Source organism: Methylobacterium sp. E-025 (assembly GCF_022829705.1).
GTDB lineage: Bacteria > Pseudomonadota > Alphaproteobacteria > Rhizobiales > Beijerinckiaceae > Methylobacterium.
Genome location: NZ_JAKSYR010000066.1, coordinates 1 through 108,180 on the forward strand (window position 1 = coordinate 1; position 108,180 = coordinate 108,180).

The window sequence follows — 108,180 nt, forward strand, 5'->3', positions numbered from 1 at the left end:
CTGGCGCGGCGGCTGGAGGCGCGCGCCAAGGAGATCGCGATGGAGGCGCTGACCCAGGCCAACCGCGAGGCCCACGCCGCCTGCGCCACCGATCCCGGCGGCCCCCACCGCTGGAACTTCGGCCTCTACGTCTACGCCGAAGCCGTGCCGCCGCGCGCGGGCGTCCCCCCTGCCGAGGAGGCGTTGCCGGCCACGCCGGAGGCCGGGGCGTGAACCTGTCGGTCGGAACCCTGTCGGTCGCACGATCGCGCGCGGATCGGGGCGGTGTTCGGTCGTCGAGCGACCGGCTCGGACGAGGCGCCCTTCCTCCCCCCTCTGCGGGGGAGGTTGGCCTGCGAGGCCCTTCGCATTCAGACGCCCCGGGACCGCGCGCATGAGCGCTCCGACCCGCCGCCTCGTCCTGCGCCTGCTCGCCGGCGCCGCCCTGGTTCCGGGGCGCGCGCTGCCGCAGGAGGCGCCGCGCGACCAGGGCATCGGCGGCACCGGGGCGCGGCCGACGGACACGCCGGGGGACGGCGACCGCGGCATCGGCGGCACGGGGGTGATCGGCACGATCCGCCGCTTCGGCTCGATCGTCGTCAACGACCTGCGCATCGCCTATCCCGAGGACGTGAGCGTGCGCATCGACGGGGTTGCGGCGCGCGCCGCCGACATGCGGATCGGCCACGTGGTCCACGTCGTCGCCCATGCCGAGGCGGGCGGCCTCGCGACCCGGCGGATCGACGTGACGAGCGAGGTGGTCGGGCCGGTGGAGAGGGTGGCCGAGGGCGCCCTCGTCGTCCTCGGTCAGAGCGTCGCCACGGCCGGCGTCGCCGGGCGCTGGGCGGTCGGCGACCGGGTCGCGGTGTCGGGCCTGCGCCGGCCGGACGGCGTCGTCGTCGCCAGCCTGATCGAGCCCCGGGCCGAGGGCCCCGCCCGCGTCGCGGGCCCGGTCCGGCACGACCGCGACGGCCGCCCGGTGATCGGGCGCCTGCGGCTGGAGGGCGCCGACGCGCTGCCCGCCGGCCGGCGCGCCGCGGTCGCCGGCGAGGCGGCGGGCGGCGTGCTCAAGGTGGCCCGCGCGAGCGAGGCGCTGCCGTTCCCGCCGGGGCTGAGCCGGGTCTCGGTGGAGGCCTATATCGGCCGCAGCGGCGGCCGGATGAATCTCGGCTCCGGCCTCGACGTCGCCGGGCCGGCCGGTGCGGCGATCCCGCGCCGCGGCAGCGTCCGCGCCGTGCTGACGACGCGGCCGGCCGCCGACGGGCGCCTCACCGTCGAGGCCCTGCGCCTCGACGAACGCGGCACCGCGCCGGGCCGCAACCCGCTGTTCGAGCGCGCGCCGGACCGGATCGACGGCCGCGGCCTGCCCGGAGGCGGCCCGGACGGACGCTTCGAGCGCGGCGGCCGTGGGTCCGGCGGCGGCGGGCCGGGGGGCGGTGGACCGGGCGGCGGATCTGCGGGCGGCGGGCTCGGCGGCAGCGCCCCAGGCGGCAACGGACCGGGCGGCAACGGACCGGGCGGCGGGTTCGGCATCGACACCCGCACGGCCCCGAACGGGTTCGGCGGCGGGCACGGCGGCCCCGGCGGGTTCGGTGGCGCGGGCGGGCTCGGCGGCCCGGGCGGGCTCGGCGGCCCGGGCGGTCCCGGCGGCTTCGGCGGGCCGGGGGCCGGCCCCGGCGGGTTCGGCGGGCCGGGCGGGCCGGGCGGCGGCCCCCGGCGCTGATGTCGCACGCGCGCCGTCCGGCGCTCGGCGGCCCGCGTGCTTAAGCGATCCTTCACCGCTCCGGCGTCAGTCGAAGAAACGCCTGCAGGTTGGATGCGACGTGCCTGACCCCTTGAACGACCGGCCCCGTTCGGTACCGAGCCCGTCGGACCTCGACCGCCTGATCCGGCGGGATCAGCTCGCGGCCCTGCGCCTGAGCATGTCGACCGCCATCCCGATCAACATGGCCCTCGGCCTGGTCGGCATGATCGTGGCGATCCATGCCGGGCAGGGCGCCGTCGGCGCGACCTGGTTCGCGGCCTCGACGGCGGCCAACCTGCTGCGCCTCGCCCTGTGCCGCGTGCCCTGCGCCGCGCTGTCGCCGCGGACGGCGCTGTCGGCGGAGGCCGCCGCCCGCTCGGTCGACCGGCACCTGCGCCTGGTCTGGATGGCGGCCTGGCTGTCGGGCCTGGTCTGGGCGTTCCTTCCGGCGCTGTGCGCCGGCTGCACCGCGGCGCAGACGGTGTTCTACCTGACGTTGACCTGCGGCACGACCGCCGGCGCGGTCACCTACGGCACCGCCTTCGCCCGCATGCCGATCGGCTTCTTCACCCCGCCGCTGCTCTCGTTCGCCGGATGCCTGCTCGTGGCCGGCGGCTTCGACCGGATCTGCCTCGCCGCGACGGTGCTGCTCTACCTCGCCGCGATGATTCGCGGTGCGTTCCTGTGCGAGGCGGGTTTTCGCGAGGCGAGCCGGCTGAAGAACGAGGCCAGCGCCCTCGCGCAGTCGCGCATGGAGGCCCATGCCAGCGCCAGCGCGCTCGCCCTCGAGATGGCGCGGCGGGCGACCCACGACGACCTCACCGGCCTCCTGAACCGCGCCGGCTTCCAGCAGGATGCCGACGCCGCCTTGCGCGGTGAGGCAGCCTTGCGCGGTGATGGAGCCTTGCGCGGTGAGGCAGCCTTGCGCGGTGATGGAGCCTTGCGCGGTGAGGCAGCCTTGCGCGACGACGCGGCGGTCGAGCCCGTCGCGCATTGCCTGATGCTGCTCGACCTCGACGGCTTCAAATCCGTCAACGACGTCCACGGCCACACCATGGGCGACCGGGTCCTGGCCGAGGTGGCGCGAAGGATGGCCGCCGCCCTGCCGCCGGGCAGCCTCGCCGCCCGGCTCGGCGGCGACGAGTTCGCCGTGCTCTACGCGCCGGCGCCGGCGGGGATCGCGCAGGACGTGCTCGCCGCCCGCCTGATCGGCGCGGTCGCCGAGCCGTTCGAATCCCTCGACGCCGGCCGGCTCGGCATCAGCATCGGCATCCACCAGGGCGACGCCGGCAGCCTGACGCATCGCCTGAGCTGCGCCGACGAGGCGCTCTACGCGGCCAAGGGCGCCGGCCGGAACCGCGCCCGCCTGTTCGACGAATGCCTGCGCGACCGGATGGAAACGCGGCGCGACAGCGAGCGCGACCTGTCGCAGGCGCTCGCCGAGGGCGTGGTGACGGTGTGCTTCCAGCCGATCTTCGGGCGGGACGGGCGCACGCTGGTGAGCCTGGAGGCGCTGGTGCGCTGGAACCACCCGCGCCACGGCTGGATCCCGCCGGCCGACGTCGTCGCGGCGGCGGCGACGGCCGGCCTTACCGAGTCGCTGCTGCGCGCCATCCTCGAGCAGGCCTGCGCGATGGTAGCGACCCTGTGCCGGCACGGGCTGGAGACGGTCCAGGTCGCGCTCAACGTCTCGCCCCGCGAGATGGCGCAGATCGCCGTCGACGAGATCGTGCTCGGCCGTCTCGCCGCCCTCGGCCTGCCGCCGCGGATGCTGGAGATCGAGATCACCGAGGAGACCGCCCTCGACATCGGCGCGGTGCAGGCCAAGCTCACGGCGCTGGCCGAGGCCGGCATCCGCGTGACGCTGGACGATTTCGGGATCGGCTACTCCTCCCTCGCCTCCCTGCGCCAGCTCCAGGCCCACCGCATCAAGATCGACCGCAGCTTCGTCACCGGGCTGACCGGCTCGGACGACAAGTGCGGGCTGGTCCAGGCCGTGCTCGCGCTCGGGCGCTGGCTCGACATCGAGGTGGTCGCCGAGGGCGTCGAGACCGCCGACGACCTCGCCACGCTGCAGGCGTTCGGCTGCACGCTGTTCCAGGGCTACCATCTCGGCCGGCCGATGTCGGCCGAGGCCGTGGCGGACCTGCTGGCGTCGCAGGCGGGGGCGCGGATGGCCGCGGCCTGAAACCGGCGAAACGCGCCGGCGTCGCCGCGCCCCGCTGACGGCGGCCGCCCGGCATGCAAGATGCCGCCCGGATCGCCGAGCGACGGAGCAGGCCATGACAGCGACGATGACCCAGGCCGAATACTGGAACGGCGCGGTCGGCCAGCGCTGGGCGCGCAGCCAGGGCGTGCTCGACGCGGTGTTCGCGCCGCTGACCGAGGCGCTGCTCGCCGCCGCCGACCTGCGGCCGGGCGACGGGGTGCTCGACGTCGGCTGCGGCTCCGGCGCGACGGCGCTGAGCGCGGCCGAGGCGGTGGGCGCGGCCGGCCGGGTCGTCGCCGCCGACCTGTCGGAGCCGCTGCTCGCGGTGGCGCGGGCGCGGCCGGTGCCGGCCGGCGCCGCGCCGATCGACTGGATCGTCGCCGACGCCGAGACGCAGGCGTTCGCGGGGCCGCCCTTCGCGCGGGCGATCTCGCGCTTCGGCGTGATGTTCTTCTCGGATTCGCGCGCGGCCTTCGCCAACCTCCGCCGGGCGCTGGCGCCGCACGGGCGCCTGACCTTCCTGTGCTGGCAGGCGATGGCCGACAACCCGTGGGTCACCGTGCCCCGCGCGGCCGTGCTGCCGCTGGTGCCCGATGCGGGGCCGCCGGACTTCGCCGGCCCCGGGCCGTTCCGCTTCGCCGACGCGGACGCCCTGCGCCGCCTGCTGGCGGAGGCCGGCTTCGGCGCCGTCTCGGTCGCGCCGGTGGTGCGCGACCTCGTGCTCGGGCGCGCCGCGGACGGCTCGGCCCGCGCCGCCGCGGAGGCGGCCGCCGCCGTCGCGGTCGAGCTCGGCCCGGTCTCGCGCCTGCTGCGCGACGCCGAGCCGCCCCTGCGCCGGGCGGCCCTCGCCGCCGTCGCCGAGGCGCTGCTGCCCCATGCGGACGACGGCGCCGTGCGGCTCGCGGCCGGGTGCTGGCTCGTCTCGGCCGGGTGAGGCGCTTTTTCCATCGGCGTAAGTGCGACGCGCCCCTTCCCTCCCCCGACGGAACTTGGGCTTGCCCGAGATCCGCACCCCGTGTGCCCAAGTCGGGCAGGTCCGACTTGGGCACACGGGGTGCGGGGGAGGGAGCGCGCGGGGCTTCGAATGGACTGTCGAGCAACGGCACCGGGATATCCCTGGCGGCGCACGCGGTGGAATAGTTCTACGATCTCATTGAAATAGAACTATAATTTTACTTTCTCGCACGTGCGAAAGCGCACGTGAAACCGTTCTGCAGCGCACCATCTCCCGGTCATGGCAGTGACGGCCACGGGGTGCGCGCAGCGACGCGAGACCGGGTCGTCCATCACGACAAGGAATTGACCATGACCAAGCGTCTCGCCTCCCTCGCCTTCGTCCTCGCGCTCGCCGCCCCGGCCTCCGCCTTCGCCCAGGGCTTCGGTTCGCAGGGCTTCGACGCCCCCCGCGTCGACCGCACCGACTCGCGCAGCTTCTTCGGCATGCCGGCCTGGGTCGACTCCGCCCGCGAGGGCGATGCCCTGACCACCGGCTCGATCGGCCCGCGCCTCGGCGACGAGGCCCCGGTGCACACCGGCCGCGCCCTGTCGCGGACCGGCAGCCTGGCCCGGTAAGCCGCACTCCGATCGCAGGATCGGACGAACGGGCGGCGGAGCCTCGGCTCCGCCGCCCTTTTTCGTCGGCGCTCCCCTCAGCTGCGGGCGGCGGTGACGGCGAGCTCCGGCTTGTGGTTGAGGGTCTGGAACACGACGCAGTAGCGCTCGGTCAGCTTGAGCAGCTGGTCGAGCTTGTCCTGGGGCGCATCGGTGTCGAGGGCGAAGGCGAGCCGGATCGCGCGGAAGCCCACCGGCGCCGCCTTGTCGACGCCGAGCGTCCCGCGGAAGTCGAGGTCGCCCTCCGCGCTCACCGTGCCGGCGCGCAGCGGGATCTCGAGGGCGGTGGCCACCGCCTTCAGCGTCACGCCGGCGCAGGCGACCAGCGCCTCGAGCAGCATGTCGCCCGAGCACAGCTCGGCGCCCGAGCCGCCGGTCGCCGGGTGCAGGCCGGCCACCGCCAGCGCGCGGCCGGTCTCGACCTTGCAGGCGATCGCGGTGTCGTCGAGCGAGCCCTTGGCCCGCAGGGTGATCACCGCGTCGTCGGGGGTGTTGCGGTACTGGTCCTTCAGCGGGGCCTGAAGCGCGCGAAGCGTGGTGGCGTCCATCGTCGTCTCCTCCATCGTGGGTCTTGATCGGTCGCCGTTAGCGGGAACCGCACCGCGGCTCAACCGGCGCCGCCCGCTACCACCAGTTCCCGGCGGGCGCCGCGGCGGCCTGGGCCTCGGCCGGGCGCAGCGAGCGGTCCAGGGCCGCCAGGATCGCGCGGGTCGAGGCCTCGCTCTGCGGCGAGGCGGGATCGCGCGGGCGGGCGATGCCGAGCCGCACCGTCTCGTCGAGGCGGCCGGGCTTCGGCCGCATCACCACGGCGCGGTCGGCGAGCGCCACCGCCTCGCCGACGTCGTGGGTGACGATGAGGATCGTCGGGCGGGTCTCGGCCCAGAGCGCGAGCAGGTGCCCGTGCAGGTCCTTGCGAGTGAAGGCGTCGAGCGCCGAGAACGGCTCGTCGAGGAGCAGCACCCGCGGGCGCGCCACGAAGGCGCGGGCGATCGAGACCCGCTGCTGCTGCCCGCCCGACAGGTCGCGCGGCCAGCGCGCGGCGTGCTCGGACAGCCCGACCCGCTCCAGCGCGTGGGCGACCCGGGCGCGGCGCTCGGGCCTGCGGACGCCGTCGAGGCCGAAGCCGACATTGTCGGCCACCGTGAGCCAGGGCAGCAGGCGCGGCTCCTGGAACACCAGGCCCACGCCGGGATGCGGCGCGGCGATGGCCTCGCCGTCGAGCGTGATCGTGCCGGCGCTGCCGCGGTCGAGGCCGGCGATCAGCCGGAGCAGGGTGGTCTTGCCGCAGCCCGAGCCGCCGATCAGCGCGACGATCTCGCCTGCCGCCACCGACAGGTCGATGCCCGCGAGCGCCTGCGTGCCGTCGGCATAGGTCTTGGAGAGGCCTTGGATGTCGAGCACGGTGTCCGCCGAGGTCCTCTTGTCGCCTGTCGCGTGCATGCCATAGGGCGCGAGGCGCCGCCATGCTACGTCGGCGCCTCGCGCAGGCGCGGCCGCGCGAGGCGATGGGGTGGACCCGTGATCAGGCTCGTTCTTCCGGTGCTCCTCGCCCTCGCGGCCCCGGCCGCCGCCGCCGACCTGCGCGAGCGGCCGGACGCCGGCCGCTTCCGCGCGACCTGCGAGGATCTCGGGCGGTTCTGCACCGCGACGGCCTGCGGCCGGGACCAGATCGAGGCGGCGCAGGGCTGCCGCGCCCTGTGCCCGGGCGCGGCGGTGCTCACCGTCGCCCCCGCCGCCTGCCCGCTGCCGGGCGTGGTGCTGCGCCGGAGGGGGTGAGGAGCCGGCCCTTCCCGCCCTCACACGATCGCGTCACGCCGGGAACGGCCGTGGCGGTCGCCGGTTGACGTGCGATCGAATGCCGCGACGCACCATCGCGTCGCAGAACCGGACGACGCCGATGCCCGAATCGAGCCATGACGCGCCCCTCAAGGACGAGGCCGCCTGCGGCACCAAGCCGGCGCCGCCCTGCACGCTGGTGATCTTCGGCGCCGCCGGCGACCTGACCAAGCGCCTGCTGATGCCTTCGCTCTACAACCTCGCCGGCGCCGGCCTGCTCGATCCCGGCTTCGCCATCCTCGGCGTCGACCACAACGACGGCAGCGACGAGGGCCTGCGCACCGAGCTCACCACCTCGATGGAGACCCTGAGCAAGGACCCCGGCTCCGAGTTCCACGCCGACCGGATCGACCCGAAGAGCTGGGGCTTCATCCGCGACCGCATCCACTTCCTCAAGGGCGACTTCGAGGATGCCAAGACCTTCGAGGCCCTGAAGGGCAAGGTCTCGGGCAATGTGGTGTTCTACCTCGCGGTGGCGCCGCGCTTCTTCGGCACCCTGGTCGACGGGCTGGGCCAGGCCGGGCTGCTGAAGCAGGCGGACGACGCCTTCCGCCGGGTGGTGATCGAGAAGCCGTTCGGCTCCGACCTCGCCTCGGCGCAGGCGCTCAACGCGCGGATCCTGAAGCAGGGCGACGAGAGCCAGTTCTACCGGATCGACCACTTCCTGGGGAAGGAGACGGTGCAGTCGATCATGGCTCTGCGCTTCGCCAACGGCATGCTGGAGCCGGTCTGGCGGCGCGAATACGTCGACAGCATCCAGATCACCGCCGGCGAGACCGTGGGCGTCGAGGAGCGCGGCGGGTTCTACGAGCCCACCGGCGCGTTGCGGGACATGGTGCCCAACCACATGTTCCAGCTGCTCTGCATGGTGGCGATGGAGCCGCCGAACTCGTTCAAGGCCGAGGACGTGCGCGGCGAGAAGGCCAAGCTCGCGCAGGCCGTGAAGCCGATCCAGCCCGACCACGCCGTGCGCGGCCAGTACACGGCCGGCACGCTCGAAGGGAAGCCGGTCGTCGGCTACCGGGAAGAGCCGCACGTGGCCGAGGATTCGACCACCGAGACCTACGTCGCCCTGAAGCTCGAGATCGACAACTGGCGCTGGGCCGGGGTGCCGTTCTACGTCCGCACCGGCAAGCGCATGACCGGGCGCCGCACCGAGATCGCGATCCTGTTCAAGCCGGCGCCGTTTCAGCTGTTCTCCGACACGCCGGTGGCCGAGCTCAGCCCCAACGTGATGCGGATCACCATCGACCCCGACCACGGCGCCGGGACCGAGCTGAACGTCAAGGTGCCCGGGCCGCAGATGCAGATCGGCCGGGTGACGATGGGGTTCAAGTACGCCGACTTCTTCCAGAACCAGCCCAACGTCGGCTACGAGACCCTGCTCTACGATTGCATGACCGGCGACGCGACGCTGTTCCAGCGCGCCGACAACATCGAGGCCGGCTGGGCCGCGGTCGAGCCGCTGCTGCAGGCCTGGAAGACCGCCCCGGTGGAGGACTACGCGGCCGGCACCCCCGGCCCGAAGGCCGCCGACGACCTCCTGGCCCGCGACGGCCGCCACTGGCTCGGCCTCGACGGCAAGACCGACTGAGGCAGGACCGACTGAGGCAGGACCGACTGAAGCAAGACCGATCGAGCCTCGAGACAGGTCCGTCGGGCCGGGCGCATCGCGGGCACGGGCCCCGGCCTTTCCCACGCCGTCAATGTTCGTCGCGTCTTGCGCCGTCCTTCTCGGCCTTGACCTCGTCCGCGATCTGCAATCCGGCTTGATAGAGCAGCAGACGGCACGTCATGACCATCTCGGGTGTTCCGACCTCGCGGACGATTTCGTAGAGCCGCAGGCAAGCGTCGACCATGGCCCCGGCGGAGAACCTTTCGTCTGTCGCCATCATGCTGTCTTCAAAGCGATGTTCTCATCTGCCAACTCAGACTTAAGCCGACAACGCCGCCTTACGACCAGAGGTTGCGTATTGCCGTAAAAGCGTTCTGAATGCAGAATACGAGGACGCGTGCGGTCGCATGGCTATTTAAGAGGCGACCGTCGATGTGTGTTGAGCCCGGCCCGGATCGCGGAAAGACCCCCGGTCGCGACGATGTCGGGGAGGGGAACGACAGTCTTCGCCGTCTCGCCGAAGCGCTCGGGGGCACGGTCGCGTCGCTGTTCGGCGAGGCCGCCACGCCGAGCGATCTGGCCGGGTTGCGGGAGCTTCTCGGCCTGTGGAGCGGGCTTGCGAGCGACGCGAGCCGGGCGGACGCGCTGAGGGCGGTCCGCGCCATCGCGAAGGCCGAGGCGCCCTGAGCGTCGGTTCGCAGCGTCGGCGCGGCCGAGCGCGTCACGCGGCGCCCGCCCCGTCCGCGTTCGCCAATCCCGTCGCCATGGCGCGGATCAGCAGATCGAGCTGGTCCCGCACCACCGCGACCGGCAGCACCATCAGGCGCGCGTCGAGGCCGAGCATGACGATGCCGTGCGTCGCCGAGAACAGGCTGCGGGCGAGCAGGACACGCTCGAGGGCCGGGAGGTCCGGGCGCAGCGCCTGCAACGGCGCCTCGATCCGGCGGAACAGGCGGGCCTGCTCGGCGACGTACCCGTCCGGCGGGCGCCGCCCGTCGGCGAGCTGGTGCTGGAACAGGGCGCGCCAGCGCCTGGCGTGGCCTTGCGCGAAGGCGAGATAGGCCTGGCCCAGCCGGACGAGCTCGTCGGCCGCGCCCGCCGCGTCGAACCCGTCGGCCTCCGGCCCGAGCGCCGCCTCGAACAGGCCGAGCGTGCGCAGGTTCACCGCGAGGATCAGCGCGTCGAGATCCGGGAACGCGGTGTAGATCGCGCCGAGCGCGCAGCCGGCATCCGCGGCGAGGTCGCGGGCGCGCAGGGCGCCGAGCCCGTCCGCCGCGATCCGGCGCTCCGCCGCGGCAACGAGCGCGGCGCGAAGCGCTTCCCGGCGTGCCTCCGCCTTCGTCGGCTTGCCGCCGTCGGCCAGCCCGGTCATGCGCCGCCTCGCGGCCCTATTTTGCACGACGTGCAATCGCGCACTTGAACGCTGTTCATGTTCGTGGGAGGTTCCGGTTGTGAACGATGTTCATAAAGCGGGAGCCCCACCATGCTCAAGTTGCTCAACCTCCTCGCCCGGGGGAAAGTCGCCCGGGCCACCGAAGACCTCCACGACCGCAACGCCCTGCTGATCCTCGACCAGCAGATCCGCGAGACCCGCGCCGCGCTGGAGCGCAGCCGTCGGGCGCTGGCCGTGGCGATCGCCGGCGACCAGGCCGAGGCCCGCCGCGGCGCCGAGATCGACGCCCGGGCGGCCGACCTCGAAGGCCGCGCCGTCGCGGCGCTCGCCGCCGGGCGCGACGACCTCGCGGCGGAGGCGGCGGACGCGATCGCCGAGCTCGAGGCCGAGCGCCGGGCGATCGACGAGGCCCGCACGCGGTTCGCCGCCGAGGTCGCCCGCATCCGCGCCACGGTCGCCGACGCCACCCGCCGGCAGGCGGAGCTGGAACGCGGCCGGCGGGTCGCCGGCGCGACGGAAGCCGTGCGGCGGCTCTCGGCCCAGACCGGCCGCGGCGACACGGCCACCCTGCGCGAGGCCGAGGCGACCCTGGCGCGCCTGCGCGCGCTCCAGGCCGAGGCGACCGACACCGAGGCGGCGCTTGCCGAGGCCGACGGCGCCGACATCGCCGAGCGCCTGGCGCGCGAGGGCTTCGGCCCGCGCACCCGCCCGACCGGCGGCGACGTGCTGGAGCGCCTGCGCCGCAAGGCCGGGCTCGCCCCGGCCGCCTGACCCACCGAGCATCCCATCCCTTTCCCGTCCCACATCAGGAGCGTGTCATGAACAACGAGACCACCCAGCATTCCGGCGCCTGGGTCACCTTCACCTACGCCGCCTTCCTCGGCTCGGCCGCGATGGTGGCCTGCGGGATCCTGTTCCTGCCGGTGGACATCTGGATCAAGGGCTACCTCGCCATGGGCGTGGTGATGCTGGTCCAGTCCTGCATCACCGCGACCAAGACGGTGCGCGACGTGCATGAGGGCCGCCGCATGGTGAACCGCATCGAGGACGCCAAGACCGAGCGCCTGCTGATGTCGGTCGGCAAGGACTGATCCGCGCAGGGTCCGATCCGGGCAAGGTCCGACCCGAGACAGGACCGACGCCCCCTCGCGGGGCCCTGCCGAAATCCCGGCCGGGCCTCGCCGGACCCGAATTTCCCCGTCCCTTCGCCAGCCGAGACGATCCGATGCCCGAATTCCCGGCGCTCGCCCCCGCTTCGCGCGGGCGCATCCCGATGCCCGTCAAGCTCGCCTACACCGCCTTCGTCGCGGTCCTGGTCCCCACCTACCTGTCCTCTTACGGCCCGACGAACTTCCTGTACTTCTGCGACCAGTCGCTGCTGCTGACCCTGGTCGGGATCTGGCTGGAAAGCCCGCTGCTCGTCGCGATGTGCGCGGTCGGCCTCGTCGCGCCGCAACTGCTGTGGGTGCTCGACTTCCTCGGCACCGCCCTCGGCCGCCCGATCACCGGGATGACCGCCTACATGTTCGATCGGAGCACCGCGCCGTTCCTGCGCGGCCTGTCGGGCTTCCACGGCTGGCTGCCGTTCCTGCTGATCTACCTGGTCGGCCGCCTCGGCTACGATTGCCGCGCCCTGCCGACCTGGACCGCGCTCGCGATCGTCACCCTGCTGGCGTGCTTCTTCCTGATGCCGCCGCCGACGCCGGAGCCGGGCCTGACCCCGGTCAACATCAACTACGTCTGGGGCATGAGCGACCGGGCGGCGCAGACCTGGGTTCCGGCCTGGGCCTGGCTCGCGGGCCTGATCGTCGGCCTGCCGACCCTGCTGTTCCTCCCGACCCACCTCGCCCTGCGCCGCTGGGCGCCGGCGCGATCGCGACCCGCTGCGGGATGACGGAACGTGCGGAGCCTCTTCCCTCCCCCGCAGAGGGGGGAGGGACGGTGGGGGGCCTGTCTTCGTTCGAGGCCCGGGAACGAGGTCGGCGTCCGCTCGGTCGAAGGCGGGGCCTTCGTCCAGAGCGATCCCGTCAGGCGCCGTCGCCGCCCGGCACCAGCGTGATCACCGTCTCCGTCGCGGCGTCGACCGCCGCGCGGGAGTACAGCAGCGGACGGTAGGCGCGCCGGGCCCAGGGCTCGGCATGGTCGGCGTAGTGCGGGCTCGCCGGGTGGCCGGATTGGCCCGGGGCGTTGACGAAGACGCCGGCATCCCAGTCGCCGACGTCGAGCACCATCCGGAACGAGGCGCCGTGCGTCATCCGGAACGTCGCGGGGTCGTACTCGGCGTGTATCACGCAAGGCCCCGCCCCCGGCATCGGCAGGGGGCCGACATCGTGGCCGGTGAAGTCGCGCGGGCCGAGCGGGTGCGCGAACAGCGCGTGATGCAGGCGGCCCCAGGCCCAGGCCGGGGGATCGGGGCCGAGGCGGGCCGCGCAGTCCCGCCAGGCCGCCGCCAGGGTGCGTTCGACCAGCGCGTCGCGAGCGGCGCGGTCGAGCGGCGGGCGCGGCGTCTCCAGGCGGTCGAGCAGGGCCTGCAGGTCGCCCGGCGGCAGCAGGCGCCGGGTCTCCGGATCGGGCACGAGGGCGTGCAGCAGGGCCGGGCGCAGGTGGTGCACCCAGAACACCTCCACCAGCGCGGCCGAGGCCGAGCCCTCGTGCAGGTGCCCGTCGAAGGTCTCGAGCAGGGCGATCGCCCGGCGGGCCTCCGCGTCGGCGGGCGCGGCCAGCGTCGCGGCGAGGTGCGCCAGCCGCAGCGCCGGCTCGGAGACGTCGTCGCCCTGGAGCCGCTGCGAATCGGCCGGCGCGTGCTGCGGCTGGTGCGCCAGCACCGTGCGGATGCGCCGGGCGCGCCACGGCTCGTGCCACTCGAAGCCGAGCTTTCGCGCCTCAGCCGGGTACTCCTCCGGCAGGTTCATCTCGTTGGCCGAGTAGACGAAGCCGGCGCCCGGATCGATCCGGCTCGGCAGGTCTCCCCCGTCGTGGAACCCGGCCCAGGCGTATCGGCCGTCGCCCGGCACCGGTAGCAGGCCGTCCCAGTTCGGGCGGATCGGCGCCTTGCCCGCCGTGAACCACGCGACCCGCCCGGTCACGTCGGCGTAGACCTGGTTGACGGAGGGCGCCGACCAGTGCCGCAGCGCCGCGCCGAAGGCCTCCGGCGTCGCGGCGTCGAGATAGGCCAGGCTGCCGAGATAGGCGCCGGCGCCGGGCTCGGACCACACCGTGCGGACGGCGAAGGCCTTGGCGGTGGCGCGGTCCTCGCAGATCACCGGGCCGTGGCGGGTGAAGCCGAGCGTGACCGGCTCGTCGGCCTCGCCGCGGACGGGGATGCGCTCGTGCACCCGCTCGATCGGCGCCCAGCCGCCGTCGAACCGGAACCGATCCGGGTCGCCGGGGTCGACGTCGAGGACGAACAGGTCCTCCTGGTCGAAGGGGGCGATGGTCAGGCCGAAGGCGGCCTTGCCGTTGTGGCCGATGCTGATGCCGGGGAGCGCCGGCTCGCCGGCGCCGATCACGTCGAGCCCGGGCGCGGTGAGGTGGACGACGTAGCGCAGCGCCGGCAGGGCGTAGGCGCGGTGCGGGTCGCTCGCCAGGATCGGCCGCCCGGTGGCGCTGCGCGACGGCGCGACCGCCCAGGCGTTCGAGCCGTCGCCGGCCGGCTCGGGGTTTTCCGCAACCCGCTGGCGGCCGACGTTTCCCTGCGCGTCGACCCGGGTCCAGGCCCAGGCCGCGTCGCGGGTGGCGGCGAGCCGCGCCGGATCGAACCCGACCGGCGCGGTGGCGAGGCGGACCACGTCGAGCAGGTCGTCCGGCCAGTGCGCCGGCTCGAGATCGCCGAGCGGCATCGTCGCGTGCGGCGGGCTGAGGCCCTTGCGCAGGGCGTCGGTCTCGGCGTCGGCGCGCGCCAGCACCTGCGCGCGGGCGACCTCGGAGGCCACGTTGCGCACCAGCGCATGGCTGCGGATGCGGACCACGTCTTCGGGCGCCCACGCCGCCGGGCGCGTCCCGAGGGCGGCGAATTCCGGCGGCAGCAGGTCGGGACGCTCGAGGGTCAGGGCGACGTAGGCGTTCAGCCCGGCGACGAAGGCCTCGACGATGTTCCGAGTGAGCGGATGCCCGTAGGCCGCCCACTCGGCCTCCATGTCGCCGCGGTACAGGAACAGCCGCGCCGCCCGGTCCTGCGCGAGGTAGCCCGGCCCGAAATCGGCGGCGAGCAGCCCGAGGCCGCGCTTGCGCCACAGGTCGAGCTGCCACAGCCGGTCGCGGGCGGCGTTGAACCCCTGCACGCGAAAGACGTCGTCCTGCGACGCGGCGCGGAGATGCGGCACGCCGTGGCGGTCGACGCGGATTTCGGCGGGCGCGGACAGGCCCGGGAGGGTGAAGGTGGTCACGCCCGCGTCCCCTGCCCTGATGCCGCAAGCCGGGACGTCGACGGCAAGGCATCACGCCGAGATCCGCGCGCATCCCCTCGCCCCGCCTGCGGGGAGAGGGCCGCGACGACCTCGTCGTCGTCGCGGCGAGGCGGCAGCCGACGGTGAGGGGGTCTCGACGAAGGAGTCTCGTCCGTCCGCGCCCCCTCACCGCCGCTTCGGCTTCGCCGCCGCTTGCCACAGGCGCGACGAGGTGCCTGCGGGCCTCTCCCCGCGTGCGGGGAGAGGGGAAGGGAGGGCCTTTCGGGCATCGGCACGCCGGCTGAAGGAGACGAAACGGACGCGGCGGCTGTCTGTCCGGTCCTCACAGAGCCACCTCGATCAGGAACGGCCCGCGCCGGGCCAGCGCCCCGCGGAACACGTCGATGAAGTCGGCCAAATTCTCCACGCGGCGCGCCTCGACGCCGAAGCCCTTGGCGAGGCTGACCCAGTCGATCGCCGGGTCGTCCAGCGTCAGCATGCCGATCGCCTTCGGGCCGGGATTGGCGGCGCCGACGTTGGCGAGCTCGTGGCGCAGGATGGCGTAGGAGCGGTTCGACCAGATCAGCGTCACCACGTCGAGGCGCTCGCGCGCCTGGGTCCACAGCGCCTGGGCGGTGTAGAGCGCGCTGCCGTCGGCCTGCAGCGCGATCACCTTGCGGCTGGGGCAGGCGATGGCGGCGCCCGTCGCCATCGGGATGCCGAGGCCGATCGCGCCGCCGCCGAGCTGGAGCCAGCTGTGGGGCGCGGCCGCATGGGTCTGCCCGAAGAAGTTGCGGCCGGTGGTGATCGACTCGTCGCAGACGATCGCGCCCTCGGGGATCAGCGCGCCGAGCACCCGGCCGATGGCGGCGTCGGCGAGCGCGCCGGCGGTCGGCAGCTCCGGGCGCGGGCCGGCGGCCGACGACTCGTCCGCCGGCGCGCCGACGGCCTCGGCCAGCCGCTCCAGCGCCTCGATCTGGTCCTCCTCCGGCGTCGCCAGCACGATCGTCTCGGCGTCCGGCGCGCTGAGCACGCTCGGCTTGCCGGGATAGGCGAAGAACCCGACCGGCGGCGTCGCGCCGACGAGGATGACGTGGCGGAAGGGCGCCAGGGTCTCGATCGCGGCGTCGATCGGGTAGGGCAGGCGCTCGATCGGCACCGTGCCGGCGCCGCGGTCGATCCGGGCGTTGGCGGCCATGGCCAGCAGCTTGGCGCCGGTCTTCCGCGCGATGCGGGCGGCGATGCGGCGGCCCTCGCCGCGCACCGCCCGGTCGGACAGGTGCAGCACCGCCGGCTCGCCCGAGGCCAGGGCCGCGACGGCGCGCCCCAGCGCATCCGCGCCCGCCCGCGCGCGCTCGGGGATCGCGGGGACGGGCGCGATGCCGGTGCCCGGGTTCCAGGCGGTGTCGGCGGGCAGGATCAGGGTCGCGATCCGCCCCGGGGCGGTCCGCGCCGCGGCGATCGCGTCGGCGCCGTCCGCGGCGATGGCCTCGGCGGTGGTGCCCATGCGCAGCCAGGCCGAGACCGGCCGGGCGAAGCCGGCGATGTCCGAGGTCAGCGGCGCGTCGTGGATGCGGTGGTAGGTGGCGTGCTCGCCGACGATGTTGACGATCGGCGAGCGGGCGCGGCGCGCGTTGTGGAGGTTGGCCAGGCCGTTGGCGAGGCCGGGGCCGAGATGGAGCAGGGTCGAGGCCGGCTTGTCGGCCATGCGGGCGTAGCCGTCGGCGGCCCCCGTCGCGCCGCCCTCGAACAGGAACAGCACGCAGGCCATGCCCTCGACCCGGTCGAGCGCCGCCACGAAATGCATCTCGGAGGTGCCGGGATTGGTGAAGCACACCTCGACGCCGCCCGCGACCAGGGTGCGGACCAGGCTCTCGGCGCCGTTCATCGTCTCTGCCAACGCGCTCGTCCCTCATCTGGCGGTCCGGAACCGCAGGCCCCGCCGGGAGCGAAACCTCCGAAGGCGCCATCGTGGTGCCGCGGGATAGGGCGGCGCAAGGCCCGGGCGCAACGCCCAAGACGCCATTGTCCTGCGGCACAACCCAAGATCGTTGGCGCAGGTCTTGCCCGGAGGGACTGTCCCCCTCGCCCGCAGGGGCCTCCTCCCTCGCCCGCAGGGGCTTTCCCGGACCCACGCATGAGAAGCCGCACGATGCTCGGCCGTACCCTGGCTGCCCTCGCCGTCACCACCGCGCTGGCCGCGCCGCCGGCGCTCGCCGAGAGCGTCCTGCGCATCGCGATGACCGCGACCGACATTCCCACCGCCACCGGCATGCCCAACAACGGCTTCGAGGGCATGCGCTTCCTCGGCTACCCGATCTTCGAGGGGCTGGTGCAGTGGGACCTCACCCGCACCGACCGGCCGGCCGGGCTGATGCCGGCGCTCGCCACCGCCTGGGAGCAGTCGGCCGAGGACAAGCGGGTCTGGACCTTCCACCTGCGCGACGGCGTGCGCTTCCACGACGGCGAAGCGTTCGATGCCGACGCGGTGATCTGGAACCTCGACCGCTACTTCAAGAACGACAGCCCGCAATTCGAGGCGCAGGGCGCCGGCATCTCCCGCGCCCGGGTGCCGATCATGGGCAGCTACAAGAAGCTCGACGACAGGACGGTGCAGATCACCACCACGCAGGTGGCCTCGTACTTCCCCTACATGGCGGTGTACCTGCTGTTCACCTCCCCGAAATCGTTCGAGAAGGCCGGGCGCGACTGGGCCAAGGTGCAGGCGGTGCCGGCCGCCGGCACCGGGCCGTTCAAGCTGACCAAGGTGACGCCGCGGGAATCGGCGGATCTCGCCCGCAACGACGGCTACTGGGACAGGTCCCGCCTCGCCAAGGTCGACCGGGTCCGCCTGATGCCGATCCCCGAGGCCAACGCCCGGATCGCCGCGTTGCGGGCCGGCCAGGTCGACTGGATCGAGGTGCCGGCGCCCGACGCGATCCCGTCGCTGAAGGCCGCGGGCTTCGCCGTCACCACCGGCACCTACCCCCATGTCTGGCCGTGGATCTTCAACATCGGCGCGACCAACAGCCCGGTGAAGGACGTGCGCGTGCGCCAGGCCCTGAACTACTGCGTCGACCGCGCGGCGGTGGTCAGCTTCCTCAACGGCACCGCGGAGGCCGCCAGCGGCTGGTTCAACGACGGCAACCCGGATTTCGGCACCCCCAAGAACCGCTACGGCTTCGATCCGAAGCGGGGCAAGGCGCTGCTGGCCGAGGCCGGCTTCACCGCCAGGAACCCGCTCGCGCTGAAGATCATGATCTCGGCCTCCGGCTCGGGGCAGATGTCGCCGATGCCGATGAACGAGTTCCTGCAGGAGAACCTCAAGCAGGCCTGCGACGTCGACGTGTCGTTCAACGTCGTCGAGTGGCAGATCCTGCTGAACTCGAGCCGGGCGCTGCCCGACGCGGCCAGCCTGCAGGGCTCGAACGCCCTCAACGTCTCCTCGCCCACATCCGATGCGGGCGTGATGGTGCGCTACTTCGCGGCCGACCGGTTTCCGCCCAACGGCTTCAACTTCCCGAACTGGACCGACGCGACCTTCGACAAGGCCCTGAAAACGCTCGCCGAATCGAGCGACCCGGCCGAGATCTCGGCCGCCACCAAGGCCGCGCACGAGCGCCTCGTCGACGACCCGCCCTGGCTCTACGTCGTCCACGACCTCAACCCCCGCGGCATGAGCCCGAGGGTGAAAGGGTTCGTCTCGCCGCAGAGCTGGTTCGTCGACCTGACGCTGGTGAGCCTGCCGTAGCCGCGTCCGACGCTCGACGCCCCGTCGTTCCGGGGCCGCGTGAGCGGCGCCCCGGGACGACGGGATGGCCCCCGACCACGACGACCGGACAATAAAGGGTCCTTCCGGATGACCGACACGACGAACGCCATCGCCGACCTCTCCGCGACCGAGCTCGCAAACAGAATTGCCGGCAAAACGCTGTCGCCGGTCGAGGCCGTGGCGGCGATGCTCGACCGCATCGCCGCCCGCGAGCCGAAGCTCCAGGCCTTCACCGAGGTGTTCGCCGACGATGCGCGGCTGGCGGCGGAGGGCGCGGACCGGGCGATCCGCTCCGGCCACGCGGTCGGGCCGCTGCACGGGGTGCCGATCGCGCTGAAGGACCTGATCGACCTCGAGGGCCGCATCACCATGGGCGGCTCGGCCGCTCACCGGGCGCGGCGCGCCGCCCGCACCGCCACCATCGCCCGGCGCCTGATCGCGCAGGGGATGATCGTGCTCGGAAAGACCCACACGGTGGAGTTCGCCTATGGCGGCTGGGGCACCAACCCGCATCTCGGCACCCCGTGGAACCCGTGGGACCTCGCGGTCGCCCGCACGCCCGGCGGATCGAGCAGCGGCACCGGCGTCGCGGTGGCGGCGCGGATGGCGCCCTGGGGCATCGGCACCGATACCGGCGGCTCGGTGCGCCTGCCCGCGGCCTTCTGCGGGCTGACCGGGCTGAAGGTCACCGTCGGCCGGGTCTCGACCCACGGCATCGTCCCGCTCAGCGCGACCCTCGACACCCCCGGCCCGCTCGCCCGCAGCGTCGCCGACGCCGCGCTGCTCTACGCGGCGATCTCCGGCCCCGATCCGCTCGACCCGGCGACCCGCGGCATCCTGCCCGTCGACCCGTTCCCGACCCTGAACCGCGGCGTGTGCGGCCTGCGGCTCGCGCGGATGCCGGAGGCCGAGCGGGACGGCTGCTCGGCCGAGATGCTGGCCGCCTACGATGCCTCCCTCGACGTGCTGTCCGGGCTCGGCGCGGAGATCGTCGACGTGGCGCTGCCGTTCCGCTTCGCCGACCTCGTGGCGATGAGCGGGATCACCAACGCCGAGGCCTACTTCGTCAACGGCGCGCTCGCCGAGGACGCGGCCGCGCCGCTCGGCGACGCGGTGCGCGCGCGCATCCTCGGCGGGCGCACCCTGTCGGCGCAGGAGTACCTCGCGACGCTCGAGCGCCGCGACGCGCTCAAGCGCGACCTCGCGCGCGCCTGGGACGGGATCGACGCGATCCTGACGCCCACCACCGAGACCGCGGCCGTGCCCCTGGCGGAGGTCGACGAGCTGCACCTGCCCTCCCGCTTCACGCGCTTCGCCAACCTGCTCGACCTGTGCGGCCTCAGCCTGCCGAACGGCGTCTCGCGCGGCGGCCTGCCGCTCTCGCTGCAGATCGTCGGCCGCGGCTACGACGAGGCGCTGGCCCTGCGCATCGGGCAGGCGTTCCAGGGCGCGACCGACTGGCACCTGCGGGCGCCGACAGGGTTCTGATATAAGGCCACGCGTTGATTTTAATTGACAAGGAACAGATAGAGAGCAGGCCCGAACCACCACTAATTTAACTTATTTGCGATACGTATTCTACAATAATAACCTTTTCCTCCATGTTTTATACAATGATCTTTCATATTATAATATAATTAATATTTGATATCTACTGCTTCTTTTTTATAGGCGGCGCCGACTTGACGGAAACATATTTTTGTCGTGGGTGCTGGATCATTTCTGGATAGGTGTAAGTCAAAATGCCATCCACAATCATTGACGAGAGATAATTTTGGCTAATATGCGTTGGCGTTTTACCGATTAAAAGTGATAATTGTTGTAGAGATAGGGGGCGCCACTGGCAAAGCGTCTCGATCAAGCGTTTACCCTCCTCAGGAGTTAGACGCCGAGTAAGCTGAGCGTTCCGCACGATAACCCGGAGGGGAATCGGCATGTCTTCCAAGCGGATGGCGCTGTCATGGATGCTGCCATCCATGGTAGCTGCTTTATCATGGATGGTGCCGGTTGGACGACCGGGGACGCGACTCTCGGCCTCCCTAACCAGCATTTCCGGACCAGCAACGTAATGCGTTTTTGCGCCACTTCCCCGGTCTATAAAGACCTCAAGCTTTCGCAAGTTTCTCAAACTCTTACTAGCTGTTAATGTATCGGTAGTGGTGAGACTTCTATATGTCGCGTTGTCGATGGCTCCGACCTCGCGCACAAAAATCAACGCTTTCATTTGATCTTCCGACAAATCAAAGGGCGCAAATTTCGACAGCCAGTCCAGGTCGTGAGCATCAAGAAAGTGATGAAATAGAAAGGTTGCAGCGAACTCATCGGTATCTCTATTGGACTCGAAGGTCGGGGAAGCAAGCCCTCTCTGTTTCATCTGGGTTTGCATAATTCTTATACCGCTACCCTTAGTTTCCGCAAACTGGGTCTCATGAAGAATAGCGGCTATGTTTGGGTTTCTGATTGAAGATCCAGGATCATCAAATCTATCAGGAGACTTAAGTGAATATCCGGAATTCTTAATTACGATTCTGTTAGCATACCTTATTACCTGAATGGGCTGATGAAATTGATAGCTTCTATGCATAAGAGCGTTCACGACGGCTTCACGTATGACGCGAAACGGAACAACTGGTGTCTCAGTTCGCTGACCTCTTCTATTTTCATCGATTAGGAAAGACTTCGGCAGATCATCTGAGATTGCGGCAATCACTCTCCCGACAAGAGTAAGGATTGGACCTCTCATGTCGACAGAGTCAAACTTAGCTTCGGGGTCACGGACCCATGTTTTTCCGGGCACGCGGATGTAATCAACTCTGTGGGTAGGAAAAATTCTTCTGATACTCGAACTTTTCCCGAAGGTTAAAACGCCCGTATTTGTGATTTTCGTTCCACCATCTACACGTCTTATTGCCCCGAGAGCGTAGAGTATATCCTCATCCGACCAGTTTAGCTCTTCAGCAAGAGGGTTCGCCTCCGCTCTCGATTTACGATACATTGCGATTGCATCGGGATCGATATCTGACCATTGCGCGTCTCGAACCATTCTCGCATCAAAAGGATCTGTTGATCCCCCTTGGTAAAAGGCGGCCACGTCTTCGTCGGTGTAGCGGATATCAGCGGGTCCGATCCGACGATATGCACCCTTTGGTAATCCGGTTGCGGCGAAATAGACCGGCTTTTGTGTTTTAGGAAGCTCAGGAACATCTATCTTGAGGACAATTTTTCCCTTGATCTGGACAGGTCTGATATCAATTCTAATAGGTTGATTGAATATTGTCGCGCAAGTAGAAGCAATAGCAGATGATATCTTGTCTGGATCACGGATTCCGGATACTTCGTATAATGGAAATAGGGCCTCTTCTTTTCGAATTCCTAGTAGGATAGTTCCACCTTCGAGATCCGGCTCATTGCTCAGAGCGCAAATAGTTTCATAGACTGAGCGTCCAATCTCTTTGCCTGAAATTTCTTTCGCTTCGAGTTCCTCCGTTTCATCTGTCGCGTTTAGCTCCTTCAACAACAAATCGAGACTTTCGAGCCGAATCATTGCTAAAAACCATATCCTGTTTCTGAGCCGAGGGTCTAGATAGTCCTATGGAACAAATCAATGAAGAGCCGTGCAAGCTTCCGCTGCCCCGTTTTGAGCGCGATATTCATAGCGCTCGGGCGCGACTGACAACAGTGGCCAGCGATAATCTCAGGCCTTGAGCGATCAAACAGAACATTAGGATGCTAAGCGCACATGGGCGAGCCGGTCGCTCACATCAGATCTTAGATTTGAATCCTCGTTTATAAGAATCGAACTTAGTCTGAAAGGTAAAAATATAGGCATAAGTTCATATGAGATTCTTGCCGCCGTCGACCTACGAACCCGCCCCGTCCGTAAAAGTCGCACGACCGTCGTATGCCGTTCAGGATCCACGCGTTAAGTCTGACGCTCGCCCGCCCCGGAGGACGGACCCGATGCCGCGTTTCCCGATCGCCCTGGCGCTCCTCGCGCTCCTCGCTCCCGCCGTGCATGCCGAGACCCCGGCCACGGCCGAGCCGTCGGCGCCCTCCGTCGCCGCCGACCCGGTCCGCCCGGACAAGCCGGCGCACAAGCCGTACCTGACCGGCACGGGCGTGCCCGACACCGTCCAGATCCTGCCGGCGCCGCCGGCGAGCCACTCGACCCTGGAGGCGGCCGACCGCGCCGCCTTCAACGCCACGCGGGCGATGAAGGGCACGCCGCGCTGGGAGATGGCCGCCACCGACGTGGCCGAGGGCGCGGCCGCGATCCTCGAGACCTTTGCCTGCGTGCTCGGCACCCGCATCGACCAGGCCCGCGTGCCGGCGGTGATCACCCTGTTCGAGCGCGCGCGCCTCGACATCGCCGCCGGCACCCGCGGTCCAAAGGTGCATTACCGGCGCCTGCGCCCCTTCGTCGGCAACGAGGCGCCGATCTGCGTGCAGCGGACCCAGGCGCTCGCCGACAGCTTCAGCTATCCGTCGGGCCACGCCACCCAGGGCTGGGCCTACGCCCTGATTATGGCCGCGCTGGTGCCCGAGAAGGCCACCGCCATCCTCGCCCGCGGCCGGGCCTACGGCGAGAGCCGCGTGGTCTGCGGCGTGCACTGGCTGAGCGACGTCGCCGCCGGGCGCACCAACGGCTCGGTGATCTTCGCAGCGCTCGTCGGCGACGCCGCCTTCCGGGCCGATCTCGACCGGGCGCGGGCCGAGCTCGCCAAGGTGCTGGCGGGCGAGCGCAAGCCCCCGGATCAGGCCTTCTGCAGCCGCGAAGCCGACGCCCTGAAAAGCCCCGGCCTCGAGTTCTAGAGGGCCGCGATCCGTGGGAAATCCCGGATCCGTACCCGTCTCGGCACGCGATTGCGACGATGCCGTCGTGACGATCGCGCGTGCGTGACCGGGAAGCATGCCCGCGCGCGCCGCGCCCCCGTCGTCAGGTTTCGCGCGTGCCACCCGGTCCGCGTCGCCGCGCGCGTCAACGCTCCGGCGGCGGCTGCACCGCCTGCGTCGGCCCGGCACGGCCCGAGACCGGCACGATCCTGGTTCGAGACGCCGCAGGCGGTCTCGATGGCGGCTCGCGCGCAGCGGGACGGCCGCGCCCGCAGGCGCCGAAGCGGCCGGTCGACGCCCCCCGGGGAGCGTTCCTGCCGACGTCTTCGGCTTCGCCGCGGCGCGACGCGTCCGGCCTCCGCGGCCCGCGGTCGCCGACCTCGGCGACCCAACTCCCGCCGCAGACGAATCGTAAGGGATCGCGCGTAGGGTCGTGGCGCCGGGCCGTTCGCTCGCGCTAAAGAACCCTGGACGAGACGGATTGCGGCGGGCGGATGAGGCGGATGGCGGACACAACGATCGGGACCGCGACGGCTCGCGCCGCGGCGCGGGCGGCCCGTCTCGCCTGCGTCGCAGGCCTCGCGCTCAACCTCTCGGCCTGCTTCCGCCCGCTCTACGGGCCGACGGCGTCCGGCGAGTCGCTGCCCGCGCTGCTCGCCGGCATCCAGGTCGACGACATCGCGATGGCGCGCGACCAGGAGCGCATCGGGCACTACCTGCGCAGCGAGTTGATCTTCGCCCTCGACGGCTCCGGCCAGCCCGGGCCGAAGCGCTACCGGCTGAAGCTGCAGGGCAGCGAGTCGGTGCAGACGCCGATCGTCTCGACCACCACGGGCCGCGCCGAGGCCGGCACCATCGTCGGCGTGGTCAAGTACAGCCTCGAAAACCTCGACGGCACCAAGATCGTCACCGAGGGCGTGGCGACCTCGACCGCGACCTACGACCGCTCGGTGCAGCGCTTCGCATCCCTGCGCGCCGCCCGCGACGCCGAGATCCGCCTCGCCTCGGTGCTGGCCGACCAGATCAAGACCCGCCTCGCCTCGGTGCTCTCGGCCAAGCCTTGAGGATCGGGCGGGGAGCCCGGGCGTGACCGCGGTCAAGGCCGGCGAGATCGAGGGGTTGCTGCGGCGCGGGCCGGACCCGCGCATGCCGGTGATCCTGCTGTTCGGCCCCGATACCGGGCTGGTCGCCGAGCGCGCCAAGCAGCTCGCCGAGGGCTTCGTCACCGATCCGGGCGACCCGTTCGCCCTGGTGCGGATCGACGGCGACGCGCTCGCCGGCGATTCCGGCCGGCTCGTCGACGAGGCCGGCACCGTCGGGCTGTTCGGCGACAAGCGCGCGATCTGGGTGCGCCCGACGAGCCGGCCGATAGCGCCCGCCGTCGAGGCGCTGCTCAAGGGCGAGATCCAGGGCACGCGCATCGTGATCGAGGCCGGCGATCTGGCCAAGACCGCGCCGCTGCGCACGCTGTGCGAGAAGTCGGCCAAGGCGCTGGCGATCCCGTGCTACGCCGACGACGCCCGCGCGATCGCCGACCTGATCGACCGGACGCTGGAGGCGCGCGGCCTGCGCATCGACCGCGACGCCCGCACCCTGCTGGCCGAGAGCCTGGGCGGCGACCGCCGGGCGAGCCTCGCCGAGATCGAGAAGCTCGCGCTCTACGCGGCCGGCACCGGAACCGTCGGGCTCGACGACGTCGAGGCGGTGGTGAGCGACGTCGCCGGCAGCCAGCTCAACACCCTGATCGACGCCGCCTTCGCGGGCCAAGGCGACGTGGTGGAGCGCGACATCCGCCGCTTCCGCCACGAGGGCCTCGACCCCTCGGCGATGCTGGGCTCCGGCCTGCGCCATGCGCTGCAGCTGCTCGCCGTGCGGATCGAGGGCGGCGACAAGGCGCCGAGCCTGATGGTCGCGAGCTGGCGCGGCCTGCACTTCAAGCGCAAGGGCAGCATCGAGACGCAGCTCGCCCGCTGGAGCCCCAACACCCTGCGCCAGGCGGTGCAGATCCTCCAGGACGCGATCCTGGCCTGCCGCCGCTCCGATCCGGTCCTGGCCCACGCCCACGCCTCCTCCGCCCTGCTGCGGATCGCGACGCAGGCGGCGCGGCGACGGGGCTGAGGCCCGGATCGCGCAAGCAAAGCCCGCCGATCGGCGCCGATCCGGCTTGACGAGCGACCGCCGCGCCGGATCACGCTGCGTGATCCGGCCGAAGCCGGCCGGGCCGCCGCCTACGGCTTGGCGAACCCGATGTCGGCGGCCACCGCATCGAGGCGCGCGGGCGCCCGCTCCTTCCGCTCGGAATAGCGGTCGACCAGAAGGTCGGCCCGCTCGCGGGTGAGCAGCGTGAACTTGTAGAGCTCCTCGCAGACGTCGACGACGCGGTCGTAGAGCGGCCCCGGCTTCATCCGGCCGGCCTCGTCGAACTGCGTGTAGGCGGCGGGCACCGAGGACTGGTTGGGGATGGTGATCATCCGCATCCAGCGCCCGAGCACGCGCAGCGCGTTGACGGCGTTGAACGATTGCGAGCCGCCCGAGACCTGCATCACCGCGAGCGTGCGCCCCTGCGTCGGGCGCACCGAGCCCTCCGAGAGCGGCAGCCAGTCGATCTGGCTCTTCATCACGCCGGTGAGCGTGCCGTGGCGCTCCGGGCTGACCCAGACCTGCCCCTCCGACCACAGCGAGGCGGCGCGCAGCTCCCGGACCTTCGGGTGGTCGGCGGTGGCGTCGTCCGGCAGCGGCAGGCCGTCGGCGTGATAGATCCGCACCTCGCCACCCATCGCCGCGAGCAGGCGGGCCGCCTCCTCGGCCAGGAACCGGCTGAAGGCGCGCGCGCGCAGCGATCCGTACAGGATGAGGAATCGCGGCGGATGGGCGAAGCCGGTCTTCGGCGCGAGGGTGCCCGGCGTCGGCACGGCGAAGTGCTCGGCGGCGATGTTGGGCAGATCGGCGAAGGGCGGCTTGTCCACGCGTCGGGCGTCCGTTATGTTTCAATATTCATTGAAATATTGGACCGACGATGGACGAAGCGCAAGCTCTGGCCGCCTTCGGCGCGCTCGCTCAGGCGCACCGCCTCCGGATCGTGCGCCATCTCGTGACCGCGGGGCCGGACGGCGTCGCGGCCGGTGCCCTCGCCGGCGCGGTCGGCGTCTCGACCTCGAACCTCTCGTTCCACGTGAAGGAGCTCGCGCATGCCGGGCTGATCGCGTCCCGGCGCGAGGGCCGCTCGATCCTCTACAGCGCGGCCTACCCGGCGCTCGGCGGGTTGATCCAGTTCCTGATGCGCGATTGCTGCCAGGGCCACCCGGACGTCTGCGCGCCGGCCCTGTCCGCTCTCGACGCCTGCCGAATCCTTACCGATGACGAACGCCGTCGCTGACGCGACGGCCCCCGGAGCCCCGCCGATCGACGTCGCCCCGGGGGGCGTCCGTCCGTGCCGCCCGTCCGAGGCGGTGCGCGATCTGCTCCCGGACCGGCGCGGTGGCGGCCAGGGCCGGCTCACCGCCCCTCGGAGATCCGCCGGCCCTTGGTCTCGCGCTTGTAGAGGGCGATCGCCGCGGCGCATTCGGGCGACAGCTTGCTCAGGTTGGCCCGGAAGCAGGCCTCCACCGCCGGGCCGCCGGGCGGGTGCTCGCTGCAATGCTCGAGGTAATCGCCGGTGCAGTTCTGCTTCAGCGCCTCGCGGATGGAGCTGGTCTGGGCAAGGCCGAGACCGGGGATCGCGAGAAGGCCTGCGGCCAGGATCATCGTGCGGAGGCGGGGCATGGAGGTGTCCGTGCGAAGGAAGGAACGGGCCGCGCGAACGGCCGGAGGCCGGCACCGAGGCCCGAATGCGAGCCTGCAGGCCCCGCCGCAACGCCACGGCGTGGACCGATGGAACGCGCGCCCGGACGGTGGACGCAGCCCGCTTCTAGGCGCGCGCACGCCGCCGTCACAAGGCTCGGCCCCGCATCCGTCCCGGGATCGGACGCAGGGGCAAGAGATCCGGACGCCGCGATGAGGCGTCCGGCGTCGGCCGGTCAGCCGGCGTCGAGCACCTGGAAGCGGCGGCAGAGATCCTCGAATTCCTGGGCCGTGCCGTAGCGGATCCGGATCTCGCCGGCCTCGGACGACTTCGCCTTCAGGGTCACGCCGAGGCCGAGCGCCAGGGCGAGGCGGCTTTCCAGCGAGCGCACCTCGGCGGTCTTCTCGGTCAGCCCACGCGGCCGGCCGGGCCGCGGCACGTCGTCGGGCTGCTGCTCGGACGCGGCGATCGCCTCGACGTCGCGCACCGTCAGCCCCTCCTCGACGATGCGCTTGGCCACCAGCTCGGGCGCGCGCACGCCGAGCAGCGCGCGGGCATGGCCGGCGGTGATCTCGGCCGCGACCAGCCGCTCCTGCACCTTCGCCGGCAGGTTGAGCAGGCGCAGGGTGTTGGCGAGGTGGCTGCGGCTCTTGCCCAGGATCTCGGCGAGCTCGCGCTGCGTATAGGAGAACTCGCTCATCAGCCGCTCGTAGCCGGAGGCCTCCTCGATGGCGTTGAGGTCGGCGCGCTGGATGTTCTCCAGGATCGCGAACTCGAGCGAGGCGCGGTCGTCGATCTCGACCACCACCACCGGCACCTCGTCGTGCCCGGCGCGCTGAGCCGCGCGCCAGCGGCGCTCGCCCGCCACGATCTCGAACGTGCCCGGCACCTCGCCGAGCGCCCGCACCACGATCGGCTGGATGATGCCGCGCATGCGGATCGAGGCGGCGAGCTCGTCGAGGTCGGTCTCGCTGAAGCTGCGGCGCGGGTTGCGCGGGTTCGGCCGCAGGAACTCGACCGCGACCTTGCGCTGCGCCTGCACCTTGCCCGCCTCGTTGCCCGCATCCCCGAAATCGCCGATCAGGGCCGCGAGCCCCCGCCCCAGCCGGGGCCGTGCCACCTCGTCCGCCATCCCGCTCACCCACTTACTCCGTTACGCATCGTTACGCCGTACACCCGAACCGTCCCGGGCCGCATCCGCCCGCCGAAACGGGCGGGCCGCGACCGCTCACGCCGCCGCCGGCACCCGGCCCTCGCGCTGGATCACTTCCGAGGCGAGCCGCAGGTAGGCCTGCGAGCCCGCGCATTTCAGGTCGTAGAGCAGCACCGGCTTGCCGTGCGAGGGCGCTTCCGACACGCGGACGTTCCTCGGGATCATGGTCTCGTAGACCTTCTCGCCCATGAAGCCGCGCACGTCCGCCACCACCTGCGTCGACAGGTTGTTGCGCGGATCGAACATCGTCAGCACGATCCCCTGGATCGTCAGCTTCGGGTTCAAGGCGCCGCGCACCTGCTCGACGGTGCGCAGCAGCTGGCTCAGGCCCTCGAGCGCAAAGAACTCGCATTGCAGCGGCACCAGCACCGCATCGGCGGCGGCGAGCGCGTTGATGGTCAGCAGGTTCAGCGAGGGCGGGCAGTCGATCAGCACGTAGCTGACGTCGCGCGTCGCGTTCGCGTCGCGCAGGCCCCGCAGCACGTTGCGCAGGCGGTGCGCCCGGTCGGGCAGCGAGGCCAGCTCCAGCTCCAGGCCGAGCAGGTCCATGGTCGAGGGCGCCACCGACAGGCGCGGCACCGCGGTGGGCACCACGGCCTGGGCCAGCGACGCCTCGCCCGCCATCACCTCATAGGTCGAGACCCGGCGGGCGCGCCGGTCGATGCCGAGCCCGGTCGAGGCGTTGCCCTGCGGGTCGAGGTCGATCACCAGAACCTGCTCGCCGATCGCCGCGAGCGCGGTGCCGAGGTTGATCGCCGTCGTGGTCTTGCCGACGCCGCCCTTCTGGTTGGCCAGCGCCAGCACCCGGAGCGGCCGCGCGGGCGCGGCATCGGCAGCGGGATGGGGAGTCGCGTCGCTTGTCATGGGCGCCTGGGAGACGGGAACGCTTGGGGGGAGTGGCAGGCTCTCGAGAGCTAGGGGCTCTTGGGAGCGAGGGCGGTGACGCGGACGATCCGGGCGGCCGACTCGGTTCGGCTCGGAATGAGATCGTGGCCGACTGTCCACCGCGCCGCGGCATCGGTCAATTCCGCAACCGCTTCCCGTCCCTTCGGAAACAGCCCGGTGGTGCCCGTTTTCAACAGTGGCTCAGTCCAGGCGAGAAGCTGGTCGAGGGGCGCGAGCGCCCGGGCGCAGACCACGTCGACCCCGTGGTGATCGCCGATCACCGCCTCGATCCGCGCGTTGTGGACCGTTACCCGCGCCCCGGTGACCCGGGCCGCCTCGGTCAGGAAGGCGCACTTGCGGGCGTTGCTCTCGACGAGGTCGACGCGGATGCCGGGCGGCCCGGCGATCGCCAGGATCAGCCCGGGGATGCCGGCGCCCGAGCCGAGGTCGAGCCAGCGGCGCGCCTCCGGCATCAGGTCGAGCAGCTGCAGCGCATCGGCCACGTGCCGCGTCCAGACCTCGGCCAGGGTCGCCGGCCCGACCAGGTTCTTGATCGTCTGCCAGCGCGCCAGCTGCGCCACGTAGAGATCGAGCCGTTGCGCTGTTTCACGTGAAACATTCGCGGCAGCGAGCACGCGGTCGCGGTCGGCGCTCATCGCGACGCCCCCGGAAGGCTTCGGACGACATCCACGGGTTCCCCTCCCCCCTCTGCGGGGGAGGGCGGGCCTCGCGTCAGCGAGGGTCGGGAGAGGGGAGCGACAGTGCCGGACGCGGCGCTCCCCTCTCCCCCCCTGCTCCGCAGGGTACCCTCCCCCGCAGAAGGGGGAGGGAAGACGCGCGTTGCGGCTAGGACCATCCTCACGATGCCACCGCCTCACGACGCCGCGCATGGGCGGCGAGCAGCGTCAGCGCGGCCGGGGTGACGCCCTCGATCCGCGCCGCCTGCCCCAGGGTTCCCGGCCGCACGGTCTCGAGCTTGATCCGCATCTCGTTGGAGAGCCCGGCGATGCGCCCGTAATCCAGCCGAACCGGCAGGCTCACCGCCTCGTCGCGGCGGAAGGCGGCGATGTCGGCATTCTGCCGGTCGAGATAGACCGCGTAGGTCGCATCCGTCCGCAGGCGCTCGGCGATCCGCGGCGAGACCGCGCTCAGCTCGGGCCAGACCGAAGCCAAGCGGCCCCAGTCCAGATCGGGATAGGAAAGGATCTGGAAGGCGGTGCGGCGGATGCCGTCCTGGTTGAGCGCGAGGCCGTGGGCCTGCGCCTGGGTCGGCGTCAGGGTCAGCGCGTCGAGGCGGGCGCGTACCGCCGACAGCTCGGCCTGCGACGCGGCGAAGTGCGCCGCCCGCCGGGTCCCGACGCAGCCGAGCGCGGCCCCGCGCGGGGTCAGGCGCTCGTCGGCGTTGTCGACGCGCAGGCTCAGGCGATACTCCGAGCGCGAGGTGAACATGCGGTAGGGCTCGCTCACCCCATGGGTGACGAGGTCGTCGATCATCACGCCGAGGTAGGATTCGGCCCGGTCGAAGGTCGCCACCGCCGCGCCGCCGGCGATCCGTGCGGCGTTGATCCCGGCGACCAGCCCCTGCCCCGCCGCCTCCTCGTAGCCGGTGGTGCCGTTGATCTGCCCGGCGAGCAGCAGGCCCGGCAGGCGCTCGGCCTGGAGCCCGGCATCGAGCTCGCGCGGGTCGACGTAATCGTACTCGATGGCGTAGCCCGGCCGTAGGATCCGCGTCGCCTCCAGGCCCGGGATCAGGGCGACGAGCCGGTGCTGCACCGCCTCCGGCAGCGCGGTGGAGATGCCGTTCGGGTAGATCGTCGGGTCGTCGAGGCCTTCGGGCTCGAGGAAGATCTGGTGGCCCTCGCGGTCGCCGAAGCGCACCACCTTGTCCTCGATCGACGGGCAGTAGCGCGGGCCGCGGCTGCTAATGCCGCCGGAATACATCGGCGACAGGTGCAGGGTCTCGCGAATCAGGTCGTGGACCGCTTGCGTCGTCCGGGTGATGCCGCAGCGGATCTGCGGCGTGGTGATCCGCTCGGTCAGGGTCGAGAACGGCACCGGCTCGGCGTCGGCCGCCTGCATCTCCAATCCCGACCAGTCGATGGTGCGGCCGTCGAGGCGCGGCGGGGTGCCGGTCTTCAGGCGCCCGAGCCGGAAGCCGAGCCGGTCGAGGGTCCGGGCCAGCCCGACCGCCGGCGCCTCGCCGACGCGGCCGGCCGGGATCTGAACCGGGCCGATATGGATCAACCCGCGCAGGAAGGTGCCGGTGGTGAGCACCACCGCGCCGCCGCTGAGCGTACGCCCGTCGCCGAGCACGATCCCGGCGACGCGCCCGTCCCGCACCACCAGATCCTCGCAGGCGCCTGCGACCACGGTCAGGTTCCGGGTCTCGGCCACCGCCGCCTGCATCGCCGCCGCGTAGAGCTTGCGGTCGGCCTGGGTGCGCGGCCCGCGCACCGCCGGGCCCTTGCGTCGGTTGAGCAGCCGGAACTGGATGCCGGCCGCGTCGGCGACCCGGCCCATCAGGCCGTCGAGGGCGTCGACCTCGCGCACGAGATGGCCCTTGCCGAGGCCGCCGATCGCCGGATTGCACGACATCGCGCCGATGGTCGCCGGATCGTGCGTGACCAGGGCGGTGCGTGCGCCGCACCGGGCGGCGGCCGCCGCCGCCTCGACGCCGGCATGGCCGCCGCCGACGACGAGGACATCGAAGGCCTGTGGAGACGTCTCACGCATCCGCGGGATGTGCCGCCGCGCTGCGGAAAGGTCAATCGCCCGGGATCCGCCGAGCGGGATGGCATCGATCGTGCCCCATCCAGAGGCACGGTGCCGTCGCCTTCGGCAACGAATACTGCATTCGATCAGTCGATCCATCCGGCCCGAGCCTTGCCGCACGATGGTCGACTGCGTTCGGCAGTCGATCATGGCGAATTTCGATGCCGACTCGCGATGAAACCCCTTGCGGGACTCACGATCGCGTGTCATCGACGATCTGTGAACGACTTATGAACGGACAACGGCGTCCGTCCCGGCCACCCGGGATTTCGTGACATCGCAGACCTCGCACGTGCGAGGGCGACCAACGAGGATCAAGATGATGCACATCATCACCATCGGCCTGGGTGCGCTCTGTTGCGCCGGCGGGGCCGTCGCCCACTTCATCGATCCGAGCCAGCGCAAGGAAGGCGTCTTCGGCCTCTCCGGCTTCGGCTTCCTGCTCACCGGCATGTTCCTGACCCGCTCGTGACACGCGATCGGGTTTTCACGTGAAACATCGGGCGTGTTTCGCGTAAGCCGGTGACAGGGTCGACATCGTCGGCGTCGTCTGTCGACATCGCCTTGGGCGACCAGCCCGCGCGACGCACGCGCTGAGTCGGTGCCGCGCGACAGCATCGAGCCGCCACTCTCTCCCGCGCACGGAAGGGGGAAAGCCGGGCTACTTGCCGATGCAGAAGCCGGAAAACAGGCGATCGAGCACCGCCTCGATCCCGACATGGCCGCCGACCTCGCCGAGCGCGCGGACGGCCAGGCGCAGATCCTCGGCCACCAGTTCCGGCATCGCGGCGACGGCGGGCAGCCGGTCGAGATGGGCGACGCAGCGCTCCAGGGCGTCGCGGTGGCGCTCGCGGGTGATGAGCGCATCGCCGCCGCCGAGCGCAGCCTCGGCCTCCGCGGCGATGGCTTCGAGCAGCGCCGGCATCCCCTGCCCCGTCAGCGCCGACACGGCGAGGCCGCCGCCGGACCCGTCGGCGAGGTCCGCCTTCGTCCGCACGCGCAGCACCCGGCCGGTCGCCGCAGGCTCGGTCGCCTCCGGGCCCGGCGGCACCAGCATCAGGACGAGGTCGGCTTCCGCCATCCGGCGGCGGGTGCGCCGGATGCCCTCGGCCTCGACCGGATCGTGCGTCTCGCGCAGGCCCGCGGTGTCGACCAGCATCACCGGCAGGCCGCCGAGATCGAGCCGCACCTCGATCGCGTCCCGGGTGGTGCCCGGCACCGGCGAGACGATCGCCGCGTCGCGCCGGCTCAACGCGTTGAGCAGCGTCGACTTGCCGGCGTTCGGCGGCCCGGCGAGCACGACCCAGAACCCCTCGCGCACCCGCTCGCCGCGCCGCCCGTCGGCGAGCGCCGCGGCGATGGCGGCACGCAGGCGGGCGGCGCGGTCGAACAGGGCGCGATCCAGGGCCGCGTCGTCGACGTCGCCCTCGTCGGAAAAATCCAGCGCCGCCTCGGCGGCGGCCAGGCAATCGATCGCCTCGTCGCGCCAGGCCGCGACCTGCCGGCCGAGAGCGCCGTCGAGCTGGCGCAGGGCCTGACGGCGCTGAGCCTCGGTCTCGGCCTCGATCAGGTCGGCGACGCCCTCGGCCTCGGTCAGGTCCATCCGGCCGTTGAGCACGGCCCGCCGAGTGAAGGCACCGGCTTCGGCCGGGCGGCAGCCGGGAAAGGCGGTGAGCGCGCGGATCACGCCGGCCCGCACCGCGACGCCGCCATGCAGGTGCAGCTCCGCCATGTCCTCGCCGGTGACCGTGCTCGGCCCGGGCATCCAGGCGATCAGCGCCCGGTCGAGGATGGCGCCGTCGGCGGGGTCGCGCAGCGTCCGCAGCGAGAGGCGGCGCGGCGCCGGCAGCGGGCCCGCAAGCGCCGTGAGCACGGCACCGGCATCCGGGCCGCTGACGCGGATCACCGCGATGGCGGCGCGCGCGAAGCCGGAGGCCGGGGCGAACAGGGTGGGGGGATCGCTCATGGTCGGATCGCTCATGCTCGGATCGCTGATGGGGGCCCGGGGCATCCCGGCATCCGCCCATCCGCGCGGGGGCGGCCGTCATCGATCGGCCGCATCCCGGCGAAAGGGTCTTGCCTCGGCCGACGACGTTGCGCAAACCGCGGCGCCGCGAAACCCGTCCGGAGGGAGCACGCCATGGCCCATACCCGTCGCGCGGTCGTCGCCGGCCTGGCGCTCGCCGGGCCGGCGCTCTCCGCCCGCGCCTCCGATCGCCTCGCCGCCGCCGCCGGGCGCATCGGGGCGCTCGAGGCGCGCCTCGGCGGTCGGGTCGGCGTGGCGTTCCGCGACGCGACGGGCGTGTTCCTCGGCCACCGCGCGGACGAAGCGTTCGCGCTGTGCAGCACCTTCAAGGTGCTGGCGGCGGCGGCGATCCTGGCCCGCGTCGCCGCCGGCCGCGAAACGCTCGATCGGCGCATCGCCTACGGGGCGGACGATCTGCAGAGCTACGCCCCGGTCACGCGCTCGGCCCTGGATGCGGCCGGCGGCGGCCATGCGGAGATGTCCGTCGATGGGCTCTGCGCGGCGGCGATCGTCCGGAGCGACAACACCGCGGCCAACCTGCTCCTCGACGCGCTGGGCGGACCGGCGGCGCTCACCGCCTGGCTGCGCGGGCAGGGCGACGCGGTCACCCGCCTCGACCGGACCGAGCCGACCCTCAACACCGCCCTGCCCGGCGATCCGCGCGACACCACCAGCCCGGCCGCGATCACCCGGACGCGGGACCGCTGCCTCCTCGGCGACGCGCTGGCCCCGCCGCACCGGGCGCGGCTGGAAGCCTGGATGGTCGCCTGCGAGACCGGCGGGGCCAAGCTCCGTGCCGGCCTGCCGCCCGCCTGGCCGGTCGGCGACAAGACCGGCAGCGGCGACAACGCGACATCGAACGTCGTGGCGATCCTGCACCCGCCGGGCCGTGCGCCGATCCTCGCGGGTGTGTTCCTGACCGGCTCGGAGGCGCCGCCGGCCGCGCGGGACGCCGCCCATGCCGAGATCGGCCGCATCCTGGCGGAGGCGGTGTGATGGCCAAGGCGACGCCGCGGGCGACCCCCGCCTCGCGGGCGCTGGACAAGGCCGGCATCGCCTACGCGATGGTGGGCTACGCCTACGACCCGGAGGCGCCGCGCATCGGCCTGCAGGCGGCCGAGGCGCTCGGCGTCGAGCCGGGCTGCATCCTCAAGACCCTGATGGCCGCCGTCGACGGCCAGCCGGTCTGCCTGCTCGTCGCCTCCGACCGGGAGGTGGCGATGAAGCGGGTCGCCGCCGCGATGGGCGGCAAGGCGGCGTCGATGCTGAAGCCGCCGGAGGCGGAGCGGATCACCGGCTACCACGTCGGCGGGATCAGCCCGCTCGGAGCCAAGCGCCGGGTGCCGGTGCTGATCGATGCGGGGTCGCTCGCCGGCCGCACCGAGATCCACGTCAACGGCGGCGGGCGCGGCCTGCAGCTGCGGCTCGCGACCGCCGACCTCGTCACGGTGCTCCAGGCCCGGCTGGTCGCGTTGGCCGATCGGTAACGATCGGTTCACCCTCTGCGCCGACACTGGCACCGCGTGCCCGGTTTCCGCGGGTCGGGGGACGACGGGCGCATGCGCGCGAGAGCGATGATCCGGGCCTGCTTCCTCTGCGGCTTCGCCGTGGGGCCCGCCGGCGCGGCCGACCTGTTCGCCCCCGAGCCGGGGCCGGCCTATGGCGGCCCCGTCGCGAGCGCGCCGCGCTACTTCCCGCGCGGCGACGGCAGCGACGGCGTCCTGCTTCACGCCGCCCCGCCCCCGCGCCGGGTCGCCTGCCTGCCGCGCCGCGCGCCGGTGCCGACCAACGCGCCCGACGATCCGAGCTACGTCGGCTCGTCCTACGGCCTGTCGAAGCCGAGCTATTACGGCCTCACGCCCCCGCCGGGCGTCGACGACCCGTTCGGCCGGCCCCTGCTGCCGTATTGCCGATGAGCGCGGCGAGTTTGTTCCGCCAGAAGCGGGGACCTGAGGTCGCCGCGAATCCGCGCCGCTTCACCGCGTCTGCAGACGTGCATTCTTGGACGCAAGGCACGGCCCGGATGCATCATCGTTTCGGCAGGGTCGGCGCAGATCGCAGGCGCATGCTGGCATGCGGCGAAGAGGGCGCTTAAGGCAGCGCTCGACGCCGCCGCCGGAGCCCGCCATGCCAGCCCATCCCACCCCCGAGACGCAGGCCATCACCGATCTCGCCCGCTTGCGCGAGACGGTCGCCGCGTGGCGCGCGGCCGGCGACCGCGTCGTGCTGGTGCCGACCATGGGCGCGCTGCATCGCGGCCACCTCGCGCTGATCGCGCATGCGCGGACCCTGGGCGAGCGCGTGGTGGCGAGCGTCTTCGTCAACCCGACCCAGTTCGGCCCGAGCGAGGATTTCGCCCGCTATCCGCGCGACGCCGCGAGCGACCTCGCCCTGCTGGCGCAGGCCGGGACGGACGCGGCCTGGATGCCCGAGGCGGCCGCCATGTACCCGCCGGGGTTTTCGAGCCGCATCGAGGTGGGCGGCCTCACCGAGGGGCTGTGCGGCGCCTTCCGCCCCGGCCACTTCTCGGGCGTGGCCACCGTGGTGACGAAGCTGCTCAACCAGGTCCGGCCGGATGCCGCCCTGTTCGGCGAGAAGGATTTCCAGCAGCTGCAGGTGATCCGGCGGGCGGTCGCCGACCTCGACCTCGACGTCGCGATCCACGGCATGCCGACGATCCGCGAGGCCGACGGCCTCGCCCTGTCCTCGCGCAACCGCTACCTCGCGCCGGCCGAGCGGGCGACCGCGCCGAAGCTCCACGCGGTCCTGTCCGACATCGCGGCGCAGGCGCGGGACGGCGGCGAGACGGCACCCGCCATCGCGCGCGGGATCGCCGCGCTGGAGGCCGCGGGATTCGCCGTGCAGTACCTCGCCGTCTGCGATGCGGCGACGCTGGCCCCGCTCGCCCGCGTCGACGGCGCGGCCCGCGTGCTCGCCGCCGCCTATCTCGGCAAGACCCGTCTGATCGACAACGTCGCGGTGTGAGCTCCCGGCCGCGCCGGCGTCAGCGCTTGGCGAGCAGCGGCTCGGGCTGCGGCCCGTCCGTCTTGTCGCCCGGCTGATCGTCGAGCTTGCCCAGCGGCACGATCGCCCGCAGCCAGCCGCGGGTGTCGAAGCCGCCGTAATTGCGCTCGGCGACGTCCCGGGTGACGTAGGCCTGCAGGTTCACCGGCCCGAAATTGTAGCCGACGAGGGCGCCGACGGCGAACTGGCCCTGACGCTGGTAGCTCGCCCGGCCGGTCGGCAGGTCGGTGGAGCCGAAGGCGACGGCACCGACCTCGAGCTTGCCGAACTTCTTCGTCGCGGTCAGGTCGAGGTTGAGGAAGTCCGGGTAGTACGTGCCGGTGGGCGAGGTGGTGTCGAAGAAGATCCCGTAGAGGAAATGCGCCGTCAGGTTCCAGCCGTCGCCGTTGTAGGTCGCGGCGAAGCGCTGGTGCAGCACCGGGTTCCGGATCACCACCTTGGTGTCGCTCGGCAGGTAGGCGCCGAGCAGGTAGCTGACGCCGACATGCTGGCCGAGATCCCAGGCGAGCTGGGCCGCGAGCAGGGTCTGGCCGAACCCGCTCTGGTAGCGCGCGCCGTTCGGCGCCGTCGCGGTCACCGGCTGCAGCACCGTGAACTGGAGCCGGGCATCCAGCACCCGCCACGGCGTCGCCCAGATGATGGACGGCAGGTTGACGTTGAGTTCCGAGTCGCGGGGTCGCGTGTCGCGCACGCCGAAGCTCGACGTGTCGATGAGGTACAGCCCCTCCGCCAGCGGAAACCCGGCCGGCAGGCCGACGGTCTGGCCCGGCTGCGCGGCCGAGCCCGCCCGGGCGGCTCCGTGCGCGGCGCACGCCACCGCTGCGCCCACGAGCGCCACCTTCCAACCCGACACCGGCACGCAAGCCTCCTCCGCCGACGCGGTTCGCCGGCAAACGGACCATGCACGGATCGCGGCCGATCCTCCGCCTCCGATCGCGGGCACCGCACGATCGCAGGTTCGGCGTTGCAACCGGGCCACGCCGTCGCCGGGACGGCGCCCGGCCGCTCGAGCATTTTCCAGCGAGGTGGATCCCGGCTCGCGTGAAGACAATGCTCTAGACCCCCTTGGGATGCGCGGCGAAGAAGTCGAGCATCGCGCGCGAGGCGTCGGGCCCGTGCGGATCGGTGAAGCTGCCGGCCCGGTCGCCGCCGGACCAGGCGTGGCCGGCGCCGCGCACCCGCCAATCCTCCAGCATCACCCGGCCCGCCGCGTCGGCGTAGCGGGTGCGGGTGTAGGGATGGCCGTCGCCGTCGAATTGCTCGCGCGAGGGCGTCAGCGCCGCGGCGCCCGCCTGTGCCAGCACCTGGTCGGCGTTGCGGATGCTCACCGTGGTGTCGTCCTCGCCGTGGAAGACGATCGTCGGCACGCGGGTGCCGCCGGGGCCGGCCGCGCCCATCTGCATCGCCATCATCGCCGAGCCGACGTCGCGGGCGCACGACGCGGCGAGGCCGGAATGCACGCCCACCGCCGCGTAGAGATCGGGAAAGGCGCGGGCGATGTTGGCCGCCGCCGCCCCGCCGGCCGAGAGCCCGGCGATGAAGACGCGGTCCGGGTCGATCGCGTGCTCGGCCATCACCGCGCGGGTGAGCCCGGCGATGATCGCGGCCTCGCCGGTCTCGCGGCCCTGGTCGCGCGGCTCGAACCAGTTCCAGCAGCGTTGCGCGTTGGCGCGGCCGGTCTGGACCGGGTAGGCGACGAGCACGCCGTCGCGCTCCGCCAGCCGGTTCATGCCGGTGCCGACGGCGAAGTCGTCCGCGGTCTGGTTGCAGCCGTGCAGCATCACCACGAGCGCGGCCGGATTCTGCGGCCGGCTCGGGACGAACAGGCGATACTCGCGCGCACCCGCCGGCCCGGCGAAGCTTTTGGTGACGAGCGATCCCTCGCCCTCGGCGGGCTCGGCCGAGCGGCCCGGCATCGGCGGCTTGGCGAAGCCGAAGCCGGGCGCCAGCCCCTTCGTGTTGAGGCCTTTGGTGTTCAAGCCCTTGGCGCTCAGGCCCTTCAGCACCGGCGCCAGCCCGCGCACGACGCCGTCGACCGCCGCACGCAGCTTCTCCGGGATCGGGCCGGCCGACGCGGTTTCGGCTCGGGGCGAAGCGCTCCTCGGCGCGGCCTCGGGCCTGGGCGCGGCCGCGGGCTTGGGCGCGGCCTCGACCTTCGCCTCGGCCCGGGGCGCGGATCGCGGGGCGTCGTCGATGCGCTCGGCGGTCAGGTCGAGGGTCGGCGGCTCGATCGCCTTCGGCGTGTCCTGCGGCGTGTCCCGCGGCGTCGCGTGGCCGCCGAGGCTGCGCTGGATCAGGTCGGTCGCCTCCGCGAGGCGGCCGGCACCGGTCAGCCGGGTCGCCTCCATCATGTCGGCGAAGCGGTCGCGCATCGAGTCGGAATGGTCGGTCATGGGAAGTCCTGGGGATCGCCGTGGGCGGATCGGAATAGGGCAGGAGGCTCGGAGCGGAGGCTCGGAGCAGAGGCGCGGCAGCGCCTCAGCGCAGCCGGTCGGCCAGCGCGGCGCGGACGGCGGGGCTGGCCTGGAGGCTGCCGAGCACGTCGAGGGAGGCGATCGCCGCACGGGCGAGGTCGGGGGTCACGTCGTCGGCGATGGTGGCGAGGCCGAGCACGCGGATGTCCAGCATCCGCCCCTCGGCCCGGGCCGCCTCGAGGCTGGCGCGGTCGATGTGGCGCAGGCCGAGCTCGACGCTGCGCCGCGCCATCGACTGGCGCGTCACGTCGGCATGCCGCTCGATCTGGTTGCGGATCGCGGTGCGGATGAAGTCGCTGCGGTTCGAGAACACCCCTTCGGCCACGAGCAGGTCGACGTGCCCGAGGTCGACATGCCCAAGGTTGATCGTGATCTTCTCGCTCTCGGGCTGCCGCGCCGCCGCCCGCGTGGGCTTCGGCCGTGCCATCACATCCATCATCGCGACCATCCCGTCACCATCCGTGTGGATGGCATATGGGGGCGCCATATTGCATTGCAATATGGGCTTCGTGCGATGCACCAACCCGTGAGGGCGGCTCTGCCGTCAGACGGCGGTGTCCTCGCCGATGTACTCGGCCCAGATCGCGCTGGCGCCGAGGCCGGCGCGGAATGCGGCGTGGCGCTCGCGCTCGGCGTCGGTCAGGCGGGCGCGGGCGGTGCGGACCGTGCGCACGACGCTCTCGGCGCTGCGGTCGACGACCGCGTCGGCGACCGCGGTCGCGCCGAGATCGAACCCGGTCTGCTTGCCGCCGAGCAGCTCGATGTAGACCTCGGCCAGGATCTGCGCGTCGAGCAGGGCCCCGTGCTTGGTGCGGCGGCTGGTGTCGATGCCGTAGCGGCTGCACAGGGCGTCGAGGTTGGCCGGCGCGCCGGGGTGCTTGCGCCGGGCCATCGGCAGGGTGTCGACCACGCTCTCGAGGACGATCGGCGGCGGCGCCTTGGCCCCGAGCCGGGCGTATTCCATGTTGAGGAAGCCGACGTCGAACGGCGCGTTGTGGATCACCAGCCGGGCGTCGCCGCAGAACTCGATCAGCGCGCCGGCGATCTCCGAGAACAGCGGCTTGTCGGACAAGAACGTGTCGGACAGCCCGTGCACCTTGAAGGCGCCCTCCGAGACCGCCCGCTGCGGGTTGCAGTACTTGTGGAACGTCCGGCCCGTGGGGATGTGGTTCAGGAGCTCGACCGCGCCGACCTCGATCAGCCGGTCGCCGGTCTTGGGGTCGATGCCGGTGGTCTCGGTGTCGAGAACGATCTCGCGTACGACGTCGTGCATGATGTCCGGTCCCGAACGCTTCCGCGCGTCGCCTACCCGATTAGCCCGCTCGGGTTAACCCGCGCCTTCAGCGCCGCCGCAGGCGGACGTAGAGCGCGCCGGCGCCGCCGTGGTGGCGGGCGGCCTCCTCGAAGCCGAGCACGATTGGGCGCAGCTCCGCGCCGCGCAGCCAGTGCGGCACCGAGCGGCGCAGCACGCCGCGCTCGGCATAGGCGTCCTCGCCGCCCTTGCCGGTCACGACCAGCACCCGCGCATGCCCGGCGGCGCGCGCCCGCATCAGGAAGCCGACCAAGGCCGCGTGCGCCTCGGCCTGATAGAGCCCGTGCAGGTCGATCCGGCCCTCGATCGCCAGCACGCCGCGGCTGAGCCGCTGGCGCTCGCGCCGCTCCAGCCCGGGCGGGGCGGGGCCCGGGACGAAGGCCGGCCGCACCGGCGTCGGCGGCGCCGGGGCCGGTGTCCCCGCGCCGAGCCGGACCACGCGCCTGGGCTTCTTCGCCGGCGCGACGACAGCGACCGGGCCGGGCACGACGCTCGGCATCGCCGGCACGGGCTCGGGGAGCGGCACCGCCTTCTTGGCGGGGCTTTTGGCCGGCGCAGGTTTCGGCGTCGGCTTCGCCGCGGCCGGCGCCGCGGGCCCTGGGGCGTCGGCAGCGGGCTTGGCCTTCCGCAACGTCGCGCGGGCGCGCAGCGGCGTGATCAGCTTGGCGATCTCGCCCCAGAGATGGGCATCCTCGCGGGACAGCGCCCGCGGCCGGCGCGGCGGCCTCATGCCGGACGCTCGGATCGCGTGAGGTGAAGCGCGGGTCTCTTCTCCCATGGGAGAGGGAGCCGCGCCGTGACGCCCAGGATCCTTCCGGCTTCCACACTCCGACATGCGGACATTCGTTCGTCCGTTCCGGTTCCAGCGAGTCGCGGAAAGCGATGGCATTGGAGCCATGGCGTCGGAGACCAGAACCCCCTCATGGCGCGGCCGGCTTCGGCAGGAGCACGACGAAGCCGGGCTTGGTGTGCAGGTCTCCGGCCGCGACGCCGGCCGCGGCGCCGGTGCCGACGTAGAGGTCGCCGCGGGCCGGGCCGAGGATGGCTGAGCCGGTATCGGCCGCGACCACGAGGTGCCCGCTGCCGGGCTGGCCGGGCAGCCTGCCCTCCAGCCAGAACGGCAGGCCGTAGCGCCAGAGGGTGCCGTCCACCGCCAGGCTGCGGCCGGGGCTGAGGGGCGCGCCGGCCGCGCCCGGCGGGCCCAGGGCGGGATCGGTGACCGGCTCGGTGCGGAAGAAGATGTAGGACGCGTTCATCCGCATCAGCCGGCGTGCGTGGTCCGGGTGCGCGCGCAGCCAGGCGGTCCAGCGGGCGAGGCTGAGGTCGTTCAGGGCGAGGTGCCCCTCCGCCACCAGCAGCTTGCCGATCGAGGTGTAGGGCCGGCCGTTCTTGCCGTCGTAGAGCACGCGGATCGCCGACCCGTCGGGCAGGCGGACGCGGCCGGAGCCCTGCACCTGCAGCACGAACAGGTCGACGGCGTCGCGCAGCCACAGCAGCGGGCGGGTGCGCCCGGCGATCGCCCCGTCCTCGATCGCGGCCCGGTCGGGATAGGCCTCGAACCCGGCCGCCGCCGCGCGCCCGGCGCGCAACGCCGGATCGAGGCCGGGGCGGGTCTCGCCGGGGGCGAGCGTCACGAGGTCGTCGGGCCGGGCGAGCACGGCGGCGGCGAAGCCGGGGCCGGGCGCCAGCGATCCCTCGAGCTGCGGCTCGAAGTAGCCGGTGAGGAACCCGGTCTTCCGCTCGGGCTCGGTGCCGTCGGCCGGGCGCACGACGCGGTAGGCCGAGAACCGCTCCTGGAAGAACCGCCGCGCCCGCTCGGGCCAGCCGGCCCCGGTGCGATCGAGCGCGGCGGCGGCGGCGCAGGCGGCGGCGAGGTCGGCCGGCGACCCGGCGACGCCGGCGGCCTGCGCCGGATCGGGGCCGGGCGCGGCGCAGGTCCGGCGGAAAGCCTCGAAGGCCGCCGCCGTCTCGTCCGCCTGCCAGCCGGGCAGGGCCGCGATCGCGACCGGCTCCAGCACGGCGTTGCCGACGCGCAGCGGCTCGGCGGCGCTCGCCGCGGCGGCCCCCGAAACGAGAGCGACCGCAGCGCGGAACGCTGCGGTCGGACGGGGCGGGTGTCGGGGCGGCATGGCTCTCGGGACGATGGCTGCGCGGGCGCCCTCAGGCCCCGGCTTCGGTCGCGACCAGCTGCCAGTTCGGGTCGCGGGTGCCCAGGGTGCGGGCGAAGGTCCAGACGTCGGGCACCTCGACCACGGCCTCGGCGCTGCCGTCCACCACGACGCCGTCGGCGTTGCGAGTGGCGGTGATGAGGCTGGAGAGGAACCGCACCGTGACCTGCGCGACGCGGTTCCGCACGTCGACGGCGACGATCTCGGCCTTGTCGATCGAGACGAAGGTGGTCTCCACCGTCTGGCGGTTCTTCTCGCGCTCGGCGATGGCGCGCTCGAACGCGTCGCCGACCTCGCGGGAGAGCAGGGATTTCAGGGTCTTCCGGTCGCCCTTGGCGAAGGCGATCATGATCGCCTCGTAGGCGCCCTTGGCGCCCTCGATGAAGGCGCGCGGCTCGAAGCCGGGCTCGGCCTGGACGATCGCCTCGAGGCCGCGGGCGACCGCCGAGCCGGGCTCGGCGATGCCGCGCCAGTCGCGCGCCTGGGCCTCGGCGGCGCGCTCGGGCTGGACCCGGTCGGCGCCGGGCAGGCGCACGACGTTGTCGCCGTCGCCGCGGCCGGGCTGGGGCTCGGTGCGGCTGCGGTCGACCGGCTTGAACGGGGCGCGCTCGGCGCCGGTCTTCTGCCCGAGGACCGAGCGCAGCCGCCAGATCACGAAGACGGCGAGCGCCAGGAAGATGATCGTCGTCACGTCGAAGCTGTCCTGCATCACCGATCCGATGGTGGCCGCCGTGGAGCGCGGGTCCCGGCCGCAGCCTTGGCCCGTGCGCGCGGCTCCGGGAAATCCGAGAGGGGTCGCACGATGGTCATGTCACGCCGCACGCATCCTCGAGCGGACGCGGCCGGGCTCTCGAGGAAACGCGCCGCGTCCCCCTTTGCATAGGGGGCAATGGGCATATGGGGCAATGCACCGGCCGGTTCCAGGCGACATCGCGGAGGATCGCCCCGGCCGCGTCGTCGCGACACGCGCCGCCGGGACCGGCCGCGGCCCGACGCCGGCACCCGGTCGGCCGGGCGGCGGCGCGGGGTCCGCGCGCCGTCCGGCGCCTCGCTTGTCCGCATCGAACGGGCATGTTAGCGGCCTCGCCTCTGCCCACGACCGCACAGGCATGGCGGTCACCCGTAGCCATCGGCCCGCGGCCGGTGTTCGATCTTTCGAGAAGGATGACCCGCCATGGCCGATTCCCCCGCACCGAACGGCAACGGGCAGGCCGACGAGGCCCCCGCGATCAACGCGCTCGCGCAGTACACCAAGGACCTGTCCTTCGAGAACCCGAACGCGCCGCGCTCGCTCCAGCCCCAGGAGGGCCAGGGCCCGCAGATCAACATCCAGGTCAACGTCAACGCGCAGCAGCTCGCCGAGGCCGACTTCGAGGTCGAGCTGACGCTGGAGGGCGACGCCAAGATCAACGGCGACGTGCTGTTCGCCTTCGACCTGAAGTATGCCGGCGTGTTCCGCATGCGCAACATCCCGCAGGACCAGGTCCACCCGGCGGTGATGATCGAGTGCCCGCGCCTGCTGTTCCCGTTCGCCCGCCAGATCGTGGCCGAGGCCGTGCGCAACGGCGGCTTCCCGCCGCTCTACATCGACCCGATCGACTTCGTCGGCCTCTACCGCCAGAAGGCGATGGAAGCCCAGGGCGCCGGCGAGGCGACCGGCCCCCTCGCCTCCTGAGTTCCGCGGCCTCCCGCGTCTCGACGACAGCCCGGCCGCCCGCGCGGCCGGGCTGTTTCGTTTTCACGGGAAACACCGCATCCGGGCGGCTCGCTGAAAGCGATCCGCCGGCGCGGACAGCCCGGCCGGCACGCCCGGGGCGCGTTACAGGATCGCTTCGATGCCCTTGTGGCTCACCAGCGAGAGCAGCTTGAGCGAGGGACCGCCAGGCTTGGCGTCTCCCCGCTCCCACTTGCTCACCAGCGAGGTCGTCACGTTGAGAGCCTTGGCGAAGATCGCCTGGCTCATGTTGGCCTGTTCGCGGATCCGCCGGATGCTCTCGGGCGGCAGCGGCTCGATGGGCGTGAGGCACGAAACATCGAACCGGCGCAGCGTCGCCTTGTCGATCGCCCCGATGGCGTGAAGGTCGCTCGTAGCCTCGTGGATCGATCGAAGCAGATCGCTCCTATAGGTCCGTTTCGGGCTTCTCATCGGAGAGGTCCTTCCACCCCTGGGTTTCGGCAAGCGTCTCGAATCCGGCGTCGCCGACATCCGCGAGGATCTTCGCGAACGCGCGAAGGGTCGTCAGTTCGGCACCCTTGATGTTGGGTTGGACGTTCTTGGGAAAGATGTGCAGGACGACGCATCGCCGGTCCGTGACCAGGAAGAGGACGGCACGGAAATCGCCCTTTCGGCCGACGTGCTGCTTGTACAGGTGAGCGCCGATCTCGGCGTCCACCAGCCCGAGATTGGCCTTCTCGACGGCCTTGGCGAGCGTGCCCGCGGCGATCTTGCCCTTGCAGGCCTGCTTCCATGCCGAGCGGTTCACGAAAAGTCTCATGACACCCCCGACATGGACCGAACCTCGATCCGTTCGGCGGCCTCTCAAGACCGGGAACGCAAGCGCTCGGTACCGACGCCCAAAGTATAGGAACGAATCCTACGGTTCAAGCCTCTCCCCGATCCCGGGGCAGCGCCGCCCTCGGTGCCGTGGAGACCCTCACCGCGCCACGCCGCGATAGGCGGCCGCCAGCGTGCGCAGCGCCGCGGCGGCGCGCGGGTCCGGCGCCTGCGCGTGCAGCACGATCCGGGTGAGCGGCAGGGCCGGCAGCCCGAACGCGGCGCCGACGTCCCGCGCGCCGGCGGGCGCGACGCTGGGGGCGAGCGCCGACACCGCGAGCCCGGCCGTCACCGCGGCGCCGACGGCGAGCACGCCGCCGCCGACGAAGATCTCGCTCCAGGGCAGGCCGGCCGCGTCGAGCGCGCGCAACGCCGCCACCCGGACGTTGCAGGGGCCGGCGAGCGTCGCCATCGGCAGGGGCGCGCCGGGCTCGAACCGGAAGCCGGGGGCGGCGAACCACGCCAGCCGCTCCTCGGCCAGCACCGTGCCGCCCGCCTCGGCTGGGTCCTCGCTCCGGACGATCGCCGCGTCGACCTCGCCCGCATCGAACAGGCGCATCACGTCGCGCGACGGGGCGATCCGCACCTCGACGACGAGGCCGGACCCGGCGAGCCCGAGCCGGTGCAGCAGCGCCGGCAGGTCCGGGCCGGCGACGTGGTCGCTGATCCCAAGGACGAGCCGGGCGGGCGGCGCGGCGGCGAGGTCGGCCATCGCCCGCGCATGGGCCGCCAGCAGGTCGCGGGCGGCGGGCAGGAAGCGCTCGCCCCGCGCCGAGGCCCGGACGCTGCGCGGGGTGCGGTCGACGAGGCGGCAGCCGAGCCGATCCTCGAGCCGCTTCAGCCGCAGGCTGATCCCGGCCTGCGAGGTCTCCAGCGCCGCGGCGGCGCGGGTGAAGCTCGCCAGGTCGACGGTGAGCACGAAGGCCTGGACGCTTTCGATGTCGAGCGGGCGGGTCAGCATCACATCGATCCGTTATGGCAGATATAGCGTCCGATATCTTGCCGTTATCATCGCGGACGGCAAGGGTGTCCCTCGACCGCGCCCGAGGACCCCCGCCATGCCCCTGACCCGCATCTCCCTGCGCGCCGGCAAGAGCCCGGCCTACCACGCCGCCCTCGTCGCCGGCCTCTACGCGGCGATGCGCGAGGCCTTCGCGGTGCCCGAGAACGACCTGTTCACGGTGATCCACGAGCACGGCTCCTCGGCCTTCGCCTACGATCCCGGCTATCTCGGCATCGCGCGGGACGACGACCTCGTGATGATCCAGATCACCGCCAACGACACCCGCGACACCGCGCAGAAGCGGGCGCTCTACGCGGCGATCGCCCGCAACCTCGGGCGGGATCCGGGCGTGAAGCCGGGCAACGTGCTCGTGAACCTGGTGGAGGTCGCGCGCGAGAACTGGTCGTTCGGCGACGGGCTGATGCAGTACGGCCCGCCGGCGTGACGATCCGGCGCGGCAGGCCGCTTTGAGCCGGTCCGCCTCCCGGCGTGTTCCCGAGGAGGCGCCGCATGCCGCGGCCTCACCGATGGGAACGTCATGTCCGACACCGCCTCCCCGCGCCCCGAGCCGCCCTTCGCGGCCCGGCCGATCCCCTATCCCGGCCGCTCGTCCGAGATGCAGCCGCCGCCCGATCACGGCGAGCACAGCTACGTCGGCTCCGGCCAGCTCACCGGCAAGGTCGCGCTGATCACCGGGGGCGATTCCGGCATCGGCCGGGCTGTGGCGATCGCCTATGCCCGCGAGGGCGCCGACGTGGCGCTCGCCTATCTCGACGAGCACGACGACGCCAAGGACACCGCCGCCTGGATCGAGAAGGCCGGCCGGCGCGCGCTGCTCTTGCCGGGCGACGTCTCGGAGGCCGGCCATTGCGCCGCGCTGGTCGAGACGACGATCGCGGAGTTCGGCCGGCTCGACGTGTTCGTCAACAACGCCGCCGTGCAGGTGCTGGCCGACGACCTCGAGGGCATCGCGATCGCCGACTGGGACCGGCAATATGCGGTCAACGTCCATGCGATGTTCTACATCCTCAAGGCCGCCTCGCCGCACCTGAAGCCCGGCGCCTCGATCATCGCCACCTCCTCGGTCAACGCCAAGAACCCGGTCGAGCAGCAGCTCGCCTATTCCTCGACCAAGGCGGCGCTGTGCAACATGGTGGCGAACCTCGCCAAGATCCTGGGCAAGCGCGGCATCCGCGCCAACGCGGTGCTGCCGGGCCCGATCTGGACGCCGCTGATCCCGTCGACGATGTACACCAGCCAGGTCGAGAGCTTCGGCTCGATGACGCCGGCCGGGCGCCCCGGCCAGCCGGCCGAGCTCGCGCCCCCCTACGTGATGCTGGCCTCCGACGCGGCGAGCTACATCAACGGCGCGATGATCGCGGTGACGGGCGGCATGGTCACGATCTGAGGGCGAGTCTCGGCGCGCGGTCCGGGCGCCGTCGCCGGGCGCCCGGACCGCGCGCCGAGGGAGCCGGACGGCATCCGAGCCACGGCCTAAACCCGCCGTTAACCGAGATCGGCAATTTGTCGGATCGCTAGTGGCGTCGCTCGGGCTGTCCCTGCCGCCGCGCAAGGGTGGCAAATCATGCGGCTGATCATCGGCACACTGGTCGTCTTCGCCTGCGTCTTCGGCAGCTACGCGGCGATGGGCGGCCACCTGGAAGTGCTGTGGCAGCCGTTCGAGTTCGTCATCATCCTCGGCGCGGCGATCGGCGCCTTCATCATCGGCAACACCGGGCCGGTGCTCAAGGCCGTGCCCGCCATGCTGGCCACGCTCGTGAAGGGGCCGAAATACAATCAGCAAGCCTATGTCGAGCTGCTGGGCATGCAGTATTCGCTGTATCGGCTCGCGAAGCAGAAGGGCCTGATGGCGCTCGAGCCGCACATCGAGGAGCCGAGCGAGTCGGCGCTGTTCAACAGCTTCCCGACCTTCGCGGCGAACCACCACGCGGTCGAGTTCGTCTGCGACTACATGCGCATGGTGACGCTGGGCGCAAACAACGTCCACGAGATCGACGCCCTGATGGACGAGGAGCTGGAGACGCACCACCAGGAGCAGGAGCGGATCATCTCGGCCATGCAGTCGCTCGCCGACGGAACGCCGGCGCTCGGCATCGTCGCCGCCGTGCTCGGCGTGATCAAGACCATGGGGGCGATCAAGGAGCCGCCGGAGGTGCTGGGGCATCTGATCGGCGGCGCGCTCGTCGGCACCTTCTTCGGCGTGTTCGTCGCCTACGGCTTCTTCGGGCCGATGGCGCAGTCGCTCAAGAGCCTCTTCGAGGCCGAATCCAAGTACTACGTCTCGCTCAAGGCGGGCCTCCTCGCCCACATCGCCGGCCAGCCGCCGGTGATGGCGGTCGAGTTCGCCCGCAAGGCCCTGATGAGCGACGTCCGCCCGACCTTCAACGAAGTGGAAGCGGCGACCGCCGCCCTGCCCGCCTAGTTCCGACCCCACCTCGCGCAGGGACTCGACGGCCATGGCCCTCCAGCCGATCATCATCAAGAAGGTCAAGAAGGCCGCGCATGCCCACCACGGCGGGGCCTGGAAGATCGCCTATGCGGACTTCGTCACCGCCATGATGGCGTTCTTCCTGCTGATGTGGCTGATCAGCATGACGACCCAGGAGCAGAAGATCGGCCTGGCGGAATACTTCGCGCCGGCGGCTTCGAGCCCTGCGACCAGCGGCGCCGGCGGCTTGCTGTACGGCACCTCCCTCGACACCTCGGGCAACAAGCCGTCCAAGCCCCGCGAGGCGGCGACGGGCTCCGCCCAGCAGGAGGATGCGGTGCGCGCGAGCAGCCCGGGCAGCGCCAGCGATCTCGAGGCGAGCCGGCGGGCCGCCAGCGTTCCGGCCAACTACAGCGCCATCGCCAGCCTCCGGCAGGCGCTCCAGAAGCTGCCCGAGATCGCCGAATTGTCGCGCAACATCGTGTTCGAGACGACCAAGGAGGGCGTGAACGTCTCCCTCGTGGACGACGACGGCCGCTCGATGTTCCGCGAGGGCTCCGTCGAGCCCTACGAGCGCACCCGCCGCGTGCTGGAGGCGCTCGCGCCCGCCCTGCGCAAGCTGCCCAACCGCCTGTCCATCACCGGCCACACGGCCGCCGCGCGCCCGGGCTCGACGCGGGCCGGCGAGCCCTGGACCCTCACCGCCGGGCGGGCGCTCGCCGTGCGCGAGGTCCTGGCCGGTGCCGGGGTGCCCAACGACAACTTCGCGTCCGTGGTGGGACGCGCCGACACCGAGCCGGTCTTCCCCGACAATCCCTACATCGCGCCGAACCGGCGGGTGACGATCACCCTGCTCAACGGGAGCCCGCCCGTGCCCCCGAACGTTCTCCGCTGACGACGGGGCGCCCGGCGCCCTCCGAGGCCGCAGCGTCTTCCCGCGCGTCGCTTTCCGCCCCGAGCGGACCGCTTGCGCCGCCTGAGCACCGCGACTCCGCCCGATCCGATCGTACCTTGACCGCGGGACCGGACCGGGCCACGCCCTGCGCCGCTCCCGCGTGCACCCAAGGACGGCATGGCCCCGACCACCCACCTCGCCCTGATCAACGTCTTCATCGGCGACATCCAGGGCGGCTTGGGACCGTTCCTCGGCACGTGGCTGGCCGAGGCCGGATCGTGGAGCCCGGCCCGCGTCGGCCTCGTCACCACCCTGGTCGGGTTCGGCACGCTGCTGCTCTCCGGCCCGTTCGGCGCGCTGGTCGACCGGGTCGGGCGGCCGCGGCTGCTGATCGCCGCGGCCTGCACCGCGATCCTCGCCGGCACGCTGCTGCTGCTGCCGGCCCGCGCCTTCGCCTTCGTGTTCACGGCGCAGCTGCTGGCGGCGGCCGGCGGCACGCTGCTGCTGCCGGCGGTGACCGCGCTGACCCTCGGGATCGTCGGCAAGGACCGGTTCCCGGGCCAGCAGGGGCGCAATCAGGCCTTCAACCACGTCGGCATCCTGATCGCCGCCGGCGCCATCACGCTGGGCACCGCCCGGTTCGGGTCGGCGATCGCCTTCTGGGTGCTCGGCCTGATGGCGGTGCTGGCGATCGCCGCCGCGCTGACCACCCCGGCCTCGGCCTGGAGCCAGCGCCGCGCGGTCGGCTGGACGGAGCCCGGTGGGGAAGACGGAGCGGAGGAGGCGCCGCAGCGGGCCGGCATCCGCGCCGTGCTCGGCGACCGCCGGCTGCTGGTGCTCGCCTGCGCGCTGACGCTGTTCAACCTCGGCAGCGGCGGCATGCTCTCGCTGCTCGGCCAGAAGCTCGTCGCCACCGCCGTCAGCGCGACGCACTGGACCGCGATCTACGTGATGGTGGCCCAGCTCACGATGGTGCCGGTGGCGCTGTTTTCCGGCTCGCTCGCCGACCGGCGCGGCCGGCGCAAGCTGCTGCTGGCGGCCTTCGCGGTGCTGCCGGTGCGCGCCGCGCTCTCGGCCTTCGTCGACGACCCGACCTGGCTGATCGCGGCCGAGATCCTCGACGGCGTCGCCTCCGGCATCGTCGGCGTGGCGGTGCCGGTGGTGGTCGCCGACCTGACCTGGGGCTCGGGCCGGACGCAGACGGCGCTCGGCACCGTCAACGCGGTGCAGGGCATCGGCGGCGCGCTCTCGGCCTGGTACGGCGGCCTCGCCTTCGGCCTGCTCGGCTGGACCGGCGCGTTCCTGGCGCTCGGCGCGCCGGCGCTGGCGGCGCTCGCCCTGGTGATCTGGTTCGACGCGACGCCCGAGCCCGGCCGGCGCTCGCGGCGGCGCCAGGCCCGCACCCTGCACCCCGCGACGTGATCCCGGAACTGCGGGATCGCGCGCGGGTTCACGCTCGCGCATCGGGTGGCACGAAACGTGACGCGCCGGGGCGCGACAGGCCCCGTGTCGGCCGGTCGCATCGTCCCGACGCGCGGCCGCCCGCACCTTACCCCCTCCCCTCCTTGCCCGCCCCTTGCGCGAGACAACACGGAAACGGCCCCCTCCCATGCGCGACGACGCCACCGGACGCACCCTCACCGCCCACGAATCGCGCGAGACGCCCTGGCTCAGCGTGGTGCTGGGCTACGGGCCGATGCTGCCGCTGGCGGCCGGCGCCGCCGCCGCCTGGTGGATGCGCGGCCAGCCGCTCGACTACCTCGTCGCCCTGATGACGATCCTCTACGGCGCCGCGATCCTGCTGTTCCTGGCGGGCGTCCGCCGCGGCGTCAGCTTCCGCACCGAGGGCGGGCCGACGGTGATGCAGATCGCGACGATGCTCGGGCTGTTCGTGCTCGGGCTCTCCGCCCTCGTCACCGTGGTGATGGGCAAGGCGATCCCGGCGCTCGGCCTCCTGATCGTCGGCTACGCCGCCATCGCCGTGCTCGACCCGATCGCCGCGCGCGCCGGCGAGGCGCCGCTGTTCTTCGCCCGCCTGCGCCCGCTGCAGATGCCGATCGCGGTGATCAGCCTCGCGGCCCTGCTCTGGCTGAAGTGGATCTCGCCGTACTAGGTCGCCGCGTCGACCCACCGGGAGCGTCGCCAACCGTGCATCCCCTCGCCCCGCACGCGGGGAGAGGGCCGTGTCTCCCCCTTGTCGGGGAGCACGGCGAGGCGGCAGCCGACGGTGAGGGGGCTTCGACCGAGGAGCCTCCTCCGATCGCACCCCCTCACCCTCGCTTCGACTTCGCCGCCGCTGCTCAGCGGCACGACGAGGTGCCGCTGAGCCTCTCCCCGCGTGCGGGGAGAGGGGCTCCCCGCGATCCGTCTGCGGGCGTCGTGCCATGCCGTCGGGATCCTGTCGCGCGACGCCGTCGCCAAGCCGCCGGCTTGCCGCTGCCCCCGCCGCCGCGATACAGCCCGGCGACCCCCGAAGCGCGCGATCGAAACGAACCGTCATGTCCAAGGCCGATTCCAACACCGGCGAGAAGCCCGGCCTGAAGGCCCGCCTGCCGCGCGGCTTCGTCGATCGCCGCGCCGCCGAGATCGCGGCGCAGGGGCGGATGCTGGAGACGATCCGGGCGACGTTCGAGCTCTACGGCTTCGAGGCGCTGGAGACCCCGTTCGTCGAGTACACCGAGGCGCTGGGCAAGTTCCTGCCCGACCTCGACCGCCCGAACGAGGGCGTGTTCTCGTTCCAGGACGACGACGAGGCCTGGCTCTCGCTCCGCTACGACCTGACCGCGCCGCTCGCCCGCCACGTGGCCGAGAACTTCGACGCGATCCCCAAGCCCTATCGCAGCTTCCGCAACGGGTTCGTCTTCCGCAACGAGAAGCCGGGGCCGGGCCGCTTCCGCCAGTTCATGCAGTTCGACGCCGACATCGTCGGCGCGCCGTCGGTCGCCGCCGATGCCGAGGCCTGCATGCTGATGGCCGACACGCTGGACCGGCTCGGGCTCGCCGGCCGGTACGTGATCAAGGTCAACAACCGGAAGGTGCTGGACGGCGTGCTCGCGACGATCGGGCTCGCCGGCGACGCCCAGGCCGGGCAGCGCCTGACCGTGCTGCGCGCGATGGACAAGTTCGACAAGTTCGGCACCGAGGGCGTGCGCCTGCTGCTCGGCCCCGGCCGCAAGGACGAATCGGGCGACTTCACCAAGGGCGCCGGGCTCGATTCCGGCCAGGCCGACAAGGTGATCGCGCTGCTGCTCGGCGGCGGCTCGGAGGCGGCGCCCGAGCGCTTCGCCTTCGTCGACGCGCTGCTCTCGGCCTTCGGCGAGAACGAGACCGCGCGGGCCGGCATCGAGGAGCTTCGGACGATCGCCACGCTCGTCGACGCGGCCGGCTACGGCGTCGACCGCATCCGCGTCGACCCCTCGGTGGTGCGCGGGCTCGAATACTACACCGGCCCGGTCTACGAGGCCGAGCTGACCTTCCCCGTCGTCAACGAGGACGGGCAGACCGTGCGCTTCGGCTCGGTCGCCGGCGGCGGGCGCTACGACGGGCTCGTCGGGCGGTTCCGCAGCGAGCCGGTGCCGGCCACCGGCTTCTCCATCGGCGTGTCGCGGCTGTTCTCGGCGCTGCAGCTCACCGGCAGCCCGCTCGTCGAGGCGGCGGCGAAGCCCGGCCCGGTGGTGGTGCTGGTGCTCGACCGCGACGAGATCGCCGCCTACCAGCGGCTCGTCGCCACCCTGCGGCAGGCCGGCATCCGGGCCGAGCTCTACCTCGGCGGGGCCGGGATGAAGGCGCAGATGAAGTATGCCGACCGCCGCGGCAGCCCGGTGGCGATCATCCAGGGCTCGAACGAGCGCGCGGCCGGCGAGGTCCAGGTCAAGGACCTCATCGCCGGCGCCGAGGCCGCCCGCAACATCGCCAGCAACGCCGAGTGGAAGGCCGCCCGGCCGGCGCAGTTCTCCTGCCCGGAGGCCGAGATGGTCGCCCGCGTGCGCGAGGTGCTGGCCCAGCACTTCTCGGACGAGGCCTGAAGGCAAGCGCCAACGGTCAGACTCTCCCTCCCCCGCACCCCAGTCGGGCCTGCCCGACTCGGGCACACGGGATGCGGATCTCGGGCGAGCCCGAGATCCGTCGGGGGGAGGGAAGAGCGGCGGCTCCCTCAGCGCGGGCAGCCGGCGGCGCGCTCCCGGCGCTGGATCTCGGCGACCTTGGCGCGGTCGCGGGCCGAGAGCGGCACGTCGGCGATGTCGTCGTAGCGGCAGCCGGCCTTGCCGAAGGCGCGGATCCCGCGCGGCGTGCGGCAAGCAGCAGCCGGCCTCGGCGTAGACCGCGTTGCGCACGCCCCGGAGCGCGTCGCGAGGGACTTCCGCCCGCGCCGGCGCGGCGAGGAGCGGCCAAGTCTTCAGGGCCAACGTCGCCAGGGCCAAGGTCGCCAGGGCCCAGGTCGCCGGGAGGAAGGCGAGGGGGGCGCGCATCGGAGCCGGTTCCCATCGGGTTGGGGACCCATCAGAGCCGGTGCGCCGGGCGCCGCACGGCCGCCGCGTCCCACAGGTTCGCCCCTGCGTGTTCATTCGCGCCCGTGCGCGGCGGCGGGGCGGTCGCCAAGCCCGGTTCCGGTTGCTACAGAACCGCTCGACGACGACGGGCAGGATCATGACGCGACCGCAGGCAGGAGAGATGGGGGCGGACGGGCTCGCGCAGGCGCGGCTCTCGGCGCATCTCGCGCAGGGCGGCTACCGCTTCGTGACGCCGCCGGTGCTGCAGCCGGTGGAGCCGTTCCTGGAACTGTCCGGCGAGGACATCCGCCGGCGCATCTTCGTGACGCAGGGCTCGGACGGGGCCGAGCTGTGCCTGCGGCCGGAGCTGACGATCCCCGTCTGCCGCCTGCATCGCGCGCAGGCCGAGGGGCAGGCGGCCGATTACAGCTATTGCGGCCCGGTCTTCCGGCTGGCGGCCGACGAGCCCGACGAGTTCCTGCAGGCCGGCATCGAATCGATCGGCCGGACCGACACGCCGGCCGCCGACGCCGAGGTGCTCGGCATCGCGCTGGAAGGCCTCGCCCTGTTCGGGCACGCGGCGCCGGGCGTGCGCCTCGGTGACATGGGGCTCACGGTGGCGCTGCTGGAGGCCCTGAGCGTGCCGCCGGCCGCCAAGCGCCGGACGCTGCGGGCGCTCGCGGCCGGGCGCTCGCTCGACGCGGTCACCAACGCCGCCCAGCCCGAGGACCCGCATGCGGGCCTGCTCGCCGCGATCCAGGGCCAGGACCCGCGCGGCGTCCGCGCCTTCGTCGAGGACGTGCTGGCGATCGCCGGGATCTCGGCGGTGGGCGGGCGCAGCGCCGGCGAGATCGCCGAGCGGTTCCTGGCCAAGGCCGCGGCCCAGGCCAACGGCGGCGCCGGCCTGAACGCCGAGAACCGCGCGCTCGTCGACCGCTACCGCGCGATCGGGGGCGACCCGGACGCCGCCGCCCGCGACCTGCGGGCCCTCGTCCGCGACGCCGGCCTGCGCCACGACGCGCTCGAGGCGGCGCTCGACCTGTTCGAGGAGCGCAACGGCTTCATCGCCGCCCGCGGCCTGGCGCTCGAGGGTTTTCGCTTCTCCGGCGCCTTCGCGCGCAACCTCGACTACTATACCGGCTTCATCTTCGAGGTGACGGCGACGACGGACCGCGCCGGCCCGGTGCTGGTCGGCGGCGGCCGCTACGACGGGCTCCTGACCCATCTCGGCAGCGCGACCGCGCAGCCGGCGGTCGGCTGCACCTTCTGGGTCGACCGCGTCGCGCGCTGGGTCGACCCCGCGGCGGGAGCCGGCCGACCCGTGGCGGGAGCCGCCCGATGAGCGAGACCATGGACATCCCGGACGCCCCCCTGGTGCTGGCCGTGCCCTCCAAGGGCCGGCTGCAGGAGAACGCCGCCGCCTTCTTCGGCCGCGCCGGCCTGCGCCTGGCGCAGGGGGCGGGCGCGCGCGACTACCGCGGCAAGCTCGTGGGCGTGGCCGGCGTCGAGGTGCGCTACCTCTCCGCCTCCGAGATCGCGAGCCAGCTCGCCTCGGGCGCGGCCCATCTCGGCATCACCGGCGAGGACCTGATCCGCGAGACGCTGCCCGACGCGCACGGCCAGGTCGAGCTCCTGACGCCGCTCGGCTTCGGCAACGCCACCGTGGTGGTGGCCGTGCCCCAGGCCTGGATCGACGTGCGCGCCATGGCCGACCTCGACGAGGTCGCCGCCGAGATGCGCGCCCGCCACGGACGGCGCCTGCGCATCGCCACGAAGTACGTCAACCTCACCCGCCGCTTCTTCGCGGAGAAGGGGGTGGCCGACTACCGGATCGTGGAGAGCCTGGGCGCCACCGAGGGCGCGCCGGCCGCGGGCTCGGCCGAGATCGTGGTCGACATCACCACCACCGGCGCGACGCTGGCCGCCAACGCCCTGAAGATCCTCGACGACGGGGTGATCCTGCGCTCGGAGGCCAACCTCGTCGCCTCGCTCAACGCGCCCTGGGGCGCCCACCAGCGCGACGCGCTGCGCGCCGTGCTCGGCCGGATCGCCGCCGAGGAGCGGGCGCGGACCACCCGCGAGGTCCGCGCCGCGATGCCGGATTCCGGCGCGATCGACCTCGCCAGCATCAGCGGCCTGCACGAGGCCGAGCTGCCCTACGGCGCCCCGCGCGGGGCCGACGGCGAGATCGTGATGCGCTGTCCCGCGGACGCGGTGTTCGACCTCGCCGACGCCCTGGTCCGGGCCGGCGCCAGGGCCGTCACCGTCCGCCGGATCGACTACGCCTTCGCCGCCGAGAACCCGCTGGCGGAGCGGCTCCTGGCGCGGCTGTAGCGGCTGCAATCTGGCAAGACGCCCCGTGCCGTGCTAGATGTCTTCTCGTGGGCGACACGGTGACAATCTGCCTGCCGTAGCACTGCCGTCCCCCATCGATGGCAGGAGCGCATTGCGGGGTTCCGGCAGGCCCCGCCCCACGGCGTGAGGAGGCTTCGGCCTCCTTTCGCATGTCAGAGGGCGGCCCGGATGAGCGGGTACGGCTTGCGCAACTCCCGTCTCATGTCCCGGTCCCGCATCGTTGGGAACACCAACCGGTCGCCTATTGCGGCCCCTGCTTGGCGAATTCCGACTGCACCGCGCGCAGCACCGTCAGGCGCGCGTCGTAGATCGCCTTGAGGCAGGCGGTGTCGGCGGCGCAGGCGCGGCGCTCGGCGAGCCAGGTCTCCTGGTCGTCGCGCAGCTTGGCGCGGCCGCCCATCGGCAGCACGTCCTTCAGGATCTCGAAGCGGGTCGCCATCTCGACGTCGCGGTCGTTCAGGGCGAGCGTGGTGCAGACCGCCCGCTCGTCGGCGGCCTTCGCCGCCTCGCAGTCGAAGCTCGCGGCCCGGGCCGGACCGGCGGCCAGCAGGAGGGCGAGGACGGGCAGGGCGAGGGCGGGCAGGACGAGGCTCGGCTTGATGGCGAAGGTCATGGCGGTCCAACGGGGTGCGGCGGCGATGCGTTCGCCATCGCATGCCGGCAGGGTTAACCGAACGGAAAAATCGCTTCTTTCGGCGCCGCCGACAGAACGGGCCCCTGCGGTCGCAGCCGCGTCGGGCGGGGGATGGCTCGACCTCCGCCGACGATCTCCGGACCGCGATCGCCCCGCTCTCGCCGCCCCGGTGTTGCCGCCCCCCTCGACCCGCCCCGGAGGCGGACGGCCTCCCGCCGACCGCCGCACCGCCCTCGCCGGCATCCCGTTCGGGCGGCGCTCGGGCCTGCCCTGCACGCTGAGACCGGATTCGGGATCGGCCAGATCATCCCCCCGCCCGGACAGCTTCCAACCAGCGGTAGTTCATGCCGGATTAACACGCTGCGAGGTGTGATCGCGGTGCGACGTGCGGAACAAGCGTCGCTCCTTGAGGTGTTCCCATGAAGATCAAGAGCAAGACTTCCACCATCAAGTCGGTATCTGTCGCGCTCGGCGCGCTCGTCCTCGTGAATACGGGCGCTTGCGCTCAGTACGCGTCGGATCAGGCCGCGCACGCCGCCGACGTCCGCGCCATCCAGGCCCGACGCGATCAGCATGCCGCCAACGTCGCGGCGCTGTACGGGGATTACGCGGCGGCCGATGCCTACGCGCACGCCGCCCATGTTCGCCGCGTTCAGTCCTACCGGGACGCCGGGTACGCGCAGCGGCTCCGGTACTGGGGCTACTGAGGTCCGGATCGATCCTCTGCCGCCGGCCGATCGATGTGCGCGCCGAGCCGGGACGACGGATCGTCCCGACCCGGCGCGCGGACGCGGCCGCACGGCGATCGAAGGTGTCTTTCCATCCGGCATCCATCGCACTCGAACATGGCCTAGAGCCCGGGCTTCACGATCACCAGCACGACGATGACGATCATCAGCAGCGTCGGCACCTCGTTGAGCACCCGGTAGAACTTATGGCCGCGGGTGTTCCGGTCGGCGGCGAAGTCCTTGACCATCCGGGCGAGCCAGCCGTGGATGCCGCTCATCGCCAGCACCAGCAGGAACTTCGCCTGGAGCCACCCGGTGACGTAGGCGCCGCTGGTCCAGGCCAGCGTCAGCCCGAGCACCCAGGTGACGATCATCGCCGGGTTCATGATCGCCTTGAGCAGGCGCCGCTCCATCACCTTGAACGTCGCCGACTGCGCCGCCGCGCCCGGGCCGGGGGGGAGGGCGGCGTGATAGACGAACAGCCGCGGCAGGTAGAGCATCCCGGCCATCCACGCGATCACCGCGACGACGTGGAACGCCTTGATCCAGGGATAGAGGGTGTCGAGCACGGGCGAGGGTTCCGGATGGGATGGTCGGGCAGGGCGCACGTCTCCGACATCGCACGGATAGGGCGCGTTTCCCCTCTCCCCGCACGCGGGGAGAGGCCCACAGGCACCTCGTCGTGCCTGTGGGAAGCGGCGGCGAAGCCGAAGCGGCGGTGAGGGGGCGCGGACGAACGAGGCTCCGCCGTCGAAGCCCCCTCACCGTCGGCTGCCGCCTCGCCGCGACGACGACGAGGTCGTCGCGGCCCTCTCCCCGCAGGCGGGGCGAGGGGATGCGCGGCCTCTCGGACGCTTTTCAGGAGGACGGCGAGCCGCCCCTCAACCGCGCCAGCATCTGCTCCACGTGGGCCACCGGCGTCTGCGGGGTGATGCCGTGGCCGAGGTTGAAGATGTGCGGCAGGCCGCGGGTGGCCTCGAGCACCGCGTCGACGGCCGCGTCGAGGGCCGCGCCGCCTTCGATGAGCGTGTCGGGGTGGACGTTGCCCTGGGTCACCGTCGTCGCCGGCACCCGGTCGCGCAGGGCCTTGAGGTCGATCGACCAGTCGACGCCGACCGCGTCGGCGCCGGTCTCGGGCACCACCCGGGCATGGCCCTCGAGCCCGGCGCCGCGGCAGAACACGATGATCTTCGCATCCGGCACCTCGGCGCGGATGCCGGCGACCATCCGGGCGATCGGCCCGAACGACCAGCGGCTCAGGGCGTCGCGCTCGGTCTCCTCGGGGAGCGCGCTGTCGGAGACGTCGCCCACCGGCTCGACCAGCGCCGTGCCCGGCGGCAGCGCCGGCGGCAGCGTGCCGGCATGCGACTCGAAGATCTGCACCGCGTCGGCGCCGGCCCGGAGCTGGCGCACGAGGTAGGCGGTCTGCACCGTGACCAGGCGGTCGATCAGCGCGTCGACCAGGCCCGTGTCGGCCTCGGCCAGCGCACGGGCGGGCGCGAGGTCCGGCGTGCCCCGTCCCCCGATCATGTAGCTCGCCACCGTCCAGGGGCCCCCGCAGAAGCCCAGGAGCGTGGTCTCGGGCGGCAGCTCCGCCCGCAGGCGCCGCACCGTCTCGAAGACCGGCGCGAGATGGGCGAAGATCGCCGGGTCGTCGGCCTGGCGCAGGCGCTCGAACGCGGCCCGGCCTTCGAGCGGATCGAGGCGCGGCCCCTCGCCCTCGACGAAGCGGACGTCCTGCCCGAGGGCGTGCGGGATCACGAGGATGTCCGAGAACAGGATCGAGGCCTCGAAGCCGAAGCGCCGGATCGGCTGCAGCGTGACCTCGACGGCGAAGTCCGGGCTGTAGCAGAGGTCCAGGAACGAGCCGGCCTCCGCCCGCGTCGCCCGGTACTCCGGCAGGTAGCGCCCGGCCTGGCGCATCATCCAGGCGGGGGGCGGCGAGACCGCCTCGCCGGCGAGCACCCTGAGGACCTTGCGGTCGGGACCACCCTGCACCGTGCCCTGCGTGGTCATCCTGTCCCCCAATGCCGCCTCCCGTTCCGCCCTGCCGGGCTCAGGTCTCGTTCTCGAAAGGCCCGTTCGTCCGGTCCCCGTCGCGGCGCGACGAGGCCGTCCCCAGGCCGGCTCTATCTTAGAGAAGAGAGATTCTAGGACTCTGTTTTTTCTCTTGGAGGCTGAGTCACGGGATCGCAACCGTGTCCACAGGCTCTCCCGGCCGCAACGCCGTTAAGCAGGCTTTAACGGATTGCCGCTAATGTCTGCGATAGGCCAGTCCCGCCAGCGCCTTGCGCGGTGCGACGGAGCCGTGCGCGTGCCTGCGTCCCGGATTCTCCCAGGCGCACGGATTCCGCCATGCCGATGATGACGGCCTGTTGACGCCGGAGTCGATGGATTTCGCGGTCTCCGGCTGGACCGGGCCGGCGGGCCATCCTATCCACACTCATCGACTCCCCTGACGGCCGGCGGTGGATAAGGGCGTTTCGTCCCTTTTTCCCGATTCCGAGGAGACCGGATGCTTCGAGCGGCCGCGCGTTCCGACATCGTCTCCTCCGGCCGCCGGATGCGGTCGGCGCCCTGCGGGGACGCGTGCGGGCGGCGAGGGGCACGGATATGAGCCGCAGCTACTTCCACCTCCACCTCGTCTCGGATTCCACCGGCGAGACCCTGATCAACGTCGGCCGCGCGGCCGCCGCGCAGTACGAGGGCGTCTCGGCGATCGAGCACGTCTACCCGCTGGTGCGCTCCGGGCCGCAGCTCGAGCGGGTGATCTCGGAGATCCAGGCGGCGCCGGGCCTCGTGCTCTACACCCTCGTCGGCGGCGATCTCGGCGAGCGGCTGGAGAGCGCGTGCCGGGAATCGAGCTCGCCCTGCCTCTCGGTGCTGCAGCCGGTGCACAACCTGCTGCAATCCTACCTCGGCACCCAGAAGGCGGCGCGGCCGGGGGCGCAGCACACGCTCAACGCGGAGTACTTCAAGCGCATCGACGCGATGAACTTCACCCTGGCCCACGACGACGGCAACCTGCCCGACGACCTCGAGGAGGCCGACGTGATCCTGATCGGGGTCAGCCGCACCTCGAAGACGCCGACGGGGATCTACCTCGCCAACCGCGGGCTCAAGACCACCAACCTGCCGCTCGTGCCCGGCATGCCGCTGCCGCCGGCGCTGGAGCGGGTGCGCAAGGCCCTCGTCGTCGGGCTGATCGCGTCGCCCGAGCGCATCGTCCAGATCCGCCAGAACCGGCTGCTCAGCCTCAAGGCCGACGATTCCTCGATGTACGTCGACAAGGACGCGGTCGCCGACGAGATCACCGCCTCGCGCCGCCTGTTCAGCAAGAACCGCTGGCCGACCATCGACGTCACCCGCCGCTCGATCGAGGAGACCGCCGCCGCGATCCTCGACCTCTACCGCGACCACCGGCTGAAGTTCATCGCGGCGTGAGGCCGGCCCTCAGCCCGCCCTGCTGCCGGCCGGGCGGATGCTGGGCTCCAGGCCCAAGGCCCGGAGCACGCCCATGAAGGTCGCGAGCTGCGGATTCCCGCGGTTCGACAGGGCGCGATAGAGGCTTTCCCGCGATCGGCCGGTCGCCTGGGCGATCTCGGCCATTCCGTGGGCGCGCGCCGCCTTCCGGCAAGGACGCGCGGGCGGCGTATCGCCGGCGTGAGCAGCGATGCAGCTCCGAAGCGACACTTCGTCGACCCGATGCTGGGCCCGCGGCCCGTCCCGCAACGCACACCCGCCCGCACCCACCCCGTTGACCACCCGCTAACCCGTGTCGCGGTAGACCCGTCTCGGGGCCAGCGTCGCGTATCGGTCCCGCCGGCCTCGTCGCCCGGTTCATCCCGGACGGCGGGGCTTTGCGCGTCGCGCCCGGCGACGATCGGCTTGCGGGCGCGCGCCGATCCGTGACACTCCGGCGGGATGCAGCCTTCCTCCCCCTGGCTCGGGTCCGCGCCGCTCCTCCTCGCCTCGACCAGCCCGACGCGGCGGATGCTGCTGGAGAGCGCCGGCCTGGCCGTCGAGACGACGGCGCCGGGCGTCGACGAGCGCGCGGTCGAGGCGGCCTGCGCCGGCCCGGATCCCGGGACTTCGTCCGGGACCCTTTCGCCCGAGGCCTTGGCGCTGCGGCTCGCCGAGGCCAAGGCGGTGGCGGTCGCCGGGCGGCATCCCGGCCGCGTCGTCGTCGGGGCCGACCAGGTGCTCGCCTGCGACGACGCGGTGTTCCACAAGCCCGCGGGCCTGGACGCGGCGCGCGCGCAGCTGGCGCGCCTGGCCGGGCGCACCCACGCCCTGCACGCGGCGGTCGCCCTGGCGCAGGACGGCGCGGTCGAGAGCTTCGTCGAGACCGCGCGCCTGACCCTGCGCCCGCTCGATCCCCGGGCGATCGCGACTTATGTGGCGCTGGCGGGCGCGGAGCGCGTGCGGGCGAGCGTCGGCGGCTACCAGCTCGAAGGGCTCGGCATCCATCTGTTCGAGCGGGTCGAGGGCGACCACAGCACCATCCTGGGCCTGCCGCTGCTGCCGCTGCTCGCGCGGCTGCGGGCCAAGGGCCTCCTGGCATTCTAGGGACGCGACATGGCGGGACACGATCACCACGACCCTGCCGGGCACCGGCATCCCGATGCGGGGCACGACCGGGGCCACGACCATGCCGGCCATGATCACGGTGCGCATGACCACGCGGGTCACGACCATGCCGGGCACAGCCATGCCGGACATGGTCATGGCGGCCACGGCCACGTCCACGCGCCGGCGAGCTTCGGACGTGCCTTCGCCATCGGCATCGGGCTCAACGCCGCCTTCGTGGTGATCGAAGCCGGCTATGGATGGGCCGCCAACTCGATGTCGCTGGTGGCCGATGCCGGCCACAACCTTTCCGACGTGCTCGGGCTGGTGGCCGCCTGGGTCGCCTCGGTGCTGGTCAAGCGCCGCTCGACCGCGCGCTTCACCTACGGCCTGCGCGGCTCGTCGATCCTGGCCGCCCTGTTCAACGCCGTGTTCCTGCTCGTCGCCACCGGCGCGATCCTGTGGGAGGCGGTCTCGCGCCTGATCCATCCCGAGCCGGTGGCCGGCACCACGGTGATGGTTGTGGCCGGCCTCGGCATCCTGGTGAACGGGGTCACCGCCTGGCTGTTCGCGTCGGGCGCCAAGGGCGACATCAACATCCGCGGCGCCTTCCTGCACATGGCCGCCGACGCCGCGGTCTCGGCCGGCGTCGTGCTCGCCGGCCTGATCATCCTCGCCACCGGCCTCGACTGGATCGACCCCGCCGTCAGCCTCGTCGTCGCCGGGCTCATCGTCTGGGCGACCTGGGGCCTGCTGCGCGACAGCGTCGCGATGTCCCTCGACGCGGTGCCGCCGGGCATCGACCCGGACGCGGTGCGCGCCTATCTCGGCGCCCGTCCCGGGGTCTCGGGCCTGCACGACCTCCACATCTGGCCGATGAGCACCACCGAGATCGCGCTGACGGCCCATCTCGTGATGGCGGACGGCCATCCGGGCAACGGCTTCCTCGTGGAGATCGCCGAGGCCCTGCGCGCCCGCTTCGGCATCGCCCACGCCACGGTGCAGATCGAGGAGGCCGGCGGGCCGCCCTGCCTCCTCGCGCGGGAGTGCGTCGCGTGAGGCGCGCCTTCGTCGTCGGCCACCCGATCGCGCATTCGCGCTCGCCGCTGATCCACGGGCACTGGCTGGCCGAGCACGGGATCGCCGGCAGCTACGCGCGCATCGCCGTCGCGCCGGCGGACTTCGCCGAGTTCTTTCGCCGGCTACCGGAATCGGGTTTTGCCGGCGGCAACGTCACGATCCCGCACAAGGAGGCGGCCTTCGCGCTGAGCGACAGCCTGACGCCGCGGGCGCGGGCGATCGGCGCGGTCAACACGCTGGTCGTCGGCGCCGACGGACGCATCGCCGGCGACAACACCGACGCGCCGGGCTTCGCCGCGCATCTCGACCGGAACCTCGGCGAAGGCTGGCCCGAGCGGGCCGGCACCGCGCTGGTGCTCGGGGCCGGCGGGGCGGCGCGCGCCATCGTCGTCGGCCTGGCCGAGCGCGGCCTGGCGCGGATCGTGGTCGCCAATCGCACCCGCGAGCGGGCGGAGGCCGTGGCGGCCTTGGCTCCCGGCATCGCCACCGCGATCGCCTGGGACGCGATCCCCGAGGCGATGCCGGAGGCCGGGCTCCTGGTGAACACCACCGCCCTCGGCATGGCCGGGCAGCCGCCGCTCGGCCTCGACCTCGGCCCGCTGCCGGCCCGCGCGGCGGTGGCCGACATCGTCTACGTCCCGCTGGAGACGCCGCTGCTTGCCGCCGCCCGCGCCCGCGGCCTTGCCGCCGTCGACGGGCTCGGGATGCTGCTGCACCAGGCCGTGCCCGGCTTCGAAGCCTGGTTCGGCGTGCGCCCGGCGGTGACGGAGGCCCTGCGCGCCGTCGTTGTCGCCGACCTGCCGGGATAGATTGGCCTGGATGAGCGACACCGCGCGCAAAAAACCGTTCGTGCTCGGGCTCACCGGCTCGATCGGCATGGGAAAGTCTGCCACCGCGGCGATGTTCGCCGCCCGCTTCGTGCCGGTGCACGACGCCGACGCGGCGGTGCATGCGCTCTACGGGCCGGGCGGCGCGGCGGCCGAGGCGATCGGCGCCGCCTTCCCCGGCACGCTCGCGCCCGACGGCGGCGTCGACCGCACCCGCCTGCGCGACGCGGTGCTCGGGCGGCCGGACAGGCTCGCGACGCTGGAAGGGCTGGTCCATCCGCTGGTCCGCGCCGCCGGCCACGCCTTCCTCGAGCGCCACGCGGCCGCGCCGCTGGTGCTGCTCGACGTGCCCCTGCTCTACGAGACCGGCGGCGAGACCCGCTGCGACGCCGTCCTCGTGGTCACCGCGCCGCCCGCGGTGCAGCGCGCCCGGGTGCTCGCCCGCCCCGGCATGACCGATGCCGCCTTCGACGCGATCCGCGCCAAGCAGATGCCGGATGCCGAGAAGCGGGCCCGGGCCGACTACGTGATCGACACGAGCCTCGGCTTCGCCGCCGCCGAGGCGGAGGTGGCGCGGATCGTCGCGCGGATATCCGACCAGGCGGGACATCGCTGACGTGGCTCCAGCGATTAACCTGGTCCTAACCCATTCGCGATAAAATGCCGGATCAATAAGAATTAACGCATCACCGTTAATGATTGCCTTCGAATCAGGAGGCGGTGCTGCATGTCGAAACGCCTGGAAGCGATGCGGGCCAATCCCGCGGCTGGGTGGACCGTGTCGGACATCGCTGCGCTCTGCGCCGAGTTCGACGTAGCTTGCCATCCACCACGGGGCGGCGGTTCGCACTATCGGGTCGGCCACCGGTCGCAATTCGAAAAGTTGACGATCCCCGCCGCTCGGCCGATCAAGGGGTGGTATATCCGCGAACTTGTTCGGTTCATCGACAAGGTCGGAGCCGCGCCATGAGCGAACTCACCTACCCCGTGGTGATCTCCCCACTGACCCAGGACGACGGCGGCGGCTTCGCTGCGACCGTGCCCGATCTCCCCGGCTGCATGTCGGACGGCGAGACGCCCGAGGAAGCGCTCGTGAACGTCCGCGACGCGATCGACGCGTGGATCGCCATGGCTCGCGAGCTCGGTCATGCCGTGCCCCCTCCCTCGCACGCGCTGCAGCGGGCTGTCGGCTGAACGGCACGCGCCGTCCTCGGCCGACGTCCGCCGCCGCCCGACGGCGTTCGGTTCCTCCACAGGGGGCGATATTTCGTCGGGAGCCGATGCGGGGGCGGCGGGTTGGCAGCCCAGGGGCCGCCTGCCGTCGCGGGCCGCCCGCGACGCACCCGAAGGACATCCGCCATGGCCACCAAGCCGAAGACGCTGCACGATGCGTTCTACGAGACGTTGAAGGACGTCTACTACGCCGAGAAGCAGTCGGTGAAGGCGCTCAAGAAGTCGGCCAAGGCCGCCGAGCATGCCGAGCTCCGCCAGGCCTTCGAGACCCATGCCGAGGAGAGCGCCAACCAGGTCGAGCGGCTCGGCCAGGTGTTCGAGATCATCGGCAAGCCGGCCCGCGCCAAGACCTGCGAGGCGATGCAGGGCATCACCTCCGAGATGGAGGAGGACCTGGAGGATTTCGGCGACAGCCCCGCCGCCGACGCGGTGCTGGCGGCCTGCGCCCAGGCGGTCGAGCACTACGAGATCGCCCGCTACGGCACCCTGAAGACCTGGGCCGCCCAGCTCGGCTACGCCGACGCGGCCAAGCTCCTCGACGAGACCCTGCAGGAGGAGAAGAAGACCGACGCGCTGCTCTCGGAGATCGCCGAGAAGCTCAACCTCGACGGCACCGAGCCGACCGAGGAGCCCGCCGGCAAGAAGGGCGGCCGCAAGGCGGCGTAGGCGCGCACCGAACGACCCCGTCCCCGCATCGCAGCGGGCGACGCGCCCCCTCTCCCGCACGGGGGAGGGGGCGCGTCGTGCGTCGAGCGATCCGGTCCTGCGGGGATTGGCCGATCCGGCCATCCGCTTCGAGACGGCTTTCTCACCTCTCGGTTCGAGACCGACCTCGCCATCCCGGGGCTGCGCAGCAGAGCCCGGGATCCGGAGCCGCCGACGGCGCCATCTTCAGCGCGACCTGCGGTTCTGGATGCCGGGCAGGTCCGCGGCGCCCCGGGATGACGACGGCGGGTGCCGCGACCGCGACGCCCATCGCTCCGATCCGCCCGCCCCGCGCGAGCCCCCGGTCGGAGCGAGGCCTCGGAAACCCACCCCCTTGAGCCGGCATCGAAAACGCGATATGCGTGGTCTGCCCTCCTAAAAAAAGCGCCGCCGCCGCATCCGTGAGCCCCCGGGGCTCCGCCCAGACGATGCACGGGTCCGCCGCAACCGTTTGCGGCCAGACATCCGGCGCCCTCTCCCGATTGCCAGGCTCCCTGCCTCAACCTTCGCTTTCGTCGGTTCAAGACATCCCATGAACGAACAGTCCGACGTCTCCGCCCTCGCGGACATCCCAGGCTCGAACTTGCCCGACTCGAACTTGCCCGACCCGACCCCGTCGACCGAGGGCGCGCTCGCGGCCTCCGACCTCGACGCCATGCGCGAGGTCAAGCTCCAGGACCTCAAGTCCAAGACGCCGACCGACCTGATCGCCTTCGCCGAGGAGGTCGAGGTCGAGAACGCCTCGACCATGCGCAAGGCCGAGCTGATGTTCGCGATCCTCAAGCAGCTCGCGGCCAAGGAGGTCGAGATCATCGGTGCCGGCACCTGCGAAGTGCTGCAGGACGGGTTCGGCTTCCTGCGCTCGTCGGAATCGAACTACCTGCCGGGCCCGGACGACATCTACATCTCGCCGACCCAGATCCGCCGCTTCGGCCTGCGCACCGGCGACACGGTGGAAGGCCCGATCCGCGGCCCCAAGGACGGCGAGCGCTACTTCGCGCTGCTCAAGGTCAACACGATCAACTTCGAGAACCCGGAGAAGATCAAGCACAAGGTCCACTTCGACAACCTGACGCCGCTGTTCCCGACCCAGCGCTTCAAGCTGGAGCTCGACGCGCCGCCGAAGAAGGACTTCTCGCCCCGCATCATCGACATCGTCGCCCCGATCGGCAAGGGCCAGCGCGCGCTGATCGTCGCGCCGCCGCGCACCGGCAAGACCGTGCTGATGCAGAACATCGCGCAGTCGATCACCATCAACCACCCGGAATGCTACCTCATCGTGCTGCTCATCGACGAGCGGCCGGAGGAGGTCACCGACATGATCCGCTCGGTGAAGGGCGAGGTCATCGCCTCGACCTTCGACGAGCCGGCCACCCGCCACGTGCAGGTCGCCGAGATGGTGATCGAGAAGGCCAAGCGCCTGGTCGAGCACGGCCGCGACGTGGTCATCCTGCTGGATTCGATCACCCGCCTCGGGCGCGCCTACAACACCGTGGTGCCGTCGTCGGGCAAGGTGCTCACCGGCGGCGTCGACGCCAACGCGCTGCAGCGCCCGAAGCGCTTCTTCGGCGCGGCCCGCAACATCGAGGAGGGCGGCTCGCTCTCGATCATCGCCACCGCGCTGATCGACACCGGCTCGCGCATGGACGAGGTGATCTTCGAGGAGTTCAAGGGCACCGGCAACTCCGAGATCATCCTGGACCGCAAGGTCTCGGACAAGCGCATCTTCCCGGCGATCGACATCACCCGCTCGGGCACCCGCAAGGAGGAGCTGCTGGTTCCCCCGGACGCGCTCAAGAAGACCTACGTGCTGCGCCGCATCCTCAACCCGATGGGCGTCACCGACGCGATCGAGTTCCTGATGGACAAGCTGCGCCAGACCAAGAGCAACGGCGACTTCTTCGACTCGATGAACACCTGAGGGGTTTCGGGCCTTCGGACGAAAAAGAAGGCCCCGATCCTTGGATCGTGGCCTTTTTCATATGCGCCGTACCTCTTCCCTCCCCCCTTAAGCGGGGGAGGGTGGGCCTCGCGTGAGCGAGGGTCGGGAGAGGGGAGCGACCTCTCCGGATAGCGCGCTCCCCTCTCCCGACCCGCTTCGCGGGCCACCCTCCCCCGCAGAGGGGGGAGGGAGAAACCGCTCCGCCGCTCAGGTTCGCCGCCGCCGCCGCGCCAGCATGTTCAGCCCCTCGACGCCGGCCGAGAACGCCATCGCGGTGTAGATGTAGCCCTTCGGCACGTGCGCCCCGAAGCCTTCGGCGATCAGCGTCATGCCGATCATGATCAGGAAGCCGAGCGCCAGCATCACCACGGTCGGGTTCCGGGCGATGAAGGCCGAGAGCGGCTCGGCGGCCACCAGCATCACGATCACCGCCGCGATCACGGCGATCATCATCACCGGCACGTGCTCGGTCATGCCCACCGCGGTGATGATCGAGTCGATCGAGAAGACGAGGTCGAGCAGCAGGATCTGGCCGATCGCCGCGGCGAAGCCGATCGCCGCGGCGCCCGTCGCCTTCTCCGGCGGCGGGTCGACGCTGTGATGGATCTCGCTGGTGGCCTTCCACAGCAGGAACAGGCCGCCGGCGAGAAGGATCAGGTCGCGCCAGGAGAAGGCGTGGCCGGCGACCTGGAAGACCGGGCTCGTCAGCTGCACGATGAAGGCGACCGTGCCGAGCAGCCCGAGCCGCAGCACCAGGGCGAGCCCGATGCCGATGCGGCGCGCCTGCGCCTGCGCCTGCGCCTGGTGCTCGGGCGGCAGCTTGTTCGTCAGGATCGAGATGAAGATCAGGTTGTCGATCCCGAGCACCACCTCCATCACCACGAGGGTCGCGAGCGCGGCCCACACCGTCGGGTCGGCGGCGAGCTGAACGAGATGGTCCATCGGGCCCCTCCCTCGAAGCGCGCGCCTCAGCGCGGCGAGAGCCGGTTCGCGGTGCCCGGCCGGCGGGCGGCATCCGGCGCGTAGATCCTCAGGATCTTCGGGAAGACCTTGAAATGCGCCGGGGTGTGGGTGGTGAGCTCGCCGTCGGTGTTGACGGCCCGCGGCTTGCGCGTGCTCAGCACCACCTCGGTGGTCTGGAAGGCGCGCACGTCCTCGGCCCTGCCATGGGTGCCGCGGCGGAGCGCCGGCAGCAGCGCGAGCAGCCGCCACCAGTGCTTCACCTCGAGCGAGTAGAAGTCGAGCTTGCCGTCGTCGACGGTGGCGGTCTCCTCCACCGTCATGCCGCCGCCGTAGTGGCGCCCGTTGCCGACCGAGGCCTGGATCGTGGTGACGCGCTCGCGCTTTCCGTCGTGCTCGATCGTCACCGTGAAGGGCCGCACCCGGCGCAGCACCCGGAAGGCGGCGATGGCGTAGCCGACCGTGCCCCATTTCTTCTTCGATTCCGCGGTGAGCCCGCCGGCCAGATCCGCCGAGAAGCCGATGCTCGCCACGTTGAAGAAGTAGTGCCCGTTGACCCAGCCGAGATCGACCGGCTGCGCCGCCGCCGTGGTGATCAGCTCCGCGGCCGCCACCGGGTCGAGCGGCAGGCCGAGGGAGCGGGCGAGGTCGTTGGCGGTGCCGAGCGGCAGGATGCCCAACGGCAGCCCGGTCTCGACCAGGGCGGGTGCCGCCGCGTTCATGGTGCCGTCGCCGCCGCCGAGGATCACGAGGTCGACATCCTGCGCGTGCCGCCGGATCACCGCGCAACCATCGCGCTCGGGCTCCGGCTCGACCAGGTCGAGCCCGCCCGCGCGCAGCGCGTCGCGCACGGCGTCGATCGCGCCGCCGCCGTTGCGGGCCTTCGGGTTGCACAGCAGCAGCGCCCTGCGGCGGCCCGCTGCACCGTCATGGGGAGGAACGCCCGCGCTCATCGGAAAACCTCCGGCATCCCGGATCGAGTTTGCGAATCGGACAAGCGGCAGCCCTTCGGCGCGTTCGTCCCACCCGCGGGGGCGCGGGGGCGACGGCGTGGCAGAGATCCGACATCGCGGTCGACGCCTCGACCGCCAGAGGGGCCCGGACCCGGAATACGGCCTAGGTGGCGTACCGGTCGATCGATCTCAACCCCGGCGCCCGCGCAATCGCGCGCTTCCCATGGGCCGGGGCGGCGGTTTCCGCGGCTTGGACGGTCTTCCGCTCGCATCGATCAGGACCGAAGCCTTCGGCCCGGCCCGGCCGGGTGCCTCGAGCGACCGGGTCCACCGGGCGGACTGCGCGCCCGTCGGGGAGGGCGCACGCGCGTGCTTCGCGCGGTCTTCGCGTGGTCTTGGCGCGGTCTTGCGCTCCCGATCGGCCGGCGCAATCGCGGGCGTCCGCCGGCACCGGACGCGATTCGCGCGACCCGTCGATGCCGAAGGCGGTCGATCCGCGACGGCGTGCCGGTCCGACGGAACCAGCCGCCCACCCGCTTGCGTTAACCTCGGCCGTTCTAAAACGCCCCGTTCGACGTTCGGCCACCATCCGGTGATCCCATGTGCTCTGATCTCCCGCGCTTCGGCGCCCGGCGTTCCACGCTCGCGCTCGGCCTGATCCTCGCCGCCGGCGCAGCGCAGGCGCAGACGCCTCCGGCCTGGGTCGATCCGCCGGCGAAAGTCGCGCCCGGCACGCCGGCGCCCAAGGCCGAGCCGCAGCCGCAATCGCAGTCGCAAGCGCAACAGCCCCCAGCACGGGAGTCGACGCGGCCGGCCTCCGAGACCGCGGCCGGCACCGATCGGAATGCGAAGCCGGATCGCGAGACGGCGCAGCCCGCCGGGAACGCGGCGAGCCCGGCGCCCGCCTTCGCGGAGACCGAGCGCGACGGGGCCGCCATGGGGGGGCCGAGCCGGCGCGCCGAGCGGCCGCGCCTGCGCCGTCGCTCGGCGCGGCGGCTCTCGGACACGCCGGCCGCCGACGCGCTGACCGTCGCGCCGCGGATTCCCTCCGGCGCACGCGAGGCGGCGGCCGACCCGCGCTTCGCCGACTGGGCCGGGCAGGCCCAGGGCCTGGCCGAGGATTACCTCGCCTCCTTCTCCGGATCGAACGGCGCCATGGTCTCGGGCGCGTCGCGCTTCTACGGCGAGCGCCTGCGCTTCCACGGGCGGATGACGACGTTCGCGGCCCTGCTCGCCGAGAAGCGCCGCTTCGCGCAGCGCTGGCCCGAGCGGCGCTACGAGCCGCACAACACCCGCACCGCCTGCAATGCGGCGCTGCAGAGCTGCGTCGTGCGCACCCTCGTCGACTTCCGGGCCGGCAACCCGGCCCGCGGCGCGCGCTCGCAAGGGGTCGCCGAGCTGGTGCTCGAGGTGAGCTTCGCCGGCGGCCGGCCGGTGATCGTCTCCGAATCGAGCCGGGTGCTGCGCCGCGGCGCCACGGTCGGCGCGCTTCCCGGAGCCGGCGCCAACGGCTAGACGACACGCCATGACAGCCTCGGCCACGAAACCACCGGCCACCGGAACATCGGCCACGACGCCCCCGGATGCGGAAGCCGAGGCCGCGACGGCGCGCCCGGCGCTCGCCGGCCCCGGGCGCGCGGCCCTGCGCGGCGCGGTCGAGGCCGAGATCGCGCGCCGCAACCCGAAGCCGGTGGCCCTGCGCACGCTGCAGCTCCTCGCCGAGGCGGCGGTCGAGCCGTCCGAAGCGCCGCCGGGCCATCGCGTCGTCGACCGCCACGGCCGCCCGCGCCGTCATGCCGGGTCGGACGCGCCGCTGACGCTCGCCGAGCTCGTCGACGAGATCCAGGCCCGGCACCCGGCGCTGTTCCGGCCGCCGGCGACCGTGCCGGCCGAGCCCGAGCCCGAGGCGGCCAAGGACGCCAAGGACGCCTCGCTTCTGGCCGGCGCCGCCGAGATGCGCGCCGCCACCGCCCGCCTCGTCGAGACCGGCTCCGAGCGCGCCCGGGCGCTGGCCGAGCGCTCGACCGAGCAGGGCCGGGCGCTCGCCGAATCCGCCGCCGACCGCGTCTCCGGCGTCCGGGCGGGGATGGCCGCCTGGCTCGCCGCGCGGCACGCGGCGGCGGCGAACAGAGCCGCCGAGACGACGGCCGGCGCGGCCCCCCAGCCGGCCTCGCGCGATCCGGCATCCCCCGATCAGGCATCCCGCGATCCCGCTTGGCGCGAGGAGGCGTCGCGGGTCGGGGCTTCGGCCCGGGACGAGGTCGGCCGCGTCGCCGCGCGCCTGCGCGACTGGCAGGGCGAGGGCGAATCCGTGCGCCAGCACCGGCGCTGGCTGGCCGGCGGCACCGCGGCGGCCCTGCTCGCGGTGCTGGCGGCCGGCCTCGTCGTCGGCAACCGTGCGCCCGAGAACGAGAGCCCGGCCCAGCGTGCGACGCGGGCCGGCGCCGAGAAACCCGCGCCGGCCGCGCCCGCGCCCGATCCGGTGACGCCGCCGCCCGAGACCGCCGACACGGTCGGCCTGCCCGAGCCGCCGGCGCCGCCCGCCGCCAACGCGATCAGCGGCAAGGCCGAAGTCATCGACACCGCGACCGTGCGCGTCGCCGGCAAGCTGATGCACCTGTTCGGCGTCGAGTGGGTGCGCGGCGGGCAGGCGGACGAGCTCACCAAGTACCTCGCCGGCCGGCCGATCACCTGCACGCCGGTGCCGGGCAGCGAGAACGTCTCCTGCACCGTCGAGGGCCGCGACCTCTCCGAGGTGGTCCTGTTCAACGGAGGCGGCCGCGCCTCACCCGAGGCCTCCCCCGAGCTCGTCGCCGCCGAGGACCACGCCCGCACCGAGCGCATCGGGGTGTGGAAGCGCTAGAGCAGCGTCGCGCGAGGTGGACGCGGGCTCGGGTGAAGGCAACGCCACCCCACGAGGCGTGAGAGCGTGTTTCCGCGATCCGGTGATCGCGCAAAATACGCTCCAAGCCGCACGGCACGGACGCGTCGCCCGGACCCGCGCCAGCCGGGCGATGTGGGGAGGCGCCGCCCCTGCGAGGACGAGCGGCGCCCGTTCGCGCCGTCGCCCCCGGCTGCGCTAGGATGCCGGCGCGCCGCGTCGGCGCCTTGCGGGGATGGCGATGAGTCTCTCGATCGGCCTGAGCACCTTCGCGGTCGTGGCGGCGATCCTCGTGGTCGTGACGCTGGCGGCCGGCATCAACATCGTGCCGCAGGGCTACGTCTTCACCGTCGAGCGCTTCGGCCGCTACGCCCGCACCCTCGAATCCGGGCTCGGGCTGATCACCCCGTTCGTCGAGCGCATCGGGCGCCGCGTCAACGTGATGGAGCAGGTGATCGAGGTGCCGAGCCAGGAGGCCTTCACCCGCGACAATGCCGGCGTCACCATCGACGCGGTGGTGTTCTACCAGGTGCTCGACGCCGCCCGCGCCTCCTACGAGATCTCCAACCTCGACGTGGCGACGCGCACCCTGACGATGACCAACATCCGCACCGTGGTCGGCTCGATGGACCTCGACCAGCTGCTCTCGCACCGGGACGAGATCAACGAGCGGCTGCTCAGGGTGATGGACGCCGCCGCCTCGCCCTGGGGGGTGAAGATGACCCGCATCGAGATCAAGGACATCGTGCCGCCGGCGGATCTGGCCGGCGCCATGGCCCGGCAGATGAAGGCCGAGCGCGAGAAGCGCGCCTCGGTGCTGGAGGCGGAAGGCCACCGCCAGGCCGACATCCTGCGCGCCGAGGGGCGCAAGCAGTCGGCGATCCTGGAGGCGGAAGGCCGCAAGGAGGCCGCCTTCCGCGACGCCGAGGCCCGCGAGCGCTCGGCCGAGGCCGAGGCGAAGGCCACCGGCATGATCAGCGCCGCGATCGCCGCGGGCGACATCGCGGCGGCGAACTTCCTGGTGGCCGAGAAGTACGTCGAGGCGGTGCGCGCCATCGCCACCGCCCCGAACCAGCGGGTCGTCGTGGTGCCGATCGAGGCGGCGGCGCTCGCCGGGACGCTGGGCGGCATCGCCGAGATCACGAAGTCGGTGTTCGGGGAGGGCGCGGCGCCCGCGCGCCCACGCTCCGGTGCGCCGCCCAGCGTCGGGGTGCCGCGGACGTGAGCTTCTCCGGCGCCTGGTCTCAAATCTTGGCAAACGCCTTCGCGGATCTGGGTCCGGCCTGGGCCTGGATCCTCGCCGGCCTGGCGCTGGCCGGGCTCGAGCTGGCGGCGCCCGGCATCTTCCTGATCTGGCTCGGGCTCGCGGCGCTCGCCACCGGCCTCGTCGCGGCGCTCGTGCCCCTGCCGTGGCAGGCGCAGCTGCTGCTGTTTTCCGGGCTCGCCGTCGCCGCGGTGCTCATCGCCCGCCGCCTCGGCCGCGACCACGTCCCGACCCTCAACCGCGCCGACCGCGGCCTCGTCGGTCGCGAAGGCCTGCTCGCCGAGCCGATCCAGGACGGCGCCGGCCGCATCCGCTTCGACGACACCCTCTGGCGCGTCACCGGCCCGGACCTCCCCGCCGGCGCGCGGGTGCGGGTGACGGGCATCGACGGGACGGTGCTGGTGGTGACGGGAGCGTGAGGCGGCTGCGGCTCGGGCTGGCCGCATCGTTCGCCGCTCCGCCCCGCCATCCCGGGGCCGCGCAGCGGAGCCCGGGATCCAGTGCCGCAGGTCGATCTTCAGTCCGCACCCTCGGCGGCTCCGGATTCCGGGCTCGCCTGCGGCGCCCCGGAATGACGGGGGTGGCGCCCCCTCACCCGAACGCGCCGACCTCGTGCTGGATCATCCCCGAGATCTCGCGCACCTGGGTGAACATCTTGGCGATCGGCTGGAACAGGCCGGAATGCTCGGCCTCGTAGGTGCCGACGTCGCGCGGGCCGGCCGGCTCGCCGAAGTTGAGGCCGAGCGTCGGGTCGGGGGTGACGGGGAAGATCTCGTCGAGGAGCTTCAGGCAGCCGTCGATGTCGAGGCGCAGGAAGCGCTCCAGCAGCTGCTCGCGGCTGACGCCGGCCTGGGGCCGGAAGCCGGGGATGTGGACGGCGGTGAACCAGATCCGGTGGATCAGCGCGAGGCGGATCGCGTGGAGCAGGGTGAGGCGCACCGACATCTTCCGCAGGTCGGGGGCGGCGGCCTGCAGGCTCAGCGCGTCGGTGGTCAGCCGCCCGAACAGGCGGCGCAGGTTCGGCGCGAGGTCGAGGCGGTCGAGGACGCCGGCGATGACGATCAGCTCCTCGCGCCGGCCGTCCTTCTGGGTGCGGCGGGCGCGCTCGAGCCACACCGCGGGGTCCAGCGTGTCGATGTAGGCGCGCAGCACGTCGAGGTCGCCGACCGAGGCCGCGTGCTGGACCAGGCGGAAGGCGCGGGAGAACCGCACCGAGTCGCGGCGCATGTCGCGGAACAGGTCGGGCGCGCGCCCCGCCGCGCGGCCGAGCCCGTGCAGGGAGTTGGCGAGGTAGCCGAGCTGCTGCAGGATCGCGTTGTTGGGGATCGCCCGCATCTGGCGCGGATGGGTGATCAGTGCCGGCCCGCCCGAATCCGACTGCCGCGCCACCGGGCGCGAGCCGGTGCGGTCGATCAGCCCCGGGCCGAAGGTGCCGAGCAGGGCGGCGTAGCCGGGATCGTCGACCAGCGCCTCCATGTCCTGGCGCACGACGGTGAAGAACTCGAGGGCGAAGTCGGTCTCGGCGTAGACGGGATCGTCGGCGGCGTCCGCGCCCTCGGTCGCGTCGGAGAGGGCGTAGTCGGGGAAGGCGTCGTCCTCGGCCACGTCGAGGGCGTAGACGTGCTCGGCCACCCGCGCGATCGAGGCCTCGGCGATCGCCTGCGAGCCGAACAGCAGGTAGCCGTCGGTGCCCTGGAAGCTCGATTCGAGGCGGACCTTGATCCCGGCCTTCTGGTTGCGCGCGCGCGCATCCTCGGGGGCGAGGTAGGCGAGGCGGTCGCGCAGGGAGGTCGGGTGGGCGCCGCGGCCGATCGATTCGCCGTGGGTGTCGAAGATCGCCAGCTCGACGTCGGCGAGCCCGTTCGAGACCAGCATCTCGGTGATGCGCAGGCGCAGCCGCTCGATCCAGAAGGTGGCGGCGAGCTGGCCGACGTAGCGCCCGGAATCGGAATAGCCGAACTGCACGGTGAGGCGGCCGATGCGCTTGAGGTAGCGCCGCCAGTGCGGGTTGCGCAGCGCATCGTCGAGCACCCGGATGCCCTGCTCCAGGGCGCTCGCCGTCTCGAACAGCGGCGTGATCTCGAGCTTGTCGGCGATGCCGTAATGGCGCGCGAGCCAGAGCGCGGCCAGCAGCGTGTAGCCGGTCTCGGTCTCGGCGATGAGGAAGCGCACCGGGTGCGTGCCGTCGACGTGCTTGAGGATCTGCGCGATCGTCATCATCAGCCGGGCGGCGGAGGCGCGCTCGGCGGCGAGCGCGCCGAAATCCACCGCCACCGGCTGCACGTCGTTGAGCAGCGTGTGGATCGCCGAGAGGTGCGAGCGGCGCTGGGCGGCGTCGGCCGGCTCGCCTTCGAGGTCGATGACCCGGCGGACCGCGTTGTGGATCTGGCTGGCGTTGAGCCGAAAATGCGGCAGCGCGTTCGAGAGCCCGTGCGTGGCGATGCCCGAGCGCAGGACCGCGATCCTGCGCCGGTCGGCGTCCGTCTCGGCCGCGGTGACGGCGCCGGCGAGCCCGGCCAGCAGCGCGCCGGAATCGGTCTGCGCCCGCTCGCGCTCGATGATCAGCGCCAGCGCGAAGCGGTGCACCGCCTCGAGCGAGGGCTTGTCGCCGAGCCGCGGCGCCACCGCGAGCTGGCGGTTGACGGCGGCCAGCGCCTGCTCGGCGAGCGTCCGCACCACGTTCGCGGCGGGGATGGCGGGGAGGTGGCGCATCACCCGGTCGAGCTGCATGCGCTTGGATTCGAGGCGGTAGCGCAGGGTGTCCCACCAGCCGATGTCGGTGCGCCCGTCGGTGTCGCAGCCGACCCAGCTGGCGATGGCGAAGGGCTTCGGCACCAGCTCGGTCCAGCGGTCGGGCCAGCGCCTCTGCGCGGCGTCGAGCAGCGCGCCGTTGAACGCGTCCACCGCCTCGCGGCCGTGGTTGGCGGCCACGCAGGCCTGCTCGAACTCGCCGTCGAGGGTGATCGGCGCGTCCGGCCGGGTCGAGAGCCGGGCGGCCTTCTCGATCAGGGGCGCGCGCGCATCCGGGTCGTCGAGGCTCGCGGCCTCGGCGAGCAGGGCCGCCACCGCCTTCGGCATGCCGAAGGTCGGGTGCGCGGTGAACACCACGGCGAAGGCGGTGCGCGCGATCCGGTCGCAGAAGCTCTCGAAGGCGCCGGGCCGGTCGGGCACCGCCGCGACGAGGCGCGCTGGCATCGCCGCGTCGGCATCGGGATGGTCCTCGATGCCGACGTAGGCGCGCAGCCGCGCCGCGCGGTCGGCCAGCGCCTGCGCCCGCAGGCGCACGAACAGCGCGTCGAGGTCGGCCTCGCCGATCTCGTCCCGGTCGAACCGGCGGGTGATCGCCAGCGTCACCGCCAGCACGGGGTTGCGGAACGGATCCTCGCTCGCCTGCTCGCGCGAGGCCTCGATCAGCCCGACGAGATGGCCTTCGAGCTCCTCCGGGTCGCGATGGGCGTGCGTTCGCATCGGTCAGGCTCCGGCAGGACGGGGGCAGGCGGCTTTTGGCGGGGACGCCCGGCGCGTGCAAGGCGCCGGCGGCCCGTGGCCGGAGAGGCAAGGACCGTTCCGCTCCGGCCAAGGTCTCGCCGCGGATCCCGGCCGCGTGCGGTCGCAGGCGTGCCCCGGGGTGCATGCGGCCTCCGCTTGCGCTAACGCTGCGGGGCAATGGAAACGCTCCTGATCCTGGCGGCCGTCGCGGCCTGCGCGGTGGCCGGCACGGTGGTGCTCCGGCTGCTCGCGCGCGGCCGGCGCGAACCGCTGCGCCTCGACAGCGAGCACGACGCCGCCGACGAGGCGCTGCTGCTGGCCGAGATCGGCCCGACCGCGAGCCCGATCGACCGCTCCGGCGCGGTGCTCGACCTCGAGCCGATCCGGGCGGAGAGCCGGGAGGCGCCGCGCCTGGCCCGGCCCGATCGCACGGAGGGCGACCCGCGATGAGGACCTTTCTGCTCGCGCTGCTGGCCGCCGGGCTCGCCGCGGCGCCGGCCCAGGCGCAAGTCGCGCCGCCCGCGCCGGCCGCCCCTGCGCCTGTCCCCGCGCCCGTCCCTGCCCCGGCTCCCGAGCCGGCCCTGCCGACCCCGGCCGCCGACCTCGCGGTGCTGCAACCCTGCGGCGCGCGGGCGGCGCGCTTCGAGGGCGCCAAGGGCTTCGACGTGGTGGTGACGCGGATCGGCCGCGCCAGCATCGCGAACCCGCTGCGGCCGCTGACGCCGGAAACCAGCCAGGTGCTGCAGGTGGTGATCGCGGCCAAGCCCGCCACCGCCTACGGGCCGGACCTGACGGCGCTGCGCCGCGGGCCCGCCCCCGCCGCCCTCGAAACCCAGCTCGGCGCCCCGATCCGCTGGGAGAACGGCCTGCCGGACCTGCCCGACCCGCTGCCGATCGTGGCCGAGGACGGCACCCCGCTGGCCGCGCTCGCCTTCCGCGCCTGCATCGACCCGCCCGCCGTCGCCGCGCCGCCGGTGGTCGCACGCGGGACCAAGGGGAACGGCCAAGGGGCGAGCAAGGGGGCGGGCAGGGGGAACGCCAAGGGCAACGCCAAGGGCAACACCAAGGGCAACACCAAGGGGAACGCGCAGGGCAACGCTCTCGAGGCTGGGCCGGCGGACGGCGCGCCCGACCCGAGCGGCGCCGGCCAGGAACCGGCGAAAGCGGCCGCGCGGAGGCCGGCGAAACCCGCGCCGCGCAAGGATGCGGCCCCGAAGGCCCCGCCCGGCTTCCACGTCCCGCAGGGCGCCATCGCCGAGTAGGCGCGGGGTTCTGGCGGAGGCTCGCCGCGTTCTTCCCGCGCCTGACGCGGGTTGTCGTGCGCGCATCTCCGCAGGACGGCCCCGGATGGCTCGTTCCAGGCGCAGGACGGCCCCCTCTCCCGTCCCGGAGAGGGTTGGGGTGAGGGGTACGACCTGTCCGGAAAGACCTGTCCCTCTCCCGAACGGGAGAGGGGATCCGCGCCTCGCCGGCACGAGGCGCGAGTGCGACAGCCTTTTCGGCCGAGGCAAGCGCGTGCTGAATGTGCCACCACGGTCCCCGGACCGAGCCTGATCGAAGGATGCGAGGAACCATGGCGGAGATGACGGCGGCCGGGGTGATCGCGGCGCTCGGGCTTCGGCCCCACCCGGAGGGCGGGCATTACCGCGAGACCTTCCGCGATCCGCGCCTGGTCGGGGGCCGCTCGGTCGGCAGCGCGATCTACTACCTGCTCGACGTCGGCGAGGTCTCGGCCTGGCACCGCGTCGACGCCGCCGAGATCTGGCACTGGCACGCCGGCGCGCCGCTGGTGCTGACCGTGAGCCCGAACGGCCACGACGCCGCCGCCCACCATCTCGGCCCGGACCTGGCGCGCGGGCAGCGGCCGCAACTGGTGGTCCCCGAGGGCCATTGGCAGACGGCGACCAGCCTCGGCGCCTGGACGCTGGTCGGCTGCACGGTCTCCCCCGCCTTCGACTTCGCCGGCTTCGAGATGGCCCCGCCTGACTGGCGCCCGACGCCGCGGTGACCCGGGCGCGTCCGGGCCGGGCCGCCGAGACGACGGCCGCGCATCCCCTCGCCCCGCGGGCCGGGAGAGGGAAGGCGGCGCCGCGGATCGTCGATGCGGACGCGACGCCGCTCCCGCTCACGTCCCGCGGCGCGAGGCCCGCAGCGCGACGAGCGCCCCGGCGACGATGAGCGCGCAGGCGAGGCCGAGCACCGGGGTCGCGGCGGCGTAGCCCGCGGCGACGAGGATCAGCGTCGAGAGCACCGGCGCGGCGTAGGCCGCGACGCCGAGCAGGCGGATGTCGCCGCGCTTGCAGCCAATGTCCCACAGGTAGAACGCCGCCCCGACCGGGCCGAGGCCGAGGGCCGCGACGGCGCCCCATTGCAGCGCGCCCGCCGGCCACGCCGTCACTTCCCAGGCGCGGTGGCAGGCGAGGCTGAGCGCGGCGGTGGCGAGGCAGAAGCCGGCGACCGCATCCGTCGGCACCGCGCCGACCCGGCGCGACAGCACCGAGTAGCCCGCCCAGACGAAGGCCGCGGCGAGCGAGGCCGCATAGCCCGGCAAGGCCGCGTCCGAGAGGAAGCCCGCAGCGGCGCCGCGAAGGTCGCCGCGGCCGAGGAACAGCGCCACCACGCCGGCGAGCCCGAGCACCGCGCCGAGGAGGTGGCCGGGCCGCAGCCCGCCGGCGCCGGGGAGCCGCGCCGAGAACAGCACGATCAGCAGCGGCCAGAGATAGTTGATCAACCCGGCCTCGGCCGGCGGCGCCAGCCGCAGGGCGGCGAAGTACAGGGCGTGGTAGCCGAACAGCCCGCCGACCCCGAGCGCCCAGACCGGCCAGGGCTGGCGCAGGGACGCGAGGCCGGCGGCGATCCCGCCCCGGCGCGACAGCCAGCTCGCGCAGCCGACGAGGCCGCCGAGCGCGAACGTCATCGCCGCGAGCTGGAACGGCGGCACCGCCCCCGACGCCGCGGTGAACAGCGCCAGCAGCGACCACAGCAGGATCGCGCCGCAGCCGAGGAGGGTGGCGGAGGAGGAGGAGATCGCGCGAGACCCGTGATCGCGGAAGGGATTCCGCTCTCCCACGGACCCGCGGGCGAGGGCAACGGGGTTTTGGCGCGGGGCAGGCCCGGTCGGACGGCATCCCGGAACCACGCATCTTCCTCACCCCGCCGAGAAGCCGTCCGCGTCGCGCGCCGCGTGCAGGAAGCCGATCAGGCGTTCCGCCAGGAGGCCCGGCGGCTTCGCCGGGCGGATCAGCAGGGTCGCGATCGGCAGGCGGGGGCGGAAGGGGCGCAGCACGATCGGCAGGGCGAGGTCGCGGGCGGCGACCGGGTCGACGATGGCCAGCCCCAGCCCCTCGGCGACGAGGCCGCAGCGGGCGGCGGTGTACTGCGCCGTCGGGCCGAAGCGCGGCGCCAGGCCGGCGTCGCGGAACGCCGCCTCCACCGCCTGCTGGAAGTCGCCGGGCGCGCCGGCGATCAGCGGCACGTCGGCGAGGTCCTGGACCGTGATCGCGCGCCCGCCCGCCAGCGGATGGCGCCGGGGCAGGGCGCAGACCGCGTCGACCGTCAGGAACGGCTCGGCGATCACCCCCACATGGCCGGAGCGCGGGCGCACCAGGCCGAGATCGCACTGGCCGGAGGCGGCCCAGGACCAGATCGTGTCCGGCGCCGGCACGTGCACCGCCACCCGGGCTTCGGGATGCGCCGCCCGGAGGCGGCCGATCGCCCGCGGCAGCAGGCGGGCGACGAGCGACGGCTGGCAGGCGATGCGCAGCGGCCCGGTGCCCATCTCGCGGATGCGGCGGGCGGCCTCGCGCAGGTGGTCGAGCCCGGCATAGGTGCGCTCCACCTCGCGGGCGAAGGCCTCGCCCTCCGCGGTCGGCACCGCGCTGCCGTGCCCGCGCAGGAACAGCGGGAAGCCGAGGTCGCGCTCGAGCTGCGCGACCGCGCGGCTCACGTGCGGCTGGCCGATGCCGAGCGCCTCGGCCGCCCGCGTCATGCCGCCATGGCGCAGCACCGCGCGGAACAGGTCGAGATGGGCGGGGTTCATCATGCCCGATTCGCATGAAAAGCGAGGTTTTGGGCATTTGACGGCATGGGCCTGGGGTGGTTGTCAAGGCGCGGGCGCAGCCGGAGCGGCCGGCGGGACGGCGAACGCGATGCGGACGATCCTCAAACCGACGAATTCGACATCGACGATCCCGGCCCGGGCGACTCATGCGGGCTGGGGCAGCGGGCTCCTCGGCATCCTCATCTTCAGCGCCTCGCTGCCGGCGACGCGGGTGGCGGTGGCCGGCTTCGCGCCGCTGTTCCTCACCGCGGCCCGCGCCGCGATCGCGGGGCTGCTCGGGGCGGGGCTGCTGCTGGCGTTGCGCGCGCCGCGGCCGCTGCGGCGCGACCTCGGCCCGCTGGCGATCGTCGGGCTCGGCGTGGTGATCGGGTTCCCGCTGCTCACCGCGCTGGCGCTCCGGCACGTCACGACGGCCCATTCCATCGTCTTCCTCGGCCTGCTGCCGCTGGCGACGGCCGTGTTCGGCGTGCTGCGCGGCGGCGAGCGGCCCAGGCCCGCCTTCTGGCTGTTCTCCGGCCTCGGCGGCCTCGCGGTCGCGGGCTTCGCCCTGGCGCAGGGCGGGGCCGGGTCGCTCGCCGGCGACCTGTCGATGCTGGCCGCGATCCTGCTCTGCGGCCTCGGCTACGCCGAGGGGGCCGCGCTGTCGCGCCGGCTCGGCGGCTGGCAGGTCATTTCCTGGGCGCTGGTGCTGTCGCTGCCTGTCACCCTCGCGCTGGCGCTCGCGACCCTGCCGGAGGCGTGGGACGTCGGCTGGCCGGCCTGGGCGGCGCTCGCCTACGTCTCGGTGTTCAGCATGCTCGTCGGCTTCGTGTTCTGGTATCGCGGGCTGGCGCTCGGCGGCATCGCCGGCGTCGGCCAGCTCCAGCTGCTGCAGCCGTTCCTCGGCCTGGCGCTGGCCGGCCTCCTGCTGCACGAGCCCGTGGCGCCGGGCATGCTGCTCGCCACCGCCGTGGTCGTCCTGTGCGTGGCCGGGGCCAAGCGTCATGCCTGACGTTGTCCGTCGGGCGATCGCGCGGGCTCACGCCGCCTGTCGCGCGACCGGACGCGGCGCGGGGCCTTCCCTCGCCGGCCCAAGGCACTCACGCATCGTGCAGGTCGAGCCGACGCGATCCGCGTCGATCGGTTCGCCCGGGGCAGAGACGTCAGGCGGCGCTCGCGCTGGCGATGGTGCTGCCGACGGCTTCCGCGATCGGCTTGAAGGCGTTGACGAGATCCGGGTCGACCTTGCCGGTCATGCCGCGGAGGAGGTCGTAGGCGGCCTCGCCCGAGAGCGGGCGCTTGTAGGGCCGCCGCTCGATCAGCGCCCCGTAGATGTCGCAGACCGTGATCAGGCGCACGAGGTCGGGGATCTGCCGCGCGGCCAGCCCGTCCGGATAGCCCGAGCCGTCGAGCGCCTCGTGGTGGGAGCGCACCACCGCGAGCATCGCCGCCGGGTAGTCCTGGCCCTGCAGCATCTCGATGCCCAGCACCGGATGGGTCCGCATCACCGCCATCTCGGCCTCGTCGAGGCGGGCCGGCTTGTTGAGGATCGCCAGCGGGATGCGGGCCTTGCCGAGGTCGTGCAGCAGCGCGGCCTGGGTCAGGTCGCGGCAATCCTGCGTGCGCAGGCCGAGCTGCCGGGCGAAGCCCGCCGCGAGGCCGGCCACCAGCAGGCAGTGCTGGTGCGTCGCGTCGTCGAAGCGCCAGACCACGTCGAGCCAACCGCGGATGTCGGCCTTGTTGAGGGCGCCGACCACGAGGTCCGCGCCCGCCGCCGCCATCGCCGGGGCCGGGGCGCGGCCGGCGCGGCCGAGGTCGAAGATCCGCGTCAGCGCGGTGTCGGCCTCGGCGATGGCGGCCCGCACCGCGGTCCGGCCGCCGTCGGGCGCGGAAGGGGGCGCGGAGGGAAGCGCGGCGTCCGGTGCGGGCGATGGCGCCGGCGCGTCGACCGAGGGCGCCGGCACGACGGCGCGCAGGGCCGGCACGAGCTCGCGCAGCACCGCGTCGGCGCGGAGCGTGCGGGTCGCGCCGAGGGCCTGCGCCTGCAGGTGCGCCCGGGGCGTGTCCTCGTGGAGGACGCAGAGGAAGGGGACGCGCCCCGGGCCGAGCCGGTGCATGTACCGGTGCAGGCCTGAGACCTGCTGCGAATGGGCCAGCGAGGCGTCGCCGACCACGGCGACCACCTGGGACAGGTCGGGCGCGTTCCGGGACTGGTAGGGATCCAGCAGGTCGATCACCAGCGGCTCGCCGAGCGGTCGGAGCTGCCCGGCGAGCCTCCGGCCGCGCTCGGGCTGATCGGTGAGGACCAGGATCGTCTTCATGGATGTGCTTCGCCGCCCGCGATCCGCCCTTTCGCGCATCATGGGCCTGATTCCTCACCAGCGATTAAAGCAATCGCGGGTTGAGCGCGCAAAAAGCGGCCGGCGTGCATTGGCCTATAGGCACCGCGACGGGCAGATCCGGCTAGAACCCCCCTGCGTCCCGCCGCCGCATCCGCAGCCGGCGGCGGTGCCCGATCGCGCCGGCGATGCCGGGGCGGGAAGCGTCGGGCGGCCGCGGACCCGGTCCGGGCGGGGGACCCGGGCGGCCCCCCGCGCCGTCGCTCAGGCGATGTACTGGGCGCCGTTGATCGTCAGGGTCGAGCCGGTGATGAAGCCCGAATCCTCGGCGGCGAGGTACTCGACCGCGCGGGCGATCTCCTCGGCCTCGCCCAGCCGCCCGACGGGGATCGTCGAGATGATCTTGTTGCGCACGTCCTCGGGCACCGCCATCACCATGTCGGTGGCGATGTAGCCCGGCGCGATCACGTTGACGGTGATGCCCTTCGCGGCGCTCTCCTGGGCCAGCGCCTTGGCGAAGCCGATCACGCCGGCCTTGGCGGCCGAGTAGTTGGCCTGGCCGATCTGGCCCTTCTGGCCGTTGATCGACGAGATCAGGATGATGCGCCCGAAGCCGCGGTTGCGCATGCCCTCGATCACCGGGCGGGTCACGGTGAAGGCCGAGTCGAGGTTGGTCTTGATGACCGCCTGCCACTTCTCGAAGGTCATCTTGTGGAACAGGCCGTCGCGGGTGATGCCGGCGTTGTTCACCAGCACGTCGACGGGGCCGACCTCGGCCTCGACCGCCTTGATGCCGGCCTCGCAGGCGGCGAAGTCGCCGACGTCGAACTTGAACACCGGGATGCCGGTCTCGGCCTTGAAGCTTTGAGCCGCCTCGTCGTTGCCGCCGTAGTTGGCGGCGACCTTGTAGCCCTTGGCCGCCAGACCCTTCGAGATCGCCGCGCCGATGCCGCGGGTGCCGCCGGTGACGAGGGCGACGCGTTGCTGAGCCATGGTTTCCTCCAGTTTCTTGAACGTGTTCTCGGTCGCGATCGGGCCGGGTGCGACGGGCGTCGCCTCCGGCCCGCGGATGGTGCCGTCATGCCGCGTGCGGATGGCGTCCGCACGCGAAATGTTTTGCGTCCGGCCTAAAGCCGGATTTTCGGCTCCGGAGAGCTGTGGCTCACGCGCGCTCGATGCACATGGCGACGCCCATGCCACCGCCGATGCACAGGGTGGCGAGGCCCTTCTTGGCGTCGCGGCGCTTCATCTCGTGCAGCAGGGTGACGAGGACGCGGGCGCCGGATGCGCCGATCGGGTGGCCGATGGCGATGGCGCCGCCGTTGACGTTCACCTTGGCGTCGTCCCAGCCCATGTCCTTGTTCACCGCGAGCGCCTGGGCGGCGAAGGCCTCGTTCGCCTCGATCAGGTCGAGGTCGGCGGGCTTCCAGCCGGCCTTGTCGAGCGCCTTTCGCGAGGCCGGGATCGGGCCCGTGCCCATGACCTTGGGGTCGACGCCGGCGGTCGCCCAGGACTTGATCGTGGCGAGCGGGGTGATGCCGCGGCGCTCGGCTTCCGAGGCCGACATCAGCACGATCGCGGCGGCGCCGTCGTTGAGGCCGGACGCGTTGGCGGCCGTCACCGTGCCGTCCTTGGAGAAGGCCGGCTTCAGCTTGGCCATCGCCTCCACCGTCGCGCCGTCGCGGATGTACTCGTCGGTGTCGACGACCACGTCGCCCTTGCGGCCCTGGACGGTGACCGGGGCGATCTCCTCCTTGAAGCGGCCCTCCTTGCGGGCGGCCTCGGCCTTGTTCTGCGAGCGGGTGGCGAACTGGTCCTGCTGCTCGCGGGTGAGCTGGAAGGCCTGCGCCACGTTCTCGGCGGTGGTGCCCATGTGGTAGCCGTTGAAGGCGTCCCAGAGCCCGTCCTTGATCATGGTGTCGACGAGCTTGACGTCGCCCATCTTCTGGCCGCCGCGCAGGTACTGCGCGTGGGGGGCGAGCGACATCGACTCCTGGCCGCCGGCGACGATGACGGTGGCGTCGCCGTTGGCGATCTGCTGCATGCCGATGGCGACGGTGCGCAGGCCCGAGCCGCAGACCTGGTTGACGCCCCAGGCGGTGGCCTTCTCGGGGATGCCGGCGGCGATGGCGGCCTGGCGGGCGGGGTTCTGGCCGGCGCCGGCGGTGAGCACCTGGCCGAAGATCACCTCGTCCACGTCGTCGGGGGAGACGCCGGCGCGCTCGAGGGCGGCCTTGATCGCCACCTTGCCGAGCTCGTGCGCGGGCACCGTGTTGAAGGCGCCGCCGAACGAACCAACCGCCGTGCGCGCCGCGCCGACGATGACGATGTCTTCGCTTGCCATCTGAAACGTTCTCCTCGTGGTCGGCCGGCGCGTCTTGGAGATCGCGCGCTCGAAAATGCCGTTCCCCCGGATGAAGGGCCTCGCTCGATCGAAGTCAAGAAGGCTGAACCGCCGGGCGTGACGCTCGGCGGGCGGCGGCTGCTCGCTCGGGCGACCCGGGACGCGCCGGGAATTAGCATTATTCCGCGGGAAAAGGCGCCAGATTGCTATTTTCGTCGCCGGCTGAAAGCCTTAAGGTCGAGATCGGCGCGTGGGCGGCTCCCGGCGGCGGGGGCCCGGCCGTGGTCGTCGCGCGATCGGGGAGAGGCCGCAGAGATGGCGGACAGCGTCAAGGCACAACAGACCGTCATCAAGAAGTACGCCAACCGGCGCCTGTACCACACCGGAACCTCGACCTACGTCACCCTCGAGGACCTCTCGACGATGGTGCAGAACGGCGAGGACTTCGTCGTCTACGACGCGCGCACCAGCGACGACATCACCCGCTCGGTGCTGACGCAGATCATCTTCGAGCAGGAGAACAAGGCCGGCGCCGACAACCTCCTGCCGGTGGCGTTCCTGCGCCAGCTGATCCGTTTCTACGGCGACAGCATGCGCACGATGGTGCCGAGCTTCCTCGAGTTCTCGATGGCGAACTTCGCGCGTGACCAGGACGGCCTGCGCGAGAAGTTCTCGACCGGCTTCGGCTCGTCGGCGTTCCAGAGCGCCATCGAGCAGCAGGTGCGGGCCAACATGGGCTTCTTCGGCGACGCCATGAAGATGTTCACCGGCTTCACCCCGCCCGGCGTGACGAACGCCGGCACCCATGCCGGGCAGGCCGCCCCGCCCGCGCCGGCCGCCGCCGCCGGCAGCGACCTCGACGACCTCAAGCGCCAGATGCTGGCGATGCAGGAGCGCCTCGAGGCGCTGGCGAAGAAGTAGGGATCTCTTCCCGCCCCCCGACGGATCTTGGGCTTGCCCGAGATCCGCACCCCGTGTGCCCAGGTCGGGCAGGCCCGACTTGGGTGCGGGGGAGGGGAGAGGCGCGTGCCGATAAAAGGTTGACGAACCGTTAACATCGGCCCCACCTTTGCAGCGCCGGCCCCGACCGGGCCGGGAGATGCGGGCGATGATGCAGATCGGGACAATCGGGCGTGTCGGGACGGTACGGGCGACCGTGCGGCCGCAGGCGCCCGAGCCGCGGGAGCCGGCGCGGCCGGCCGAGCCCTCCCGCGCCCTGGTGGCGATTGCCGGCGGGCGGGCCGAGGCGCCGGAGGACGCGGCCACGCAAAAAGCCCGCGGCGGCACGCGGCCGCTCGCAGGCTTCCTGACGCAGATGATCGTCGAATCCGACCCGACCCTGCGGCCGTCGCGGCTGGAGCGCACCGGGATCGCCGCCGCGCGCTACGCCGAGACGGCGCGGCTCACGGCCTGATCCCGGACGGCCGTCTCAGGCCTCGGTCGACTTGACGTTCAGGACCTGGCGGCCGCGATACATGCCGGTCTTCAGGTCAATGTGGTGGGGGCGGCGCAGCTCGCCCGAATCCTTGTCCGTCACGTAGGTCGGCGCCTTGAGGGCGTCGGCCGAGCGGCGCATGCCGCGGCGGGAGGGGGAGGTCTTGCGCTTCGGAACGGCCATGACGGGAAATCCTTGCGGTCTGGCGCCAAAGCGGCGCCCGGGCGTCTCCCGATCGGGATCGCCTCGCGCACCGCTCGATACGGAGATTCGAAGGAGCGCTTATAGCGGCGGCGGGCCGGCATGGCTAGGGGGCGTCGCGCGCCCTCGGCGAGCCCCCGGAACGGCGCGACGCTCCGCTCGGGAACGGCCCCGGATGGTGCGACGATGACGGCCCGTTGCCGGCCATCTGCGGGGCGCAATACTTGCCGACGGCGGGGTATGATGCCGCGGGCGCAACCTGAGCCGGGGCCGGCGAAGATGCGTGCCACGCGGAAGAAAGTCGGGCGGGGGCAGAATTCTTTGAACCTTTTCCCGTCCATGCCCCGTTAAGCTTCGGGGCCGCCCGGCTGTTCGCATTACGAACCGGGCGCCCCGCCTCCTGAAGTCCCGCCGGCACGTGGGGTGACCCCGACCGACCCGACGGCGGATACGACCCGTTGAGAGAGATCACGTTCGATGGAATCGTCCGACGCGTGGCGCCAGACCGGCCGCCTGGACACCGAGCAGGGCAAGGGCGACCCGTTCGCCGCCGCGGTCCGCGCGACGCGGATGGCGATGATCATCACCGATCCGCGCCAGGCCGACAACCCGATCGTGTTCGTCAACGACGCGTTCCTGCGGATGACCGGCTACGCCCGCGACGAGATCATGGGCCGCAACTGCCGCTTCCTGCAGGGCGCGGGCACCGACCGCGGCGCCGTCGCGCTCATCCGCGAGGCGGTGACGGCGGGGCGCGACATCGCCATCGACATCCTGAACTACCGCAAGGACGGCACCCCGTTCTGGAACGCGCTGTACCTCAGCCCGGTCACCAACGAGGCCGGCGAGGTGCCCTACTTCTTCGCCTCGCAGCTCGACGTGACCGACCGCGTCGACGCGCACATGCGGGTCGAGCAGGAGAAGGCGCATTTCGAGGCCGAGGTCGCCAAGCGCACCCACGATCTCAGCCAGTCGCTCGCGACGCAGACGATGCTGGTCCACGAGGTCGACCACCGGGTCAAGAACAACCTCCAGATGATCGCCGCCCTGCTCGCCATGCAGACCAAGGCGATCACCGACCCGTCGGCGCGCGCGGCGATGGAGATGATGCTGACCCGCGTCGAGGCGCTCGGCACCGTGCACCGGCGGCTGTACCAGTCGAACGACGTCGAGCGCTTCGACGTCGCCGAGTTCGCCCGCGACCTCTCCAACGACCTGGTGCGCGGCTCCGGCCGCGACGGCATCCGCCTGCACCTTGACCTCGAGACGGTGGAGGTGCCGGTCTCCAAGGCGCCGCCGGTGGCGCTGATGATGAACGAGCTCATCACCAACGCGCTCAAGCACGCCTTCCCCGACGAGCGCCCCGGCCGGCTCTCCGTCACGGTCGCGCCGGACGGCAAGTACTTCGCCATCAAGATCGCCGACGACGGCATCGGCATGCCGATCGAGGTGATGGAGAAGCGCTCCTTCGGCAAGCGCCTCATCGGCACCCTGTGCCGGCAGCTGAACGCCAGCATCGCCTGGCAGTCGAACGAGCCGGGGACCACGGTCAACATACGCCTGCCGCGCGAGACGGCGGACAGTTCGGAGACGCCGTGACCGAACCGCTGCGGATCCTGGTGGTGGAGGATGAGGCCCTCATCCTCATGCAGATCGAGATGATGCTCGAGGAGGCCGGGCACCGCGTGGTCGGCACCGCCATGACCGCCGCCGAGGCGATCGCCCAGATCGAGGCGTGCCGGCCCGAGCTGGTGCTGATCGACCTGCGGCTCGCCGACGGCTCGTCCGGGATCGAGGTGGCGCAGGCGATCCGCGACCGCGCCGGCATCACCGCCGCCTTCATGACCGCCAACGCGCGCCAGCTCACCGAGGAGATGGAGGGGGCGACGGCGGTGATCTCGAAGCCGTTCAGCGAGACCGTGCTCGAGGCCGCGCTCGCCTACCTCGAGACCTGCGTGCGCCGCCCGCCGCCGACCGGCCCGGTGCCGAACGGGATGCGGATTTCGCCGCAATGCCTCGCCCGCTTCGCCGCGATGCGCCCCTGACGGCCGCCGGGCCCCGATGACGGAACGGATGCGCCCGCTCGGGATTGGAACCGGCGCCTGAGGCGGCGTGTCGCAGCGTTAAGCCGCGGTTCAAGCGCGCCGGCCCACACCCCAGGCCGTCGGCGCCGGGCACCGGGCCGCCGTTCCTTCGGGAGGACCACCATGGCCACTCAGTTCCTGCGCACCCTCGCCGTTCTCGCCTGCCTCGCCGCCGCGCCGGCGCTGGCGCAGAGCCCCGCCCCCGCGACCCCGACCAAGCCCGCGGCGACCGCGCCCGCCGCCCCGGCCGCCCCGATGAAGCCCTCGGCCCCCGTTGCCGGCGCGCCGAACGCCGCCAAGGGCGCCCTGCTCGACCTCAACAGCGCCTCCGCCGCCGAGCTCGACGCGCTCCCCGGCATCGGCGCCGCCCGCTCGGCCGCGATCATCAAGGGCCGCCCCTACAAGGGCAAGGACGACCTCGTGCAGAAGAAGATCCTCTCGCAGTCGGTCTACGACGGCATCAAGGACAAGGTCATCGCCAAGCAGAAGTGAATTTTTGGGAGTTTGGGCCGGCGCGCGGGGATTGGCCGCGCGCCGGGAGTGGAGAGTGTTGGCGCTTGACAGAGTTCCATTGACCGCTTTCGACCATTCTCGCGCCCGAGAAAGGTCCGCTCCAGTTTTGGGTGAAGCAGCGTCGGACGATCGGAATATTTGGCAAAAGGACTGTAGGAAGGTTCATTCCTGAAACCTCTATCAATTTCTGATCATTAGTTTTAATAAAATCTAGCGGGACTTCGCTGATGTTTTTTCTTCTCATCGCTATGTCTGGACTATCGTGCCCTTATCCAGCCGATCAATGGGTGCCGATCCCCTTTCGTCGAGACATGCCCAAGGAAGCAGTGACTGCTTTCGGAGAGTTGGCCGACAAAAACGAGCCATTCAATCGAACTGATTTAAAGACATCGCTGCCCTCGCGCCGTTTCGTGAATGCACGGGGTCATGGATGTGAGTTGATACTAACCTATATACGCGGAGGTAGAGGGGAAAGCTTGGAGGAAGCTAAGATGATGTTCGAAGACGGTCATTGGATTGTCGCTAAATATCAATAAATTCTATTTTTGCAACATGATAAAATCTAATTATTGGATGAAGTAATCAAAGGGCGCGTAACCGGTTTTGCTTTAGGTCGAACGGCGCCTGAGCATCTGAGTAGAGTCGCATGCGGAACGCCCGCTTTCGGACCAAAGGCCGAACTCCGTCCCTCCCATAGCCCTCGTTCAAGCCCGTCGAACCCGCGTCCCCTCAACCTTGTCCCCCACCCCAGCGGATGATACCCGCCGAAAAACCCCCCACCCCCAAAAGCCCGAAAACCATGCCGAGCCACACCATCCGCCTGCATCGCGGCGACCTGCCGGCCGGGTATGAGCCGGGGGCGGCGATCGCCGTCGACACCGAGACGCTGGGGCTCAACCCGCATCGCGACCGGCTCTGCGTCGTGCAGGTCTCGAAGGGGGACGGCTCGGCCGACGTCGTGCAGATCCTTCGCGATGGGCCGGTGCCCGCGGTGCTGGCGGGCATCCTGGCCGATGCGGGGGTGCGGAAGATCTTCCACTATGCGCGGTTCGACCTCGCGGTGCTGTACCGGGCGCTCGGGGTGATGCCGGCGCCGGTCTACTGCACCAAGATCGCCTCGAAGCTCGCGCGCACCTACACCGACCGGCACGGGCTCAAGGACGTGGTCCGCGAATGCGTCGGGGTCGACCTGTCGAAGGCGCAGCAATCCTCCGACTGGGGCGCCGAGACGCTGACGCCGGCGCAGGTGGAGTACGCCGCCTCCGACGTGCTCCACCTCCACGCCGCGCGCGACCGCCTTGACCGGATGCTGGCGCGCGAGAACCGCACGGATCTCGCCGAGGCCTGCTTCGCCTTCCTGCCGACCCGCGCCCGGCTCGACCTCGACGGCTGGCCCGAGGTCGACATCTTCGCCCACACCTGAGCGGCGCCCGGCCCGCGGCGGCGGCCCGGCGGGGGCGGCCGCCGGGCCGAGGCGGCGTCGGGCCGGATCAGTCGTCGCAGGGCAGCAGGTCGGCGCCGTCGGAGATGAACTGCGCGGTGTCGCGGACGGTCTGCGGCGTGCGCGGATCGTGGGCGACGAGGCCGGCCTCCTCGCGCAGGCGGTCGTTGCAGGCGCAGTGCGGCAGCCGGCCCGAGGCGCGGTCCGGCGTGCAGGCGTCGTGGTGGGCGCAGGCGAGGTCGAGGGCGTCCACCGGCGGGTGCCCCGGCCCGCGGTTGCCCGGGCCGCAGAAGTTGCCGTGGATCAGCAGGGCGTTGTGGGCGCGGTCGATCCGCGGCATCTCCTGCGCGTGGGCCAGGGCGGGCAGCGCCACGGCGAGGGCGCCCGCGAGGGCGAGCCCGCGGAAACGGATGGTTCGAAAAACGGTCACGGTCGATCCTGTTCGCTGACGCCGCCCTCGACGGGGAAGATGGGGCGTCGATCCGGCAGGGCAACCGGCGGATCAGCCGCGCGATCCGAGCGTCGTCGCAAAGGTCGCACCGGGGTCGGGAGCCTACAGGGCCGGGCTCCGCCGGCGAAGCACCAGTCGATCGTGCCGGTCCGGTTGACGCATGTTAAGGCCGGACCGGGCCGTTGCTATCATAGGCTGCAAAGATCGCTCGGATCGGCAGGAAACTGCCGGATCTCAAGATCGCGTGTGGTGCGAAGACCGCGCGCGCTCAGCCGGCATGGCCGTCCTGCGGGCGGTCGAAGTCGAGCGACGCGGTGTCGATCACGATCTGCGTCCGGCTGATCACCTCGAGCTTGCGCAGGATCTCGGACACGTGGGCCTTCACGGTCGAGTCGCCGACCTGGAGCGCGTGTGCGATCTGCTTGTTGAGCTTGCCCTGGCGGATCATCAGCAGCACCCGCATCTGCTGCGGGGTGAGCCGGGCGATGCGCTCGGCGAGCGGCGCCTTCCGCGCGGCGCCGCGGGCGGGCGGCCCGGCCTCGGCGAGGCCTTCGGGAATCGCGAGCGCGCCGGCGAGCACGTCCCGGATCGCCCGCGTCAGCGTCGCCTTGTCGACCGCCTTCGGCACATAGCCGGCCGCCCCGTGGTGCAGCGCCTCGCGCATGATGCGCGGATCCTCGTGCCCCGACACCACCAGGATCGGCACGCGCGGAAACCGGGCGCGGATGGTGACGAGCCCGTCGAAGCCCGACACCCCCCGCATCGACAGGTCGAGCAGCGTCAGCTCGATGCCGCGATGGGCGGCCAGCATCGCGCAGGCCGCCGCGATCCCGTCGGCCTCGTGCAGCACCGCGTCGGGATCGGACAGGCCGATCGTGCTGGCGAGCGCCTCGCGGAACAGCGGGTGGTCGTCGACGATCAGGAGTTCCATGGCCTCCCCCTCCGGGGCTCGGCCGCCCCGCGCGTCCGCCCGCAACCGCCGACGAGGCCTCGCACATCCGCCGCATCCGGCCAAGCCCGGGGCGCCGTCCGCAGGCAGCACGCGCCCCGTGGGGCGCCTGCTGGCCGCACGGCCGGCGACGCCCTCAGTTCGCCCGAACGACCTCGACGAGGTTGTCCGAGAACGAGGGCGCGTGGCCCATGTCGCTGAAGGCGCCCGACGAGATGCTGTTGACCGTGCCCTCGTTGAGCTGGCGCCAGTAGCCCAAAGTCGCGACCACGATGCCGGCCGTCACGTCGTCGGTGATGCGGGCCACGCCCTTGAAGGCGCCGCGGTCGTTGGCGACCTGCACCTTGTCGCCGTCGCGAATGCCGCGGGCGTCGGCGTCGGCCTGGCTGATCAGTACGAACTGCTCGCCCTGGCCCTTCTGCTTGTCCTCCATGTTGGCGTAGCAGGAGTTCAGGAAGTAGTGGCTCTTGGGCGAGACGATGTTGAGCGGGAAGCGCCTGGCCAGCTCCGGGTCGTTGGCGTGGGATTCCCGCGGGCCGAGGTAGTCGGGCAGGGGATCGAGCGCCTCGCCGGGCTGGAAGCCCTCGTACATCTGCCGGAACGGCGGCGCGACGAAGTTCGTGGCGCCCTCCACCTTCAGCATGCACTTGCCGGTCGGCGTCGGGAAGTTGCCCTCCCGGTGCGGCGCCCGGTCGTCCGGCGTGCCGACCTTGAGGCGGGCGAAGCCGTGCTCGCGCATGTAGGCGAGGTCGATGCCCTCGCAGGCCGGCGACGACCAGTCGACGTAGTGCTCGAGGCACTCGCTGTCCGACCACGTGAAGTTCTCCTCCGCGTAGCCGAGCCGGGCCGCGAGCCGGCGGAAGATCTCGTTGTTCGGGATCGCCTCGCCGGGCGCGTCCGCGCACTTGGTGTTGTAGGTCAGGTAGAGGTGGCCCCAGGACAGGATCATGTCCTCCATCTCCGCGCCCATCGTGGCGGGCAGCAGGATGTCGGCGTAGGACGCCGTGTCGGAGATGAAGTGCTCGGCCGAGACCATGAACAGGTCCTCGCGCATCAGCCCCTCGACGATCTTATCGGTCTCGGGCGCCTGCGTGACGGGGTTCGAGTTCCAGCACATCATCGACAGGATCGGCGGGTCGAGCTTCAGCTCGCCGGTGAGCGCGCGCCCGATCTGCAGGTTCGACACGACGCGGGTCCCCTCCGGGATCAGGTCGGGCCGGCACATCACGTCGAACTTGTAGGGATGCTCCCACACGCCGAACTGGGTGACGCCGCCGCCGACGTGACGCCACGCGCCAGTCAGCGCCGGGATGCAGGTGACGGCACGGATGGTCTGGCCGCCGCCGTAATGCCGCTCTAGCGCCACGCCCATGCGGATGCCGACCGGCTGCTCGGTCGCCATCTCGCGGGCGAGCGTGCGGATGTCCTCGGCCGGGACGCCGGTGATCGCGGCGGCCCATTCCGGCGTGCGGGGCGCGGCCCGCTCCTTCAGCTCCGCGAAGCCGACCGTGTGGTTGTCGACGTAGTCCTGGTCGACGAGGCCCTGCGCGATGATCGAGTTGATCAGCGCCATGGCGAGCGCGCCGTCGGTGCCGGGCTTCGGGGCGATGTGCCAGTCGGCCGCCTTGGCGGTGCGCGAGGCGTAGGTGTCGATGACGACGACCTTGGCGCCCTTCTTCTGGGCGTCCTTGACGATGGCCCAGTGGTGCAGGTTCGTCGAGACCGAGTTGCAGGCCCAGATCACGATGTACTTGGAGTGGATGTAGCTGTCCGGGTCGAGGCCGGCGGTCGGGCCGACGGTGAGCAGCCACGCGGTGCAGGAGCCCTCGCCGCAGAAGGTGCGCTCGGTCACGGTGGCGCCCATGCGGTTGAAGAAGGCGTCGCCGCCGTTCAAGCCGTGCACGAGGCCCTGGTTGCCGAGGTAGCTGTAGGGCGCGATCGCCTCGGGGCCGTGCTGGTCGATGATCGCCTTCCAGCGCGTGACGATGGTGTCGAGCGCCTCGTCCCAGGTGATGCGCGCGAACTGCTTCGCGCCCTTCGGGCCGACGCGCTTCATCGGGTAGAGCAGCCGGTCGGGATGGTAGTGGCGCTTCTCGTAGTCCTTCAGCTTCACGCAGAGGCCGCCGCGGGTCATCGGATGGTCCGGGTTGCCCCGCACGCCGAGCAGCTCCCCGTCCTTCACCTCGAACAGCATCGAGCAGGTGTCCGGGCAATCGTGCGGGCAGCCGCCGAAGAAGGTCTCGGTCAGGCTCTCGGCCTCCGCGACGATCAGGGAGTCCGGCTTGACGATTTCGTTCATGTTTCCTCCACCGTCGGGCGTCCGGCCTTCTTGGCGTTCCGGATGGCGTGCCCGATTCACGCCTAAGGTGCACGAAACTGCAAACCATTCCAAATTCCGGTCGGGCGGAAGGGCCGGATCCGGTGCGATCCCTGGCACCGGCCGTTTCGTCGCGGCCGGGCGCGAGCCCGCGTGCCGGCCGGCCACGGTTCCGATGTCGGGCTCGGGTCGTACGGCTCCGGGAGGCCGCCGCCGATGAAGGGCGCCCGGTGGACCTGACGCGCGCGCAGGTCCACCGGAAGCGGACGTCGCCGTCGCGCCCGCGCACGACCCATGGCAAGGCCGGACGGTCCGCTTCCGGGCAGCGCATGGAGCGACGACTTGGGAACGCGGGACTTGTACTTGCGTCTGCTCGATGGATGCGAAAGCCGACCTGCCCCGCATGCTGACGTTCGGTCCTCCCGATCGCCCTCGAACGCAATCGTCGGATTGCCACATCTATAAATTGCGTGCACGTTCCGATCTGCCGCACAGAAGTCGTCGATGTGCGGGCATGGGACGGAAACCGGAGCGCCGATGATAGACCGCTCACGAGCAGATCGGTGCCTTGAGGTGGCCCGTGAGCTGCGCGCCATGGCCGAGGAGACGCGGCGGACGCTCCAGGCCTCGCGCGCGCTCGTCCTACGCTCCCGGGAGCAGACCGCTGCGGGGCCTCTCGCATCCTGCATGGACGACGCCCCCGGCCCGTCGAACCAATTGGTGGCGTCCCTCATCGAGGCCTACGAGGCTGCGGAAGACGACCCCGACACCCAGACCCGCCTGCTCCTCGGTCACGTGCTCCATCATGTCGGGCGTCGCATCGCCGGCGTGATGGGACCGCGCGTGGCCGGGATCGCCGTGCATTGATCGCCGCGGCGCGGGGATCGGCGGACGGTCATGATGAACGGTGACGACCTGCAGGACGACGACCCCGGTGCGCTGGTCCGCATCGCCCGGTCGCTGGGCGTTCCGGTGGCGACCTTCCTGACCGCCGACCCGGCTCGGGCACCGGACACCGAAACCGCCGTGGCGGGCCTGGATCATCTCCCCGAAGTGGTGGCGCTGCTGCGGCTGTTCGTGCGGCTGAAGAGCCCCGAGGCCCGGGCCCGCTGCCTCGCCTACGTCGTGCAGGAGGCCACGCACGACAGCTGATCCGCACGGCCGTCCTCGACATCGGGCGAGAACGCAGGATGCTGGGACCCGACGAACGGCATTGCATCGATCCGAAGGCTCAGAACATCGTGATGGACCACGACCACTTTCCGATCGTCGGCATCGGCGCGTCCGCGGGCGGCATCGAAGCGATGCAGGGCTTCTTCCGCGGGGTGCCGGAGACGCTCGGGGCAGCCTTTGTCATCGTCACGCATCTCAGCCGGGACCACAAGAGCCAGCTCCCGGACGTCCTGGCCCGGTTCACGCCGCTGGAGGTCGAGACCGCCACCGACGGCGCGCCGGTCCGACCGGGCCGCATCTACGTCATGCCGGGCGGTTTCGTCATGGGTATCGTGGACGGCCGGCTGACGTTGAGGCCGCTCGAGCCGAAGGTCCGCGAGACCAAGCCGGTCGACATCTTCCTGACGGCCCTGGCCCTCGACCAGGGCGAGCGCGCGGTCGGCGTGATCCTGTCCGGCGGCGACGGGGATGGCGCCATCGGCATCAAGGCGATCAAGGAGCACGGCGGCCTGACCTTGGCCCAGACCCTGGACGGCTTCGGGCCCGAGACCCCCGACATGCCGCTCAGCTCGCTGCGCACCGGCTTCGTCGATTTCGGCGAGCCGGCCGAACGGATGGGCGACCGGATCGCCGCGCACAGCACCGCCGCGCGGGAGGCCCAGGCCGACCCGGCCGCGCAGGAGCTCGACGCCGAGCTGCTTGCTGAGATCTTCGTCATCCTCCGCTCGCAGGTCGGGCACGACTTCTCGGGCTACAAGCCCAACACCTTCGTGCGCCGCCTGCAGCGGCGCATCGGCGTGGTCGGGGCGGCCGGGCCGGACGCCTACCTCAAGCGGCTGCGTGCCGACCCGGCGGAAGTCGGGGCGCTGTTCCGGGATCTGCTGATCGGCGTGACGAACTTCTTTCGCGACGCCGCCGCCTTCGAGGCGCTCGCCACCCACGTCATCCCGAAGCTTCTCGATGCGCGCGCGGCGACCGAGATCGTGCGGGTCTGGGTGCCGGCCTGCTCGACCGGCGAGGAGGTCTACTCCCTGGCCATCCTCCTGCGCGAGCACATGCTCACCCTGGCGGATCCGCCGCGCGTGCAGATCTTCGCCACCGACATCGACGAGCGCTCGCTCACGGTCGCCCGGACCGGCCTCTACCCGAGGACCTACCTGTCCGCCGTCTCGCCCGAGCGGGTCGCGCAGCACTTCGTCGTCGAGGGCGACAGCGCGGTGGTCAAGAAGGCCGTGCGCGACCTGTGCACCTTCGCCCCGCACAGCGTGCTGCGCGACCCGCCGTTCTCGCGCCTCGATCTAGTCTCCTGCCGAAACCTGCTGATCTACCTCGGCGTCGATGCCCAGCAGCAGCTGATGCCGGTGCTGCACTACGCCCTGCGTCCGCGCGGCTACCTGTTCATCGGCATGGCCGAGAACGTGACGCGCTTCGAGGACCTGTTCGAGACGATCGACAAGCGGCACCGCATCTTCCAGGCGCGGGACGCGATCCCGCCGGCCCGGCTGCCGCCGATGTCCGGGCCGGACACGGCGGTCTTCGTGGGGACCGGCCATCCGCACCGGCGCAACGTGAAGACGCACGCGGCCCTGCGGCACACGGTCGAGATGCTGATGCTGTCCGAGTTCACGCCCCCCCACGCGGTCGTGACGCGGACGGGCGAGGCCGTGCATTACTCGTCGCGGATCGGCGATCATCTGGAGGTCGTGCCCGGCCAGCCGACCCGGGAGCTGGCCGCGATGGCGCGCAAGGGCCTGCGGCTGGATCTCCGGACGGCCCTGCGCGAGGCGATCGAGGGCAACACCCGGGTCGTGCGCGACAGCATCGGCGTCGAGCTTCCGGACGGGCGCCTGCAGACGATCACCCTGGTCGTCAAGCCGCTCCACACGCCGAGCGAGACGGAGCCGCTGTTCCTGGTGGTGTTCGACGAGGCCGCCGCCCCCGTCGAGAAGGAGCGGCGGCAGGCTTTGGAAGCCGACGATCGGGACGCGGCGATCCACGGCCTGGAGCGCGAGCTGAGCAGCACGCGCGAGCGGCTCCAATCCGTGATCGAGGAGTACGAGACCTCCCTCGAGGAGCTCAAATCCTCGAACGAGGAGCTGTACTCCGTCAACGAGGAGATGCAGGCCGCCAACGAGGAGCTCGAGGCCGCGAAGGAGGAGACGCAGTCTCTGAACGAAGAGCTTCAGACGATGAACGTCGAGCTGACGTCGAAGATCGAGGCGATCGATCAGCTGAGCGACGACCAGGCCACGCTGTTCGAGGGCATGAACGTCGCCAGCGTGCTCCTCACGCCGGATCTCCACATCCGCATGTTCACCCGTGCCGCGGCGCAGATCTTCGGCTTGCAGCCGAGCGACGTCGGCCGGTCCCTGCGCAACTTCTCGGCGCCGATCGCCCTGACGTGGCTGTCGGACGAGATCCCGACGGTGCTGGCGACGCGCCGGCCCTCCGAGCGGACGATCGAGGGCGCGGACGGCGCCCGCTACCACGTCCGGTTGATGGCCTCGTCCCGGAAGGGCAGCCGGGCGCCCGGCATCGTCGCGAACTTCACGAACCTGCGCGAGCCGGGGTGACCGACCGTCTTGTCCCTGCGCGCCCGCGACCCCTGCCCTGCGCGCCCGGGACCTCGGCGACGCCCGCACCGGTGCCCGTGCGCGGGCACCGGCCGTCGGCACGGCTTTGCGGAGCATGGCGCCTTCCGGCTCATGAGCGCGCGGATCGCGGCGCCGGCCCAGGCCGATGGTCGAACGGCAGCTTTTCGGCCGCTCGCCACCCCCAGGCGACCCCCGGAAACCGAGCCGCAGAGCGAAGACCCTCGCGCCGAGTCTTCCTCAGTCCTTCGGGCGGTCCAGCTGCGCGATCAGCGCTTCGAGGCGCTCGCTCACCGGGGCGGAGAGGGTGTCGGCGTAGAGGTTGCGCAGGTTTTGGCCGAGGTGGCGGCGCACGCTCGGGTTCAGCGGCGGCTGGGTCTGGGGCGTCTCGCCCGGCCGGGACGTCTGCGGCTTCGCCATGACCACCGGACCCTCACGCCATTCCGACATCCCGGCAGAATGGCAAAGCTTGGTTAAGGCCTCGTCACCGGCAGGCCGCAGATGTCGCGGAATCGGAACCGTGCGCGGCGGGGGATTGTTGGCCGGTTGAGATCCCGTCGATTCCCCGATTCAGAACCCCGGACCCCGCGCGTGCTCCTCCCCCGCCTCATCTCCGCCGCCGCCGCCCTGGCGATCGCGCTCGCCTGCACCCCCGGGCACGCCCAGACCAAGCCCGGCGAGATCAAGGGCGTCGACGCGATGGGCGACAAGTCCCGCAGCGCCAACGACGGCTGGAGCCAGGCCCCCGTGCCGCGGGAGGAATCGGCGGCCAAGGACGCGCCCAATCCCGGCGGCAACGCGACGGCCGAGAACCGCAACCGCGACGTGCCGGGCGCCTCGACCGGGTCCTCCTCCGGCACCGAGCCGCAGGCGCCGCTCGATCACCGCACCCCGGGCCCCTCGGGCCAGAACCCGGCCTCGCCGTCCAAGTAAGACGTCCTTAAACCAAGTCTTGCTCCGGCCGGGCTCGGGCCCGGCAAAATATTGCAGCCGCCGCGGGATGGATCGGGCCGGCAAATCGTGGCGGCCCCGACGGCGACAGACCGACGATCTGTGTCACGGAACCGCACTTGCCTCGGCGCGCCAATCCTGGGATGCATGCTGGAATAACTCCAGTTCTGATCGGGATGGACGGATGACGATTCAGGTCTCTCGCCGCGGCCTGCTGAAGGGTGGCGCCGTCACCCTCGCGGGCGGCTCGCTCGGCGCCCTCGGCTTCGGCGGCCTCGAGCCGGCGATGGCGGCGGCGGTGCGCCCCTTTAAGCTCGCGCAGATGCGCGAGACCCGCAACACCTGCCCCTACTGCTCGGTCGCCTGCGGCATCATCCTCTACAGCCTCGGCGACAAGTCGAAGAACGCCCGCTCGGCGGTGATGCACGTCGAGGGCGATCCCGATCACCCGATCAACCGCGGCACGCTCTGCCCGAAGGGCTCGGCGCTGCTCGACTTCATCCAGGCCGAGACCCGGACGAAGTACCCGCTGCACCGCGAGGCCGGCGCGAAGGAGTTCAAGCGCGTCTCCTGGGAATTCGCCTTCGAGCGGATCGCCCGGCTGATGAAGGAGGACCGCGACAAGAACTTCGTGGCCAAGAACGGCGACCTCACGGTCAACCGCTGGACCACGATGGGCTTCCTCGGCGCCTCCGCGACCTCCAACGAGACCGCGTGGCTGACCTACAAGACGGTCCGAAGCATGGGGGCCCTGGTCTTCGACAACCAGGCCAGGGTTTGACACGGCCCATCGGTCGCCAGTCTGGCGCCCTCCTTCGGCCGCGGTGCGATGACCAACCTCTGGATGGACATCAAGCACGCGGACGTCATCACCGTCATGGGCGGCAATGCCGCTGAGGCGCATCCCTGCGGCTTCAAGTGGGTGGTCGAGGCCAAGGCCCACAACAACGCCAAGCTGATCGTCGTCGACCCGCGCTTCACGCGCACCGCGTCGGTGGCCGACCTGTACTGCCCGATCCGCCAGGGGACCGACATCGCGTTCCTGTCGGGCGTGGCCAAGTACCTGCTCGACAACGACAAGCTGCAGCACCGCTACGTCGCGGCGTATTCCAACGCCGGCTACGTCGTGCGCGAGGGCTACGACTTCCAGGACGGGCTGTTCTCCGGCTACGATCCGGAGAAGCGCGACTACGACAAGTCGACCTGGGACTACGAGATCGGCCCGGACGGCTACGCGGTCGTCGACGAGACGATGCAGCACCCGCGCTGCGTCATGCAGCTCCTGAAGAAGCACGTCGCGCTCTACACGCCCGAGATGGTGTCGCGGATCTGCGGCTCGCCGCAGGAGACCTTCCTCAAGGTCTGCGAGCTCATCGCCACGACCTCGACGCCCGACCGGACGATGGCCTCGCTCTACGCGCTCGGCTGGACCCACCACTCGAAGGGCTCGCAGAACATCCGCTCGATGTGCATCGTGCAGACCCTGCTCGGCAACATCGGGATGCTGGGCGGCGGCATGCAGGCGTTGCGCGGCCACTCCAACATCCAGGGGCTGACCGACATCGGGCTGATGTCGAACCTCATCCCTGGCTACCTGAACATCCCGATCGAGAAGGAGCCGACCTACCAGTCCTACGCCGAGAAGCGGCAGTTCAAGCCGCTGCGCCCGGGCCAGACCAGCTACTGGTCGAACTACAACAAGTTCTTCGTCTCGTTCCAGAAGGCGATGTGGGGCGAGAAGGCGACCAAGGAGAACGACTGGGCCTACGACTACCTGCCCAAGCTCGACGTGCCGACCTACGACGTGCTGCGCGGCTTCGAGCTGGCGAAGCAAGGCAAGATGACCGGGTACATCATCCAGGGCTTCAACCCCCTGCTGTCGTTCCCCAATCGCGCCAAGATGACGGAAGCCTTCTCCAAGATGAAATTCATCGTGGTGATGGATCCGCTCAAGACCGAGACCGCGCGGTTCTGGGAGAACCACGGCGAGTACAACGACGTCGACACCGCCTCGATCCAGACCGAGGTGTTCGAGCTGCCGACGACGCTGTTCGCCGAGGAGGAGGGCTCGCTCTCCAACTCCAGCCGCTGGCTGCAATGGCACTGGCAGGCCCAGGACGCGCCGGGCGAGTGCAAGCCCGACATCGACATCATGGCGGGCATCTTCCTGCGCATGAAGGAGATGTACCAGAAGGAGGGCGGCGCCTTCCCGGACGCGATGCTCAACCTGACCTGGAACTACGCGATCGCCCACGAGCCGACCCCGGTCGAGCTCGCGCGCGAGCTGAACGGCTACACGCTCGCCCCGACGCCGGGCCTCGACGGGCAGACCCTGCCGGCCGGGCGCCAGGTCGACGGCTTCGCCCAGCTCAAGGACGACGGCACCACGGCCTGCGGCTGCTGGGTCTACTCGGGCTGCTACACGGAGAAGGGCAATACCATGGCCCGCCGGGACAACACCGATCCCGGCGACCGCGGCATCGCGCCGAACTGGGCCTTCGCCTGGCCGGCCAACCGCCGCGTGCTATACAACCGCGCCTCGTGCGACCCGGAAGGGAAGCCGTGGTCGGAGAAGAAGAAGCTCATCGAGTGGAACGGTAAGCAGTGGGTCGGCTTCGACGTGCCGGATTACGGCGTCACCGTCGCCCCCGATAAGGGCGTCGGCCCGTTCATCCTCAACCAGGAGGGCGTCGCCCGCCTGTGGACCCGCGGCCTGATGCGCGACGGGCCGTTCCCGACGCACTACGAGCCGTTCGAGTCGCCGATGGCCAACATCCCGTTCCCGCGGGTGAAGGGCAACCCGGCGTCGCGGATCTTCAAGGACGACCTGGCCGATCTCGGCACCTCGGAGGAGTTCCCCTACGCGGCGACGAGCTACCGGCTGACCGAGCACTTCCACGGCTGGACCAAGCACGCCCGGATCAACGCGATCCTCCAGCCGGAGGCCTTCGTCGAGATCTCCGAGCAGCTCGCGAAGGAGAAGGGCATCGTCAAGGGCGGCTGGGTCCGGGTCTGGTCCAAGCGCGGCTCGCTCAAGGCCAAGGCGGTCGTGACCAAGCGCATCAAGCCGCTGATGTGCGACGGGAAGGCCGTCCACGTGGTCGGCATCCCGCAGCATTGGGGCTTCATGGGCCAGACGAAGAAAGGATGGCACCCGAACTCGCTCACCCCGGTGGTCGGCGACGCCAACACCGAGACGCCCGAGTTCAAGGCGTGGCTCGTCAACATCGAGGCGACGACGCCTCCTGCTGACGCCGTCGCGTAAGGGGAGCATCAGACCATGGCCGATTACAGCTCCCTCGACATCCGGCAGCGCTCCGCCTCCACGGAGACGCCGCCGGCCATCCGCTCGCACATGGAGGTCGCCAAGCTCATCGACGTGTCGAAGTGCATCGGCTGCAAGGCCTGCCAGTCGGCCTGCGAGGAGTGGAACGACCTGCGCGACGACGTCGGCGTCAACGTCGGCGTCTACGACAACCCGCACGACCTCACGCCCAAGACGTGGACCCTGATGCGGTTCACCGAGTACGAGAACGAGGCGACCAACAACCTCGAATGGCTGATCCGCAAGGACGGCTGCATGCACTGCACCGATCCGGGCTGCCTCAAGGCGTGCCCGTCCCCCGGCGCGATCGTGCAGTACTCCAACGGCATCGTCGACTTCATCGAGGAGAACTGCATCGGCTGCGGCTACTGCGTGAAGGGCTGCCCGTTCAACATCCCGCGCATCTCCGAGAAGGACCACAAGGCGTACAAGTGCACGCTGTGCTCGGACCGCGTCGCCGTCGGCCAGGCGCCCGCCTGCGCCAAGGCGTGCCCGACCGGCTCGATCATGTTCGGCACCAAGGCCGCGATGATCGAGCAGGCGCACGACCGGGTCGAGGACCTCAAGTCGCGCGGCTTCGAGCATGCCGGCCTGTACGACCCGGCCGGCGTCGGCGGCACGCACGTGATGTACGTGCTCCACCACGCCGACAAGCCGCAGCTCTATGCCGGCCTGCCCCTCGACCCGAAGATCTCGCCGCTGGTCGCCTTCTGGAAGGGCGGCGCCAAGGTGTTCGGGCTCGCCGCGATGGGCTTCGCGGCGGTCGCCGGGTTCTTCCACTACGTCACGGCGGGGCCGAACGAGGTCGTCGCCGAGGAGGAGGAAGAGGCGATCGAGTACGACCACGAGAAGCGCCGCGACGCCGAGAGCGGCGAGGCCCGGCCGCACTGACGGGCACGGGAGGCCGGCGCCGCCGAGGGCGGGCCGGCCTCCCGGCTCCCGTTCGGGGCCACGGGCGCATCGATCGCGCGCGGTGGATCCCGGCGCGCGAGGACGACGCGGCCCTACGATAAGCGCGAGCCTTGTCCGCGATCGGGAGATCGTGGACGATGCTCCAGGTCGAGAGAAGCAGACCCGATGACCGTTCACACCGACATCCGAGACGGCGATGTCCGCCCCTTGCGCGAGGTGCACGAGGCGCCGGAGATCCTCTACGTTCCCCGCTACACCGGCCTGCAGCGCGTCAACCACTGGATCACCGCGATCCTGTTCACCCTGCTGACCCTCTCCGGCTTGGCGATGTTCACGCCGTACCTGTTCTCGCTCACCGGCATCTTCGGCGGGGGCCAGGCGACGCGGGCGATCCACCCGTGGTTCGGCGTGGCGCTGGCGGTCAGCTTCGCGCTGCTGTTCCTCCGCTTCTGGAAGCTCAACATCCCCAACAAGGACGACGTCGCCTGGTCGATGAAGATCGGCGACGTGGTCACCAACCGCGAGGACCGGCTGCCCGAGCTCGGCAAGTACAATGCCGGCCAAAAGGGCGTGTTCTGGGGCCAGACCGCGCTGATCGGGATCATGTTCGTCACCGGGCTGGTGATCTGGGACCAGTACTTCTACCAGTACACCGTCATCGAGACGAAGCGCTGGGCGCTGCTGGCGCACTCGCTCGCCGCGGTCGTCGCCATCGCGATCATCGTCGTGCACATCTACGCCGGCATCTGGGTGCGCGGCACCGGCCGGGCGATGGTGCGCGGCACCGTCACCGGCGGCTGGGCCTATCGCCACCACCGCAAGTGGTTCCGGCAGATCGCCGGCGGCAAGCGCCAGCGCGGCTCCACCGACAAGCGCGGGCACTGACGCCTTGGCCCGTTTCTTCAAGCGCACCCCCGCGGCCGAGCCCGCGGGGCAAGATCCCGCCGCGCAAGATCCCGCCGACACCGCCGGTATAACCCCGAAACGCCAGAAGCTGCACGAGCTGCAGCCCGATCCGGACCGGATCGGCATCGCCGGCTCGGTGCCCTTCGTCCAGCTCCCCGTCCCGGCCGACCTGTTCGCGAACCGCGCCCTGCGGCTGCAGCGCCTCGCCCCCGACCATCCGATGGGCGGCTACCTCGACCTGCTCGCCCGCATCGCGACGGCGCAGGCCTCGGTTCAGGCCGCGCGCGCCGGACAGGTGCCGCAGCCCGAGAACGAGCCGAATGCCGACCGCGCCCTGCGGCTCGAGCACGGCATGCCGCCGCTCTCGCGCCACAGCCTGGAGGCGCCGGGCGCCTTCCTGGCCTGCCTGGACGGGCTGCTCGCCGCCCTCGACCTCGGGCCGGCGCCGCAGGCCGCCCACGACGCGGCGGCGGCGCTGCGATCCGCATCGCCGGAGGATCGCCTCGATCTCGGCGTGCAGGTGTTCGAGGGCGCGTTCCCGGTCGAGCGCATGGCCGAATGCGTGTTCGTCGCGGCCGCGCTCCAGCTCTGCCTGTCGGAGGCCGCCGCCCGCCTCGACCGGTCGGCGCTGAAGCCGGTGGCCGACGGCGTCTGCCCGGCCTGCGGCGGCGCTCCCGTGGCGAGCCTGATCGTCGCCTGGACCCCGGCCGACAAGGCGCGCTACCTCGCCTGCTCGCTCTGCGGCAGCCAGTGGAATCACGTCCGCATCCGCTGCACCGCCTGCGGCTCGGGCGAGGCGATCACCTACCAGAGCCTCGACGAGCTCTCGAAGGACATCCAGGTCGAGACCTGCGGCACCTGCCACAGCTACATCAAGCACCTGCACCAGCACCGCGACCCGGCGCTCGACCCCGTCGCCGACGACGTCGCCTCCTACGGCCTCGACCTGAAGATCGCCGAGGACGGCTTCCACAAGGCCGGGTTGAACCCACTCTTCGTGACCTGAGCGCCGCTCCGCCGCCGGAGGCGAGGCGCCGGCGGCGCGGTTCATCCCTTCCGCACCGGGCGGCGACATAACGTCTATCGCGCGCGCGCATGGACCGATTGCGCGCAATCGACGTTGTCCGGGCTCAGGCGCTCGATGCGCCGTCCCCCTCGTCCAGGCCCCACCCCCATGATCAAGCTCACCCTCGCCGCCGCCCTCGCGCTCGGCGTCGCCGCCCCCGCCGTCGCCCAGGTCATCGAGACGCCGACCGGCACCACCGTCGTCGTGCCGCCGGGCGCGCCGGGCGTGGTCACGCGCCAGACCAACTCGACCGGCGAGGAAGGCGCCGCCACCTACTCGCCGACCGGCCGCGCCGCCGACGGCATCGCCACCGACTCGGCCGCCTCCGGCAACGAGGGCCAGCCCTCGCGCATCGGCTCGACCGGCAGCGGCGGCGGCCGCTGAGCGGACGTTGCGGGCTCGATCGGAGCCCGCGGCAGGTCTGAAACGCAGGACGGCGCATCCGCGAGCGGTGCGCCGTCCTGCTGTCGGGCGATGTGCGATCGGGGTTCGGCGGTGCGCCGGACCATCGCGCCGGACGAGGCCTACGGGTAGCCGTAGCGGCTCTTGGCGGCGGCGAGCAGGTGCAGCGCCTCGCCGTCGCGGCCGGCGGCGCAGGCTGCCGAGGCATGGGCGAGGTCCGCGCTGAACCGGTCGCCGACTGGCTTGTTGAGGTTGCCGGTGGCGACGTCGCTGTCGACCACGGCCTGGGTCCGGCCGATCGCCGGGCCGCAGCCGGAGCCCTGCGGCAGCACCACGGGGGCCGGCGCCGCCGCGACGGCGACGGCGGGCGCCGCGGCCTTCTGCTGGCAGCCGCCGAGCGCGGCGGCGGCGAGGAGGGCGGCGAGCGAAAATCCGGAAATCTTGGTCGGCACGGGCGGCTTTCCCTGACACGGCGCAGCTTGCGCCGGACGGTTTTTGAGCCCGCGCCGCCGGTCGGTCAATCGTAGGCTTCGATTGTGGTGCTCGATCCGCGAACGCCGTTCGCGTGATCGCGGTTTCCCTCCCCCCTCTGCGGGGGAGGGTGGGCCTCGCGTCAGCGAGGGTCGGGAGAGGGGAGCGCGTTGTCCAGAGAGGTCGTTCCCCTCTCCCGACCCGCTTCGCGGGCCACCCTCCCCCGC

The 108,180-nt window shown here is 72.0% G+C and carries 106 protein-coding genes and 2 pseudogenes; 65 read left to right on the forward strand and 43 right to left on the reverse strand.

Annotation, left to right across the window (positions count from 1 at the left end; all coding sequences use genetic code 11):
- The 5 genes and pseudogenes from MKK64_RS06785 to MKK64_RS06805 form a co-directional block, all read left to right on the forward strand.
- A pseudogene (locus tag MKK64_RS06785) lies at positions 1-213 on the forward strand (hypothetical protein); the annotation flags it as partial.
- A gap of 160 nt (positions 214-373) precedes the next feature.
- Complete coding sequence (locus tag MKK64_RS06790) at positions 374-1,702, forward strand: DUF5666 domain-containing protein (RefSeq protein ID WP_243932842.1); 1,329 nt, start codon at positions 374-376, stop codon at positions 1,700-1,702.
- 112 nt (positions 1,703-1,814) lie between these two features.
- Positions 1,815-3,911 (forward strand): putative bifunctional diguanylate cyclase/phosphodiesterase, encoded by a 2,097-nt coding sequence (locus MKK64_RS06795; protein WP_409567917.1) that lies wholly within the window; start codon positions 1,815-1,817, stop codon positions 3,909-3,911.
- Between the two features lie 94 nt (positions 3,912-4,005).
- Positions 4,006-4,866: a class I SAM-dependent methyltransferase gene (locus MKK64_RS06800; protein ID WP_243932843.1), complete on the forward strand. Its 861-nt coding sequence runs from the start codon at positions 4,006-4,008 to the stop codon at positions 4,864-4,866.
- Between the two features lie 371 nt (positions 4,867-5,237).
- Complete coding sequence (locus tag MKK64_RS06805) at positions 5,238-5,504, forward strand: hypothetical protein (protein ID WP_243932845.1); 267 nt, start codon at positions 5,238-5,240, stop codon at positions 5,502-5,504.
- Positions 5,505-5,581: 77 nt separating this feature from the next.
- Here MKK64_RS06805 and MKK64_RS06810 read toward each other — a convergent pair whose 3' ends face one another.
- Positions 5,582-6,091, reverse strand: a complete 510-nt coding sequence (locus MKK64_RS06810) for an OsmC family protein (RefSeq protein ID WP_147729800.1) — start codon at positions 6,089-6,091, stop codon at positions 5,582-5,584.
- 76 nt (positions 6,092-6,167) lie between these two features.
- The gene (locus MKK64_RS06815; RefSeq protein ID WP_147844123.1) at positions 6,168-6,944 is read right to left on the reverse strand and encodes an ABC transporter ATP-binding protein; all 777 of its coding nucleotides are present in this window, start codon (positions 6,942-6,944) and stop codon (positions 6,168-6,170) included.
- Between the two features lie 117 nt (positions 6,945-7,061).
- Here MKK64_RS06815 and MKK64_RS06820 point away from each other — a divergent pair, with 117 nt between their 5' ends.
- Together MKK64_RS06820 and zwf are read left to right on the forward strand one after the other, a co-directional pair.
- Positions 7,062-7,319 (forward strand): hypothetical protein, encoded by a 258-nt coding sequence (locus MKK64_RS06820; RefSeq protein WP_147860352.1) that lies wholly within the window; start codon positions 7,062-7,064, stop codon positions 7,317-7,319.
- A 121-nt stretch (positions 7,320-7,440) separates the two neighbouring features.
- On the forward strand, positions 7,441-8,973 hold the full coding sequence (zwf, locus tag MKK64_RS06825) for a glucose-6-phosphate dehydrogenase (protein WP_147729397.1): 1,533 nt from the start codon (positions 7,441-7,443) through the stop codon (positions 8,971-8,973).
- Positions 8,974-9,082: 109 nt separating this feature from the next.
- Here the strand turns inward: zwf and MKK64_RS06830 are convergent, their stop codons facing one another.
- A complete protein-coding gene (locus MKK64_RS06830; RefSeq protein ID WP_147729394.1) occupies positions 9,083-9,274 on the reverse strand; it encodes a hypothetical protein in 192 nt (63 codons plus the stop codon).
- Between the two features lie 152 nt (positions 9,275-9,426).
- Here MKK64_RS06830 and MKK64_RS06835 point away from each other — a divergent pair, with 152 nt between their 5' ends.
- Positions 9,427-9,681, forward strand: a complete 255-nt coding sequence (locus MKK64_RS06835; RefSeq protein ID WP_147844120.1) for a hypothetical protein — start codon at positions 9,427-9,429, stop codon at positions 9,679-9,681.
- 34 nt (positions 9,682-9,715) lie between these two features.
- Here MKK64_RS06835 and MKK64_RS06840 read toward each other — a convergent pair whose 3' ends face one another.
- Positions 9,716-10,366, reverse strand: a complete 651-nt coding sequence (locus tag MKK64_RS06840) for a TetR-like C-terminal domain-containing protein (protein WP_243932847.1) — start codon at positions 10,364-10,366, stop codon at positions 9,716-9,718.
- A 111-nt stretch (positions 10,367-10,477) separates the two neighbouring features.
- Here MKK64_RS06840 and MKK64_RS06845 point away from each other — a divergent pair, with 111 nt between their 5' ends.
- The 3 genes from MKK64_RS06845 (at position 10,478) to MKK64_RS06855 (ending at position 12,281) form a co-directional block, all read left to right on the forward strand.
- Positions 10,478-11,158, forward strand: coding sequence for a PspA/IM30 family protein (locus tag MKK64_RS06845; RefSeq protein ID WP_243932883.1), 681 nt, complete (start codon positions 10,478-10,480; stop codon positions 11,156-11,158).
- A 47-nt stretch (positions 11,159-11,205) separates the two neighbouring features.
- Positions 11,206-11,478, forward strand: coding sequence for a YiaA/YiaB family inner membrane protein (locus MKK64_RS06850; protein WP_147729665.1), 273 nt, complete (start codon positions 11,206-11,208; stop codon positions 11,476-11,478).
- Positions 11,479-11,612: 134 nt separating this feature from the next.
- Positions 11,613-12,281 carry a hypothetical protein gene (locus tag MKK64_RS06855; protein ID WP_243932885.1) on the forward strand — a complete coding sequence of 223 codons (669 nt, stop codon included), beginning with the start codon at positions 11,613-11,615 and terminating at the stop codon, positions 12,279-12,281.
- 133 nt (positions 12,282-12,414) lie between these two features.
- Here MKK64_RS06855 and MKK64_RS06860 read toward each other — a convergent pair whose 3' ends face one another.
- Entirely contained in the window at positions 12,415-14,772 is a 2,358-nt protein-coding gene (locus MKK64_RS06860) for a penicillin acylase family protein (protein ID WP_243932892.1), read from the reverse strand.
- Positions 14,773-15,115: 343 nt separating this feature from the next.
- Entirely contained in the window at positions 15,116-16,660 is a 1,545-nt protein-coding gene (locus MKK64_RS06865) for an acetolactate synthase large subunit (protein ID WP_243933091.1), read from the reverse strand.
- Positions 16,661-16,909: 249 nt separating this feature from the next.
- Here MKK64_RS06865 and MKK64_RS06870 point away from each other — a divergent pair, with 249 nt between their 5' ends.
- Both MKK64_RS06870 and MKK64_RS06875 read left to right on the forward strand, forming a co-directional pair.
- Complete coding sequence (locus MKK64_RS06870) at positions 16,910-18,523, forward strand: ABC transporter substrate-binding protein (RefSeq protein ID WP_243932894.1); 1,614 nt, start codon at positions 16,910-16,912, stop codon at positions 18,521-18,523.
- Positions 18,524-18,631: 108 nt separating this feature from the next.
- Positions 18,632-20,032 carry an amidase gene (locus tag MKK64_RS06875; protein ID WP_243932898.1) on the forward strand — a complete coding sequence of 467 codons (1,401 nt, stop codon included), beginning with the start codon at positions 18,632-18,634 and terminating at the stop codon, positions 20,030-20,032.
- Positions 20,033-20,195: 163 nt separating this feature from the next.
- On the opposite strand, the gene MKK64_RS06880 is transcribed toward MKK64_RS06875, so the two are convergent.
- On the reverse strand, positions 20,196-22,088 hold the full coding sequence (locus MKK64_RS06880; protein ID WP_243932906.1) for an ATP-binding protein: 1,893 nt from the start codon (positions 22,086-22,088) through the stop codon (positions 20,196-20,198).
- Between the two features lie 416 nt (positions 22,089-22,504).
- Here MKK64_RS06880 and MKK64_RS06885 point away from each other — a divergent pair, with 416 nt between their 5' ends.
- The 3 genes from MKK64_RS06885 (at position 22,505) to holA (ending at position 25,495) form a co-directional block, all read left to right on the forward strand.
- Positions 22,505-23,356, forward strand: coding sequence for an acid phosphatase (locus MKK64_RS06885; RefSeq protein WP_147729549.1), 852 nt, complete (start codon positions 22,505-22,507; stop codon positions 23,354-23,356).
- A gap of 524 nt (positions 23,357-23,880) precedes the next feature.
- Positions 23,881-24,441, forward strand: a complete 561-nt coding sequence (lptE, locus tag MKK64_RS06890) for an LPS assembly lipoprotein LptE (protein ID WP_147728217.1) — start codon at positions 23,881-23,883, stop codon at positions 24,439-24,441.
- Positions 24,442-24,463: 22 nt separating this feature from the next.
- A complete protein-coding gene (gene holA / locus MKK64_RS06895; protein ID WP_243932921.1) occupies positions 24,464-25,495 on the forward strand; it encodes a DNA polymerase III subunit delta in 1,032 nt (343 codons plus the stop codon).
- A 110-nt stretch (positions 25,496-25,605) separates the two neighbouring features.
- On the opposite strand, the gene arsH is transcribed toward holA, so the two are convergent.
- Positions 25,606-26,343: an arsenical resistance protein ArsH gene (arsH, locus tag MKK64_RS06900; protein ID WP_147844016.1), complete on the reverse strand. Its 738-nt coding sequence runs from the start codon at positions 26,341-26,343 to the stop codon at positions 25,606-25,608.
- A 50-nt stretch (positions 26,344-26,393) separates the two neighbouring features.
- On the opposite strand from arsH, the gene MKK64_RS06905 reads away from it, so the two are divergent.
- A complete protein-coding gene (locus MKK64_RS06905) occupies positions 26,394-26,753 on the forward strand; it encodes an ArsR/SmtB family transcription factor (RefSeq protein ID WP_243932931.1) in 360 nt (119 codons plus the stop codon).
- Positions 26,754-26,872: 119 nt separating this feature from the next.
- Here the strand turns inward: MKK64_RS06905 and MKK64_RS06910 are convergent, their stop codons facing one another.
- The 5 genes from MKK64_RS06910 to mnmG form a co-directional block, all read right to left on the reverse strand.
- Positions 26,873-27,139, reverse strand: a complete 267-nt coding sequence (locus MKK64_RS06910) for a hypothetical protein (RefSeq protein WP_147728221.1) — start codon at positions 27,137-27,139, stop codon at positions 26,873-26,875.
- Between the two features lie 254 nt (positions 27,140-27,393).
- The gene (locus tag MKK64_RS06915) at positions 27,394-28,290 is read right to left on the reverse strand and encodes a ParB/RepB/Spo0J family partition protein (protein WP_243933093.1); all 897 of its coding nucleotides are present in this window, start codon (positions 28,288-28,290) and stop codon (positions 27,394-27,396) included.
- A gap of 96 nt (positions 28,291-28,386) precedes the next feature.
- Positions 28,387-29,235, reverse strand: a complete 849-nt coding sequence (locus MKK64_RS06920) for a ParA family protein (RefSeq protein ID WP_147728222.1) — start codon at positions 29,233-29,235, stop codon at positions 28,387-28,389.
- 50 nt (positions 29,236-29,285) lie between these two features.
- Entirely contained in the window at positions 29,286-29,912 is a 627-nt protein-coding gene (gene rsmG, locus MKK64_RS06925; RefSeq protein WP_243932937.1) for a 16S rRNA (guanine(527)-N(7))-methyltransferase RsmG, read from the reverse strand.
- Positions 29,913-30,114: 202 nt separating this feature from the next.
- Positions 30,115-31,989: a tRNA uridine-5-carboxymethylaminomethyl(34) synthesis enzyme MnmG gene (gene mnmG, locus MKK64_RS06930; RefSeq protein WP_243932939.1), complete on the reverse strand. Its 1,875-nt coding sequence runs from the start codon at positions 31,987-31,989 to the stop codon at positions 30,115-30,117.
- A 358-nt stretch (positions 31,990-32,347) separates the two neighbouring features.
- On the opposite strand from mnmG, the gene MKK64_RS06935 reads away from it, so the two are divergent.
- Positions 32,348-32,500, forward strand: a complete 153-nt coding sequence (locus tag MKK64_RS06935) for a hypothetical protein (RefSeq protein ID WP_243932941.1) — start codon at positions 32,348-32,350, stop codon at positions 32,498-32,500.
- A gap of 189 nt (positions 32,501-32,689) precedes the next feature.
- On the opposite strand, the gene mnmE is transcribed toward MKK64_RS06935, so the two are convergent.
- On the reverse strand, positions 32,690-33,994 hold the full coding sequence (gene mnmE / locus MKK64_RS06940; protein ID WP_243932943.1) for a tRNA uridine-5-carboxymethylaminomethyl(34) synthesis GTPase MnmE: 1,305 nt from the start codon (positions 33,992-33,994) through the stop codon (positions 32,690-32,692).
- 174 nt (positions 33,995-34,168) lie between these two features.
- On the opposite strand from mnmE, the gene bla reads away from it, so the two are divergent.
- The 4 genes from bla (at position 34,169) to panC (ending at position 37,039) form a co-directional block, all read left to right on the forward strand.
- A complete protein-coding gene (bla, locus tag MKK64_RS06945; RefSeq protein ID WP_243932944.1) occupies positions 34,169-35,050 on the forward strand; it encodes a class A beta-lactamase in 882 nt (293 codons plus the stop codon).
- Positions 35,050-35,541: an aminoacyl-tRNA deacylase gene (locus tag MKK64_RS06950; RefSeq protein WP_147729711.1), complete on the forward strand. Its 492-nt coding sequence runs from the start codon at positions 35,050-35,052 to the stop codon at positions 35,539-35,541. Before bla ends, MKK64_RS06950 begins: the two co-directional genes overlap by 1 nt.
- Positions 35,542-35,613: 72 nt before the next feature.
- A complete protein-coding gene (locus MKK64_RS06955) occupies positions 35,614-35,970 on the forward strand; it encodes a hypothetical protein (RefSeq protein ID WP_409565997.1) in 357 nt (118 codons plus the stop codon).
- Between the two features lie 211 nt (positions 35,971-36,181).
- On the forward strand, positions 36,182-37,039 hold the full coding sequence (gene panC / locus MKK64_RS06960) for a pantoate--beta-alanine ligase (protein WP_243932953.1): 858 nt from the start codon (positions 36,182-36,184) through the stop codon (positions 37,037-37,039).
- 19 nt (positions 37,040-37,058) lie between these two features.
- On the opposite strand, the gene MKK64_RS06965 is transcribed toward panC, so the two are convergent.
- From MKK64_RS06965 to MKK64_RS06995, 7 genes are all read right to left on the reverse strand, one after another.
- Positions 37,059-37,931 carry a transporter gene (locus tag MKK64_RS06965; RefSeq protein WP_243932955.1) on the reverse strand — a complete coding sequence of 291 codons (873 nt, stop codon included), beginning with the start codon at positions 37,929-37,931 and terminating at the stop codon, positions 37,059-37,061.
- A gap of 202 nt (positions 37,932-38,133) precedes the next feature.
- Entirely contained in the window at positions 38,134-39,450 is a 1,317-nt protein-coding gene (locus tag MKK64_RS06970) for an alpha/beta hydrolase family esterase (RefSeq protein WP_409566039.1), read from the reverse strand.
- 106 nt (positions 39,451-39,556) lie between these two features.
- Positions 39,557-39,991, reverse strand: a complete 435-nt coding sequence (locus tag MKK64_RS06975) for a CopG family transcriptional regulator (RefSeq protein ID WP_147844625.1) — start codon at positions 39,989-39,991, stop codon at positions 39,557-39,559.
- Positions 39,992-40,096: 105 nt separating this feature from the next.
- Positions 40,097-40,825: a DNA polymerase III subunit epsilon gene (dnaQ, locus tag MKK64_RS06980; protein WP_243932958.1), complete on the reverse strand. Its 729-nt coding sequence runs from the start codon at positions 40,823-40,825 to the stop codon at positions 40,097-40,099.
- A 67-nt stretch (positions 40,826-40,892) separates the two neighbouring features.
- On the reverse strand, positions 40,893-41,594 hold the full coding sequence (locus MKK64_RS06985; protein WP_243932964.1) for a Smr/MutS family protein: 702 nt from the start codon (positions 41,592-41,594) through the stop codon (positions 40,893-40,895).
- 190 nt (positions 41,595-41,784) lie between these two features.
- Positions 41,785-42,993, reverse strand: a complete 1,209-nt coding sequence (locus MKK64_RS06990; RefSeq protein ID WP_243932966.1) for a murein transglycosylase A — start codon at positions 42,991-42,993, stop codon at positions 41,785-41,787.
- Positions 42,994-43,024: 31 nt separating this feature from the next.
- Positions 43,025-43,741: a Tim44/TimA family putative adaptor protein gene (locus tag MKK64_RS06995; protein WP_243932968.1), complete on the reverse strand. Its 717-nt coding sequence runs from the start codon at positions 43,739-43,741 to the stop codon at positions 43,025-43,027.
- Positions 43,742-44,206: 465 nt separating this feature from the next.
- On the opposite strand from MKK64_RS06995, the gene secB reads away from it, so the two are divergent.
- Positions 44,207-44,707 carry a protein-export chaperone SecB gene (secB, locus tag MKK64_RS07000; protein ID WP_147729755.1) on the forward strand — a complete coding sequence of 167 codons (501 nt, stop codon included), beginning with the start codon at positions 44,207-44,209 and terminating at the stop codon, positions 44,705-44,707.
- Positions 44,708-44,851: 144 nt separating this feature from the next.
- Here the strand turns inward: secB and MKK64_RS07005 are convergent, their stop codons facing one another.
- The 3 genes from MKK64_RS07005 to MKK64_RS07015 form a co-directional block, all read right to left on the reverse strand.
- A complete protein-coding gene (locus MKK64_RS07005; protein ID WP_147844690.1) occupies positions 44,852-45,178 on the reverse strand; it encodes a helix-turn-helix domain-containing protein in 327 nt (108 codons plus the stop codon).
- A complete protein-coding gene (locus MKK64_RS07010; RefSeq protein ID WP_243932970.1) occupies positions 45,153-45,515 on the reverse strand; it encodes a type II toxin-antitoxin system RelE/ParE family toxin in 363 nt (120 codons plus the stop codon). The genes MKK64_RS07005 and MKK64_RS07010 overlap by 26 nt, the downstream gene beginning before the upstream one ends.
- 171 nt (positions 45,516-45,686) lie before the next feature.
- The gene (locus tag MKK64_RS07015; RefSeq protein ID WP_243932972.1) at positions 45,687-46,547 is read right to left on the reverse strand and encodes a LysR family transcriptional regulator; all 861 of its coding nucleotides are present in this window, start codon (positions 46,545-46,547) and stop codon (positions 45,687-45,689) included.
- 97 nt (positions 46,548-46,644) lie between these two features.
- Between MKK64_RS07015 and MKK64_RS07020 the strand changes: the two genes are divergently transcribed.
- The 7 genes from MKK64_RS07020 to hisS all read left to right on the forward strand — a co-directional run bounded on the left by MKK64_RS07020 (position 46,645) and on the right by hisS (position 53,958).
- Positions 46,645-47,034 (forward strand): tautomerase family protein, encoded by a 390-nt coding sequence (locus tag MKK64_RS07020; RefSeq protein WP_147727228.1) that lies wholly within the window; start codon positions 46,645-46,647, stop codon positions 47,032-47,034.
- A gap of 93 nt (positions 47,035-47,127) precedes the next feature.
- Complete coding sequence (locus tag MKK64_RS07025) at positions 47,128-47,997, forward strand: SDR family oxidoreductase (RefSeq protein ID WP_147727229.1); 870 nt, start codon at positions 47,128-47,130, stop codon at positions 47,995-47,997.
- A gap of 177 nt (positions 47,998-48,174) precedes the next feature.
- Complete coding sequence (gene motA / locus MKK64_RS07030) at positions 48,175-49,032, forward strand: flagellar motor stator protein MotA (RefSeq protein ID WP_147727230.1); 858 nt, start codon at positions 48,175-48,177, stop codon at positions 49,030-49,032.
- Between the two features lie 34 nt (positions 49,033-49,066).
- On the forward strand, positions 49,067-49,933 hold the full coding sequence (locus MKK64_RS07035) for a flagellar motor protein MotB (RefSeq protein WP_147727231.1): 867 nt from the start codon (positions 49,067-49,069) through the stop codon (positions 49,931-49,933).
- Positions 49,934-50,110: 177 nt separating this feature from the next.
- Positions 50,111-51,355 (forward strand): MFS transporter, encoded by a 1,245-nt coding sequence (locus tag MKK64_RS07040; protein ID WP_147860298.1) that lies wholly within the window; start codon positions 50,111-50,113, stop codon positions 51,353-51,355.
- A gap of 187 nt (positions 51,356-51,542) precedes the next feature.
- The gene (locus tag MKK64_RS07045) at positions 51,543-52,046 is read left to right on the forward strand and encodes a DUF3429 domain-containing protein (RefSeq protein ID WP_243932974.1); all 504 of its coding nucleotides are present in this window, start codon (positions 51,543-51,545) and stop codon (positions 52,044-52,046) included.
- 385 nt (positions 52,047-52,431) lie between these two features.
- Positions 52,432-53,958, forward strand: a complete 1,527-nt coding sequence (hisS, locus tag MKK64_RS07050) for a histidine--tRNA ligase (protein ID WP_243932976.1) — start codon at positions 52,432-52,434, stop codon at positions 53,956-53,958.
- Between the two features lie 128 nt (positions 53,959-54,086).
- Here the strand turns inward: hisS and MKK64_RS07055 are convergent.
- Positions 54,087-54,363, reverse strand: a pseudogene (locus MKK64_RS07055) (YARHG domain-containing protein).
- Positions 54,364-54,580: 217 nt separating this feature from the next.
- On the opposite strand from MKK64_RS07055, the gene MKK64_RS07060 reads away from it, so the two are divergent.
- The gene (locus tag MKK64_RS07060) at positions 54,581-55,765 is read left to right on the forward strand and encodes an ATP phosphoribosyltransferase regulatory subunit (RefSeq protein ID WP_243932809.1); all 1,185 of its coding nucleotides are present in this window, start codon (positions 54,581-54,583) and stop codon (positions 55,763-55,765) included.
- Between the two features lie 8 nt (positions 55,766-55,773).
- Positions 55,774-56,757, forward strand: coding sequence for an ATP phosphoribosyltransferase (gene hisG, locus MKK64_RS07065; protein WP_409565993.1), 984 nt, complete (start codon positions 55,774-55,776; stop codon positions 56,755-56,757).
- Between the two features lie 262 nt (positions 56,758-57,019).
- Here hisG and MKK64_RS07070 read toward each other — a convergent pair whose 3' ends face one another.
- On the reverse strand, positions 57,020-57,391 hold the full coding sequence (locus MKK64_RS07070; protein WP_243932984.1) for a lysozyme inhibitor LprI family protein: 372 nt from the start codon (positions 57,389-57,391) through the stop codon (positions 57,020-57,022).
- 440 nt (positions 57,392-57,831) lie between these two features.
- Here MKK64_RS07070 and MKK64_RS07080 point away from each other — a divergent pair, with 440 nt between their 5' ends.
- Positions 57,832-58,119, forward strand: coding sequence for a hypothetical protein (locus MKK64_RS07080; RefSeq protein ID WP_147728165.1), 288 nt, complete (start codon positions 57,832-57,834; stop codon positions 58,117-58,119).
- A 143-nt stretch (positions 58,120-58,262) separates the two neighbouring features.
- Here MKK64_RS07080 and hemJ read toward each other — a convergent pair whose 3' ends face one another.
- Positions 58,263-58,709: a protoporphyrinogen oxidase HemJ gene (gene hemJ / locus MKK64_RS07085; RefSeq protein WP_147728164.1), complete on the reverse strand. Its 447-nt coding sequence runs from the start codon at positions 58,707-58,709 to the stop codon at positions 58,263-58,265.
- A 289-nt stretch (positions 58,710-58,998) separates the two neighbouring features.
- Positions 58,999-60,156: a uroporphyrinogen decarboxylase gene (locus MKK64_RS07090; protein ID WP_243932816.1), complete on the reverse strand. Its 1,158-nt coding sequence runs from the start codon at positions 60,154-60,156 to the stop codon at positions 58,999-59,001.
- Between the two features lie 597 nt (positions 60,157-60,753).
- On the opposite strand from MKK64_RS07090, the gene MKK64_RS07095 reads away from it, so the two are divergent.
- Entirely contained in the window at positions 60,754-61,584 is an 831-nt protein-coding gene (locus tag MKK64_RS07095) for a pyruvate, water dikinase regulatory protein (RefSeq protein WP_147728162.1), read from the forward strand.
- Between the two features lie 9 nt (positions 61,585-61,593).
- Here MKK64_RS07095 and MKK64_RS28055 read toward each other — a convergent pair whose 3' ends face one another.
- A complete protein-coding gene (locus MKK64_RS28055; protein ID WP_313898895.1) occupies positions 61,594-61,905 on the reverse strand; it encodes an addiction module antidote protein in 312 nt (103 codons plus the stop codon).
- 159 nt (positions 61,906-62,064) lie between these two features.
- Between MKK64_RS28055 and MKK64_RS07105 the strand changes: the two genes are divergently transcribed.
- From MKK64_RS07105 to rho, 8 genes are all read left to right on the forward strand, one after another.
- The gene (locus MKK64_RS07105; protein WP_243932989.1) at positions 62,065-62,709 is read left to right on the forward strand and encodes a Maf family protein; all 645 of its coding nucleotides are present in this window, start codon (positions 62,065-62,067) and stop codon (positions 62,707-62,709) included.
- 9 nt (positions 62,710-62,718) lie between these two features.
- The gene (locus MKK64_RS07110) at positions 62,719-63,768 is read left to right on the forward strand and encodes a cation diffusion facilitator family transporter (protein WP_243932819.1); all 1,050 of its coding nucleotides are present in this window, start codon (positions 62,719-62,721) and stop codon (positions 63,766-63,768) included.
- Entirely contained in the window at positions 63,765-64,598 is an 834-nt protein-coding gene (locus MKK64_RS07115; RefSeq protein WP_243932996.1) for a shikimate dehydrogenase, read from the forward strand. Before MKK64_RS07110 ends, MKK64_RS07115 begins: the two co-directional genes overlap by 4 nt.
- Before the next feature lie 10 nt (positions 64,599-64,608).
- Entirely contained in the window at positions 64,609-65,232 is a 624-nt protein-coding gene (gene coaE, locus MKK64_RS07120; RefSeq protein WP_243932998.1) for a dephospho-CoA kinase, read from the forward strand.
- Between the two features lie 111 nt (positions 65,233-65,343).
- Entirely contained in the window at positions 65,344-65,586 is a 243-nt protein-coding gene (locus tag MKK64_RS07125; protein WP_147728283.1) for a type II toxin-antitoxin system HicA family toxin, read from the forward strand.
- Entirely contained in the window at positions 65,583-65,810 is a 228-nt protein-coding gene (locus MKK64_RS07130) for a type II toxin-antitoxin system HicB family antitoxin (protein ID WP_147728284.1), read from the forward strand. Before MKK64_RS07125 ends, MKK64_RS07130 begins: the two co-directional genes overlap by 4 nt.
- A 165-nt stretch (positions 65,811-65,975) precedes the next feature.
- Positions 65,976-66,515 carry a ferritin-like domain-containing protein gene (locus tag MKK64_RS07135; RefSeq protein WP_147728285.1) on the forward strand — a complete coding sequence of 180 codons (540 nt, stop codon included), beginning with the start codon at positions 65,976-65,978 and terminating at the stop codon, positions 66,513-66,515.
- A 694-nt stretch (positions 66,516-67,209) separates the two neighbouring features.
- On the forward strand, positions 67,210-68,475 hold the full coding sequence (gene rho / locus MKK64_RS07140; RefSeq protein ID WP_147728289.1) for a transcription termination factor Rho: 1,266 nt from the start codon (positions 67,210-67,212) through the stop codon (positions 68,473-68,475).
- Between the two features lie 228 nt (positions 68,476-68,703).
- Here rho and MKK64_RS07145 read toward each other — a convergent pair whose 3' ends face one another.
- Positions 68,704-69,438: a TerC family protein gene (locus MKK64_RS07145; RefSeq protein ID WP_243933004.1), complete on the reverse strand. Its 735-nt coding sequence runs from the start codon at positions 69,436-69,438 to the stop codon at positions 68,704-68,706.
- A gap of 26 nt (positions 69,439-69,464) precedes the next feature.
- On the reverse strand, positions 69,465-70,409 hold the full coding sequence (locus MKK64_RS07150; RefSeq protein ID WP_243932823.1) for a lipid kinase: 945 nt from the start codon (positions 70,407-70,409) through the stop codon (positions 69,465-69,467).
- Between the two features lie 600 nt (positions 70,410-71,009).
- Between MKK64_RS07150 and MKK64_RS07155 the strand changes: the two genes are divergently transcribed.
- The 4 genes from MKK64_RS07155 to MKK64_RS07170 all read left to right on the forward strand — a co-directional run bounded on the left by MKK64_RS07155 (position 71,010) and on the right by MKK64_RS07170 (position 74,973).
- Positions 71,010-71,924: a hypothetical protein gene (locus MKK64_RS07155; RefSeq protein WP_243933023.1), complete on the forward strand. Its 915-nt coding sequence runs from the start codon at positions 71,010-71,012 to the stop codon at positions 71,922-71,924.
- 10 nt (positions 71,925-71,934) lie between these two features.
- Positions 71,935-73,272, forward strand: coding sequence for a nuclease (locus tag MKK64_RS07160; RefSeq protein ID WP_243933025.1), 1,338 nt, complete (start codon positions 71,935-71,937; stop codon positions 73,270-73,272).
- A 259-nt stretch (positions 73,273-73,531) separates the two neighbouring features.
- Positions 73,532-74,515, forward strand: a complete 984-nt coding sequence (locus MKK64_RS07165) for an SPFH domain-containing protein (RefSeq protein WP_243932826.1) — start codon at positions 73,532-73,534, stop codon at positions 74,513-74,515.
- Positions 74,516-74,538: 23 nt separating this feature from the next.
- On the forward strand, positions 74,539-74,973 hold the full coding sequence (locus tag MKK64_RS07170; protein WP_147844151.1) for an NfeD family protein: 435 nt from the start codon (positions 74,539-74,541) through the stop codon (positions 74,971-74,973).
- 172 nt (positions 74,974-75,145) lie between these two features.
- Here the strand turns inward: MKK64_RS07170 and MKK64_RS07175 are convergent, their stop codons facing one another.
- Entirely contained in the window at positions 75,146-78,022 is a 2,877-nt protein-coding gene (locus MKK64_RS07175) for a phosphoenolpyruvate carboxylase (protein WP_243933035.1), read from the reverse strand.
- Positions 78,023-78,220: 198 nt separating this feature from the next.
- Here MKK64_RS07175 and MKK64_RS07180 point away from each other — a divergent pair, with 198 nt between their 5' ends.
- The 3 genes from MKK64_RS07180 (at position 78,221) to MKK64_RS07190 (ending at position 80,051) form a co-directional block, all read left to right on the forward strand.
- Entirely contained in the window at positions 78,221-78,493 is a 273-nt protein-coding gene (locus MKK64_RS07180; RefSeq protein WP_147728644.1) for a hypothetical protein, read from the forward strand.
- Positions 78,490-79,305 (forward strand): hypothetical protein, encoded by an 816-nt coding sequence (locus tag MKK64_RS07185; RefSeq protein WP_243933048.1) that lies wholly within the window; start codon positions 78,490-78,492, stop codon positions 79,303-79,305. The genes MKK64_RS07180 and MKK64_RS07185 overlap by 4 nt, the downstream gene beginning before the upstream one ends.
- Before the next feature lie 320 nt (positions 79,306-79,625).
- Positions 79,626-80,051, forward strand: a complete 426-nt coding sequence (locus MKK64_RS07190; RefSeq protein WP_409567918.1) for a cupin domain-containing protein — start codon at positions 79,626-79,628, stop codon at positions 80,049-80,051.
- Between the two features lie 117 nt (positions 80,052-80,168).
- On the opposite strand, the gene MKK64_RS07195 is transcribed toward MKK64_RS07190, so the two are convergent.
- Both MKK64_RS07195 and MKK64_RS07200 read right to left on the reverse strand, forming a co-directional pair.
- A complete protein-coding gene (locus MKK64_RS07195) occupies positions 80,169-81,113 on the reverse strand; it encodes a DMT family transporter (protein WP_409567331.1) in 945 nt (314 codons plus the stop codon).
- Positions 81,114-81,191: 78 nt separating this feature from the next.
- Positions 81,192-82,085: a LysR family transcriptional regulator gene (locus tag MKK64_RS07200; protein WP_243933052.1), complete on the reverse strand. Its 894-nt coding sequence runs from the start codon at positions 82,083-82,085 to the stop codon at positions 81,192-81,194.
- A 106-nt stretch (positions 82,086-82,191) separates the two neighbouring features.
- Between MKK64_RS07200 and MKK64_RS07205 the strand changes: the two genes are divergently transcribed.
- Positions 82,192-83,094, forward strand: coding sequence for a DMT family transporter (locus MKK64_RS07205; protein ID WP_147860291.1), 903 nt, complete (start codon positions 82,192-82,194; stop codon positions 83,092-83,094).
- A 151-nt stretch (positions 83,095-83,245) separates the two neighbouring features.
- Here the strand turns inward: MKK64_RS07205 and MKK64_RS07210 are convergent, their stop codons facing one another.
- The 3 genes from MKK64_RS07210 to MKK64_RS07220 all read right to left on the reverse strand — a co-directional run bounded on the left by MKK64_RS07210 (position 83,246) and on the right by MKK64_RS07220 (position 86,765).
- Positions 83,246-84,403 carry an HD-GYP domain-containing protein gene (locus MKK64_RS07210; RefSeq protein WP_243933054.1) on the reverse strand — a complete coding sequence of 386 codons (1,158 nt, stop codon included), beginning with the start codon at positions 84,401-84,403 and terminating at the stop codon, positions 83,246-83,248.
- Positions 84,404-84,685: 282 nt separating this feature from the next.
- Positions 84,686-85,414, reverse strand: a complete 729-nt coding sequence (gene phbB, locus MKK64_RS07215; protein ID WP_147729164.1) for an acetoacetyl-CoA reductase — start codon at positions 85,412-85,414, stop codon at positions 84,686-84,688.
- Between the two features lie 169 nt (positions 85,415-85,583).
- Entirely contained in the window at positions 85,584-86,765 is a 1,182-nt protein-coding gene (locus MKK64_RS07220) for an acetyl-CoA C-acetyltransferase (protein ID WP_147729163.1), read from the reverse strand.
- 315 nt (positions 86,766-87,080) lie between these two features.
- Between MKK64_RS07220 and phaR the strand changes: the two genes are divergently transcribed.
- Complete coding sequence (phaR, locus tag MKK64_RS07225) at positions 87,081-87,686, forward strand: polyhydroxyalkanoate synthesis repressor PhaR (RefSeq protein WP_243933063.1); 606 nt, start codon at positions 87,081-87,083, stop codon at positions 87,684-87,686.
- A 187-nt stretch (positions 87,687-87,873) separates the two neighbouring features.
- Positions 87,874-88,179 (forward strand): hypothetical protein, encoded by a 306-nt coding sequence (locus MKK64_RS07230; RefSeq protein ID WP_243933065.1) that lies wholly within the window; start codon positions 87,874-87,876, stop codon positions 88,177-88,179.
- 15 nt (positions 88,180-88,194) lie between these two features.
- On the opposite strand, the gene rpmF is transcribed toward MKK64_RS07230, so the two are convergent.
- Positions 88,195-88,383 (reverse strand): 50S ribosomal protein L32, encoded by a 189-nt coding sequence (gene rpmF / locus MKK64_RS07235; RefSeq protein ID WP_147729459.1) that lies wholly within the window; start codon positions 88,381-88,383, stop codon positions 88,195-88,197.
- Between the two features lie 495 nt (positions 88,384-88,878).
- Here rpmF and MKK64_RS07240 point away from each other — a divergent pair, with 495 nt between their 5' ends.
- The 4 genes from MKK64_RS07240 to MKK64_RS07255 all read left to right on the forward strand — a co-directional run bounded on the left by MKK64_RS07240 (position 88,879) and on the right by MKK64_RS07255 (position 92,421).
- The gene (locus MKK64_RS07240) at positions 88,879-90,000 is read left to right on the forward strand and encodes a histidine kinase dimerization/phosphoacceptor domain -containing protein (protein WP_147729460.1); all 1,122 of its coding nucleotides are present in this window, start codon (positions 88,879-88,881) and stop codon (positions 89,998-90,000) included.
- Entirely contained in the window at positions 89,997-90,446 is a 450-nt protein-coding gene (locus MKK64_RS07245) for a response regulator (RefSeq protein WP_147729461.1), read from the forward strand. The genes MKK64_RS07240 and MKK64_RS07245 overlap by 4 nt, the downstream gene beginning before the upstream one ends.
- Positions 90,447-90,608: 162 nt before the next feature.
- Complete coding sequence (locus tag MKK64_RS07250) at positions 90,609-90,977, forward strand: ComEA family DNA-binding protein (RefSeq protein ID WP_243933067.1); 369 nt, start codon at positions 90,609-90,611, stop codon at positions 90,975-90,977.
- Between the two features lie 820 nt (positions 90,978-91,797).
- On the forward strand, positions 91,798-92,421 hold the full coding sequence (locus MKK64_RS07255) for a ribonuclease D (RefSeq protein WP_147730061.1): 624 nt from the start codon (positions 91,798-91,800) through the stop codon (positions 92,419-92,421).
- A 67-nt stretch (positions 92,422-92,488) separates the two neighbouring features.
- Here the strand turns inward: MKK64_RS07255 and MKK64_RS07260 are convergent, their stop codons facing one another.
- From MKK64_RS07260 to MKK64_RS07270, 3 genes are all read right to left on the reverse strand, one after another.
- Positions 92,489-92,869, reverse strand: a complete 381-nt coding sequence (locus MKK64_RS07260) for a hypothetical protein (RefSeq protein WP_243933069.1) — start codon at positions 92,867-92,869, stop codon at positions 92,489-92,491.
- Between the two features lie 289 nt (positions 92,870-93,158).
- On the reverse strand, positions 93,159-93,821 hold the full coding sequence (locus MKK64_RS07265; protein WP_243933071.1) for a response regulator: 663 nt from the start codon (positions 93,819-93,821) through the stop codon (positions 93,159-93,161).
- 154 nt (positions 93,822-93,975) lie between these two features.
- Positions 93,976-96,138 (reverse strand): molybdopterin-dependent oxidoreductase, encoded by a 2,163-nt coding sequence (locus MKK64_RS07270; RefSeq protein ID WP_243933073.1) that lies wholly within the window; start codon positions 96,136-96,138, stop codon positions 93,976-93,978.
- A gap of 591 nt (positions 96,139-96,729) precedes the next feature.
- Between MKK64_RS07270 and MKK64_RS07275 the strand changes: the two genes are divergently transcribed.
- The 3 genes from MKK64_RS07275 to MKK64_RS07285 are packed head-to-tail and all read left to right on the forward strand — an operon-like array spanning position 96,730 to position 99,902.
- On the forward strand, positions 96,730-97,023 hold the full coding sequence (locus MKK64_RS07275) for a hypothetical protein (RefSeq protein ID WP_147725363.1): 294 nt from the start codon (positions 96,730-96,732) through the stop codon (positions 97,021-97,023).
- Positions 97,024-97,053: 30 nt separating this feature from the next.
- A complete protein-coding gene (locus tag MKK64_RS07280; protein ID WP_243933075.1) occupies positions 97,054-97,308 on the forward strand; it encodes a hypothetical protein in 255 nt (84 codons plus the stop codon).
- 38 nt (positions 97,309-97,346) lie between these two features.
- On the forward strand, positions 97,347-99,902 hold the full coding sequence (locus MKK64_RS07285) for a CheR family methyltransferase (protein WP_243933077.1): 2,556 nt from the start codon (positions 97,347-97,349) through the stop codon (positions 99,900-99,902).
- A gap of 258 nt (positions 99,903-100,160) precedes the next feature.
- Here the strand turns inward: MKK64_RS07285 and MKK64_RS07290 are convergent, their stop codons facing one another.
- On the reverse strand, positions 100,161-100,340 hold the full coding sequence (locus tag MKK64_RS07290) for a NepR family anti-sigma factor (RefSeq protein ID WP_147843913.1): 180 nt from the start codon (positions 100,338-100,340) through the stop codon (positions 100,161-100,163).
- Between the two features lie 171 nt (positions 100,341-100,511).
- Here MKK64_RS07290 and MKK64_RS07295 point away from each other — a divergent pair, with 171 nt between their 5' ends.
- The 6 genes from MKK64_RS07295 (at position 100,512) to MKK64_RS07320 (ending at position 107,464) form a co-directional block, all read left to right on the forward strand.
- Positions 100,512-100,853 carry a hypothetical protein gene (locus MKK64_RS07295; protein WP_147860203.1) on the forward strand — a complete coding sequence of 114 codons (342 nt, stop codon included), beginning with the start codon at positions 100,512-100,514 and terminating at the stop codon, positions 100,851-100,853.
- A 202-nt stretch (positions 100,854-101,055) separates the two neighbouring features.
- Positions 101,056-104,136, forward strand: a complete 3,081-nt coding sequence (gene fdnG, locus MKK64_RS07300; protein ID WP_147728353.1) for a formate dehydrogenase-N subunit alpha — start codon at positions 101,056-101,058, stop codon at positions 104,134-104,136.
- 15 nt (positions 104,137-104,151) lie between these two features.
- Positions 104,152-105,087 carry a formate dehydrogenase subunit beta gene (gene fdxH / locus MKK64_RS07305; RefSeq protein WP_147728352.1) on the forward strand — a complete coding sequence of 312 codons (936 nt, stop codon included), beginning with the start codon at positions 104,152-104,154 and terminating at the stop codon, positions 105,085-105,087.
- 186 nt (positions 105,088-105,273) lie between these two features.
- Positions 105,274-105,993: a formate dehydrogenase subunit gamma gene (locus MKK64_RS07310; protein WP_243933079.1), complete on the forward strand. Its 720-nt coding sequence runs from the start codon at positions 105,274-105,276 to the stop codon at positions 105,991-105,993.
- 4 nt (positions 105,994-105,997) lie between these two features.
- On the forward strand, positions 105,998-107,020 hold the full coding sequence (gene fdhE, locus MKK64_RS07315) for a formate dehydrogenase accessory protein FdhE (RefSeq protein ID WP_243933088.1): 1,023 nt from the start codon (positions 105,998-106,000) through the stop codon (positions 107,018-107,020).
- Positions 107,021-107,188: 168 nt separating this feature from the next.
- Positions 107,189-107,464 carry a hypothetical protein gene (locus MKK64_RS07320; RefSeq protein WP_147860201.1) on the forward strand — a complete coding sequence of 92 codons (276 nt, stop codon included), beginning with the start codon at positions 107,189-107,191 and terminating at the stop codon, positions 107,462-107,464.
- A gap of 140 nt (positions 107,465-107,604) precedes the next feature.
- Here the strand turns inward: MKK64_RS07320 and MKK64_RS07325 are convergent, their stop codons facing one another.
- Positions 107,605-107,934 carry a hypothetical protein gene (locus MKK64_RS07325; protein ID WP_147860202.1) on the reverse strand — a complete coding sequence of 110 codons (330 nt, stop codon included), beginning with the start codon at positions 107,932-107,934 and terminating at the stop codon, positions 107,605-107,607.
- Positions 107,935-108,180 lie beyond the last annotated feature (246 nt).

Bases quoted from the DNA above. Each gene is read 5' to 3' on its own strand.
- MKK64_RS06790 (WP_243932842.1), top strand. From the start codon at position 374: ATGAGCGCTCCGACCCGCCGCCTCGTCCTGCGCCTGCTCGCCGGCGCC.
- MKK64_RS06800 (WP_243932843.1), top strand. From the start codon at position 4,006: ATGACAGCGACGATGACCCAGGCCGAATACTGGAACGGCGCGGTCGGC.
- MKK64_RS06805 (WP_243932845.1), top strand. From the start codon at position 5,238: ATGACCAAGCGTCTCGCCTCCCTCGCCTTCGTCCTCGCGCTCGCCGCC.
- MKK64_RS06810 (WP_147729800.1), bottom strand. From the start codon at position 6,091: ATGGACGCCACCACGCTTCGCGCGCTTCAGGCCCCGCTGAAGGACCAG.
- zwf (WP_147729397.1), top strand. From the start codon at position 7,441: ATGCCCGAATCGAGCCATGACGCGCCCCTCAAGGACGAGGCCGCCTGC.
- MKK64_RS06830 (WP_147729394.1), bottom strand. From the start codon at position 9,274: ATGATGGCGACAGACGAAAGGTTCTCCGCCGGGGCCATGGTCGACGCT.
- MKK64_RS06835 (WP_147844120.1), top strand. From the start codon at position 9,427: ATGTGTGTTGAGCCCGGCCCGGATCGCGGAAAGACCCCCGGTCGCGAC.
- MKK64_RS06840 (WP_243932847.1), bottom strand. From the start codon at position 10,366: ATGACCGGGCTGGCCGACGGCGGCAAGCCGACGAAGGCGGAGGCACGC.
- MKK64_RS06845 (WP_243932883.1), top strand. From the start codon at position 10,478: ATGCTCAAGTTGCTCAACCTCCTCGCCCGGGGGAAAGTCGCCCGGGCC.
- MKK64_RS06850 (WP_147729665.1), top strand. From the start codon at position 11,206: ATGAACAACGAGACCACCCAGCATTCCGGCGCCTGGGTCACCTTCACC.
- MKK64_RS06855 (WP_243932885.1), top strand. From the start codon at position 11,613: ATGCCCGAATTCCCGGCGCTCGCCCCCGCTTCGCGCGGGCGCATCCCG.
- MKK64_RS06865 (WP_243933091.1), bottom strand. From the start codon at position 16,660: ATGAACGGCGCCGAGAGCCTGGTCCGCACCCTGGTCGCGGGCGGCGTC.
- MKK64_RS06870 (WP_243932894.1), top strand. From the start codon at position 16,910: ATGAGAAGCCGCACGATGCTCGGCCGTACCCTGGCTGCCCTCGCCGTC.
- MKK64_RS06875 (WP_243932898.1), top strand. From the start codon at position 18,632: ATGACCGACACGACGAACGCCATCGCCGACCTCTCCGCGACCGAGCTC.
- MKK64_RS06880 (WP_243932906.1), bottom strand. From the start codon at position 22,088: ATGATTCGGCTCGAAAGTCTCGATTTGTTGTTGAAGGAGCTAAACGCG.
- MKK64_RS06885 (WP_147729549.1), top strand. From the start codon at position 22,505: ATGCCGCGTTTCCCGATCGCCCTGGCGCTCCTCGCGCTCCTCGCTCCC.
- lptE (WP_147728217.1), top strand. From the start codon at position 23,881: ATGGCGGACACAACGATCGGGACCGCGACGGCTCGCGCCGCGGCGCGG.
- MKK64_RS06905 (WP_243932931.1), top strand. From the start codon at position 26,394: ATGGACGAAGCGCAAGCTCTGGCCGCCTTCGGCGCGCTCGCTCAGGCG.
- MKK64_RS06910 (WP_147728221.1), bottom strand. From the start codon at position 27,139: ATGCCCCGCCTCCGCACGATGATCCTGGCCGCAGGCCTTCTCGCGATC.
- MKK64_RS06915 (WP_243933093.1), bottom strand. From the start codon at position 28,290: ATGGCGGACGAGGTGGCACGGCCCCGGCTGGGGCGGGGGCTCGCGGCC.
- MKK64_RS06920 (WP_147728222.1), bottom strand. From the start codon at position 29,235: ATGACAAGCGACGCGACTCCCCATCCCGCTGCCGATGCCGCGCCCGCG.
- rsmG (WP_243932937.1), bottom strand. From the start codon at position 29,912: ATGAGCGCCGACCGCGACCGCGTGCTCGCTGCCGCGAATGTTTCACGT.
- mnmG (WP_243932939.1), bottom strand. From the start codon at position 31,989: ATGCGTGAGACGTCTCCACAGGCCTTCGATGTCCTCGTCGTCGGCGGC.
- MKK64_RS06935 (WP_243932941.1), top strand. From the start codon at position 32,348: ATGATGCACATCATCACCATCGGCCTGGGTGCGCTCTGTTGCGCCGGC.
- mnmE (WP_243932943.1), bottom strand. From the start codon at position 33,994: ATGAGCGATCCCCCCACCCTGTTCGCCCCGGCCTCCGGCTTCGCGCGC.
- bla (WP_243932944.1), top strand. From the start codon at position 34,169: ATGGCCCATACCCGTCGCGCGGTCGTCGCCGGCCTGGCGCTCGCCGGG.
- MKK64_RS06950 (WP_147729711.1), top strand. From the start codon at position 35,050: ATGGCCAAGGCGACGCCGCGGGCGACCCCCGCCTCGCGGGCGCTGGAC.
- MKK64_RS06955 (WP_409565997.1), top strand. From the start codon at position 35,614: ATGCGCGCGAGAGCGATGATCCGGGCCTGCTTCCTCTGCGGCTTCGCC.
- panC (WP_243932953.1), top strand. From the start codon at position 36,182: ATGCCAGCCCATCCCACCCCCGAGACGCAGGCCATCACCGATCTCGCC.
- MKK64_RS06970 (WP_409566039.1), bottom strand. From the start codon at position 39,450: ATGCGCGACCGCTTCGCCGACATGATGGAGGCGACCCGGCTGACCGGT.
- MKK64_RS06975 (WP_147844625.1), bottom strand. From the start codon at position 39,991: ATGATGGATGTGATGGCACGGCCGAAGCCCACGCGGGCGGCGGCGCGG.
- dnaQ (WP_243932958.1), bottom strand. From the start codon at position 40,825: ATGCACGACGTCGTACGCGAGATCGTTCTCGACACCGAGACCACCGGC.
- MKK64_RS06985 (WP_243932964.1), bottom strand. From the start codon at position 41,594: ATGAGGCCGCCGCGCCGGCCGCGGGCGCTGTCCCGCGAGGATGCCCAT.
- MKK64_RS06990 (WP_243932966.1), bottom strand. From the start codon at position 42,993: ATGCCGCCCCGACACCCGCCCCGTCCGACCGCAGCGTTCCGCGCTGCG.
- MKK64_RS06995 (WP_243932968.1), bottom strand. From the start codon at position 43,741: ATGCAGGACAGCTTCGACGTGACGACGATCATCTTCCTGGCGCTCGCC.
- secB (WP_147729755.1), top strand. From the start codon at position 44,207: ATGGCCGATTCCCCCGCACCGAACGGCAACGGGCAGGCCGACGAGGCC.
- MKK64_RS07005 (WP_147844690.1), bottom strand. From the start codon at position 45,178: ATGAGAAGCCCGAAACGGACCTATAGGAGCGATCTGCTTCGATCGATC.
- MKK64_RS07015 (WP_243932972.1), bottom strand. From the start codon at position 46,547: ATGCTGACCCGCCCGCTCGACATCGAAAGCGTCCAGGCCTTCGTGCTC.
- MKK64_RS07020 (WP_147727228.1), top strand. From the start codon at position 46,645: ATGCCCCTGACCCGCATCTCCCTGCGCGCCGGCAAGAGCCCGGCCTAC.
- MKK64_RS07025 (WP_147727229.1), top strand. From the start codon at position 47,128: ATGTCCGACACCGCCTCCCCGCGCCCCGAGCCGCCCTTCGCGGCCCGG.
- motA (WP_147727230.1), top strand. From the start codon at position 48,175: ATGCGGCTGATCATCGGCACACTGGTCGTCTTCGCCTGCGTCTTCGGC.
- MKK64_RS07035 (WP_147727231.1), top strand. From the start codon at position 49,067: ATGGCCCTCCAGCCGATCATCATCAAGAAGGTCAAGAAGGCCGCGCAT.
- MKK64_RS07040 (WP_147860298.1), top strand. From the start codon at position 50,111: ATGGCCCCGACCACCCACCTCGCCCTGATCAACGTCTTCATCGGCGAC.
- MKK64_RS07045 (WP_243932974.1), top strand. From the start codon at position 51,543: ATGCGCGACGACGCCACCGGACGCACCCTCACCGCCCACGAATCGCGC.
- hisS (WP_243932976.1), top strand. From the start codon at position 52,432: ATGTCCAAGGCCGATTCCAACACCGGCGAGAAGCCCGGCCTGAAGGCC.
- MKK64_RS07060 (WP_243932809.1), top strand. From the start codon at position 54,581: ATGACGCGACCGCAGGCAGGAGAGATGGGGGCGGACGGGCTCGCGCAG.
- hisG (WP_409565993.1), top strand. From the start codon at position 55,774: ATGGACATCCCGGACGCCCCCCTGGTGCTGGCCGTGCCCTCCAAGGGC.
- MKK64_RS07070 (WP_243932984.1), bottom strand. From the start codon at position 57,391: ATGACCTTCGCCATCAAGCCGAGCCTCGTCCTGCCCGCCCTCGCCCTG.
- MKK64_RS07080 (WP_147728165.1), top strand. From the start codon at position 57,832: ATGAAGATCAAGAGCAAGACTTCCACCATCAAGTCGGTATCTGTCGCG.
- MKK64_RS07090 (WP_243932816.1), bottom strand. From the start codon at position 60,156: ATGACCACGCAGGGCACGGTGCAGGGTGGTCCCGACCGCAAGGTCCTC.
- MKK64_RS07095 (WP_147728162.1), top strand. From the start codon at position 60,754: ATGAGCCGCAGCTACTTCCACCTCCACCTCGTCTCGGATTCCACCGGC.
- MKK64_RS07105 (WP_243932989.1), top strand. From the start codon at position 62,065: ATGCAGCCTTCCTCCCCCTGGCTCGGGTCCGCGCCGCTCCTCCTCGCC.
- MKK64_RS07110 (WP_243932819.1), top strand. From the start codon at position 62,719: ATGGCGGGACACGATCACCACGACCCTGCCGGGCACCGGCATCCCGAT.
- coaE (WP_243932998.1), top strand. From the start codon at position 64,609: ATGAGCGACACCGCGCGCAAAAAACCGTTCGTGCTCGGGCTCACCGGC.
- MKK64_RS07125 (WP_147728283.1), top strand. From the start codon at position 65,344: ATGTCGAAACGCCTGGAAGCGATGCGGGCCAATCCCGCGGCTGGGTGG.
- MKK64_RS07130 (WP_147728284.1), top strand. From the start codon at position 65,583: ATGAGCGAACTCACCTACCCCGTGGTGATCTCCCCACTGACCCAGGAC.
- MKK64_RS07135 (WP_147728285.1), top strand. From the start codon at position 65,976: ATGGCCACCAAGCCGAAGACGCTGCACGATGCGTTCTACGAGACGTTG.
- rho (WP_147728289.1), top strand. From the start codon at position 67,210: ATGCGCGAGGTCAAGCTCCAGGACCTCAAGTCCAAGACGCCGACCGAC.
- MKK64_RS07145 (WP_243933004.1), bottom strand. From the start codon at position 69,438: ATGGACCATCTCGTTCAGCTCGCCGCCGACCCGACGGTGTGGGCCGCG.
- MKK64_RS07150 (WP_243932823.1), bottom strand. From the start codon at position 70,409: ATGAGCGCGGGCGTTCCTCCCCATGACGGTGCAGCGGGCCGCCGCAGG.
- MKK64_RS07155 (WP_243933023.1), top strand. From the start codon at position 71,010: ATGTGCTCTGATCTCCCGCGCTTCGGCGCCCGGCGTTCCACGCTCGCG.
- MKK64_RS07160 (WP_243933025.1), top strand. From the start codon at position 71,935: ATGACAGCCTCGGCCACGAAACCACCGGCCACCGGAACATCGGCCACG.
- MKK64_RS07165 (WP_243932826.1), top strand. From the start codon at position 73,532: ATGAGTCTCTCGATCGGCCTGAGCACCTTCGCGGTCGTGGCGGCGATC.
- MKK64_RS07175 (WP_243933035.1), bottom strand. From the start codon at position 78,022: ATGCGAACGCACGCCCATCGCGACCCGGAGGAGCTCGAAGGCCATCTC.
- MKK64_RS07180 (WP_147728644.1), top strand. From the start codon at position 78,221: ATGGAAACGCTCCTGATCCTGGCGGCCGTCGCGGCCTGCGCGGTGGCC.
- MKK64_RS07185 (WP_243933048.1), top strand. From the start codon at position 78,490: ATGAGGACCTTTCTGCTCGCGCTGCTGGCCGCCGGGCTCGCCGCGGCG.
- MKK64_RS07190 (WP_409567918.1), top strand. From the start codon at position 79,626: ATGACGGCGGCCGGGGTGATCGCGGCGCTCGGGCTTCGGCCCCACCCG.
- MKK64_RS07200 (WP_243933052.1), bottom strand. From the start codon at position 82,085: ATGATGAACCCCGCCCATCTCGACCTGTTCCGCGCGGTGCTGCGCCAT.
- MKK64_RS07205 (WP_147860291.1), top strand. From the start codon at position 82,192: ATGCGGACGATCCTCAAACCGACGAATTCGACATCGACGATCCCGGCC.
- MKK64_RS07210 (WP_243933054.1), bottom strand. From the start codon at position 84,403: ATGAAGACGATCCTGGTCCTCACCGATCAGCCCGAGCGCGGCCGGAGG.
- phbB (WP_147729164.1), bottom strand. From the start codon at position 85,414: ATGGCTCAGCAACGCGTCGCCCTCGTCACCGGCGGCACCCGCGGCATC.
- MKK64_RS07220 (WP_147729163.1), bottom strand. From the start codon at position 86,765: ATGGCAAGCGAAGACATCGTCATCGTCGGCGCGGCGCGCACGGCGGTT.
- phaR (WP_243933063.1), top strand. From the start codon at position 87,081: ATGGCGGACAGCGTCAAGGCACAACAGACCGTCATCAAGAAGTACGCC.
- MKK64_RS07230 (WP_243933065.1), top strand. From the start codon at position 87,874: ATGATGCAGATCGGGACAATCGGGCGTGTCGGGACGGTACGGGCGACC.
- rpmF (WP_147729459.1), bottom strand. From the start codon at position 88,383: ATGGCCGTTCCGAAGCGCAAGACCTCCCCCTCCCGCCGCGGCATGCGC.
- MKK64_RS07240 (WP_147729460.1), top strand. From the start codon at position 88,879: ATGGAATCGTCCGACGCGTGGCGCCAGACCGGCCGCCTGGACACCGAG.
- MKK64_RS07250 (WP_243933067.1), top strand. From the start codon at position 90,609: ATGGCCACTCAGTTCCTGCGCACCCTCGCCGTTCTCGCCTGCCTCGCC.
- MKK64_RS07255 (WP_147730061.1), top strand. From the start codon at position 91,798: ATGCCGAGCCACACCATCCGCCTGCATCGCGGCGACCTGCCGGCCGGG.
- MKK64_RS07265 (WP_243933071.1), bottom strand. From the start codon at position 93,821: ATGGAACTCCTGATCGTCGACGACCACCCGCTGTTCCGCGAGGCGCTC.
- MKK64_RS07270 (WP_243933073.1), bottom strand. From the start codon at position 96,138: ATGAACGAAATCGTCAAGCCGGACTCCCTGATCGTCGCGGAGGCCGAG.
- MKK64_RS07280 (WP_243933075.1), top strand. From the start codon at position 97,054: ATGATGAACGGTGACGACCTGCAGGACGACGACCCCGGTGCGCTGGTC.
- MKK64_RS07285 (WP_243933077.1), top strand. From the start codon at position 97,347: ATGCTGGGACCCGACGAACGGCATTGCATCGATCCGAAGGCTCAGAAC.
- MKK64_RS07290 (WP_147843913.1), bottom strand. From the start codon at position 100,340: ATGGCGAAGCCGCAGACGTCCCGGCCGGGCGAGACGCCCCAGACCCAG.
- fdxH (WP_147728352.1), top strand. From the start codon at position 104,152: ATGGCCGATTACAGCTCCCTCGACATCCGGCAGCGCTCCGCCTCCACG.
- MKK64_RS07310 (WP_243933079.1), top strand. From the start codon at position 105,274: ATGACCGTTCACACCGACATCCGAGACGGCGATGTCCGCCCCTTGCGC.
- MKK64_RS07320 (WP_147860201.1), top strand. From the start codon at position 107,189: ATGATCAAGCTCACCCTCGCCGCCGCCCTCGCGCTCGGCGTCGCCGCC.